This is a genomic window from Streptomyces sp. NPDC028635, assembly GCF_040637635.1.
In the GTDB taxonomy this organism is placed as follows: domain Bacteria; phylum Actinomycetota; class Actinomycetes; order Streptomycetales; family Streptomycetaceae; genus Streptomyces.
On record NZ_JBEZWX010000008.1, the window covers coordinates 57,093 to 171,539 of the forward strand.

Below are 114,447 nucleotides of genomic sequence, written 5' to 3' on the forward strand. Positions count from 1 at the left end.
TTGGCCTCCGGCCCGTCCGCCGCGGCCATCGCCGCCGACACCTCGGCCGCCCACACGGGGAAGTCGACCGCGCACAGCTCCTCGACCACGGCCGCCCGCGACCGGAAGTACTCGTACACGGACGAGCGCGCGAGCCCCGTGCGCTCGGCGAGAGCCGGGAAGGTCAGCGCTTCGGTGCCGCCCTCGGACAGCAGGGAACGCGCCGCGTCCAGCAGGGCGGCACGCTGCATCGACCGGTGCTCGGCCACGGAGGCCGCTCGAATCCTTGGCACGTCAACCACTCTACGGACGCGCCACCCGGGACGGGAGTCACTCACCGGCCCCGGCTGCCCGGCGGCGCCTCAGCGGCCGAAACCGGCCAGTTTCGCCCGCAGCTGGAGCACCGACTTGGTGTGGATCTGGCTGACCCGGCTCTCGGTCACCCCGAGCACGTTGCCGATCTCCGCCAGCGTGAGCCCCTCGTAGTAGTACAGCGTGACGACGGTCTTCTCCCGCTCGGGCAGCGTGTTGATCGCCCGCGCGAGAAAGCGTCGCAGCTCACGGTCCTCGGCGACCTCCACCGGGTTGTCGGCGGCGGTGTCCTCCAGCGTGTCCATCAGGCTCAGCCGGTCGCCGCTCTCCCCGCCGACATGCAGCAGCTCCTCCAGCGCCACGACGTTGGCCAGCGACAACTGGCTGAACACCGCGTGCAGTTCCTCCACCGCGATGCCCAGCTCGGCGGCGACCTCCTGCTCGCTCGGCGTGCGCCGCAGGCGTGCCTCCAGCGTGGCGTAGGCCCGCTCGACGTTGCGCGCCTTCTGCCGCACCGAGCGCGGGATCCAGTCCAGCGCCCGCAGCTCGTCGATCATGGCGCCACGGATCCGGGTGATCGCGTACGTCTCGAACTTGATCTCCCGGTCGATGTCGAACTTCTCGATCGCGTCGATCAGTCCGAACACCCCGGAGGAGACGAAGTCGGCCTGCTCCACATTGGGCGGCAGCCCCACGCTCACCCGGCCGGCCACGTACTTGACCAGCGGCGAGTAGTGCAGGATCAGCTGTTCCCGCAGCCGTTCGTCTCCGGTCGCCTTGTACGACCGCCAGAGCTCGTCGAGCGTCGAGGGAGCGGGCGGCCGCACGCTGCCACCGTCACGGGCGGCTTGGGGGATCGCCGCCCGGTCGGACCCGGAAGTGTGCTGGGGCATTCGTCGCCTAGTGCCGTTCTGCTGTGCCGTACGCGTGAAAGCGGGGATGTCGTAGCCGATCCTCGTGAGCGTAGCGTGACTGAAGGATCGCGGTGTGCGAAGAAAGCGTCCCGGAGGATCCGCAGATACGTTCCGCTGGACGTCCCGGCGGAGTGCTGCGGTCACCGCGCGCGCTGTCCACCGGGCGCCAACTCGCCGCTGTTTCCCCGGCCTTCGCCCTTCCCCCGGACGGCCGAACGACCCCCGCCGGCCGGGTCAGCGGGCGCCTCTGGCGGACACCACGGCCTGGCGTGTCAACTTCCAGTCGTCGCCGTGTCGTTCGACGTAACCGAGGGCTCTGAGTTCGTACAGCCTCGCGATCGCGTCGTCCTGCGTGGTCTGCGCGTGGCGTGCGATGTCGGACGGCGAGGCGGCACTGCGGCCGGGCAGCGCGGCCAGCACCCGTCGGGCACCGGCGGCCAGCAGATCCCGCGGCAGCACCGGGCCGGTGCGCTCCGGAGCCAGCTCCCCGATGTCGCCGACCAGTTCGACGACCTCCGCCGCGTCGGTGACCAGGGTGGCGCCGCCGCGCAGCAGTTCGTGCACTCCCGACGACAGGCCGCTGGTGGCGGGTCCGGGTACTCCTATCGTGTGACGGCCGAGACGCTGCGCGGCCCGCGCGGTGACCAGGGAGCCGCTGCGGTATGCCGCCTCGACGACCACGCTGCCCCGGGTCAGCGCGGCGATGACCCGGTTGCGCAGGACGAACCGGCTCGGCGTCGGGTGCTCCCCCGGCGGCAGCTCACCGACCACCAGCCCCTGCTCGGCGATCCGGTTGATCAGCTCGGTGTGTCCGCGCGGGTAGGGCCGGTCGACGCCGCAGGCCAGGACGGCCACGGTGGCGCCGCCCGCGCCGAGCGCCCCGCGGTGGGCGGCGCCGTCGATGCCGTAGGCGCCGCCGGAGACGACGACCCACCCCCGCTCGGCGAGGCCGGCGGCGAGGGTGGCCGCCATGTGGGCTCCGTACTCGGTGCAGGCACGGGCGCCGACGACCGCGACGGACTTCAGCGCCCACATGCGCAGACTGGGCCGGCCGCGCACCCACAGCCCGACCGGGCGGGCGTCGCCGAGGTCGTCCAGCTGCCCGGGCCACTCGGAGCTGCCGGGGGCCACGAACCGCACACCGGCGGCCTGCGCGGCGGCGAGGTCCGCCTCCGGCTCGGCCCGCCCGGCGCGGGCCAGCAGCCCGGCCCACCGCTGTGCGCTCACCCCGGGCAGGGCGGGCCCGCCGGCCCGCAGCCGCCGCACCACCTCCCCCACCCCGAACTCCCGCACCCACCGCCCGCCGGCCTCGTCGCCCGGCTCGACGACCCTGGTGAGGAAGACCCGGCCGAGCAGGTCCTCGGCCGGTCCGGGGCCGCCGGTCATGCGAGCGCTCCGATGGCCATCGGGACCCCGCGCGGGACGCCGGTGCGCAGCTGCAGCGCCAGGGCCACGTCGGTCGCGTCGGGCCGGTCGTGGCCGACGAGGTCGGCGACCGTCCAGGCCACCCGCAGGACGCGGTCCAGCCCACGGGCCGTGAGCACCCCGCGTTCCAGGCTGCGTTCGGCGTCGTCCATGGCCCCCGGCGCGGCGTGCCAGCGGGTGCGCAGCTCGCGGCCGGGGACCTCGCTGTTGGTGCGCCACGGGGTGCCCGCGAGGCGGGCCGCCGCCCGCTCCCGGGCCGTCCGGACCCGTGCGGCGACCGTGGCCGTCGACTCGCCTCCGGGACCGCTCCGGGCGAGTTCGGCCCGGCCCACCGGGTCCACCTCGACCCGCAGGTCGACCCGGTCGAGCAGCGGGCCGGAGATCCTCGCCTGGTAGCGGCGGATCACCGAGGGCGGGCAGTCGCACAGGCTGTCCCGGAGCGAGAAGCGCCCGCAGGGGCACGGGTTGGCCGCGAGCACCATCAGGAACCTCGCCGGGAAACGCACCACGCCGGCACTGCGCGCGATCACCACGTGCCCCGACTCCAGCGGCTGCCGCAGCGCGTCCAGGGCATGGCTGCTGAACTCGGGTGTCTCGTCCAGGAACAGCACGCCCCGGTGGGCCAGCGAGACGGCGCCGGGCCGGGCGATGTTCGCACCGCCGCCGACGAGCGACTGCATGGTCGCCGAGTGGTGCGGGGCGCAGTAGGGCGCGACGTCGATCAGCGGTTTTCCGGGTGGCAGCAGCCCGGCCACCGAGTGCACGGCCGTGACCTCCAGCGACTCCTGCCGGGTCAGCCGGGGCAGGACGGCGGGCAGCCGCTCGGCGAGCATGGTCTTGCCCGCTCCGGGCGGCCCTTCGAGGAACAGGTGGTGCCCGCCGGCCGCGGCCACCTCCACCGCCGTACGCGCCGAGATCTGGCCGACGACGTCGGCGAGGTCATGGCCGGCGTCCTGCTGGGCTGCTCCCATGCTGTGCATGCCGGTGGCCGCGCCGGTGCCGGGGATGCGCAGCCCGGCCAGCAGCGGGTCGGGCCGGCCCAGCTCGTCGGGCTCCTCCTCGGGGACGGGCTCGTCGGTGAGGACAGCGATCAGCTGGCGCAGGCTGCGCACGCCGAGCACCGACACCCCGGGCACCAGCGACGCCTCGGCGGCGGCGCACTCCGGGACGACCACCTGTTCGTAGCCCGCGTCCGCCGCGGCGAGGACGGCCGGAAGGATGCCGCGCACCGGCCGCACCCGCCCGTCCAGCCCCAGCTCTCCGATCATCACGATGTCGCAGAGCACCCGGGGATCGATCCGCTCGGCGGCCCCGAGGACGGCGCAGGCGACGGCCAGGTCGAATCCGCTGCCCGCCTTCGGCACCGAGGCGGGCGAGAGTCCGACGGTGAGCTTCTTCTGCGGCCACTCGGCCCCGCTGTTGACCACCGCCGCCCGCACCCGGTCGCGGCTCTCCGTCAGGCTCTTGTCCGGGAGGCCGACCAGGGTGAACGCGGCGACGCCCGGTTCGAGGTCGGCCTGGACCTCCACGACGACGCCCTCGACGCCGACCAGGGCCACGGAACACGTGCGCGCGAAGCCCATGTCAGGCCACCCCCCGCACATGCTCGACGATCGGCGCGCCCCGCCGCGGCAGGATCACGCCGACGACGTCGATGCGGACGCCGCCCGGCGGTGCCCCGCCGTGGGCCTGGATCCAGCGCTCGGCCAGCGCGCGCAGCCGCTCGGCCTTCTCCGGGGTCACGGCGGCCATCGGATGCTCGAAGGAGCCGTCCCTGCGGGTCTTGACCTCGCAGACGACCAGGACGTCGCCGTCCCGCGCCACGATGTCGATCTCTCCGGACCGTCCGGCCCGCCAGTTGCGCTCCAGGACCGCGTGGCCGGTCTCGGTCAGCCGCCGTGCGGCCAGGGTCTCTCCGTACCTGCCGAGGGCACTGCGTGCGTTCATGTCGGCACCACCTCCGGCGCCAACGATCACGCACCCGCCACCAAGAAGTGGATCTTGGTGGACAGCTGACCGGTTGTGGAGAACTCAGTCACCCACACGGGTGACACAGAGACCCAGCGAACCCCGGCAGCACACCCCCGCAACGCACCCCGGCATCAGCCGCCGGGCAGCTCCAGGTCGCTCTTGTTCAGCTCTTCGATGTTCACGTCCTTGAACGTGAGCACGCGGACCTGCTTCACGAAGCGGGCCGGCCGGTACATGTCCCAGACCCAGGCATCCGCCATCGTCACCTCGAAGAACACCTCGCCCTGGACCGAGTGCACCTGCATCTCGTAGTCGTTGGTCAGGTAGAAGCGCCGCTCGGTCTCGATCACGTATTTGAACAGACCGACGACATCGCGGTACTCCCGGTAGAGCTTGAGCTCCATCTCGGTCTCGTACTTCTCGAGGTCCTCGGCGCTCATGGCATGTTCCCCTTCAGCCGTGCGGTCCCACCATTGTGCGCCAGTCCCGCGCGCCTCTAGACGATTTCCGTGTCCAGGGTCACGGGCCGGCCCGGAGGACCTTCGTCGAGCAGAGTGCGCAGCAGCCCGGCGAGTCTGGTCGGATACACCGTCTCATGCGTTCCGGTCAGTTCCGCACAGGACCACCACCTCGCTCCCGCGACGCTGCGCCGTTCCAGCTCCGTCAGCGCGAGCGCCCGGGTCGCCGTCGTCGTCGTACGGGCCAGGAAGTACCACTCGTCCTGGTCCCAGCGGCGGCCCGCGAACGGGAACGAGCACGTCCGCCGCCACAGCACCGGGCCCAGGTCGACCTCGGTGATGCCCGTCTCCTCGGCGAGTTCCCGCAGTGCGGCCTCCTCACGGGTCTCGTCGCCCTCCAGGCCGCCACCGGGGGTGAACCACCAGTCGTCGGCCGGGTCGTCCGGCTCATGGCCGTGCAGCAGCAGCACCCGGTCGTCCGGATCGAGCAGCACCACCCGCGCCACCTTGCGCAGCGCCCCGTCAGCGGACACCGGCGGGCTCCGTCCGCGCGGCGGGGCGGGCGCGGCGCGACGCGCGCTTGGCGATCGGTCCGTAGGCCCCGCCCGCGAGCACCAGCACCGCGCCGGCGACGATCACGGTGACGACGGAGCGCAGCGGCCCCGGCTCGGACAGCGCGCCGAGCGGCTCGAAACCGGTGGGGCGGGCCAGCATGCCCTTCATGGGCCATACGACGGCGTCGACGCGTGCGGTCACGGCGCTCTCGTCGACCGTGCCTCGGGCGGCGTCGGTGAGGTGGGCCGTGGAGTCCAGTGAGCCCTGCCGCTCGTCACCGAGGAGGAACAGCCGGCCCTTGGGGACGGTCACCTTCGGAAAGTTCATGATCTCGGCAGGGGTGCCCTTGGCCAGATACGGCTCGTCGATCTGCTTGCCGTTGACCGTCAGCTTGCCGTCGGTGCAGCAGGCGACGGTGTCCCCGCCGACCGCGACGACACGCTTGACCACGGGGGCGTTCGACACCCACGTCTTGTCGGTGAACACGACGACGTCACCACGGCGCACCTCACTGCCGTCGACCCGGTGGGCCAGCACCCGGTCACCGACGTCGATCGTCGGCGTCATCGACGGCGTCGGCACGGTGTACGGCCGGTAGACGACCGCGCCCCAGGCGAACCCGCCCAGGAACAACACCATCCCCAGCGCGACGGCAAGCCCGGAGATCCGCTGCCCCGCCTTGCCGCCACCACGTATGCGCGCACCCATGGCCACGCACCCTACCGTGGGTCACCCCCGCCGGGGAGGCCCCACCTCGGGCACCTCCCGGGCGCGGAGACCCGGGTGACCGGCCCCCGCTCGTCCGGAGACCACGCGGCTGGCCGGAAGAGCTCAGCGCCACACACGGCCGACCGGCCGGCGGGCTTCAGCGCCGCACACGGCCGACCGGCCGGAAGAGCTCAGCGCCGACGCCGCCGCCACAGAGCCACCGGCACCACACCCGCCAGGACCGCCGCGTCCGGCGCGGCGGGCAGCACCGAGGACACCGACGCCGCCGAAGAGGACGCCTGCTGCCCCAGTCCCGGCTGGTCGAACGTGTCCGGCACCGGCAGCGTCCCCCACCGGTTGATCGGCCACGCCTTGACGATCGCGCGGCCCACGACGTCCTTCACCGGGACCATGCCGTGGTGCTTGTCGTTCTGGTTGTACCGCGAGTCCTTCGAGTCCTGCCGGTGGTCGCCCATGACCCAGATGTAGCCCTTGGGCACCTTCACCTTGAACGTTCCGCCGCCCTGGTCGTCGGAGCACGGCGTGTTCCCGGCGTAGACGTAGTCCTGCTCGTTCAGCGCGTGGCCGTTGACCTTGAGCGGCCCGGTGCCCTTGCACTCGATGGTGTCGCCGCCGACCCCGATGACCCGCTTGATCAGGTCCTTCTCCTCGGCCGACGGCATCAGGCCGATCCAGCTGAGCACCTTCTGCACGGCGTTGGGGTTGGCGGTCGCCTCTCCCGCCAGCCAGTTGTCCGGGTCGTGGAAGACGACGACCTCGCCGCGCTCGGGCTCGGACCCGAACCAGGGCGTCAGCTTGTCGACGAGGACCCGGTCACCCTCCTGCAGCGTGTTCTGCATCGACGCCGAGGGGATGGAGAACGCCTGCACCAGGAACGTCTTGATCAGCAACGCCAGCACGAGCGCGATCCCGATGAGGATCGGCAGTTCCTTCCAGAAGGAGCGCGGCTTCCTCGGCCCGGCAGCCCCTGCCGCCGCGTCCTGTGACGCCGTCCGCCCTGCCTCGCCCGGCACCGTGCCGTCCTCCATCACGTCGGAGTCGTTCCCTGAAGTCCCCGAAGCCACATCCCCCACGCCAACTCCTCACTCTGTGTCGCCGCCTGCCCCGTGCGAGACGCAGGCCCACCACTCCCATAACGAGCGGGAGTTCCGCAGGGCTCGGGAGCTGGAACATTTCGTTGTGATCCACCGGATCGACGGAAGCAACCCTATGCGACACCGCGCCGGCCCCGGCCGCAGCGCCCCGCAAGGACGCATACCCCGGCGGCTCGTCCAGCGTGCTCCAGTGGCCGAGCGGCCAGGCGATGACCATGGCCCGTCCGACCACCTCGTCCTCGGAGACCGTACCGCCGTAGTCGGTGTCCTGGTGCGAGCGGGAGTCGGCGGAGTTGGAGCGGTGGTCGCCCATCACCCACAGCCGCCCCGGCGGAACGGTGATGTCGAAGGGCGTGTCGGAGGGGGTGTCACCGGGGTTCAGATAGTCCTCGTTCAGGGGAACGCCGTTGACGGTGATCCGCCCTTGCGCGTCGCAACACTTCACATGATCCCCACCGACCCCGACCACCCGCTTGATGAGGTCCTTCTCGTTGTCCGACGGCAGCAGCCCGATGAACGTCAGTCCCTCCTTGAGCTGCTTCACCACGACCGGGTCGTCCTTCTTGACCGTCGTCTGCTCGTCCCGCAGCCACCCGCCGGGGTCCTTGAACACCACGACGTCCCCACGCTGCGGCTTGGAACCGAACCACGGGGTGAACTTGTCGACGAGGACCCGGTCGCCGATGCGGATCGTCTGCTCCATCGAGCCGGACGGGATCACGAACGCCTGGACGAGGAAGGTCTTCAGCACCAGAGCGATCAGTACGGCGACCCCCACCAGCAGGGGGATCTCCTTCACGGCGCTGCGTCGGCGCTTGCGCTTGACCTTGCGCTGGAGCCGGCGCCGCTCGGCCCGCGTACGGCCCCCGGCCGGGGCCCGGGTGGGGGCGGAGGCACGACGCGCACCGGTGGGCAGCGGATCGTCCGCTCCCGCCGCGGCGACGCTCCGCCGTCGGCCACGGTTACCCATGCACGCCCCCCGCACCGCCGTGGACGCCCGCCACGCTGCCGGCGGCCTCCGGCACGCGCGCGTACGCCCCCGCCCGCTCCAGCCGCGCCGCGTGCCCCAGCGGCCATACGATCCAGTCGGCGCGCCCGATGACGTCACCGACCGGCACCATGCCGCCGCCGGGCGAGCCGAGGTGGTCGCGGGAGTCGCTGGAGTCGCCGCGGTGGTCGCCGAGCACGAAGAGCCGGCCGGCGGGCACCACGACGTCGAAGGTCACCGTGGAAGGGCTGTTCCCGGGGTACAGGAACGCCGACTCGTCGACCGACCGGCCGTTCACCCGGATCCTCCCTTCCTGGTCGCAGCAGACCACGTGGTCTCCCCCCACACCGACGACGCGCTTGACGTAGTCGCCGTCCCCGAAGGAGTCGCTGCCGTCGAACACGACGACGTCCCCGCGCCGCGGCTCGGCTCCGAAACGGTACGCCAACTCATTTACGAGAACCCTGTCCCCGATCCTCAACCCCGGCTCCATGGAACCGGAGGGAATCTGGAACGGCCGCACCACGAAGACGTTGAGGAGCAGCAGGAAGACCAGGCAGACGAGCAGGGTCAGGCTGATACGACCGCCGGGGAGCCACGCGGCGATCCGGTCCGGCAACGCGAAACGCGACCGTCCCTCCCCACCCGCCGCTGCGGGTTCGGAGGAGCGGTCGCGCTCCGTCGGCTGTGCTTCGGTGTCCATCGGGGGCGAATGCTATCCGGCCCCGCTGTGACCCCGGGAAAGCGCTCAGCTCTCGCGCTTCTCCTTGATCTTCGCCGCCTTGCCGCGCAGCTCGCGCAGGTAGTACAGCTTGGCGCGACGCACGTCACCGCGGGTGACGAGCTCGATCTTCTCCACGATCGGGGTGTGCACCGGGAAGGTGCGCTCGACGCCGACGGAGAAGGAGACCTTGCGGACCGTGAAGGTCTCGCGCACGCCGGAACCCTGGCGACGGATCACCACGCCCTTGAACTGCTGCACACGGGAGCGGTTGCCCTCGATGACGCGGACGTGGACGTTGACGGTGTCACCCGGGCGGAAGGCCGGGACGTCGCTGCGCAGCGACGCGGCGTCGACGGAGTCGAGCAGGTGCGACATTTCGTCTGCTTTCTTCGCTGATGCCACAGGTCATCAACGGGATAGATCTTCCAGTGGAACGCTGCCCGGGTCGGAGCGGACGTCGTCTCCCCCTGTGGCAGGGGCGCACGCCGGACGGACGGACAGCAGCGGTCTATTCTTCCACGCCGTTCGCCCGGCGCCAAAATCGGCCGTACGGCTCGCCGCCGGGGTCGGGCTCCCAGCCCAGGATCGACAGCATCTCGCGGTCCTTCTTGTCGAAGGCCTTCGGGTCGCACCGCTCGATCAGGTCGGGCCGGTTGGCCGTGGTGCGCCGCAGCGCCTCGTCGCGGCGCCAGCGGGCGATCTTCCCGTGGTGGCCGCTGAGCAGCACCTCGGGGATCTCCCGGCCGCGCCAGGCGGGCGGCTTGGTGTAGACGGGGCCCTCCAGGAGGTTGGCCATGGCGCCGGGCGCGAAGGAGTCGTCGCGGTGCGACTCGGCGTTGCCGAGGACGCCGGGCAGCAGCCGGGCCACGGCCTCGGTGACGACGAGGACGGCCGCTTCCCCGCCGGCGAGGACGTAGTCACCGATGGACACCTCGTACACGGGCATACGGGTGGCGTACTCGTCGATCACCCGGCGGTCGATGCCCTCGTAGCGGGCCGGGGTGAAGATCAGCCAGGGCCGTTCGGAGAGGTGGACGGCGAGTTCCTGGGTGAAGGGCCGGCCGCTGGGCGTGGGCACGATCAGCGCGGGCTCGCCGGAGCCGCTCTCGTAGCCGTCGGCGAGGACGGAGTCGAGCGCGTCACCCCAGGGGTCGGTCTTCATGACCATGCCGGGGCCGCCGCCGTAGGGGGTGTCGTCGACGGTGTTGTGCCGGTCGTACGTCCAGTCGCGCAGGTCGTGGACGTGCACGTTCAGCTGTCCACGCGCGCGTGCCTTGCCGACCAGGGAGACGTTCAGCGGGTCGAGGTACTCGGGGAAGATCGTGACGACGTCGAGCCTCATGCGCCGGCGTCCTCCGGCTCCTCACGGGAGGAGGCGATCTCCGCGCGCTCGTCGATGAGCCCGGGCGGCGGCGTGATGACGGCCTTCTGCTCGGCCAGGTCGATCTCGGCGACGATCTCCTCGACGAAGGGGATCATCACCTCGCTGCCGTCGGGCCGTTCGACGATGAACAGGTCCTGGGAGGGCAGGTGGGAGATCTCGGTGATCCGGCCGACCTCGGTGCCGTCCTCGGTGACCACGTCCAGGTCGATCAGCTGGTGGTCGTAGTACTCGTCCTCGTCCTCGGGCAGCTCGTCGGGGTCCACCTCGGCGATCAGGAGGGTGTTGCGCAGCGCCTCGGCGGCGGTGCGGTCGGCGACACCCTCGAACCGCAGCAGGAGGCGGCCGCTGTGGACGCGTCCCGCCGCGATGGTCAGCGGGCCGGTCGAGGCGGGGTCCGTGGCGAGCACGGCGCCGGGGGCGAGCCTCAGTTCCGGCTCGTCGGTCCGTACCTCGACGGTGACCTCACCCTTGATCCCGTGGGCACGGCCGATCCGTGCGACTACCAACTGCACCTGTTCATTCTCCCTGTCATACGACTGCGGGCCGGGGACGGCCCAGTGGCCCTCCCCGGCCCGAGCCGGTGCTGCACAGCGTCAGCGGACGTGGTCCACGTCGACGAGGTCGACACGGACACCGCGGCCGCCGATGGCGCCCACGACGGTGCGCAGAGCGCGTGCGGTACGGCCGTTGCGGCCGATGACCTTGCCGAGGTCGTCCGGGTGGACCCGGACCTCGAGCACACGTCCGCGGCGCAGGTCGCGCGAGGCCACCTGCACATCGTCAGGGTTGTCGACGATGCCCTTCACGAGGTGCTCGAGAGCCTCCTCGAGCATGCTCAGGCCTCGGTCGACTCGGACTCAGCCGCAGCCTCGTCCTTCTTCTCAGCCTTCTTCTTCTGGGTGATCGCCTCACCCTTGCTGTCGTCATCGCCACCGAGGGCCTCGAACGACGGACGCGCCGGCTTCGGCTCGGCGACGAGGAGCGGCGCCGGGGCGGGCTCGCCCTTGAACTTCTGCCAGTCGCCGGTCTTCTTCAGGATGGCGAGCACGGGCTCGGTCGGCTGAGCGCCGACGGAGAGCCAGTACGCCACACGCTCGGCGTCCACCTCCATGACCGACGGGTTGTAGGTCGGGTGGTACTTGCCGATCTCCTCGATGGCCCGGCCGTCACGGCGGGTACGGGAGTCGGCGACGACGATGCGGTAGTGAGGCGAACGGATCTTGCCCAGACGCTTCAGCTTGATCTTGACTGCCACGGGAGTGGGTTCTCCTGAATTTGACGTGGTTGGGCACGGCGAGAGAGCCGCGTGGGGTTGCGGTACCCGAGTGCCCGATGGACGCGTCAGCCGGAGGAGAGAGGGGTCCTGTGCGACTGTCGAGTACAGCTAGCCATTGTGCCACACGCTGCGGGGCGCTTCCGGCCGCGGGTTGCTTGTCGTGGGCACGCTTGAGAGGCACCCGGCGACGTCGTGAGCGCCGTCGGGTGCGCAACCCGGCGTGACGGGGTGCCGCCGCGTCGTCCGCCGACGCGGCGGCACCCCACCCCGGTTCCGGCCGCTCCGGCACCCACGAGATGCCGGTGTGCGCGGCCCCGCTATGCCGCTCCCACGACCTCCGGGATGCGGAAGGGCTTGCCGCAGCCGCCGCAGACGATCGGCGCCTGGGCCAGGACGGACGGGACGACGCGGACGTTGCGGCCGCAGTCGCACACCGCCTTGACGCGGACCCCGCCGCCCGAGGACCCGTGCCGCGCGGCCGGGCCGCGGAAGGCGCGGGTGGCGTCCGAGGAGGTCGCCACCGAGTGGGCCTTGAGGGCCCGCTGGAGGCGGTCGATGGTCGGCCGGTAGCGGCGCTTCGCCTCGGGACTGAGCGTGACCAGCGAGAAGCCGCTGCTCGGGTGCGGCTCCTCGGGGTGGTCCAGGCCCAGTTCCTCGGCCACCGCGAGGAATCTGCGGTTGTGGTAGCGCCCGGCCCGGGACGTGTCGCGCACGCCGCGCGCGGCGGCGATGCCATGGACTGCCTCGTGCAGCAGTCGCTCGAAGGAGAGCTCGTGCCCGCACGCGGACGACGACTCCCCGATCAGTGACTCCGGCGCGGCGAGGTCCGGCAGCTCGGGGTGGTACCGCTGAATGTCGGCCCACGCCTGCGCCAGCTCGGCGGCGAGAACAGGTGGTGTCTGTGTCGTGCTCACGTAATGACAACGAGCCGGGGTGCCGCTGTGTTCCGATTCCGGGGCATCCCAAATAATTTGCACGTACCCGTCAGTTGCCACTGATGTGCCCTGACGAGGACGGGTGCGCTGATCTGCGGAAATGCCGCACAGCTCGTACCAAGGTGGTGCGTAGCACGACGTAGGCGTACGTACGTACCGGCGCGTAGATCATGTCGACGCGGGACGCTCCACGGGGTCCGCCGGTGCGCAAGGGCCCTTTCGGTCACGCGCGCCGCGAGCCCCGTCACCTACCTCAGCGCATGCGACGACGGCGACGTTACCGGGTCGGTCGCGGGTCCCGGGCACCGCCCCGGGACCCCGGCGGCGGGCAGCGTCCGCGCCACGTTGCGTGCAGGTGAAATCCAGCCAGTCCGGCGGCCAACTCTCAAACCGCGGCCGCTTTCCACTGGACGCACCGCCGAGGCCGGAGTTTCCTGGCATACGGGGGTCAGTGCGAGCGCACTGGACGGGGGCCACGCAAGACCGGCAACTCCATGCGATACGGGCACACGACTTTGCTCTCGGCGGATTGGGGCGCGTACCTATGACACCTACGCTCGTGCGGCAGCACCTCCCCCAGGCGGGCTCGGCCCCCCGCGTGGACCTGTGTGCACGCGCGCGTGACTGGTCGGAGATCCAGGAGCGGATGCTGGTGCCGCTCTACGAGACCGTCTACGAGCGACTGGAAGTGGGGTCCGGCACCCGCCTGCTGGGCCTGGGCTGCGGCTCCGGCCTGGCCCTGCTGATGGCGGCGGTGCGCGGCGCGGAGGTCACCGGCGTCGAGTGCCACTCCCCGGAACGGCTGGCCCTCGCCCGCGAGCGGCTGCAGCCGGCGGCACCCGGGGCACACGCGCGTGGCGGTGCGCGGCTGGTGCGGGAGACCCCGCGGCGGGCGGCCCCGTCGTACACCCTGGTGACCGCGTTCGAGCCGATCGGCTGCACGGCGGGCGACTCCGACGGGCTCGCGCAACTGCTGGCCGGGGCGGTGGCGGTCGCCGAGCGCGGCACCCCCGTGGTGCTGGCCGGCTGGGGCCCGCCGGAGCGGTGCGCCACCTCCTCGGTGCTGCGGGTGGCGGGAAAGCTGGCCGATCCGCTGCGCAGCCCGGGCAGCTGGCGCCCGGCACGGCGCGACGACCTCGAGGAGGTCGCCCAGCGGGCCGGACTGCGCCCGGACGGCTCCGGACGCGTCGCCTGCCCCTTCGGGTACGCCGACGCGGACAGCGCGGCGCGCGGGCTGCTGTCGACCGGGCTGTTCGACGCGGCGCTCGCGGCCACCGACCAGGAGCAGGTCGGCAAGGAGCTGACCGAGGCGCTGCACCCGTACCGCAGGGCCGACGGCACGGTGTGGATGCCGAACGTCTTCCGCTATCTCATAGCCCGCGTGCCGTGAGCCCCGCTCACGGCTCCTCCTTGGTCAGCCGGGCGATGCCCGCGATCCGGTAGGCGTCGGCCTCCTCCAGCGTCTCGCGCTCCAGCAGCGCCTCGGCCAGGGCGTCCAGCTGCCCGCGGTGGTCGCGCAGCTTGCGGCACGCCTCCTCGTAGCACTCGTCGACGACCCGGCGCATCTCCTCGTCGATCGCGTCGAGGGTCTGCGGGGCGGCGGCCAGGCCGTAGGCCTGCTGGCCGTCGTCCGGCAGCGCGGAGAGCCGGCCCACCCGCTCGCTCATGCCCCACCGGGAGACCATGCCGCGCGCGATCCGGGTCACCTGTTCCAGGTCGCTCTCGGAGCCGGTGGTGATCACGTCGTAGACGACGTGCTCGGCCGCCATGCCGCCGAGGGCGCCGATGATGCGGCCGCGCAGGTACTCCTCGGTGTACGCGTACTTGTCCGCGTCCGGCGTGGACAGGGTGACGCCGAGGGCCCGGCCGCGCGGCACGATGGTGATCTTGCGGACCGGGTCGGCGCCCGGCTGCAGCATGCCGAGCAGCGCGTGCCCGCTCTCGTGGTACGCGGTGCGCCGCCGTTCCTCGTACGGCATGACGAGTGAGCGTTCCGCGCCGAGCTGCACCTTCTCCAGGGCGTCGGACAGGTCGGACCGGTTGACCTGCTGCCGGCTGCGTTTGACGGCGAGCAGGGCCGCCTCGTTGGCGAGGTTGGCGAGTTCCGCGCCGGTCATGCCCGGGGTGGTTCTGGCGACCTGGGCGAGGTCGACATCGCTCGCGAGCGGGATCTCGCGGGTGTGGATGCGCAGGATGGCCTCACGGCCGCCCCGGTCCGGGGGCGAGACCTGGACGACCCGGTCGAAGCGGCCGGGCCGAGTGAGCGCCGGGTCGAGGACGTCGGCGCGGTTGGTGGCGGCGATGACGATGACGCCCTCGGAGCCGGAGAAGCCGTCCATTTCGGTCAGGATCTGGTTGAGGGTCTGCTCGCGCTCGTCGTGGCCGCCGACGGCGGCGCCACCGCCGCGGGCCCGGCCGATGGTGTCGATCTCGTCGATGAAGATGATCGACGGGGCGACCTTGCGGGCCTCCGCGAACAGCTCGCGCACCCGGGACGCGCCGACGCCGACGATCATCTCGATGAACTCGGAGGCGGACGCCGAGAAGAAGGGCACCCCCGCCTCCCCGGCCACAGCCCGCGCGAGCAGCGTCTTGCCGGTGCCGGGCGGCCCAGCCAGCAGCACACCGCGCGGCATCTTGGCGCCCATGCGACGGTAGGCGTCGGGGTTCTTGAGGAAGTCCACCACGTCGTTGAGCTCGCCCTCGACCTCGTCGATGCCGGCGACGTCCGCGAAGGTGGTGCGCTGCTGCCCCGGCTCCAGCTCGACCGGTTTGGGCGGCGCCTTGCGGCCCAGCATGCCCCCGGGCCCGCCGAGCCCCGCGCGCATCCGCCGGGCGATGAACACCCACACCGCGACCAGCACCAGCATCGGCGCCAGCGAGATCAGCAGGTTGGCGAGAAAACTGCGGTGCTGGACGACGGGTTCCGCGGTGACCGTGACGTTGTGCTTGGTCAGGGACTCCCAGATCTTGTCGTCGGCGAAGGTCGGCCGCTCCGTCTTGAACTTCTTGTAGGTGCCGGAGTCCTTCGGGTTGTCCTGCGCCTTCTTCAGCTCGCCCTGGATCGCGTTGCCCTTGGCGTAGATCTTGCTGACATTGCCGGCGTCGACCTGCTTGCTGAACTCGGTGTACGAGATCGTCGGCTCGGTCGCCTCGTCCTGGAAGGACAGGATGAGGTTGGCGATCAGGTACACGACCAGGGCGGCGACGATCAGCCGCCACCAGCCGCCCCCCATCCGCCGCCCACCGGAGGGTTTCTTCGGCGGCTCCTCGGGGGTGCCCTCGGTACGCCAGGGCTGGTCGGGCGACTTCCGCGGCGGCGCAGGGTTGGTCATACCGGGACGTTACGACAGGAAAGCCCGGCAGGCATGCGGGTGTACGACGCCGGGGGCGCCCCCTGACAAGGGGCGCCCCCGGCGGGAGTACGACGGGCCCGTCAGCCCATGAACTTCTTGAACTCGTCCGGCAGCTCGAAGTCCTGGCCGGCCTGCTGGCCCGGCAGGCCGAAGGCACCGCCGTTCTCGGCGGCGGCCGCGCGGCGGGCGGCCTCCTCCTGCTCCTGCTGCTTGCGCTTCATCGGGTTGCCGGAGCGCTGCTTGCCCTTGGCCTTCTTCTGCTGCTTCTTCTGCCGGCCGGGGCCGCCGCCCATGCCCGGGATCCCCGGCATGCCCGGCATGCCGCCGCCCTGCGCCATGCGGGACATCATCTTGCGGGCCTCGAAGAACCGCTCGACGAGGTTCTTCACGGCGCTGACCTCGACACCGGAACCCTTGGCGATACGGGCGCGGCGGGAGCCGTTGATGATCGTCGGGTCCTGGCGCTCGCCCGGGGTCATCGACTTGATGATCGCCGCGGTGCGGTCCACGTCACGCTCGTCGATGTTGTTGATCTGGTCCTTGATCTGCCCCATGCCGGGCAGCATGCCGAGCAGCTTGCTGATGCTGCCCATCTTCCTGACCTGCTCCATCTGGGCCAGGAAGTCGTCCAGGGTGAAGTCCTGGCCCTTCTTCGACGCCAGCTTGGAGGCCATCTTGGCGGCCTCTTCCTGGCTGAACGTCTTCTCGGCCTGCTCGATCAGGGTGAGCAGGTCACCCATGTCGAGGATGCGGGAGGCCATCCGGTCGGGGTGGAAGGCGTCGAAGTCGTCGAGCTTCTCGCCGTTGGAGGCGAACATGATCGGCTTGCCGGTGATCTGCCGGATCGACAGGGCGGCACCACCGCGGGCGTCACCGTCGAGCTTGGAGAGCACCACGCCGTCGAAGCCGACGCCGTCGCGGAAGGCCTCGGCCGTGTTGACGGCGTCCTGACCGATCATCGCGTCGACGACGAACAGGATCTCGTCGGGGCTGACCGCGTCCCGGATGTCCGCGGCCTGCTGCATCATCTCCTGGTCGATGCCCAGGCGGCCGGCGGTGTCGACGATGACGATGTCGTGGACCTTGGCCTTGGCGAACTCGATGGAGTCCTTGGCGACCTTGACCGGGTCACCGACGCCGTTGCCCGGCTCCGGCGCGTACACCGCGACGCCGGCGCGCTCGGCGACGACGCTCAGCTGGTTCACGGCGTTGGGGCGCTGGAGGTCACAGGCGACCAGCAGCGGGGAGTGGCCCTGCTCCTTGAGCCACCGGCCGAGCTTGCCCGCGAGGGTGGTCTTACCGGCACCCTGGAGACCGGCCAGCATGATGACGGTCGGCGGCTGCTTGGCGAAGCGCAGGCGCCGGGTCTCGCCGCCCAGGATCGTGACGAGCTCGTCGTTGACGATCTTCAGGACCTGCTGGGCCGGGTTCAGGGCCCGGGAGACCTCGGCGCCGGCGGCGCGCTCCTTGACGTTCTTGATGAACGTGCGGACGACGGGCAGGGCCACGTCGGCTTCGAGGAGCGCGATGCGGATCTCGCGCGCGGTGGCGTCGATGTCCGCTTCGGAGAGCCGTCCCTTGCCGCGCAGGTTCTTGAAAGTCGCTGACAGGCGATCGGAGAGAGTGTCGAACACGGCGCTCGCGGTCCTCGGGGTCGGTGGCTGCTGACGAATCGCCCTCCAGGGTATCCCGGCGACACAAGTCACCGGGGCGGGCTCACCCCCGCAGGGTCTCCTCCAGCTTCCGCGCCACCGCCGTGGCCTCCTCCGCGGGCAGCGGCGCGCCGTCCGGGTCCGTGACGTAGAAGGCGTCGACGGCGTTCGCGCCGAGTGTCGACACGTGCGCGCTGCGGACGCTCACGCTCGCGTCCTCCAGCGCCCGCCCGATGTGGAACAGCAGACCGGGGGCGTCCTGGGCGCGGACCTCGATCACCGTGGCGAGGCGGGAGGCGGCCGGGTGGACGGTCACCCGGGGCGGCGGCGGGACGACACCGCGCCGGCGCGGGTAGGCCGCGTCGCGTTCGGCGAGGCGGGCGGCGATGTCCAGGGAGCCGTCCAGCGCGCGGACCAGGTCGGCACGGAGCCGGGCGGCCTGGGGCAGGGAGCCGTACTCGGCCGCGACCCGCCAGTCCAGCAGCAGCACCGAGCCGTCCACGCCGTCCGGCAGGTCCAGCACCCGCAGCTCGGCGGTGCGCACGGTGAGCCGGTGCACGGCGAGGACACCGGCCACCGCGGGCAGCACGCCCGGCTGGTCGGGTACGGCGATGAGCAGCTCCACGCCGAGCGGCTCGGGATCGCCGGAGGGCTCCTCGCCGGGCGGTTCCGGCTGTGCCCGCAGCGCCAGCACCGGCCCGCCGGTGGCCACCGCCTCCAGTCCGAGCCGCTCCTGCTCGGCTGTCGTCGCGGCCGGCTCGGGCTCGTCCGGTACGTCCCCGGCGAGCACGGCCGACACCCGGCGCACCAGGTCGGCGACGAGCGAACCGCGCCAGGAGGACCAGGCGGCCGGGCCGGTGGCCAGCGCGTCGGCCTCGGTCAGGGCGTGCAGCAGCTCCAGCGTGGCCGGCGTCCCGACCGCGTCGGCGACCAGCCGCACGGTGGCCGGGTCGTCCAGGTCACGCCGGGTGGCCGTCTCGACCAGCAGCAGGTGGTGACGGACCAGGGCGGCGAGTACGGCGACGTCGGCGCGGTCGAACCCGATGCGTGCGGCGACGTCGCGGGCGATGATCTCGCCGGCCACCGAGTGGTCGCCGGGCCAGCCCTTGCCGATGTCGTGCAGCAGGGCCGCGACCAGCAGCAGATCGGGCCGGCCGACCCGCCGGGTGAACTCCGAGGCGCGCACGGCCGTCTCGATCAGGTGCCGGTCGACGGTCCACACATGGACGGCGTTGCGCTGCGGCCGGCAGCGCACCCGCTCCCAGTCGGGCAGCAGCCGGGTGATCAGCCTCTCGGCCTCCAGCGCCTCCCACACCTGAACGGTGGGGCGGCCCGAGCCGAGCAGCGTGACCAGCTGTTCGCGCGCCTCGGCGGGCCAGGGCGAGGGAAGCGGGCGGGCGGTGGCGGCCATCCGGCGCACGGCGTGCAGCGAGAGCGGCAGACCGGCCTGGGCGGCGGCGGCCGCGGCGCGCAGCGGCAGCACGGGGTCGCGTTCGGGGCGGGCGGTGCGCGCGAGGACCACCTCGCCGTCCTGTTCGACGACGCCCTCGGCCAGCGGGGACCGCTCGGCGACGGGCTTGCCGCCGCCCAGCATGGCCCGCAGCCGGGGCCGCACCGCGCGGGAGCGCAGCACTCGGCTCACCTCGCGCCAGGTGACGTCACTGGCGTAGGAGACGACACGGGCGGCCTCGTAGACCTGCCGCAGCAGGGCGTCGGCGTCGAGCAGGCCGAGGGCGGCCGCGACCTGGTCCTGTTCCTGGAGGGAGAGCCGGTCGGTGGCCCGGCCGGTGGTCAGGTGCAGGGCGTCGCGGACGTCGAGGAGGCGGCGGCGGGCGGCGGCGAGGCCCTCGCGGGGCGCGTCGGCGAGCCAGGACGCGGCGACGGCGCGCAGGGCGGTGGCGTCCCTGAGTCCGCCCCGGGCCTCCTTGAGGTCGGGTTCCAGCAGGTACTGCAGCTCGCCGTGGCGCTCGGCACGCTCCGCGCACAGTTCCTGGAGTTCGGGCAGGCGCTTGGGCGCCTGGTTGCGCCAGTCGGCGAGGACGGCGGTGCGCAGCGAGGCGGTCAGGGCGGAATCGCCGGCGAGGTGGCGGGCGTCCAGCAGGCCGAGCTGCACCTTGAGGTCCTCCCCGGCCGTCCTGCGGGCCTCGGCCGGGGTGCGCACGGAGTGGTCGAGGGCGAGGCCGAGGTCCCACACCGGGTACCAGAGGCGGTCGGCGAGCGCGGCGACCTCCTTGGGGTCGGCGCCGTCGTGCAGCAGGAGCAGGTCGAGGTCGCTGCGCGGGGACAGCTCGCCGCGGCCGTAGCCGCCGACGGCGACCAGGGAGAGGCCCTTGAGCTCGCCGGTGCCCGCCCTGAACAGCCCCGCGAGCCAGTCGTCGGTGAGCTGGGACAGGGCGCCACGGCGCGGCGGCCCGGACTGCTCCCCCTCGGTGAGGAGGTGCAGCCGGGCCGCCGCGTAGCCGCTGGGGCCGGGGTCTGCTGTTTCGTTGCGCGCGTCCGTCGTCACCCAGCGACTCCTGTTCGTCAAGCGGTCGGTGCGGGTCAGAGCGCGTCCGGGCCGCGCTCGCCGGTGCGGACCCGGACGGCGGTGTCGACCGGGATCGACCAGACCTTGCCGTCACCGATCTTGCCGGTGCGGGCCGCCTTCACGACGACCTCGATCAGCTGCTCGGCGTCGTCGTCCTCGGCCAGCACCTCGATGCGGATCTTGGGAACCAGGTCGACGGTGTACTCGGCGCCGCGGTAGACCTCGGTGTGGCCCCGCTGCCGACCGTAGCCGCTGGCCTCGGTGACCGTCAGTCCGTGGACCCCGAAGGCCTGCAGGGCCTCCTTGATCTCGTCGAGCCGGTGCGGCTTGACGACGGCGGTGATGAGCTTCATGCGTCCACCTTTCGGGTCACGGCCTCGGTCACGGCCGCCGGTACGGCGCTGGTGCGGGCGGCTCCGCCACCGGCGCCGCTGAAGTCGTACGCGGTCTCCGCGTGCTCGCTCTGGTCGATGCCGCGGACCTCCTCGTCCTCGGTGACCCGCATGCCGATCGTCTTGTCGAGGACGAAGGCGAGGATCGCGGAGACGACGAGGGAGTAGGCGAGGACCGCGCCGACGCCGGCGCACTGCTTCCACAGCTGGGTGAAGGAGTGGTCGCCGTAGAAGACGCCGGTCGCCGCGGACTGGCCCTTGCCGGTGGCGAAGAACCCGATGAGCAGGGAGCCGGCGATGCCGCCGACCAGGTGGACGCCGACGACGTCGAGGGAGTCGTCGTAGTTGAAGCGGTACTTCAGGCCGACGGCCATCGCGCACAGCACACCGGCGATGGCGCCGACGGCGATCGCGCCGAGCGGGGAGACCGCGCCGCCGGAGGGGGTGATGGCGACCAGGCCCGCGACCGCGCCGGAGGCGGCGCCCAGCGTGGTGAACGCGCCGTGCCGGATCTTCTCGTAGATCAGCCAGGCCAGCATGGCGGCACCGGTCGCGACCTGCGTGTTCACGAACATCAGCGCGCCCACGCCGTCGTCGTTGCCGAGCCAGGAGCCGGCGTTGAAGCCGAACCAGCCGAACCACAGCAGGCCCGCGCCGAGCATGACCAGCGGCAGGCTGTGCGGGCGCATCGGGTCCTTCTTGAAGCCGACGCGCTTGCCGATGACGAGGATCACGCCGAGCGCCGCGGCACCGGCGTTGATGTGCACGGCCGTCCCGCCGGCGAAGTCGATCACGCCCAGTTCGTAGGCCCAGCCGCCCGCGCCCCAGACCCAGTGCGCCACGGGGAAGTACACGACCGTCACCCACAGCGTGATGAACAGCGCCCAGGCGCTGAACTTCACACGGTCGGCGAGCGCGCCGCTGATCAGGGCGGGCGTGATGATCGCGAACATCAGCTGGAACATGCAGAACACGAAGACGGGGATGGAGTAGCCGTCCCACAGCTCGGTCAGCCCGATGTTGCTGAGGCCGAGCCAGTCGGAGTTCCATCCGATGAGGCTGCCGGAGTCCGTGCCGAAGGCGAGGGAGAAGCCGTAGAGCACCCACAGGACGGTGACGATCCCGAGGCTGATGAAGCTCATCATCAGCATGTTCAGGGTGCTCTTGACGCGGACCATGCCCCCGTAGAAGAAGGCCAGGCCCGGGGTCATGAGCATCACCAGGGCGGAACAGATGAGCATGAAGCCGGTGTTGGCGGACGACAGTTTGGGCGCGTCCGCCGCAAGCATGATGGCTGCTGGTGCCATCGGCGTCTCCTCGTCGTTGTACGGCCCCGTGCGGGCGAAGCCTGAGCGGAATGCCTCAGCGGAATGAGCGGTGGGCCGGTTATGGCGACGAGATTGACGCAGCGCGGTTTCGGTGGGCGCCCCGTGTTGTTTCGCCGGGGTGACGAAGGCGCCACGCGTGTTACGCCCCGATGAATTGCCGGGGGGAACGGGACCGGCCGCGGGCGGCCTTCCGATGACCTGGCGGGGGAGCCGAGTCGGGCAGTTCGGGAGGGCCGGCCGCGGCCGGGGTTCAGGAGGGGGAACGGATGGTGTCAGACCGCCTCGGCGGCCTCCGGCAGCTCGGCGGCGAGTTTGTCGGTCAGGTCGACGATCTCGGCGAGGTCGCCGAAGTCGCGGGCGGCGGTGTCGACGGTCTTGCGGATGCGGGTGTTGACCCGCTCGGAGCGCACCTTGCGGGCGATCCCCATGGCCTGCCCGGCGTAGACCGTGCTCTGCTCGGGCTCGCGGCGCAGCAGGTGGACGGTGGCCATGCCGATGAGGTTCAGCGCATACGACCGCTGGTGCTCGCCGTCCTGCGCGAACAGCTCCACGGCCCGCTGCATCAGCGGCTCGGCGAGGGAGGCGTAGGCGGGGCTGCGGCCGGCGACGTAGGCGAGGTCGCGGAAGGAGTGGCTGTTCTCGCCGTACAGCTCGGCCTCGGAGAAGAAGCGGATCCAGTCGGGGTCCGGCTCGTCCCAGTCGTCGGCGTCGGCGAAGGTGTCCTCGGCCATGCGGACGGCCCGCTTGCACTTGCCGGGCTGGCCCATGTTGGCGTAGGCGCGGGCCTCCATCGCATACAGCATGGCCTGGGTGCGGGGGCTCGCGCAGTCACGGCTGCCGTACTGGGCGAGGTGGATGAGCTCCAGGGCGTCCTCGGGCCGGCCGAGGTGGATCATCTGGCGGCTCATGCTGGAGAGGATGTAGGAGCCGAGGGGCTTGTCGCCGGCCTCCTTGGCGGCGTGCAGCGCGAGGACGAAGTACTTCTGCGCGGTCGGCTGCAGCCCCACGTCGTACGACATCCAGCCGGCCAGCTCGGCCAGTTCGGCGGCGACCTTGAACAGGCGCCGGGTGGTGGCCTCGGGCTGGGGTTCCTGGAGCAGGTCGGTGACCTCGTGCAGCTGACCGACGACCGCCTTGCGGCGCAGGCCGCCGCCGCACTGGGCGTCCCACTGCCGGAACATCACGGTGGTGGTCTCCAGCAGGTCCAGCTCCGGCTTGGAGAGCCGGCCGCGGGCGCGGCTGGTGGGGACCGGCTGCGGGTCGGCCTCCTGGCGCTGGCCGGGCAGCGCCGGCGTGGGCACCAGCCAGCGCTGCATCGGCTCGATCAGGGCGGGGCCCGCGGCCAGACCCAGCGAGCTGCCGAGGAAGCCGCGCCGGGCCAGCATCAGGTCGCTGCGGGAGAACTCGCCGAGCAGGGCGACGGTCTGCGGGCCCGTCCAGGGCAGGTCGACGCCGGTGGCGGACGGCGAGGGGCGCACGGTGCGCAGGCCGAGGTCCTCGATGGAGACGACGCAGCCGAAGCGCTCGGAGAACAGCTCGGACAGGATCCTGGGAATGGGCTCGCGGGGGTTCTCACCGTCCAGCCAGCGGCGGACCCGGGAGGTGTCGGTGGAGATGTGGTTGGCGCCGAGCTGACGGGCGCGGCGGTTGACCTGGCGGGCCAGCTCGCCCTTCGACCAGCCGCTGCGCACGAACCAGGAACCGAGCAGCTCGTTGGGGCGCTTCTCAGCGTTCGTCCCGCTACCGCCGTTGCCGCCCACTGGAACGCCCCCATCCCTCAAGACCTCTTGCCGCGCCTGTGCGGCAAGCCCTATCAGAATGCCGGTTCTCGGGCCTTCCGTCCGGCGGTTCTCACCCTTCGAACGGAAAGTCGAGTTGCCTCCGGCATACCCACGAGTGCATGTGCCCGCCGGTACCGTGCACTCAAAGTAATCCTACGATCACCCGTCCGGCCATGGTGAAACCGTAAACGCCACCATTCGCCACCCCTTCGAATGAACTCACGGCGACCTTCCCGCGATTCACTTGACATAGGACAGCCGGGAGTGAGCGCACGGACGCACTCGGGGGCGCGTGCCGCCGGATGCACCACCGCGGGCACTTCCGGACGCCGTCGGCGGCAAGGCCGGGGACACGCTCCGTAGCGGGTTGAGTGTTCTTGGTGACCACCGCTTCGTAACCACCGGTGCGTCGGACCCGTTGGAGGGGGCATGGGCTTCACGATCGGCAGCAGTCGGGGCATCCGTGACATCCGGTCCGTCTCGCGGCGCCGCGGCCGCTCGTCGGAGTGCACCACGGTGGCCGAGTTCACCGGCCTGTGGGGCTGGGACGTGGTGCCGGGCGCACGGGCGGCGGCGGGCGTGTGCTCGTGCGGCCGCGGCGACTGTCCGGCGCCGGGCGCGCATCCGCTGTCGTTCGCGGATGAGGTGCGGGCGGGGGCGACGCTGGGCGAGGTGACCGCGGCGTGGGCCGAGGTGCCGGGCGCGGCGGTGATGCTGCCGGTGGGGCGCGCGTTCGACGTGCTCGAGGTGGCGGAGGCGGCGGGCCGGCGGGCGCTGGTACGGCTGGAGCGGATGGGGGTGCCGCTGGGGCCGGTGACCGCGACGCCGCAGGGGCGGGCGCAGTTCTTCGTCGCGCCGGGGGCCGCGGCGGAGCTGCCGCGGCTGCTCTACCGGATGGGCTGGGACGATCCCTCCCTGGATCTGCGGGGGCTCGGTCCCGGTACGTACGTCACGGCTCCGCCGTCGGATCGCGGAGGGCGGGGGCCGGTGCGGTGGCTGCGTCCGCCGGCGCTGGACTCGGCGACTCGGCCGCCGGCGGCGCGGCTGGTTCTGGGGACGCTGGCGTATGTGGCGCATCGGTCGCGGGGGTAGTGGTTCGTTTGCGTCCACGGGTGGGTGAGTGGTTGCTCGCGCCGTTCCCCGCGCCCCTTTTGTGCCTGCGGCGGCCCCTTGCGGTGCGTGGTCGGTTGCTGCCTCGCCAGCGGTTCGTTGTGGGTCGGGGCCGGGGTGGGGGGTGTCCGTCCTCGGTCCGGCCGCCCGCGTCCGACGAGGGGCGCCGTTGTTTGGTGCCGGACGCTGCGGGCGGACACCCCCCACCCCGTCCCCTTCCCGCCGTACGCGCCTGCGGGCCGTCGCCCCAACGGTCCAAGCAGGCGGCGGGGCCGTCGCGTCTTCAGGGGTGCGGGGAACTGCGCGACCGGCCATGACGCGCCCGCGCTGAGCCGCGCGGGGGCGGCCAGGTCGCCGTGGCCGCGGGCGGCGCGAAACGCATCCACCCCCGGACGGGAACCCGTGCCGGGGGTGGGACGCGCTGGGGCCGACGGAGTCGCTAGTCGCCGATGAGGGCGTCCACGAAGGCGCCCGGCTCGAACGGGGCCAGGTCGTCCGCGCCCTCGCCGAGGCCGATCAGCTTGACCGGTACGCCCAGCTCCCGCTGGACCGCGATCACGATGCCGCCCTTGGCCGTGCCGTCGAGCTTGGTCAGGACGATGCCGGTGATGTCGACGACCTCCGCGAACACGCGGGCCTGGACGAGGCCGTTCTGCCCGGTCGTGGCGTCGAGGACCAGCAGCACCTCGTCCAGCGGGGCATGCTTCTCCACGACCCGCTTGACCTTGCCCAGCTCGTCCATGAGGCCGGTCTTGGTGTGCAGGCGCCCGGCGGTGTCGATGAGGACGACGTCCGACCCCATCTCCTTGCCCTCCTTCACCGCGTCGAACGCGACGGAGGCGGGGTCGCCGCCCTCCGGTCCGCGCACGGTGTAGGCGCCGACCCGCTCGCCCCAGGTCTGGAGCTGGTCGGCGGCGGCCGCGCGGAAGGTGTCGGCGGCACCCAGGACGACCGAGCGGCCGTCGGCGACGAGGACGCGGGCCAGCTTGCCGGTGGTGGTGGTCTTGCCGGTGCCGTTGACGCCGACGACCATCACGATGCCCGGCTTGCTGGTGGCCGGCTCGGTCTTGACCTCACGGTCCATGTCCGGGCCGACCAGCGTGAGCAGCTCCTCGCGCAGCAGGCCGCGCAGCTCCTCGGGGGTGCGGGTGCCGAGCACCTTCACCCGCTCGCGCAGCCGGTCGACCAGTTCCTGCGTGGGCTGCACGCCGACATCGGCGGTGAGCAGCGTGTCCTCGATCTCCTCCCAGGTGTCCTCATCGAGGTGCTCCCGGGACAGAAGGGTGAGCAGGCCCTTGCCCAGGGCGTTCTGGGAGCGGGACAGACGGGCGCGCAGGCGCACCAGGCGGCCCGCGGTGGGCTCCGGGATCTCGATCTCCGGGGCCTCGACGACTTCGGCCGGCGGCTCCTCTACGGCGACGGGTGCCTGGCCGCCTGGAAGATCCACCTCCTCGATGGTGCGCCGCGGTTCCTCCCGCGGCGTCTCGGCCTCGTCGCCGACATGCGGCTCGGCCGGAGGAGCGGTGATGTCGGGCGCGGCGGGGGGCGGCGGGGGCAGCGACTTCTTCCGTCGGCTGCCGACCACGAGCCCGCCGAGCGCGACGATCGCGACCACGGCGATGACTACAGCAAGGATGACGGTTTCCATAACCCGTCCAGTATCAGCCATGGGGCTCCGCCAGGGCCGTCTTGTGGCTTCCTCCGAGAGACAAACGCCATCGAGAGGCAGGAGTCGGGCCAAAGTACGATGGTGGTCCCTACATCAACGCGCGTAGAGTCCCGACGACCCCCTGTCCCCCACCTTGAGGCTCCCTCCTTCCATGAGTAAGACCGCCGAGACCGAAGGCGCTCTCGAAACCCGCGGCATCGAACAGGTGCCCGACAATGAGCGCACCGCCAAGCCCCGCGAGCTGTTCCCCACCTGGGTGGGCGCCAACATCAGCGTGCTGCTGCTCACGATGGGCGCGAGCCTCGTCGTGGCGTACCACCTGAACATCTGGCAGGCGCTCGTCGTGGCGGGCGTCGCACCTGTCGTCTCGTACGGCCTGGTCGGGCTCATCGGCATCGCCGGCAAGCGCGGCGGGGCGCCCGGGATGGCGCTGTCGCGCGCGGTGTTCGGCCAGCGCGGCAACCTGCTGCCCGGTTCGCTGATCTGGGTGGCCCGCTGGGGCTGGGAGACGATCAACGCGGTGACCGGCGCCTACGCCATGCTCACCATCCTGGACATCGTCCTCGGCGTCGGCGCGAACAGCGTGCTCGACATGGTCATGCTGCTGCTGTTCGTCGTCGCCACCTTCGCCATCTCCGGGCTCGGCATCAACGCCGTCCAGAAGTGCAACAAGTACGCGACGTACCTGTTCGGCGCCTTCTCGGTGCTCGTCCTCGTCTATCTGGCGGTCAACACCGACTGGTCGAAGGTGATGGACCACGGCGCCGGCTCCACGGCCGCGGTGATCACCGGGATCGGCATGATCGCGGCCGGTGGCGTGAGCTGGATCCCGTCCGCCCCCGACTTCACCCGCTACCTGCCGCGTACGGCGTCCTCGAAGGCGATCGTCGGTACGTCGGTCGGCGGCGCCGGCATCGTCGTCCTGCCGATGGTGCTGATGGGCGCCGTGATGGCGGTCTCCACGCCGGACCTCGCCTCCGCGTCCGACCCGGTGTCCTTCCTGGGTGAGATCCTGCCCACCTGGATCGCCGTGCCCTACCTGCTGATCGCGCTGATCGGCATGCTGCTGATCAACTCGATGTCGATGTACTCAGCCGGCTTCACCGCGCAGACCCTCGGCTTCAAGGTGCCGCGCCACTGGGCGGTGTCCGTCAACGCCGTGATCTCGCTGATCTTCGGCGGTGTGCTGATGCTGGTGGCGACCAGCTTCATGGGCTCCTTCATCGCCTTCCTGTCCCTGCTCGCCGTCGCCTTCTCCGCCTGGGTCGGCGTCTTCGGCGCGGACATGCTGCGGCGCACGGACTACGACGGTGAGGCCATGGCCGACACCACGCGCACCAGCGCGTACTGGTACCGGGGCGGCTTCTCCCCCGCCGCGGTCGCCTCCTGGGCGGTGGGTCTCGTCGGCGGACTGCTGTTCACCACGTCGGACTGGTTCACCGGCCCGCTCGCGAAGAACAACGTCATCGGTGAGTACGGCCTCGGCTGGGTCGCCACCATCGTGATCTCCGGCCTGCTGTACCTGGCGCTCCCCAAGCCGCCGGTCGTCCACCCGACGGCGCGGACGGCCGAGCAGCGCGAGAGCGTAACCGTCTGACGGTCCGCTCCCCCTGGCCCCCTCCGGCGAAGCCCGCGGAGGGGGCCTTTCTCACGCCGCGGAGGCACCGGCCTTCCGCCACGACGGCCCGCAGTCGCGTACGGCGGGAAGGGGCCGGGGTGGGGGGTGTCCGCCCGCAGCGTCCGGCACCGGGCAACGGCGCCCCTCGTCGGGAACGGGCGGCCGGACCGAGGACGGACACCCCCCACCCCGGCCCCGCCGTAACAACCGGCCGCAGGCGAAACCGCAACCGACCACCGGACGGAAACGGGCCGCCGCAGGCACAAAAGGGGCGCGGGGAACGGCGCGAGCAACCCCCACCGGCCCGCAGACGAAGACGAACCCCCTCGGGCCCCGCAACTCACCCGCGCACGAAACGAAGCCCAAAGAAACACCGCCGCCCCCGCCCGGAGGGCAGAGGCGGCGGACGAGTACGAGGAGAGGGGCAGCGGGGACTTGGCCCTTCTCCTCGAGTTCGGAGGGCGTCAGCCCATCTCCTCCAGCGCCTTGCCCTTCGTCTCCTTGACGAACTTCATGACGAACGGGATGGAGAGCGCGGCGAAGACCGTGTAGATCACATACGTGCCGGAGAGGTTCCAGTCGGCCAGCGACGGGAAGCTCGCGGTGATGGCCCAGTTGGCGATCCACTGCGCGGCGGCGGCCACGCCCAGAGCGGCGGCGCGGAGCTTGTTCGGGAACATCTCGCCGAGGAAGACCCACACCACGACACCCCAGGACAGGGCGAAGAAGAGCACGAAGATGTGCGCGGCGATCAGGGCGACCCAGCCCTGGGTGGTCGGCAGCTTGCCGTCGACCAGGTGGTAACTGAAGGCCCAGGCCTCCAGCGCGAGGCCGACGACCATGCCGACCGAGCCGATGAGCGCGAGCGGCTTGCGGCCGACCCGGTCGACGAAGATCATCGCGATCACGGTGCCGATGATGTTGATGATCGACGTGGTGAACGAGTAGAAGAACGAGTCCGTCGGGTCGACGCCCACCGACTGCCACAGGGTGGACGAGTAGTAGAAGGCCACGTTGATGCCGACGAACTGCTGGAACACCGACAGGCCGATGCCGACCCAGACGATCGGCTTGAAGAAGAAGCCGCCACCGAGCAGGTCCTTGAAGGACGACTTGTGCTCGCTCTTCATCGCCAGCTCGATCTCGTTGACGCGGGCGTTCAGGTCGACGCCCTTGCCCTCGACCTCGGCGAGGATCTCCTTGGCGCGGTCGCGCTTGCCGACGGAGATCAGGAAGCGCGGCGACTCGGGGATGGCGAAGGAGAGCATGCCGTACAGGACGGCCGGGACGACCATGACGCCCAGCATGACCTGCCAGGCCTCCAGGCCCATGAGCTTGCCGCGCTGGTCGCCGCCGGCGGCGTTGAGCAGGCCCCAGTTGACCAGCTGGGAGACGGCGATGCCGATGACGATCGCGGCCTGCTGGAAGGAGCCGAGACGGCCGCGGTAGGCGGGCGGGGCGACCTCGGCGATGTAGGCCGGGCCGATGACGGAGGCCATGCCGATGGCGAAGCCACCGACGATGCGCCAGAAGGCGAGGTCCCAGAGGGCGAACGGCAGGGCCGAGCCGACGGCGCTGATCGTGAAGAGCGCCGCGGAGATCTGCATGCAGCGGATACGGCCGATGCGGTCCGCTATCCGGCCGGCGGTGGCGGCACCGATGGCGCAGCCGATCAGGGCGATGGCGATGACCTGGGCCAGCGCGGCGGAGCCGATGTCGTAGCGGTCGCGGATGGCCTCGACGGCGCCGTTGATGACGGAGCTGTCGTATCCGAAGAGGAAACCGCCCATCGCGGCCGCCGCCGCGATGAAGATGACATGCCCGAGATGATCGGGATGAGCCGTTCGGGCTCCTGGCTGGGGTGCCTGCGCTGTGCTGGTCACATGTACTCCTCGGGCCACCGGCAACGCTGCCGGGTGGGGGTCTGCCCTTCCAGGCTTCCAGTGGCGCATACAGGCACGCCGCTCACACCTGAAGGTAAAAGCAACGTTGCAGAGACTATGCCTTCAAGTTTCGAAGTCAATACTTCAACGGCTGTGAGTTTGTAGATATGCCGAGCCCGCTTGTGTTCAATAAATGAACGACGAGTCAGATGATCTTCGGTCCATACGCCCTAGCGCAGACGCTGCGAGATGACCTTCGAGACACCATCACCCTGCATGGAGACGCCGTACAGCGCGTCCGCGACCTCCATCGTCCGCTTCTGGTGCGTGATCACGATCAGCTGCGAGGCCTCCTGCAGCTCCTGCATGATCCGGATCAGCCGCTGGAGGTTCGTGTCGTCCAACGCCGCCTCGACCTCGTCCATGACGTAGAACGGGCTCGGCCGGGCCTTGAAGATCGACACGAGCAGGGCCACGGCGGTCAGCGACCGTTCGCCACCCGAGAGCAGGGACAGCCGCTTGACCTTCTTGCCCGGCGGACGGGCCTCGACGTCCACGCCCGTGGTGAGCATGTTGTCGGGGTCGGTCAGCACCAGGCGGCCCTCGCCGCCCGGGAAGAGGCGGCTGAAGACACCCTCGAACTCGCGGGCCGTGTCCCGGTAGGCCTCCGTGAAGACCTGCTCGACCCGCTCGTCCACCTCCTTGACGACCTGGAGGAGGTCGGCACGGGTCTTCTTCAGGTCCTCCAGCTGCTCGCTCAGGAACTGGTGCCGGGCCTCCAGCGCGGCGAACTCCTCCAGTGCGAGCGGGTTGACCTTGCCGAGCTGCTGGTAGGCGCGCTCGGCGGCCTTCAGGCGTTTCTCCTGCTCGGCGCGGACGAAGGGACGCGGCTGGTTGCGCGGATGCTCGGGGTCCTCCGGCAGCTCCTCGCCCTCGGCGGGGGGCGAGGGCGGCACGGGCTGATCGGGCCCGTACTCGGTGACCAGCCCCTCCGGTTCGACACCCAGTTCCTCCAGCGCCTTGGTCTCCAGCTGCTCGATGCGCAGCCGTTTCTCGGCACCGAGTACCTCGCCGCGGTGGACTGAATCCGTCAGCTTGTCGAGCTCGGACTTCAGTTCGCGTCCCGCGGTGCGGGCGGCGGTCAGCTCCTGCTCCCGGGCCGCCTTGGCGGCCTCGGCGGCGGACCGTTCCCGCTCGGCCCGGGTGAGGGAGACCTCGATGTGCGCGAGCAGCCTGCGGGCGCCGGCGGCGACGGCCTGGGCGACGGAGGCCTCGTGGCGCAGCCGGGCCCGGCGCTGCTCGGCACGCGCGCGTGCTTCGCGTTCCGCGCGGGCGGCCCGGTCGAGGGAGTCGGCGCGTCCGGCCAGGCCCTTCACGCGTTCCTCGTGGGTGCGGACCTGGAGACGGGCCTCCATCTCGGTCTGGCGGGCGTTGGCGCCGTCGGCGGCCAGCCGGTCGCGCACCGAGGTGTCCGGCTCGTCGTCGACGGGCGTCTCCTCGGCGACCTCCAGCCGTTCCGCCAGTTCCTCCGCGTCCTGGACGGCCCGCTCCAGCGCCTCCTGCGCGCGGGCCGCGGCCGCGCTGGACCGCTCGGCCTCGCCGGCGGCCGCGCGGGCCTGCCCGGCGAGCCGCCCCAGTTGCTGCGCCACAGCCGACTTCTCCCGGTCCGCGGCCCGCCGGCGCTCACCCAGTTCCTCTACGACGCCGGCGGCCTCGGTACGCCGCTGCGCCGCCGCCCGCTGCTCCTCGGCCAGCCGCTCACACCGCACCGCCAGCTCGGCCAGCTCGGCCGCGGCCTCGTCGACGGACGCCTGCACCTCCAGCAGGCTGGGGGCGCCGGCGGATCCGCCGTGGGCGAAGTGGGCGCCCAGCAGATCGCCCTCCGCAGTGACGGCGGTGAGCGCGGGGTGCGCGTAGACCAGGTCCTCGGCGTCCTCCAGGGTGCCGACGACCACGAGCCCCCGCAGGAGGCGGTGGACGGCGGACATGAGCTCGGCGGGGCCTCTGACGAGGTCTGCGGCGGGGCGCGCGCCGGGGAGGGCGGTGACAGGTACGTGTCCGTCTGCGGGTGCGTGGTGGTCGCTCGCGCGGTTCCCCGCGCCCCTTTCCGGCACGCCCTCGCGGGCCTGGGTTTCCGGCGCGCCCGCCAGCAGCAGGGCCGCCCTGCCCCCGTCCTGCTTGCGCAGCAGGCGGATCGCCTCGGCTGCCGCGGCCGGGGTCTCCACGGCGATCGCGTCCGCCGCCGCTCCGAAGGCCGCGGCCAGCGCCACCTCGTGGCCGGGCTCCACCGTCAGCAGTTCCGCCGCCGGGCCGAGGACACCCTTCAGGCGGTCGCGGGCGCCGAGCAGTATGCCGGAGCCGTCCTTGCGGCGGAGGCCGAGCGCCAGGGCCTCGTGGCGGGCCTGGGTCGCGGCGCGGTGGCGTTCGGCCGTGGTGAGCGCCTCGCGGGCGGTGCTGAGGGCCGCCTCCGCCTCGGCGAGCTGCCGTTTGGCCGTCTCGTGGCGTGCGGCCAGTTCCTCGTCGCCGGCGTCGAGGCCGTCGACCTCGGCCTTGAGCGCCTCGTACTCCTCCTGTGCGGCGACGGCGCGTTCCCGGGCCTCGTCGCGGGCGGCGGCCAGGCGGTCGATCTCGGCCTGCGCGGACGCGGCGCGTGAGCGTGCGGCGCCGACCTGGCCGCGCAGTCGCGCGAGACCCTCGCGGCGGTCGGCGATGGCGCGGGCGACGTCCTTCAGGCGCCGCTCCTCCTGGGCCAGCTCGCGTTCCAGCTCGGCGCGGTGGGCGACGGTGTCCTCCAGGGCCCGTTCGGCGGCCTCGAGCGCGGCCGTCAGCTCGGCCTCCTGCTCGCGGATGCGGGCTGCCTCGCGCTCCATGTCCTCGGGGTCGCGGCCGCGCCGCTCCTCGGGCGGGGCGGAGGTGGCGCTCTTGACGCGGGCGTCGGCCAGGGAGATCGTGCCGCGGACGCGTTCGGCGAGCTGGGAGAGTTCGTACCAGGTCTGCTGGGCGCGCTGGAGGCGGGGCGTGAGCTGCCGCACCTCGTCCTCCAGCAGGGCCTCGCGCTGCTGGGCCTTCCTCAGGTCCTGTTCGGCCGCTTCCTTGCGGGCCTTGAGCGCGGCCTCGTCGGCGATCTCGGTCTGCAGCGCCTGGCGCAGGCGTACGAGGTCGTCGGCGAGCAGGCGCAGGCGGGCGTCGCGCAGGTCGGCCTGGATCACGGCGGCACGGCGGGCGACGGCGGCCTGCCGGCCGAGCGGTTTGAGCTGGCGGCGCAGTTCGTCGGTGAGGTCCTGCACGCGGGCCAGGTTGGCCTGCATCGCGTCCAGCTTGCGCAGGGCTTTTTCCTTGCGCTTGCGGTGCTTGAGGACGCCCGCGGCCTCCTCGATGAAGGCGCGGCGGCCCATGGGGTCGGCGTGCAGGACGGAGTCGAGCTGGCCCTGGCCTACGATGACGTGCATCTCGCGGCCGATGCCGGAGTCGGAGAGCAGCTCCTGGATGTCGAGCAGGCGGCAGGTGTCGCCGTTGATCTGGTACTCGCTGCCGCCGTTGCGGAACATGATCCGCGTGATGGTGACCTCGGCGTACTCGATGGGCAGCGCCCCGTCGGAGTTGTCGATGGTCAGCGACACCTCGGCGCGGCCCAGCGGCGGGCGGCCGGTGGTGCCGGCGAAGATGACGTCCTCCATCTTGCCGCCGCGCAGCGACTTGGCGCCCTGTTCGCCCATGACCCAGCTGAGCGCGTCCACGACGTTGGACTTGCCGGAGCCGTTGGGGCCGACGACACAGGTGATGCCCGGTTCGAAGCGGAGCGTGGTCGCCGAGGCGAACGACTTGAACCCGCGGAGCGTCAGGGCCTTGAGGTGCACGCCGTCGGACTCTACCTTCCGGGGTTGTCTCACTCTATGAACCACGGTGCTACCCGCGGTTTCACCGTTGAACGGCGAGGGCACATCAGACGTTGTAGAGAGTGAAAGGATGCACGGGGGCAAGAAAGAAGGGACGCCGAGGCGTCCCTTGCACTTCTGACACTGAAGCGGTTGTGACGGACAGCCCAACCACTGCCTGTGCTGTTGTGGAGCGTGCAGTGATCAGGTGAGCGCAGGCTCCGCCTGGTGTGCGTCAACGCTCTCCATGATCCTGTCGTGAGAAGCGGCAGCCTGCAGGGCGTCCTTCTCGGCCTGGATCCGTACGAGCTCGGATTCGAGGTCCTGGACGCGCTGCTGGAGCCGTCGCATCTCGGCGAGGAGTCGCGGGTCGGAGCCGCCGACGTAACCGAGAAGCGCCTTTGCCATGATGGATGGTCCTCCACACTGAGTGACCGACCGAAGCGGTGGTGGGTCGTGAGGGATTCGCACCCGCGGCTGCTTGGCGGGCCTGGAGTTGTGCTGCCGTTCAGCCATGCCAAACAGCTAAGGTGCGCGGGCTTTCAGCGTCTCACCAAAAAGTTTGACGGTCAACACGATCACGCCCCGTGTGGGAGGACGACCCGGGGTACGCGGCTGACGAACGCCTGCGATGCGACTCCTGCGGGCCCCTCGGGGCGTGGCGATCATCCTTGCGTGCGCAGGCCGCCATCGCAAGCCCCTCTCCGCAACGACCTGCCGGTTTCCCTTCGGCGAGGGGGTGCGCGGCGCGCGTCGGCGGGCCTGGGGACGGCCCGGGGGCCGGGGGTCAGCGGATGGCGAAGCCGTCGTAGCCGCCGCGGGGTGTGTCCCAGATCTCGGTGACGCCCTCCACGCGCCCGGGCGTGTCGCCGCCGCGGAGCCAGTCGAGCAGGCCTTCGCAGCCCGGGCGGGAGCCCTCCGCGACCACCTGGACGCGGCCGTCGGCCAAATTGAGAGCAAAACCACTCAGGCCGCCGATCTCGAGCGCCTTGGCCCGCGTGAACCAGCGAAAACCCACGCCCTGCACGTGTCCACGCACCCAGGCGACCAGTCGTACATCCTCGCTCATGGGTGCAACCTAACCGGCCAATGTCTCTCGGGACACTTCCTCCCCAGGCGTCATGAGGTACTGTCCCGGCCCAATGCATCTCATATGAAACTCACCCGATCGGGTGGGGTTGGTCGGCTGCCGGGGGCTGGGGGACCCCCATGATCCGCTGGGCGGGCCGGCCGAGAGGACCAGGAAGGCCAGGACATGGGACGCCACCGACGCTCCGCCGCCGGCCGCGCCGCCAAGGGCCGCGCCACGGGGGCCACGCAGCCGGAGGGCTCCTACGCGGGGCACCGCGGCCCGGGGGCCCCGGCCGGGGGCGACACCGCCCCCATGGGCATCGCGCCCTATCTGAATCCCGAGGCGTACGCGGAGGCCGTGGCCAAGAGCCAGGCGTATCTGTTCGCCACGGACGACGCCTCTTCCGGGGGCGGCTCGGGGACGGGCTTCGCCCCGGACGCGGGTTCTTCCCGCGGGGGTGGGCGACGGCGGCGCAGGCGAGCCGTGACACCGGCGCGCACCGGTCTGCTGGGCGTCGCGGGCGCGGTGGCCATCGGTACGGTCGCGGTCGCCTCCGGCGTGGTGCCGGGGCTGCACGACTACCGGCTCGGCGGCAGCGCGGGCGGGGACGGCGGGGTGCGGGCCGCTCAGGCGCCGACGAACTCGCCCAGCGAGCAGGGCGGCACCTCCGGCAGCGCGGACAGCGGTGACGGAAGCGGCCCGGTCACGCCCCGGGCCCCCGGCCGTTCCACGTCGGCACCGGCGTCCGCGTCGGCCTCCGCCTCCGCTTCCGCGTCGGCCTCCGCTGCACCCTCGCCGTCGGCGTCCGCGTCCACGGCGTCGCCGTCGGCCACGCCCACACCGTCGAGGACCGCGCCGAAGAAGCCGTCGGCCGCGCCGCACACCACCGCCCCCTCGCGCAAGGCGACCCCCACGAAGGCTCCGGAGCCGACCGGCGCGCCGCCGGTCACGGTCTCCGCGCAGACGCAGGCCGAGGCGGAGGTCCTGCGGTTGGTCAACGAGGAGCGGGCGAAGGCCGGCGTGGCCCCGCTGGCGGCGAACAGCGCGCTGACGGGTCTGGCCGAGGGCTTCAGCGACGACATGGCCGCGCGCGGCTTCTTCGACCACACCGACCCCGACGGGCACACGCCCTGGGACCGTGCCGCGAAGGCCGGCATCACGGACCTGGGCGGCGAGAACATAGCCCGCGGCCAGGCCGATCCGGCGGCGGTGGTGGCGGCCTGGATGGACAGCCCGGGCCACCGCGCGAACATCCTCAACCCGTCCTTCAAGACCCTCGGCGTCGGTGTGCACTTCGGCGCGGGCGGCCCTTGGTGGACGCAGGACTTCGGGTTCTGAACAGCGCCCGGACCGGTTGAAGGGGGCCGGGCCCCGGACCGATGAGCCGGCCGCCGAGGGGGCGGCGGCCTGAGCCGGGAGCGGCGCGAGGACGACGCCGGCTGCCGGCGCGGCGTGCGCCGGGCCCGGGCGGCGACGGCGCTGGGCCACGGATGTGCGGCGGGTGTGGTCCTGCTCGTGGGGCTGACCGCCGCCGCCGCGGTCGCGTCCCGGGCCCTGGCCTTGGCGCTCCCCCGGTGGCTCCGGGCCGGTCAGGCCGCCGCCAGGCCCCGCAGGAAGACGCGGGCCGTGTCCGTCACGCGGCGGCCCAGGTGTTCGGCCGTGGCGAGGTCGGCCTTGTGGACGCCCTCGGGGCCCTCGTCGACGTTGGTCTGGGCGGCCGCGCCGGAGAAGAAGCCGAGGCGGTTGAGGTCCGTCTCGGCGGCGGTGCTGCTGTTCCAGCCGGGCAGCAGGCCCAGGTTGACCCAGTGCATGCCGAGCTGTGCGGCGAGGATCTGGAAGAACTGCAGGGTGTGCAGCTTGTCGCCGCTCTTGGAGCCGGAGTTGGTGAAGCCCGCCGCCAGCTTGTCCGCCCACGCCTGGGTGGCCCAGCGCTTGGAGGTGGCCTCGGCGAAGACGTGGAAGGCGCCGGACGCGGTGCCCATGTAGGTCGGCGAGCCGAAGACGATCGCGTCGGCGCGGTCCAGCAGCTCCCACTGCTCGTCGGTGATCTCGTCGACCTTGATCAGGTGAACCTCGGCGCCGGCGTCCTCGGCGCCCGCGCGCACGGCCTCGGCAAGGACGGCGGTGTGGCCGAAACCGGAGTGGTAGGCGATCGCGACAACGGGGGTGGTCATGCGTACTCCTCGAAAAGTCAGCTCGGAAGCGATGACCAAAGGAAAGCACTAACTTTTGGTTAGTGCAACCCGACGGAAAGCGCTGCGCTGGAGTACGCTCAAGACATGACCGGTACCGACCTGCGCACGCCCGACCAGGACCTGCCGTACAACGTGTTCGCCAAGGCGTGCCCGTCACGGGGCACGCTGGAGCACGTCACGGGACGCTGGGGCGCGCTCACGCTCGGCGCGCTGCACGAAGGCTCACTGCGCTTCAACGAGCTGCGCCGCCGCGTGGACGGGGTGAGCGAGAAGATGCTGTCCCAGACGCTGCACGCGCTGGAACGCGACGGACTGGTGCACCGCGAGGCCCAGCCCACGAATCCGCCGCGCGTGGACTACGAGTTGACGCCGCTGGGCCACCAGGTCGCCGAGCGGCTGCTGAGCCTCATCCACTTCGTCGAGGGCAGCATGGACGACGTCCTGGCCGCCCGCGAACGGTACGACGGGGCCCGCGCTACGGCGTGACGCGCGGCGCCCGCTGGCACTTGGGGCAGAAGTAGCTGGAGCGGTTCATCCACGGGCGGCGCCGCATCGGCGTGCCGCACCGCTTGCACGGCAGGCCCTCCCGGCCGTACGCGTCCAGCGACCGGTCGAAGTAGCCCGACTCGCCGTTGACGTTGACGTACAGGCTGTCGAAGCTGGTGCCGCCGACGGCGAGGGCCTCGTTCATCACCTCGCGGATGTGGCCAAGGAGTTCGTCGGTGCGCGGCCGGGTGAAGCCGGCCGTGGGACGCTCGTAGTGGACACGCGAGCGCCACAGCGCCTCGTCGGCGTAGATGTTGCCGACCCCGCTGATCAGCGACTGGTCGAGCAGGGCCCGCTTGATCGTGGTCCGCTTGCGGCGCAGCGCCCGGTGGAAGCCCTCGTCGTCGAAGAGGGGGTCGAGCGGGTCGCGGGCGATGTGCCCGATGACGTCCGGCAGCCCGTCGTCGGTCGTGTCGTGCAGCGACAGCCCGCCGAAGGTGCGCTGGTCGACGAAGCGCAGCTCGGTGCCCTGCACGTCGGTGAAGCGGATGCGGATGCGCAGGTGCTTCTCGTCAGGCGCGGCGTGCGGCTGGACCAGGAGCTGGCCGCTCATCCCGAGGTGCGCGAGGATCGCCTGCCCGGTGTCCTCCAGCGGCAGCCACAGGTACTTGCCGCGCCGGCTGGGCACGCCGATGCGGTGTCCTGTGAGCCGGTGCGCGAAGTCGTCGGCGCCGGCCGGGTGGCGGCGCACGGCACGCGGGTGCAGCACCTCGGCGTCGGCGACGGTGCGATGGGCGACCCACCGCTCCAGACCACGCCGTACGACCTCGACCTCGGGCAACTCGGGCACAACGCTCCTCAGGAAGACGATGGTGGGAAGGGTAACGCGGCCATCAGAGGGACCCCGGCCCGGCCGTCCTGCCGTCGGCGGTGAGGCCGCGTCTGAGGAGTGCGGCGGCCTCGTCACCCCTGCCGCGCTCCTTCAGCAACTCGCGCAGCTCCTGGTCGGCTCCGCGATCGCCGCGATCGACACAGGCCCGCAGTGCGTCCTCCCGGTCGTACTTCCTGAGCAGCTTCGCCAACGCGTAGGTGTAGTAGGAGTCCCCGGAATCCGCCAGCTCCTCCAGCAGCGACACCGCCTGATCGACCGCTCCGCACCCCTCCAGGCACTCAAGGATCTCCCGATGCCGCCACGAGAGCCGGCCGTGTGCTCTGGCGGTGGTGACCGCTTCCTCACACCGGCCTTCGGCCAGCAGGTGCCGGACGACGCCGTCTGCGGCGTACTCGTCGCCCTTCGCCGCGCGTTCACGCAGGTCCTCGATGCTCCCGGTGAGCTCCCGCAGCCTGGCGAGGCTGGACGCCGCGTAGAGCTCGCCGTCGTCGGCGTACGGAATCAGTACGGCCATGGCCTGCTCGGTCCGGCCGCGTTCGTGCAGCATCCAGGCCGCCTTCACGGCACAGCGGCCGTCACCGTCCTCCGCGCGGTCCAGCAGTTCGCCGAGGTGGCCTCCTTCGGCCAGGAAGGTGGCCAGGAGGTCATCCAGGTCCGCATGCCCCTGTCCGGCCAGCTCCCGGAGGACGGCCAGGGCCTCCTGCTTCTCGCCCCGTCCGTGCAGGAGGTCGGCGAGGTGGTGGGCGGCCCAGAAGTACCCCTCGGCGGTGAGTTCGCGCAGCCGCTCCTCGCGGCCGGTGAGCTTGAGAACCTCGGTGTAGAACATCAGCAGGTCGTTGTCCGGCTCGTCGTCCCGGCGGAACACCATGTCAAGGATCTCGACCGTACGTTCGTCCTCGCCTGCGTCGTGCAGCAGCTCGGCCATCCGGCACCAGGCTCCGGTGTCGTCCGGGTCCATGTGCTCGGACAGCACCTGCACGGCCCAGCGCGGATCGCCGTACTCGATGATGTGGCTGACGGCGTACTCGTTGCCCGCGTCCGCCAGGGCGGCGATCTCCTCGAAGTCCCAGCCGGCCAGGAGCACCCGGTAGAGGCCGGCCCGCGGGTCGCCGGACCCGGACAACCGGTCGGCCATGTCCTGCGCGGCCTCTTCCTGGCCCATTCGCCGGTACAGCTCGCCCAGGTCGTGCATCGCCGAGACCGAACCCGCATCCGCCGCCTTGCGCAGCAACGGCACGGCTGCGGTGAAGCGAAGGCGCGCGACCGCGGCGGTCCCGATCCTGGCCACGTCGGCGGTGTCCGTCAGATGCCCGGCGCACGCCTCCCAGAGCGCCTCGGGCGGCGGAACCGTGCCCCGGACCCTGCGGATGTGCTGGACCAGGTAGTCGGCCACCCGGTAGCCATCGGGCCGGCCCATGACCCGGCCGGCGCTGACGGGGACGAGAGCCGCTGTCGCCCCCAGCAGAGGCCGGGTGACGTACGCCAAAGCGGCCTCGAACCAGTCCTGCGGAGCGCCTGCCCGTTCAGCGGGGCCGCAGTAGCCGGGCGCGGCAGAACGCAGCAGGTCCACCGGGATCGGAGACCGGGCTCCGAGCAGGGTGGCGTCCACGGCGGCGGTCATCAGCGCCCGTTCGTAAGGTCCGGCGTGTTCCCATCGGTGGACGAGCTGCGGCGCCCCGGCGATGACCTGCGTCAGGCCGAAGTCCTCGGACGCGAGAGCGACTCGCAGCCGCTCGTCGGTCGTGGCGCGGGCGGTCGCCCGCTCCCTCTCGGCCGCCGTGAAGACCGTGCCCACATGAACGATCTCCGCGAGTTTGAGGACGTCACGCTCGGCGCGATAGCGGTCCTCCTCCTGCATCGAGGTGTGGGGCGCGCTCCACGCGTCGTAGTAGTGGGGCCACAGAGTGCCGACGATCAGCACCTCGGGAGCCAGCAGCGCGCGGACCGTCGCCGAGGTCAGTCCCCGGTCGCCGGCCAGGTGGTTCTGCAGCTCGTCGAGCCACACCACCGTCTTCCGCCGGGCGGCGAGGCGCCGCAGCTGACCGGCGTCCGTCGGTTGCAGCAGCCCCCAGTCGGGCACCGTGTCGTGGATCGCCTCGTACAGCGACCGGGTCTTTCCCACCGATGAGCCGCCCACGAGCAGGATGAAGCCGCCGTGTTCGACGGCCGCCGCGATGAGCGGGCGCAGTCCGTCGCCGCCCCGGGTGTCGAAGTCGCGCGGGACATAGGCCGGCAGGGCGGGACTGTCGCTGCCAGGTACCCGGATGGGCCGGTGCACGCCCAGCAGCAGCGGATCGGCGTCCCTTACCCGTAAGAGGGACGGCTCGGGCGGCGTCGCGCTGTCGGCCCCTCCGGTATGCACGGTGACCGAGCCATGGATCTGCCCGAACTGAAAACTGTCCCGGCCGATGGCCGAGTTCCCCACCCTGTTTCCGTCTGCCGGTGCCACCCTGTGCCCCCGGGTCAGCCGCGGGCGGGAGAACCGATGTGGACGTCGCCGCCGACGGACCCGATCTGGATACTGTCACCGCCGATCACGCTGCCGACGACGACCGGCGACCCGTCACCGGCGTGGACCGTTCCGGGTGCCCGGCCGAGCAGCGCACGGACGTCCGCCGCGAGCTCCTCGTCGGCGAGGAGAGCCTTGCGGATGGCCCTGCGCAGAGCGGCAGCCGTGTCCGGGTCGTGCGGTTCTTCCACGACATCGGCCAGCGCCTCGGGTAGCGCCTCGTCCTCCGCGCGAACACCGAAGATCCGCTGCGCAAGACGCCGCCCCAGCGCGACGGTAGCGGTGGCCGCCTCCTCCTGTGTGCGAGCCAGCACCGCGACTCCGTACGCCCCGACGGCCGCAGTGACATAGGGAGCGATTTCCCCGGCCACCTGCGCCATGTCCCCCGACATTCTCGAGTCCCTCCCCCGGTAGGGCCTGGCATATGGACCGAGCGCCCGGCCCTCCAGGAGGGTACGGGCGCTCGGGTGTGCTGTGCTGCGGTCAGGCGGAGGCCGACGCCTCGTCGGCGGTTTCGGTGGCCTTCGCCGCCTCGGCCGCCTTGGCGCGCTCGTCCGCTGCGGCGCGGATGGCGCGCCACGCGGACTCGGCGGCCTGTTGCTCCGCCTCCTTCTTGCTGCGGCCGGTGCCGGTGCCGTACGAGACGCCTCCGACGCGGGCGGCAGCAGTGAAGGTCTTCTCGTGATCGGGGCCGGTCTCCGTGACCAGGTACTCGGGCACACCGAGCCCCTCGGTCGCGGTCAGCTCCTGGAGGGATGTCTTCCAGTCCAGGCCTGCGCCCAGGTTGGAGGACTTCTCGATCAGCGGGTCGAACAGGCGGTGCACCAGTTCGGAGGCCGCGTCGAGGCCCTGGTCGAGATAGACCGCGCCGATCACCGCTTCCAGGGTGTCGGCGAGGATGGATGCCTTGTCCCGGCCGCCCGTGCCCTCTTCACCGCGGCCGAGCCGGATGAAGGAGCCCAGGTCGAGGCCGCGTCCGACCTCCGCCAGCGCACGCGAGTTGACCACCGCGGCCCGCAACTTGGCCAGCTGGCCTTCGGGCAGGTCGGGGTGGGTGCGGTACAGCGTGTCGGTGACGACGAGACCGAGTACGGAGTCCCCGAGGAACTCCAGACGCTCGTTCGTCGGCAGACCGCCGTTCTCGTACGCGTAGGAGCGGTGCGTCAGCGCTCGCACCAGAAGGGCGGACTCGAGCTGGTAGCCGAGCCGCCCTTCCAGAAGCGTGTGGGACGAGGCCTGGTTGTCCGCCGACTGCTTCTTGGGCGTGGACACAGTGCCTCTCACCAGCCGCTCAGACCTCGAGGACCTGGCGCTTGTTGTAGGTGCCGCACGACGGGCACGCGATGTGCTGCTGCTTGGGCTCGTGGCAGCGCTCGCACGCGACCAGGGTGGGGACCGCAGCCTTCCACTGCGACCGGCGGTGGCGCGTGTTGCTGCGCGACATCTTCCGCTTCGGAACAGCCACGGCTACTTCTCCTGCTTCTCGTCGACGCCCGCTTCGGCGCCGCTCGTGTCGTCCTTGTCGCCGTCCCGAAGTGAGCCGGCGAGTCCCTGCAAAGCCGCCCAACGGATGTCGACGGCGTCGTGGTGGTGGTCCGGGTCGTCCGCGAGCCGCGCCCCGCACTCGGGGCACAGGCCGGGGCAGTCTTCCTGGCACACCGGCTGCATCGGCAGTGCGAGCACCACCGCATCACGCAGCACAGATTCGAGGTCGAAGAGTCCGTCCTCGAGGAAGAGCCTGTCCTCGTCGTCCTCGGCGTCGTCGCCCGGTTCCGTGTGCTGGACACGGCCCCGGTCGTCGGCGTCAGGGTACGAGAACATCTCCTGGAAGTCCGCTTCGACGTCGAGCTGAAGCGGCTCCAGACACCTTACGCACTCCCCCTTCGCCGTGGCACGGGCGGTGCCTGTGACAAGCACCCCTTCCATGACCGACTCCAGGCGGAGTTCGAGCTCCAGCGGGGCGCCTTCCGGCACTCCGATGACTCCCACCAGACCGAAGTCCCGGGGAGTGGGGACCGTGCGAGTCAGGCGCTGCAGCGCACCTGGCCGCCGGCCCAGCTCGTGCGTGTCGAACACGAGAGGGTTGCGGTGGTCGAGGCGGGCGTTGTGAGCCATTCCTGCTTTCGGTCTTCCAGCTCAGGGGGACGCCACCGCGGAAAGCTCCGGGCAGCGCTGATCGCGGACGTACTCGCGACCGAAGAGCCAGGATACTGGACCTTTCGCTCTCGGCCCAATCCGGGCCGGACGCTACAGGCCGCGGCCCTGCTCGTAGGCCCTGAGCTGCTCGGCGCTGATCATGCCGGTGTCGAAGAGGCTGGTCTCGTCGAGGGCGTACGACTGCTGCGGGCCGCCGTCCTGGAGCTGCTGGGGCTGCTGCGGGTGCGCGGCCTGCTGCGGGTCGTAGACGGGCTGCTGCCCGGTGTCGTAGCCGCCGTAGCCGTAGGGGTCCGCCTGCTGGTAGCCGTAGGCGTCCTGCTGGGCGTAACCCTGCTCCTGCTCGGCGTACTGCTGCGGGTAGCCGGCGTAGGGGTCGCTCTGCTGCGCGTACGCCGCGTACTGGGGCTGCTGCTGCGGCTGGGGAGGCTGGTGCGCCGGCTGGGCGGCACCGTGCTGCGCCGGGGTGTCCTGCTCGGCGAGGGCCACGAGGTCGGCGAGGTAGTCGGCGTCGCTGGAGTGCTGGACGGTGGCGCCGTCGCCCGCGAGGGCCCCGAGGTCGTCGGTGGCGATCCGGCCGTGCAGCTTCTGCCGGCCGCGGCCGACCGCCTCCAGGGTCTTGGCCAGGACCGCCTCGAAGGCGCCGAGCTTGGCGTCGACGTAGGCGTCGGCGTCGCGGCGCAGGGTCTCGGGGTCGTGGCTGCGCTGCGGGGCGTCCTCGTCCTCGTAGCCGTCCGCGTCGAGGCCGGGGCCGGTGCCGAGCAGCTTCTCGCGGCCGCGGCCGACCGAGCCGAGGGTCTTGGTGAGGACGACCTCGAAGTTGGCGAGCTTGGAGTCGACGTAGTCGTCGGCCTCGGCGCGGATCTCCTCGGCCTCCTGGCGGGCCTCGGCGAGGATCCGGTCGGCCTCGGCCTGCGAGCGGCGGGCGACCTCGGTGTCGGAGATCAGCGAGCCGCGCTCGGCGTGGGCGCCGGCGATGATCCGCTCGGCCTCCTGACGCGCCTGCTCGACCATCTGCTCCCGGTCGCCGATCAGCTCCTGGGCCTGGGCGAGGGAGTCGGGCAGGGCCGCGCGCAGTTCCTCCAGCATCGACAGCAGGTCGGCGCGGTTGACCACGCACGAGGCCGACATGGGCATCGACCGGGCACCGGAGACCGCCGAGACGATCTCGTCGAGCTTTTTCTGCACGTCCACCGTGTGCTCGCCACTCTCTACGGATGTGATGGAGACGGACGGGACGACTGTAGCCCGTTCAGCCTTGGCGCAGCCGCGTGTTGAGCGCCTCGAGCACGGGGGCCGGAACGAGGTGGGAGACGTCGCCGCCCCACTGCGCGACCTCCTTGACCAAGGAGGACGACAGGAAGCTGTAGGTGGGGTTGGTGGGCACGAAGAGGGTCTCGACACCGGAGAGGCCGTTGTTCATCTGGGCCATCTGCAGCTCGTAGTCGAAGTCGCTGACCGCGCGCAGGCCCTTGACGATGGCGGGGATGTCGCGCTGCTTGCAGAAGTCGACGAGGAGGCCGTGGAAGGCCTCGACGCGGACGTTGCCGTACTCGGCGGTGACGGTGCGGATCAGCTCGATCCGCTCCTCGATCTCGAACAGTCCCTTCTTGGACTGGTTGATCATCACCGCGACGTACACCTCGTCGTACAGACGGGAGGCGCGGGCGATGATGTCGAGATGTCCGTTGGTGATCGGGTCGAACGACCCGGGACAGACGGCGCGGCGCACTTGTGATCCCTCGCTCTCCGGTCCGGTCATCGTGCGTCTTCGCACGTAGAGGCGGCGCGACCGTACCAAAACGTTCCCTCGCCGTAGCGCCGGGCCCGGAGGGGTTCGAAACCGTCCGGCCACCGGAACTCCCCGCCCCTGGTGCTGCGCTCCACGGTGACGAGCGCTTGCTCAGCGAGCCAGCTTTCCGAGCGGAGTGTGAGCAGGATCTCCCGAAGATCGTCGTCGGTGACGGCGTAGGGAGGGTCGAGAAAGACCAGGTCGTACGGCTCCTGCGGGGGCGCGGTACGGATGATCTGTTCCGCTTTGCCGTGTCTGACCTCGGCGCCGGGCAGGCCCAGGTTCTTCACGTTCTCGCGGACGGTCCTCGCCGCGCGGGCGTCGGCCTCCACGAGGAGGGTGTGGCCCGCACCCCGGGACAGGGCCTCCAGTCCCACGGCGCCGGAGCCCGCGTAGAGGTCGAGGACCCGTTCGCCGTCGAGGGGGCCGCCGAGGAGGGACTGCCAGGTGGAGAAGAGGCCCTCGCGTGCGCGGTCGGAGGTGGGGCGGGTACCGGTGCCTGGGGGGACGGCCAGGCGACGGCCACCGGCTGCGCCGGCGATCACGCGGGTCATCTCGGGTCCTTGTCGCTGATGTACGCAGAAGGTGACTGGTCCCAGTCTGTCAGCCCTTCTCGAGGTACTGCTCCCTCTCGTCGTCGAGCAAGGCGTCCAGTGCGGTGCGCAGGCCCGGCAGCGACGTGAGCTCGGGGTCCGCCGCGACGATCCTCGCCGCTTCCTCCCTCGCCTCCGCGATGATCTCCTCGTCCTCGATGACCGCGAGGACGCGCAGGGAGGAGCGGGCGCCGGACTGGGCCTGGCCGAGGACGTCGCCCTCGCGGCGCTGTTCGAGGTCGATCCGGGACAGTTCGAAGCCGTCGAGTGTGGCGGCGACCGCGTTCAGCCGCTGGCGGGCCGGGCTCGCCTCGGGCATCTCGGTGACCAGCAGGCACAGCCCGGGGGCGGCGCCGCGGCCGACCCGGCCGCGCAGCTGGTGCAGCTGGGAGACGCCGAAGCGGTCGGCGTCCATGATCACCATCGCGGTGGCGTTGGGGACGTTGACGCCGACCTCGATGACGGTGGTGGCGACCAGGACGTCCGTCTCGCCGGCGGCGAAGCGGCGCATGACGGCGTCCTTGTCGTCGGGGTGCATCCGGCCGTGCAGCACCTCGACCCGCAGGCCGTTCAGCGGTCCGCGGGCGAGCTGTTCGGCGACGTCGAGGACGGCGAGCGGCGGGCGCTTCTCGGCATCGTCCTCGGCGGACTTCCCGGCCTTCTTCGCATCCGCCGCGGCCGCCTCGTCGGCGGAGTCGCCGATCCGGGGGCAGACGACGTACGCCTGGTGGCCGTTCGCCACCTCCTCGCGCACCCGCTCCCAGGCGCGGGCCAGGAAGTGCGGTTTGTCGGCGGCGGGGACGACATGACTGGCGATGGGTGAGCGGCCGGCCGGGAGCTGGTCCAGGACGGAGGTCTCCAGGTCGCCGAAGACCGTCATGGCCACCGTGCGCGGGATGGGGGTGGCGGTCATGACGAGGAGGTGCGGGGGCTGTTTGCCCTTGCCGCGCAGGGCGTCGCGCTGCTCGACGCCGAAGCGGTGCTGTTCGTCCACGACGACCAGGCCGAGGTCGTGGAACTGCACCTTGTCCTCGATCAGCGCGTGCGTGCCGATGACGAGGCCGGCCTCACCGGTGGCGAGGTCGAGGAGCGCCTGGCGGCGGGCGGCGGCGCCCATGGAGCCGGTGAGCAGGACGACCTTGGTGGCGTGCTCGGCGCCGCCCAGCATGCCGCCCTCGGCCAGCTCGCCCATCATCTCGGTGACGGACCGGTGGTGCTGCTGGGCGAGGACCTCGGTGGGCGCGAGCAGGGCGGCCTGCCCGCCGGCGTCGACGACGGCGAGCATGGCGCGCAGGGCGACCATCGTCTTTCCCGATCCGACCTCGCCCTGGAGGAGGCGGTGCATCGGGTGTTCCGTGGCCAGGTCGTCGAAGATCTCCTGGGAGACCTTCTGCTGGCCCTCGGTGAGGGTGAAGGGCAGACGGGCGTCGAAGGCGGCGAGGATGCCGTCCGGCTCGGGGCGGCGGGCCACCGCGGGGAGCTGGGCGTCGGCGTGGCGGCGGCGGGCGAGGGCGACCTGGAGGACGAAGGCCTCGTCCCACTTCAGGCGGGCGCGGGCGTCGGCGATGTCGGCCTTGGTGTGCGGGCGGTGGATCTTGAGCAGGGCCTCGGGCAGGGAGACCAGGCCGCGGCCCTCGCGCAGGCTCTCGGGGAGCGGGTCGACGGCCTCCTGGGCGCTGGGCAGGACCGTCTGGACCGCCTTGCCGATCTTCCAGGACTCCAGTTTCGCGGTGGCCGGGTAGAGGGGGATGAGCGCACCGGCCCATGTCTCGACGCTCTCCTCGCCGTCGCCGCGCAGCAACTCGTACGCGGGGTGGGCGAGTTGGAGGCGGCGGTTGAAGACGGAGACCTTGCCGGCGAACATCGCGCGGGTGCCCGGCAGCAGTTCCTTGTGCGGCTTGTGCACGCCGGCGCCGAAGAAGACCAGCTGGAGCCTGCCGCTGCCGTCGGTGATGGTCACCTCCAGCCGCTGACCCTTGCCGCGCGGGGCCCGGGAGGAGGCGAAGGTGTGCAGGCGGGCGTCGGCGACCTGGGCGACCACCGTGACGTGCTCGTCCATGGGGAGGTCGGCGAGGTGGGTGAGCTGGCCCCGCTCCTCGTATCTGCGCGGGTAGTGGTGGAGGAGGTCGCCGACGGTGTGCAGGCCGAGATGCTCGGCCATCACCTTCGCGGTGGCGGGGCCGAGCACCTTCTTCAGAGGTTCTTGCAGTGCGGGCACGAGATCCATTGCACACCACGGCACTGACAATGCCGAAGACGTGCGGTGAGCGCTCGCCGCGACGGGCGGCGGCAGGGGCCGTTCACAGCTCGGGGACGTCTTCGGAAATCCCTGGTCAGGACGTTCGTTCGAGCCGTAGGATGACGCGCTCCGGCCATCCCCCGCGGATCCCCGCCCCACCGGGACCGCCCGACCCCGCGCCCTCGGACCCTCCCCCACCCGTGGCGCCGTGACGATGGACTCGCAGACCTCACAGTCATCCCAGGCATCCCAGTCACCTCAGACACCTCAGACACCTCATTCGTTCCAGGTCGACCTGCGTGGTCTCGTCGACCTGCTCTCCCATCACCTCTACTCCAGCCCGAAGGTCTACCTGCGCGAGCTGCTGCAGAACGCCGTCGACGCGATCACCGCGCGCCGCGCCGGGGAGCCCGGCGCCCCCGCCCGCGTGCGGCTGTACGCCGAGGACGGCGCGCTGCGCGTGGAGGACTCCGGGATCGGGCTCACCGAGGCGGACGTGCACTCCCTGCTGGCCACCATCGGGCGCAGTTCCAAGCGGTCGGACGGGTTGCGCGAGGCGCGCTCGGACTTCCTCGGGCAGTTCGGCATCGGGCTGCTGGCCTGTTTCGTGGTGGCCGAGCGGATCCGGGTGGTCAGCCGCAGCGCCCGTACGCCCGACGCGCCGCCGGTGGAGTGGACGGCGCGCGACGACGGCTCGTACACCGTGCGGACGTTGCCGGTGACGGACCGGCCCGAGCCGGGTACCACCGTGTACCTCACCGCGCGTCCCGGGGCGGCCGAGTGGCTCACGCCCGAGCGGGTGCTGACGCTGGCCCGGGACTTCGGCTCGCTGCTGCCGTACGACGTGCGGGTCGGCGAGGAGGCGGTCACCGACCTGCCCGCGCCCTGGGACCGCTCGTATCCGAGTCCCGCGGCGCGCCGGGTGGCGCTGGCCCGGCACTGCCACGCGCTGTTCGGGTTCACCCCGCTGGACTCCATCGACCTGGACGTGCCGGTGGCCGGCGTCCGCGGGGTGGCGTACGTGCTGCCCCAGGCGGTGAGCCCGGCGCAGCGGGCGGGGCACCGCGTGCACCTGAAGGGCATGCTGCTGACCGAGCGGGCCGAACAGCTGCTGCCCGACTGGGCGTTCTTCGTGCGCTGCGTGCTGGACACCGACAGCCTGCGGCCCACCGCCTCACGCGAGTCGCTGTACGAGGACGAGACGCTGGCGGCCGTCAGGGAGGCGCTCGGGGAGCGGATCCGGTCCTGGCTGACGTCGCTCGCGGCCGGTGACCCGGAGCGGCTCGCGGCCTTCCTGTCGGTGCACCACCTGGGGGTGAAGTCGCTCGCGCGGCACGACGCGGAGATGCTGCGCACGATGCTGCCGTGGCTGCCGTTCGAGACGACGGACGGGCGGCTGTCGCTGGAGGAGTTCGCGCAGCGGCACCCGGTGGTGCACTTCACGCGGACGGTCGAGGAGTACCGGCAGGTGGCGCCGATCGCCTCCGCGCAGGGCGTCGGCGTCGTCAACGGCGGCTACACGTACGACAGCGAGCTGGTCGAGGCGCTGCCGAAGGTGCGGCCCGGCACGGTGGTCGCCGAACTGGACGCGGACACCGTCACCGCGCACCTGGACGGGGTCGACGCGGACGTGGAGCTGGCGCTGGCGGGCTTCCTGGCGGCCGCGCGGGCCAAGCTGGACCCGCTGGGATGTGATGTGGTGCTGCGGGCCTTCCACCCGCTGTCGGTGCCCGCACTGCACCTGGACGACCGGGCGGCCCGGCACGAGCAGGCGCGCGCCGAGGCGCAGGAACAGGCGGACGACCTGTGGGCGGGCATCCTCGGTTCGCTGCGCGGCAGCGCGCCACGCGCGCGTCTGGTGCTGAACCACCTCAATCCGCTGGTCCGCCGGATCAGCGCACTCGGCGATCCGGAGCTGATCGGCACCGCGACGGAGTCGCTGTACGGGCAGGCGCTGCTGATGGCGCAGCGGCCGCTGCGGCCCGCCGACTCGGCACTGCTGAACCGCGCCTTCATCGGGCTGCTGGAATGGGCGACGCACGGGGAGGGCGAGCAGCGGTGAACGAGATCACGGACTTCGACGCGCTGCGCCGGGCGATGGCGCAGAACTCCGAGGAGCCGGAGGGCCCGGCGCGCAACGCGCGGGCGGAGCAGCTGCTCGCCGAGGCGGAGAAGCTGGACATCCCGCTCGCCGTGATCGAGGCGCTCGGGCACCAGCTGAAGGTCTACAACTACAGCTCCGAGAAGGCGAAGATGTTCGTCCCGTTCGCGCGGCTGCTGCGCATGTGGGACGAACGGCCGGAGGACTTCGACGCGTACGAGGCGCACTCCCTGCACTGGGTGTTCAAGTGGATGTCGTCCGGCATGCTCGACCAGCCGCACATCCCGCTGGAGTCCGTGGAGAAGTGGCTCGGCGAGATGGAGCACCGCTATCGGCTCGCCGGGTACTCCGAACGGGCGGTGCGCAGCGCGGAGCTGTCCGTCGCCGCCCATGTGGGGGACATCGCGCGGGCCGAGCGTGCCTATGCCGGGTGGCTGGCGGCGGACCGGGACGAGATGGCGGACTGCCACGCCTGCGAACTGCACCTGCAGGGCTGGTGGCACACCGAGCGGGGCCGGGACGCGGAGGCGGTCGAGGCGTGGCGGCCGGTCCTGGAGGGCGAGTTCAGCTGCGCGCACGAGCCGCACACGGTGCTCGCCTCGTCGCTGCTGCCGCTGCTGCGGCTGGGCCGCCCGGACGAGGCTCGCGCCCACCATCTGCGGGGCTTGCGGCTGGTGCGGGCCATGGAGAGCATGCGGGGCGCGTTCGCGGACCACGTGGAGTTCTGCGCGCTCAGCGGCAACGAGGCACGCGCGCTGGAACTGCTGGCCGAGCGGCCGGCGTACTTCACCGACGACGGCCATCCGCGCAGCCGCATGGACTTCCTCGCGGTGGTCGCGCTGCTCATGGACCGCCTGGTGGAGCTGGGCCTGGCCGGGCAGCGGGTGCCGGGGCCGGCGGGCCGGGACTGGACGGCGGGGGAACTCGCGGTCGACGCGCGTGCCGAGGCGCTGGCGCTGGCCGAGCGCTTCGACCGGCGCAACGGCACGACGTACGTGAGCGAGTGGGCACGCGCGCGGATGGCGCGGCGGCCGCTGGTGGACCGGCTGCCGCTGGGCGTGCGGTCGGTGCGGACGGCTCCGCCGGCACCGGTGGCCCCGCCCGTGGCCGAACCCGCCGTGGAACGCGACCTGCCCACGCTGCTCGCCGAGGCGCGGCGGCTGTCGGACACGCTGCGGCCGGACGCCCTGGAGGCGTGGGCGGCGGTGGCGCGGGCCGCGCAGGACGCCGAGCTGACGCCGTACGACCGGGCGGAACTCCTCGACCACGAGGCGATGAGCCGGGGCGAGGAGGGCGCCGAGCTGTTCGAGCGGGCGGCCGAGCTGTACGCGCGGGCGGACGACGAGGGCGAGGCGCTCGCGGCACGCGCGCGTGGGGCGTACGTGCGGGCGCTCGCCGGGGACGTGGACGCGGCGCTCGCGGCGGTCGCGGAACCGTACGACCGGGTGCTCGCCCTGTACGCCGGGGACGGCACCGGGCTGCGGCAGACCGCGTCGGTGCTGATGAGCCGGGCGCGGATCCTGATGCGGCGTGTGCACGAGGCCGAGGGCGCGGTGGACGCAGCGGTCGCCGAGCGGGCCGAGGGGGCCGTACGGGAGGTGCTGGCGCTCGTCGAGGGCCGCACCGGTGACGACGTGCGGCTCGCGGCCCGGCAGGCAGAGGGGCTCGCGATGCTCGGGGAACTGGCCGTGCACGGCGGGGATCCGCGGGCGGCGGCGCAGCTGTTCGCGCGGGCGGCCCGGGAGTTCACCGACGCGGGGGTGCCGTGGTTCGCGGTGGAGTACGAGGCGCGGCTGGCGCAGCTCGCCCATCACCTCGGCGACCCGGCCGAGGCCGAGCGGGCGCTGCGCGCGGCGCTGGAACACGGCGGGGCGCAGCTGGCGCCGGTCGGGCGGGCCCAGCTGCACCTCCAGCTCGCCGAGGTCGTCGGCGCACGCGGTGAGGTCGCCGAGGCCGCCGAGCACGCCGTGGAGGCCGCTCACTGGGCGGACGAGGCCGGCGAGGGGCCGACGCTGGGCGCCTGGGCGCGGCACCAGCTCGGCGGGCTGCTGGTCCGGCAGGGGCGGTGGGCGGAGGCGGCGGAGGTGCTGGAGTCGGCTCTGCCCGACGTGAGCGCCGAGACGCACGGCGACGGGGCGGTGGTGCAGACCATGTGGTGGCTCGGCGACTGCCTGGGCGAGCTGGGCGAGCACCGCGCTGCGGCCGAACGGCGTCTGCAGGCGGCCGGCATCGCCCGGCACTGGCCGGAGCAGGAGGACCACGCCACGCTCGCCCACCTCGCCGCGACGAGCCTGGAGGCGGCGGGGCTGGCCGAGGAGGCCGGGCAGGCGTACGCGCGGGCCGGTGAGCTGTGGCGCGCGGTGGGCGACGTGCACGGTCTGGTCCGTTCGCTGCGCGCCCGCGCGTGGCTGGCGCTGCGGGCCGAGGACGGCCTTCCGGCGGCCCGGGAGCTGATGTCGGCGGCCGCCGAGGAGTGCGCGGCGGCGCTGACGGCGGCGGACGGGGACGAGGAGACGCGGCACCGGGTCACCGCGGAACTGGGGCACACCCACCGTCAGTTCGGCGATCTGCTGGCCCGTTGCGGCCCGGACACGTTCGAGGCCGCGCTGGCCGAGCTGGAGGAGGCGATCACCGTCTTCGCCTCCCTGGGCCCGGACGCGATCCACACCCGCACCGGCGCGGAACTCGCGGCGGGCCGGCTGGCGGCCGAGCTGGGCCGGCCCGACGCGGCACAGGCACGCGCGCGTGCGGTCCTCACGGCGTACGAAACGGCCCCCGAGGACGACGAGACGGCCACGTCCCGCCGGGCGGAGGCGGCCCGACTGGCGCAGACGGCGGGCGAAGGGACGAACTGAACCCCTCTCACCGCCCCCCGCCGTACGGCGACGAGCCCGCTCTCACCGCGTCCCGCGCCCCCGCCGCCCGCGGTGAGCGAGTTCGGACCACGCCGCCGCCCTCGCCGCCCGCGGTGAGCGGGTTCGGACCACCGCCGCCACCGCCGCCGCCCTCGCCGCGCGGCGGCGATCAGGTGCAGACCGCGCGCCGCCGCCGGCGCACTGCGATCAGCGCCGTCCGGCCGCCCCGGCGCCCCCGTGGCACCGCGCACCGCCGTGCGGCGGGGTCACTCCACGCCGATCAGCAGGAGCGCGCCCTGCCGGCCACCCCGGTAGACGACCGTGTCGACGGCCAGGTACGTCTCCCGCACCCGGGTCTCCAGGCGCTCGGCGACGCCGTCGGGGGCCTCGTCGCCGAGGACCAGGGTGACGAGTTCGCCGCCGGCCGCGAGCATGCGGTCCAGGACGGTCTCGGCGGTGGCGGTGACGTCCGCGCCGATCACGGCGACGTCACCGTCGATGAGGCCGAGGACGTCACCGGCCTGGCAGATGCCGGCCGTGGTCCAGGACTCGTGTTCGGCGACGGTGACCTCGGCGTAGCGGGTGGCGCCCGCGGCCGAGGTCATGGAGACGACGTCCTCGTCGAAGCGGCGGTCGGTCTCGTGCACGGCGAGCGCGGCGATCCCCTGGACCGCGGACCGGGTGGGGATGAGCGCCACCCGGATGCCCTCGGTGCGGGCCTGCTCGGCGGCCGCCGCGGCGGTGTGACGCAGCTCCGGGTCGTTGGGCAGCAGCACGACCTCGCGCGCGTGGGCACGCCGTACGGCCTCCACCAGCTCCCCGCTGGCGGGCGGCTCTCCGGGACGGGCGAGCACCGTCGTCGCGCCCGCCTCGGTGTACAGCCCGGCGAGGCCCTCACCCGGGACGACGGCGACGACGGCCCGCTGGGCGCGCTCGCGGGGCGGGCGCTCGCCGCGCGCGGTGTGCGCGTCGTCGGCGCCGAAGTGGGTGATCCGGATCCGGTACGGCCGCCCGGCCTCCACCCCGGCCTCCACGGCGGCGCCGGCGTCGTCGACGTGCACATGGACGTTCCACAGCCCGTCGCCGCCGACCACGACCAGCGAGTCGCCGAGGGCGTCCAGGCGACGGCGCAGCCGGGCGACGGCGTCGTCGTCGGCCTCCAGGAGGTAGATCACCTCGAAGGCCGGGCTGCCCTCGTCGGGAGCGGCTCCCGCGTCGGGGCAGGCGATGAGCGTCTCGGCGGGCACGCGCGCCTGCGAGGCGGTCCGCACGCGCGGGTGGCCGCCGGGATCCGCCGGCGTCTCCCCCGTGAACGTCTCCACCAGGGCCCCCAGCACCGCCACCAGTCCCCGTCCGCCGGCGTCCACGACCCCGGCGTGCTCCAGGGCGGCCAGCTGACCGGGGGTCGCGGCGAGAGCGGCGCGCGCCCCGTCGTACGCGGCCCGCGCGACCGTCCCGCAGTCGCCGCCCGCGTCGCCCGTGCCCTCGGCGGCGTCGGCGGCGGCCGCGGCGACGGTCAGCACCGTGCCCTCGACGGGGTGGGCGACGGCCTGCCGGGCGGAGTCGGCCGCGCAGCGCAGCGCGCGCCGCAGTCCCGGCCCGTCGGTGTGAGAGTCCTCACCCTGGGCGGCGAGGACCTGCGCCATGCCGCGCAGCAGCTGGGCGAGGATGGTCCCGGAGTTCCCGCGCGCCCCGATGAGCGCGCCGTGCGCCATCGCGTGGACGGTGTCGGCGAGCGAGGGCCGCCCGCCGCCGGTCTCGTACCCGGCGAAGACGGCCTCGACCGCGCCGGCCGCCGACTCCAGGGTCAGATACAGGTTGGTGCCGGTGTCCCCGTCGGCCACCGGGTAGACGTTGATCGCGTCGATCTCCTCGCGCGCGCGTCCGAGCGCGTCCAGCGCGAGGGAGCACCACGTGCGCACCGCGAGAGCATCGAAGAATGTCTGCGGCACCTGCGCCACCTGCGCCTCCCTGAGCTGCTGGACGTGGGACGCAGCGTAGACCCCGGCCCGGTGCCCGCCGGAAGAGGGCCGTGGCCGGGCCCCTGGCCCGTCGTGGTAGTTTCGTTGTCCGGACGCAGTCGTTGTATGCTGCTCCGGTTGCCCGATCCCATCGGGCTGTTCCCCTGGCAGCGCCACTCAGATCTCAGATCACTCACCGATCGCAGGATCCGTCCCGGCATGCCGGGATTAACCGTAAGTGCATCTGAAGTCTTTGGAGTGACCCGTGGCTGCCAACTGCGACGTCTGCGGCAAGGGGCCGGGCTTCGGCAACAACATCTCGCACTCGCACCGCCGTACGCCCCGCCGCTGGAACCCGAACATCCAGCGTGTGCGTACCGTGGTCGGCGGGACGCCGAAGCGCGTGAACGCCTGCACCTCGTGCATCAAGGCCGGCAAGGTCTCGCGCTGACGCACAGCTAAAGCGCGCGGCCACTGTCGGTTCGCTGCACAAAGCCGGTCCACCACCAGGTGGGCCGGCTTTTTGCCGTACCCAAGAGGCCACAGGGCCTGCCAGAATCCGCAGAATGCGCTTCGGCATCCTGGGCCCGTTGGAGATCCTCACCGACGACGGAGTTCCCCTCTCCCCCGGAGGCCCCCGCCCCCGCGCCCTGCTCACGCTGCTACTGCTCGACGCCGGCCGCGCGGTCCCCGTGGAACGGCTCCTGGACGGCCTGTACGGCGCGGAGCCGCCCGCCGAGGCCATGAACGCGCTGCAGTCCCAGATCTCCCGGCTGCGCCGGCGCCTGGGCCCGCTCCCCGCCGTCGAGGGCGCCGGGGCCGGCTACCGGATCGCCGTGGACCCCGGCGCCGTCGACGCCCACCGTTTCGCCCGTCTCGCCGCCGAGGGACGCACCGCCCTGGCCGGTGGTGATCATCCGCGGGCGGCGGCCCTGCTGCGGGACGCCCTCGCCCTGTGGCGCGGCCCGGCGCTGCCCGACCTGCCCGACGCGCACGCCGAGCGGACGCGCCTGGAGGAGCTGCGGCTGGCCGTCGTACAGGACCGGATCGAGGCCGATCTCGGGGGTGGCGGTGGCGCGGGGCTGGTGCCGGAGCTGCGGGCACTGGTCGCGGAGCATCCGCTGGGCGAGCGGCTGTACGGGCAGCTGATGCGGGCCCTGCACGCGGGCGGCCGGCCCGCCGAGGCGCTCGCGGTGTTCGATCAGGCGCGCCGCGCGCTCGCCGACGAGCTGGGTGCCGACCCGTCGCCCGAGCTGGCCGCCCTCCACCTGGACCTGCTGCGGGCGCGCCCCGGCGCCCCGTCCGGGCCCCGGCTGCCGGCGCAGCTCACCCGGTTCGTCGGCCGGGAGGCCGAGCTGGCCCGGATCGCGGAGGCGCTCGCCGGCTCGCGGCTGGTGACGCTGACCGGTCCCGGCGGTGTCGGCAAGACCCGGCTCGCCCTGGAGGCGGCCCGCGCCCACCTCGACGAGCGGGCCGAACGGCGCCGGCGGGCGGGTTCCGACGCGCGGCATGAGGGCACGCCGGAGGTCTGCCTGGCGGAGCTGGCGCCGCTGGCGGACGGCGAGCGGATCCCGTACGCCGTGCTGGCCGCGCTCGGGGTGCGGGACGGGTTCCGCGCTCCGGCCACACACGCCATGGACCGGCTGCTGGCCGCGCTGGAGGACCGCGCGGTGCTGCTGGTGCTCGACAACTGCGAGCACCTGATCGACGCCGCCGCGCGGACCGCGGCGCTGGTGCTCGGCGCCTGCCCCGGCGTGCGTGTCCTGGCGACCAGCCGGGAGTCGCTGGCGATCACCGGCGAGGTGCTGGTCCCGGTGGGGCCGCTGCCCGAGGAGCCGGCCGTACGGCTGTTGCTGGACCGGGCGCGGGCCGTGCGCGCGGACGTCGACGCCGACCACGCGCGCGTGCCGGAGATCTGCCGGGCGCTGGACGGGCTGCCGCTGGCGATCGAGCTGGCCGCGGCCCGGCTGCGCACCCTGTCGCCGCAGGAGCTGGCCGAGCGGCTGCACGACCGGTTCCGGCTGCTGGCCCGCGGCGACCGCGCCAAGGCGCCCCGGCACCGCACGCTGCGCGCGGTCGTGGAGTGGAGCTGGGAGCTGCTGGACCGGCGGGAGCGGGAGCTGGCGAGCCGGCTCACGGTGTTCCGCGGCGGCGCCACCCTGGACGCGGTGGCCGCGGTGTGCGCGGTGCCCTGCCCGGAGGACGTCCTGGCGTCCCTGGTGGAGAAGTCGTTCGTGGAGGTGTCGGAGGGGCGCTACCGCATGCTGGAGACGATCCGCGCGTTCGCGGCGGAGGAACTGGCGGGCGGCGCCGGGCACCCGGCCGGCGTGGCAGCGCTCCGGGACGCCCACGCCGTGTACTTCCTTCAGCTGGCCGAGCGGGCGCAGCCGTATCTGCGCGGCGGTGAGCAGCTGTCCTGGCTGGCCCGGCTGGCCGCCGAGCACGAGAACCTGGACGCGGCCCTGCGCCGTCTGACGGGCACCGCCCCCGGCGAGGCGCTGCGCCTGATGGCCGCCCTGACCTGGTTCCGCCGGCTGCGCGGCCTGCACGGTGAACGGGTGCCGCAGGCACGCGCGCTGCTCGCGGCGGTCGGCGGCGAACCACCGGCCGGTCTGGCCGAGGAGTACGCGCTGTGTCTGATGAACGCGGTCTCCGGGCAGGGCGACGACCCGGCCGACCCGGGGCTCGTCGCGCGGGCGGCCTCCGTCATGGCGACGCTCGGGGCGCCGTTGCGGCTGCCGTTCACGGTGGTCCTGTGGTCCCTCACCGGAGGCCCGCAGCTCACGGTCGACGCACAGGTGCGCGTGCAGGTCGGCGACGAGCCGTGGGGCCGGGCCCTGCTGGACCTCGGTCTCGCGTACCAGGCGTGGTTCTCGGGGCGCGCGGACGAGGCGGAGGAGGTCTTCACGCGCGCGTGGGAAGGCTTTCGCGCCACCGGTGACCGCTGGGGCATGGCCAACTGCCTGGACCCGCTCGGCGGCTTCGCCCACGCGCGCGGCGCACCCGCGCGTGCCCTCGCGCTGCTCGACGAGGGTTTGACGCATGTGCGGGAGCTGGACGCGCCCGAGGAGACCGCGGACCTGCTGCACCGGCGCGCGTACGTGCTGCTGGCCCGGGGCGCCCACGAGGAGGCCGCCGCGCACTTCGCCCGCTGCCGCGACCTCGCCCGCGGTGCCGGTGCCGCCGACAAGGTGGCGGGCGCCCTGCGCGGCCTGGGTGACGTGGCCCGCCACGCCGGTGACACGGCCCGCGCGCGCGGGCACTACGAGGACGCTCTGCGGGCGTGCGCGGCCACCTGGTTCAGCGTCGGCGAGACGGTACGCATCCTGATCGGCCTGGGCCGCACGGCCGCCGCCGAGGGGGACGCCGCCGCGGCCCGCGACTGGCTCGCCCAGGCCCGCGCCCAGGCCCTGCCGTCGTCCGACGTGCTGCTGCTGGCGGACGTCGCCGACGCCCTGGCCGGCCTCGCCGCCCGGCCGGAGGAGGCCGCCGAACTCCTGGGCGCCGCCGCGGGCCTGCGGGGCCTGCGCCTGGACGGCGACCCCGACGTCGTGGGCACGGCACAGCGCACGCGTGCGTGCCTGTCGCCCGAGGCGTACGCGCAGGCCTTCGAGCGGGGCCGGCGGCTGCGGTCAGCGGTGGTCAGCGAACGGTAGGCGGGTGGTCAGCGCGGCCCGGGAGGCTCCTCGCATGACCGAGAACCTGAGCCACCTCACCGTCCTGATCTCCGGCGCGAGCGTCGCCGGCCCGGCGCTCGCCCTCAACCTCGCCCGGTACGGCGCGCGGGTCACCGTCGTGGAGAAGGCGCCCGCGCTGCGCGGCGGCGGCTTCGCGGTCGACTTCCGCGGGCACGTGCACCGCCGGGTGCTCACCGCCATGGGCATCTGGGACGACGTGCACGCCCGTCAGACCCGCATGGGCCGGCAGACGGTCGTGGACGCCGACGGCGCCCCGCGCGTCGACCTCCCGGCGGAACTGATGAGCGGGGACGTGGAGATCTTCCGCGGCGACCTGTCCCGGATCATGTACGAGCACACCGAGGACCGCGTGGAGTACGTCTTCGGCGACTCGGTCGCGGCGCTGACGGACACCCCGGACGGGGTCGAGGTCGCGTTCGAACGCGGCGCGCCCCGCCGCTTCGACCTCGTCGTCGGCGCCGACGGCCTGCACTCGAACACCCGCCGCCTGGTCTTCGGCGACGAGTCGCACCACCTGCGCTTCTTCGACCACTACGTGGCCGGCTTCCCCGTGCCCAACCATCTGGGCCTCAACCGCACGGGCCGGCTGTACAGCGAACCGGGCCGCTGCGTCGTCATCGGCAACTACGACGGCGACCCGGAACGGGCGGGTGCCCTGCTGGTGTTCCGGTCCGGACAGCTGGCGTACGACCGCCGGGACGTGGAGGCGCAGAAGCGGATCCTCACCGAGCGGTTCGCGGGGATGGGCTGGGAGACCGCGTCGGTGCTGAAGGCGCTCCAGGAGACCGACGACCTGTACTTCGACGCCATCGCGCAGATCCACGTCGACCGGCTCACGAAGGGCCGGGTGGCGCTCCTCGGGGACGCCGGGTACGGGGCGACGATGGGCGGCATGGGTACGGGCGTGGCCGTCGTCGGCGCGTACGTCCTCGCCGGGGAGCTGGCGCTGGCGGGCGGCGACGTGCGCGTCGCGCTGGCCGAGTACGAGGCGCGCATCCGGGACTTCGCCCGGGGCTGCCAGAAGATCTCCGGCAACGCGGGCCCGTTCTTCGCCCCCGCCACCGAGCGGCGCATCCGCAGCCGGGACCGCATGTACCGGCTGCTGAGCTCCCGGCTGCTGGCGGGCTTCTTCAAACGGCTGACGGAGAAGGCGGCGACGGCGATCGACCTCAGGGAGTACCCCGCGTGAGCGGTCGGCGCGGGGCGCCGCTCAGGCGGTCGCGTCCCGGAAGGCCCAGCCGTGGTCCACGGGCCCGATGCCGCCGCCGAGTGCGAAGCCGGCGGCGATGGCCCCGGTGACGTACTCCTTGGCCGTCGTGACCGCCTCCGGCACCGACCGCCCCTTGGCCAGACCGCACGCGATGGCGGAGGCGAGGGTGCAACCGGTGCCGTGGGTGTGCCGGTTGTCGTGGCGCGGGGCGCGCAGCCAGTGCTCCTCGGCACCGTCCGTCAGCAGGTCCACGGCGTCCCCGGCCAGATGGCCGCCCTTGATCACCACCCAGCGCGGCCCGTACGCCAGGACGGCCGCCGCGGCCCGCCGCAGGTCGTCCTCCGACTCGACGTGTACGCCGGTGAGTTGGGCGACCTCGTCGAGGTTCGGGGTGGCGACGGTGGCCACCGGGAGGAGCTTGGTGCGCACGGACTCCAGCGCGGACGCGGCGAGCAGCGCGTCACCGTGCTTGGAGACGCCGACCGGGTCGACGACGGCGGGCGCGTCGGTGCCGGCCAGCAACTCCGCGACGGTCTCGACGAGTTCGGCGGAGGAGAGCATGCCGGTCTTCACGGCCTGGACGCCGATGTCGTCGACGACGCTGCGGTACTGCGCGCGCACCGCGTCGACCGGCAGCTCCCAAGCGCCCTGGACGCCGAGGGAGTTCTGCGCGGTGACGGCGGTGAGCACGCTCATGCCGTGCGTGCCGAGCGCGAGCATGGTCTTCAGGTCGGCCTGGGTCCCGGCGCCGCCCCCGGAGTCGGAGCCGGCCACCGTGAGCACCCGGGGCGGCGCGGTCATGACTCGATGTCCCCGAAGTGGTCCCAGCCGCCCTTGCTGGTCCAGGGGGCGCCGTCGACCGTCACCTGGGGCAGCGCGGAGGGGTTGAGCACCTCGCCGATCACCTTCCAGCGGGCGGGCAGCTTGACGTCCGAGGGGAAGGTCGCCACGATCGCGTGGTCCTCTCCCCCGGTCAGCACCCACTGGAGCGGGTCCACGCCCACGGCTTGGCCGATGTCGTGCATCTGGGTGGGGACGTCGATGGCGCCGGAGCGGATGTCGATGCGCACCTTGCTGGCCTCGGCGATGTGCCCGAGGTCGGCGATCAGGCCGTCGCTGACGTCGCACATCGCGGTCGCGCCGAGCGCCGCGGCCGCGGGACCGGCGTGGTACGGCGGCTCGGGGCGGCGGTGGGCCTCGACGAACGCGCGCGGCGAGCGGAAGCCGCGGGAGAGCACCGCGTACCCGGCGGCGGACCAGCCGAGCCAGCCGGTCACGGCGACGAGGTCGCCGGGCTGCGCGCCGGCCCGGGTGACGGGCTCCTGGTTGCGCAGGTCACCGAGCGCGGTGATCGACACCATGATCGTGTCGCCGCGCACCACGTCGCCGCCGACCACGGAGGCGCCCGCGACCTGGCACTCGTCGCGCAGGCCGTCCATCATCTCCGTCGGCCAGGTCACCGGCAGCTCGGCGGGCACCACCAGGCCGAGCAGCAGCGCGGTCGGGACGGCGCCCATGGCGGCGATGTCGGCGAGGTTCTGCGCGGCCGCCTTGCGGCCGACGTCGTAGGCCGTGGACCAGTCGCGGCGGAAGTGCCGGCCCTCCAGCAGGATGTCGGTGCTGGCCACGACCCGCCGGTCGGGGGCGGCCACCACGGCGGCGTCGTCGCCGGGACCGACCCGGACCGCCGGGGTGGTGGTGAGACGGGAGGTGAGCTCCCTGATGAGCCCGAACTCCCCGAGCTCACCAACAGTGCCCTTCATTGTCCTGGCTCCCCTTCCGTCCCTGCTGACGTTGTCCGTGCCCGGTCGCGCGGGACCAGTGTCCTCGATACCTTCGAAGTGACCGGCCGCAGGTGCCCGGTCGACGTGACCGGCCCCCGGTGAACGGTCCCTTCGGTCATCCTCGTCCGCCCCGTCCGCACCCCGGCACGCAAGGCCCGGTTCCCGCAGGTCTCCCCGCGGGGAGCGGCGACGCGGTACCGTGGCGTTCCTTTTCCCCACATGATCCTCGTGGCCGCCCTGGAGGTTCCGTGGTACAGGCGTACATCCTGATCCAGACTGAGGTCGGCAAGGCGTCGACCGTCGCCGAGACGATCGGCAAGATCCCTGGAGTGATCCAGGCCGAGGACGTCACGGGTCCCTACGACGTCATCGTGCGCGCGCAGGCCGACACCGTCGACGACCTGGGCCGCATGGTGGTCGCCAAGGTCCAGCAGGTGGACGGCATCACCCGCACACTGACCTGCCCGGTCGTCCATCTGTAGCCCCCGTCTACCCTTGGCCGGTGAGCTTCTTCCGTCACCGGCCCTTCGGCCTGCCCGCCCTCGTCCTGCTCCTCGGCGTCGCGGGCTGCTCCTTCGCAGACGACAGCGCGTCGGTCGCGGTTCCGTCGCCGGCGGCGAAGACCGCGGGGCTCTGCCGGGAGCTGGACCGGGCGCTGCCGTCCCGGGTCGACGGCCAGGACCGCCGGGACCCCGGCCCCGCGTCACCGCTGACCGCGGGCTGGGGGGACCCGGCGATCATACTGCGGTGCGGTGTCGAGCGGCCGCCGAAGATGACCGATCCCAAGGTCTCGGTCGGCGGTGACGCCGACGCCATCGCCGGCGGTGTGGACGGCGTCGACTGGCTCATGGAGAAGCAGGACGACGGCGCGTACCGCTTCACCACCGCCAACCGCCGCGCCTACGTCGAGGTGACCGTGCCCGAGGGCCGGGACCCCTCGTCGGTTCTCGTGGACCTGGCCCCGGGCATCAAGAAGGCGATCCCCGAGGGGATCGCCGACTGAGCGGCCGAGGGGCCGCCGGAGGGGCTAGCGCAGGCCCGTGGACCTGCGCAGGGCCGCCTGGATGAGGCGGTCGACCAGCTCGGGGTAGCTGACGCCGGTGGCCTGCCACATCTGCGGGTACATCGAGATGGGCGTGAAGCCGGGCATCGTGTTGATCTCGTTGATGACGAACTCGCCGTCCTCGGTGAGGAAGAAGTCCGCGCGCACCAGGCCCTCGCAGGAGGCCGCGTCGAAGGCGTCCACCGCGAGCCGCCGCACCTCGGCGGTCTCCTCGTCGGTGAGCGGCGCCGGGACGACGCCGGGCGTGGAGTCGATGTACTTGGCCTCGAAGTCGTAGTACGCGTGGGCGTCCGGCGGCGGGATCTCCGCCGGTACCGACGCGCGCGGGCCGTCCTCGAACTCCAGCACGCCGCACTCGATCTCACGGCCGCGCAGGGCCGCCTCGACCAGGATCTTCGGGTCGTGCCGCTGCGCCTCCTCGATGGCCTCGTCCAGGCCGGAGAGGTCGTCCACCTTGGTGATGCCGATGGACGAGCCGGCCCGCGCCGGCTTCACGAACAGCGGCCAGCCGTGCTCGCCGGCGAAGTCGACGATCTTCTTGCGGGCGGCGGCGGTGTCCCGCTCCCACTCGCGGGGCCGGATCACCACGTACGGGCCGACCTTGAGCCCGAAGGAGGTGCACACCCGCTTCATGTACTCCTTGTCCTGGCCGACGGCCGAGGCGAGCACGCCCGAGCCCACGTACGGCACCCCGGACAGCTCCAGCAGGCCCTGGAGGGTGCCGTCCTCGCCGTACGGGCCGTGCAGCACGGGGAAGACCACGTCGACCTCGCCGAGCGCCTTGGGCACCGAGCCGGGCTCGCTGTAGACGACCTCGCGGCTGGCGGGGTCGACGGGGAGCACCACGCCACCGTCGCCGGGCTCGGCCATGTCGTCGACCTCGGGGGTGCGGCGGTCGGCGATGGCCATCCGCTCCGGCTCGTCGGCCGTCAGCACCCAACGGCCCTCCCGGGTGATGCCGATCGGCAGGACGTCGTACCGCGTCCGGTCGATGGCGCTCAGGACGGCGCCGGCCGTGACCATGGAGATCCCGTGTTCGGAGCTGCGTCCGCCGAACACGACGGCCACGCGCGGCTTGCGGGACGGCTGCTCAGGGCTCTGGGGGAGGTTCTCGGTGCTCATATCGCGTTGAGAGTACCCGGTGGTATGCCCCCCGTCAGCGCCCGCCGGGCCGCCGTGACTCCGTGTCCCCCGGTCGGTCGCGCAGCGTCGCGCGGGCGGCGCCGTTCAGCGCCGTTCGGGCTTGGCGCTGCGCGACATCAGCTCCTTGAGGGCGACCACCGGGGACTTGCCCTCGTGCACGATGGACACGACGGTCTCGGTGATCGGCATGTCGACGCCGTGCCGGCGGGCCAGATCCAGCACCGACTCGCAGGACTTGACTCCCTCGGCGGTCTGCTTGGTGACCGCGATGGTCTCCTGCAGGGTCATGCCCTTGCCGAGGTTGGTGCCGAAGGTGTGGTTGCGCGACAGCGGCGAGGAGCAGGTGGCCACCAGGTCGCCGAGGCCCGCGAGTCCGGAGAACGTCATCGGGTCGGCGCCCATCGCCAGGCCCAGCCGGGTGGTCTCGGCGAGGCCGCGGGTGATGAGCGAGCCCTTGGCGTTGTCGCCGAGCCCCATGCCGTCCGCGATGCCGACGGCGAGGCCGATGACGTTCTTGACGGCACCGCCCAGTTCGCAGCCGACGACGTCGGTGTTGGTGTACGGCCGGAAGTACGGCGTGTGGCAGACGCTCTGCAGGCGCTGCGCGACCGACTCGTCGGTGCAGGCGACGACGGCCGCGGCCGGCATGCGGGCGGCGATCTCGCGGGCGAGGTTGGGTCCGGTGACCACGGCGACGCGTTCCGGGCCCACCTTGGCGACGTCCTCGACGACCTCGCTCATCCGCATGGTGGTGCCCAGCTCGACGCCCTTCATCAGCGACACCAGGACGGTGCGCGGGGCGAGCAGCGGTGCCCATTCGGCGAGGTTGGCGCGCAGGGTCTGGGAGGGCACCGACAGCACGGTGAAGTCGGCGCCGGCGGCGGCCTCGGCGGGGTCGGTGGTGGCGCGGAGGTTCTCGGGCAGCTCCACGCCGGGGAAGTAGTCGGGGTTGGTCCGGGTGGAGTTGATCGCCTCGGCGACCTCGGGGCGGCGCGCCCACAGCACGACCTCGCACCCGGCGTCGGCGAGCACCATGCCGAAGGCGGTGCCCCACGAACCGGCGCTGAAGACGGCTGCCTTGACCGGCGTGACCGGCTTGCTCACGTGCCCTGCCCTTCCGCCTGCTTGCCCTGCGTCCGCGCCTCGGCCTGGGCCTGGGTGCGGCGGCGCTGCTCGATGCGCTCGCGGCGCGGGTCGTACGGGGTGGCGGGCGCCTTCTCGCCGCGGATCTCCTCCAGCTGGCGGGTGATGGCGGCCATGATGACCTCGGTGGCCTCCCTCAGCACCTCCGCGGACATCTCCTTGCCGTAGAAGCGGGAGAGGTCCACGGGCGGCCCGGCCAGCACATGGTGGGTCTTGCGCGGGAAGACGTCCGGCTTCTTGGCGTACGGCGGCAGCAGCTCGTTGCAGCCCCACTGGGCGACCGGGATGACCGGGCACCTGGTCTGCAGGGCGACCCGCGCGGCGCCCGTCTTGCCGGTCATGGGCCAGCCGTTGGGGTCGCGGGTCAGGGTGCCCTCGGGGTAGAAGGCGACGCACTCGCCGCGCTCCACGGCGTCGATCGCGGCCCGGAAGGCGCTGAGCGCGTCGGTGGACTCGCGGTAGACGGGGATCTGGCCGGTGCCGCGCATGGCGGCGCCCACGAAGCCCTTCTTGAAAAGCCCGCTCTTGGCCAGGAATCGCGGGACCCGGCCCGTGTTGTACTGGTAGTGGGCGTATGCGAAGGGGTCGACGTGCGAATTGTGGTTCACCACGGTGATGAATCCGCCGTCGGCCGGAATGTTCTCCATTCCGCGCCAGTCCCGCTTGAGCAGAAACACCAGCGGTGGTTTGCAGATCACCGCGGCGAAGCGGTACCAGAAGCCGATTCTGCGGCGGGGCACGCGGACACCTTCCTCTAGGGCTTGCCACCGGGGGCCCGTGGGGCCGCACAAGTGTCGCCCCGGGCCGCCGGTCTGTCGAGAACACCGTACGCCCGCCCGTCCCCCGCCACCGCCCCCGTACGCGGCTTCGTGACCCTCCCCCCTGTCCGGCGCGGGAGACGTCCCGGTGACAATGACGAGGACACGAGAGGGACGGTACGCCGGTGCAGTGGACCTTGGTCATCCCCCTGAAGCCTCTGGCGCGGGCCAAGAGCAGGCTCGCGGACACGGCCGGGGACGGGGTGCGCCCGGGCCTCGCGCTGGCCTTCGCCCAGGACACGGTCGCGGCGGCGCTGGCCTGCGGCGCGGTGGGCGATGTGGCGGTCGTCACGAACGACGCCCTGGCCGGCCGGGAGCTGGCGGCCCTGGGCGCCCGGATCGTCCCCGACACCCCGTCCGCGGGTCTGAACGCGGCACTGGCGCACGCGACGGCGGTGGTACGGGCCGTACACCCCCGGAGTTCCGTGGCGGCCCTGAACGCCGATCTGCCCGCGCTGCGCCCGCTGGAATTGGCCCGGGTCCTCGATACGGCCGCCGCATTCCCGCGCGCATTTCTCCCGGACGCCGCGGAAATCGGCACGACGCTCCTGTCGGCCACCGCGGGCCAGGAATTGCGGCCGGCATTCGGCCCGGACTCCCGTGCCCGCCACCGCGCGTCCGGCGCGGTCGAGCTGCCCCTGGACCGGGTCGCTTCGGTACGCCAGGACGTGGACACCGGCGAGGACCTGCGCGCCGCGCTCTCCCTGGGCGTCGGCCCCCGGACGGCCGCGGCGGCCGCGCGGCTGCTGATCCCCGGGCAGTAGGCTGACCGTCATGCAGGCGACCGCATACACGTACGACCCCGAGACCCGCTCCGGCCAGGTGCTCCTCGACGACGGCACGCCCGTGCCCTTCGACGCCCCGGCCTTCGACGCGGGCGGTCTGCGCCTGCTGCGCCCCGGCCAACGGGTCCGTATCGAAACGGAAGGCGAGGGCGACTCCCGCCGCGTCACGCTGGTGACCCTGCAGACGTTCTGACGCCGGTCCCCGCCCACCGGGGGCGGACTCCGGGCCCGGTCGGGCCGTCCCGTCCCAAAACCCCTCCCCCACCAGGACACCGGGTCCACAACACACCGCGGGCCGGACTCCGTCAGGGAGTCCGGCCCGGCGCGTGAGCAACCGTTGCGCGTCGCCTCCTAGCGCGCGGTGGTCTTCTTCGCGGCGGTCTTGCGCGCCGACGACTTCTTGGCGGGCGCCTTCTTGGCGGTCGCCTTCTTCGCCGGGGCCTTCTTCGCCGTGGTCTTCTTGGCGGCCGTGGTCTTCGCCGCGGTCGTCTTCTTGGCGGCCGCCGCCGTGGTCTTCTTGGCGGGCGCCTTCTTGGCCGTGGTCTTCTTCGCGGCGGCCGTGGTGGTCTTCTTCGCCGGGGTCGCCTTCTTGGCGGTGGTGGTCTTCTTCGCGGCAGCCGCCGTCGTCTTCTTGGCCGCGGCCTTCTTGCCCGCGGACTTGGCGATGGTGGGCGGCGCACCGGACAGGCTGCCCTTGGGGGCCTTCTTCACCGCGATGTCGTTCTTCGGGAGCTTCTTCGACCCGCTGACCAGGTCCTTGAAGCCCTGACCCGCACGGAAGCGCGGAACGGAGGTCTTCTTGACCCGAACCCGCTCGCCCGTCTGCGGGTTACGGGCGTAGCGGGCCGGCCGGTCGACCTTCTCGAAGGAACCGAACCCGGTGACCGAGACGCGGTCGCCCCCGACGACCGAGCGGACGATGGCGTCCAGGACCGCGTCGACAGCATCGGCGGCCTGCTGGCGGCCACCCATCTTGTCGGCAATCGCTTCTACGAGCTGCGCCTTGTTCACGTCTTCCCCTTCGGAGACATCGCCAGAACGAAAGTGTTCAAGCTTTTTCGCACGTTAGGCAGATATATACCGCAAATCAAACACGAAACGGGCTTATCACCCTTGTGCCGCAACGAACTCGGCGATCGCGGATGTGGTCAGTGGTCCTCTTCGGGGACGCGCCCCGCGTCGAGATCCGCCATGAACCGCTCCAGCCGCCTTGTCGCACCGGCAAGATCGTGTTTGGCCGCGGCCGTAATGACCAGCAGCTTCCGGGTCAGCGCCATCCGTACGCCCTCCGGGACTTGCAGTGCGCGCACCCGGGTGTGCGCTTGTTTCAGTTGGTCCGCGACCGCCGCATAGAGCTCGAGTTGGCCGTCGTGTTCCATGCACAGATTGTGCCATCTGGGGCGAGTTGTCGCCCGCGCAGGGGGCAACTGCCGCCTCCGAGGGCCATCCGGGCGCACCGGGAGGACGCGTTCCGGAACCTCGGGTACCCCGGCAACCACCCCCGTAACGTGGGAAGTTGAACCGTGACCGACCGGCCGCCGGGGCCGGGCGGGCCCGGAAACGGCCGTACCCCCGATCGGACCGATCGGGGGTACGGAAGGGGTGATGCGGTGGCCGAAACCCGCCCCCCGCGGGGCGGGCCGGGCCGAAGGTTCAGACCTGGAGCGTGCGCGGCTTGAAGGACGGCCGCTTCGCCTCGTACGCGGCGATGTCCGCCTCGTTCTGCAGGGTGATGGAGATGTCGTCCAGACCGTTCAGCAGCCGCCAGCGGGAGTTCTCGTCCAGCTCGAAGGAGGCGGTGATGCCCTCGGCGCGCACCTCACGCGCCTCAAGGTCCACGGTGACCTCAGCCGTGGGGTCCTTCTCGACCAGGTCCCACAGCGCGTCCACGATCTTCTGGTCCAGGACCACGGTGAGCAGGCCGTTCTTCAGCGAGTTGCCGCGGAAGATGTCGGCGAAGCGGGAGGAGATCACGGCCTTGAAGCCGTAGTTCTGCAGCGCCCACACCGCGTGCTCACGGGAGGAGCCGGTGCCGAAGTCGGGGCCCGCGACCAGGACGGTGGCGCCCTGCCGCTCGGGGCGGTTCAGCACGAACTCGGGGTCCTTGCGCCAGGCCTCGAACAGCCCGTCCTCGAACCCGTCGCGGGTGACCTTCTTGAGCCAGTGGGCGGGGATGATCTGGTCGGTGTCCACGTTGCTGCGGCGCAGCGGGACGGCCCGGCCGGTGTGCGTGGTGAATGCTTCCATGATCCTCAGACTCCAGCGGGCGTACGGGTCTCGGCGTCGGTCAGGTCGGCGGGCGAGGCCAGGTGGCCCAGGACCGCGGTCGCGGCCGCGACCTGCGGCGACACCAGGTGGGTACGGCCACCCTTGCCCTGCCGGCCCTCGAAGTTGCGGTTGGAGGTGGACGCGGAGCGCTCACCGGGGGCCAGCTGGTCGGGGTTCATGCCCAGGCACATGGAGCAGCCCGCGTGCCGCCACTCGGCGCCGGCCTCCTTGAAGACCACGTCGAGGCCCTCGGAGACGGCCTGCAGACCCACCCGCGCGGAGCCCGGGACGACCAGCATCCGTACCCCGTCGGCGACTTTGCGGCCCCGCAGCAGGTCCGCGGCGGCCCGCAGGTCCTCGATGCGGCCGTTGGTGCAGGAGCCTACGAAGACGGTGTCCACCTTGATGGACCGCAGCGGCTGGCCGGCCTCCAACCCCATGTACTCCAGGGCCTTTTCGGCGGCGAAGCGCTCCGAAGGGTCTTCGTACGAAGCCGGGTCGGGGACGGACGCGGAAAGCGGCGCGCCCTGGCCGGGGTTGGTGCCCCAGGTGACGAACGGCGACAGTTCGGCGGCGTCGATGACGACCTCGGCGTCGAACTCGGCGTCCTCGTCCGTCCTCAGCGTCTTCCAGTACTCGACGGCGGCGTCCCAGTCGGCGCCCTCGGGGGCGTGCGGACGGCCCTTGAGGTAGGCGAAGGTCGTCTCGTCGGGGGCGATCATGCCCGCGCGGGCGCCGGCCTCGATCGACATGTTGCAGATGGTCATCCGGGCCTCCATCGAGAGCTTCTCGATGGCGGAGCCGCGGTACTCCAGGACGTAGCCCTGGCCGCCGCCGGTGCCGATCTTCGCGATGATCGCCAGGATCAGGTCCTTGGCGGTGACGCCCTCGGGCAGCTCGCCGTCGACCGTGATCGCCATGGTCTTCGGGCGGGCCATGGGCAGCGTCTGGGTGGCCAGCACGTGCTCGACCTGCGAGGTGCCGATGCCGAAGGCCAGCGCGCCGAAGGCACCGTGCGTGGAGGTGTGGGAGTCACCGCAGACCACGGTGGTGCCGGGCTGGGTCAGGCCCAGCTGCGGGCCGACGACGTGCACGACGCCCTGCTCGACGTCGCCCAGCGGGTGCAGCCGCACACCGAACTCGGCGGCGTTCTTGCGCAGCGTCTCCAGCTGGACCCGGGAGACGGGGTCAGCGATGGGCTTGTCGATGTCGAGGGTCGGGGTGTTGTGGTCCTCGGTGGCGATGGTCAGGTCGAGCCGGCGCACCCGGCGCCCGCTCTTGCGGAGGCCGTCGAACGCCTGCGGGCTGGTCACCTCGTGCAGCAGGTGCAGATCGATGAAGAGGAGGTCGGGCTCGCCCTCGGCGCGCCGGACGACGTGGTCGTCCCAGACCTTCTCCGCGAGTGTCCTACCCATCGCTTTCCCTCCGGCCGGCAAACGTCCACCGGCCCAACTAGAGATCTTGAGGAGGCGTTGCCCGCGCCCCTGCGACCGGACATCCGCCACCAGGCCCGTCGAATCGCGGGCCGCTGTGCCTTCGTGCAATCCAGAGTGGCGGGTTCCGGAGAAAATTGAACTTGCGTTTCACAGAGTGAGACGCGAGTATCGTTGCATGGACAACAGTAGCGGCGTCGGCGTTCTGGACAAGGCGGCCCTCGTCCTGAGCGCTCTGGAGTCCGGTCCGGCCACCCTCGCGGGTCTGGTCGCGGCCACCGGACTGGCTCGACCCACGGCTCACCGCCTGGCCGTGGCTTTGGAACACCACCGCATGGTGGCGCGTGACATGCAGGGACGTTTCATTCTCGGCCCTCGGCTGGCAGAACTGGCCGCCGCGGCGGGTGAGGACCGTCTCCTCGCCACCGCGGGCCCGGTGCTCACGCATCTGCGGGACGTCACGGGCGAGAGCGCGCAGCTCTATCGCCGCCAGGGTGACATGCGTATCTGCGTCGCCGCCGCGGAGCGCCTGTCCGGACTGCGGGACACGGTCCCGGTCGGCTCCACGCTCACGATGAAGGCGGGCTCGTCCGCGCAGGTCCTGATGGCCTGGGAGGAGCCCGAGCGGCTGCACCGCGGCCTGCAGGGCGCCCGCTTCACGGCGACGGCCCTGTCCGGCGTACGGCGCCGGGGCTGGGCCCAGTCGATCGGTGAGCGCGAGCCGGGCGTCGCGTCGGTCTCCGCGCCCGTGCGCGGCCCCTCCAACCGCGTCGTGGCCGCCGTGTCGGTCTCCGGCCCCATCGAGCGCCTCACGCGCCACCCGGGCCGTATGCACGCCCAGGCGGTCATCGACGCCGCGGCCCGCCTCTCGGAGGCGCTGCGCCGCACGGGCTGACCCCGCCCCGGTCACCGAGGAGGGCGGCCGCCCCAACGCCGCGGCGGCCCCTCTCCGACGGCACCACAGCCGATCCGGGGGCGCGGGGACCACGGGGCCGGTCGCAGCGGACCGGCACCCGCGGGACCGCCCGCGCCTCCACCGCGATCAGGCGCCCGGCCGCCTCCGGCGGGCGAACCGGTCCTCCGCGTCCCCCCGCCCGCCGGCCCTGCCCGGACGGTTGATCGCGGTCCACGCCGGGTGGGCCGAAAAGCTCGTGCGGTGCGCCGAGTTGGTGCACGGGGCACGACGAAGGCCCTCCGCCGAAGCGAAGGGCCTTCTTGTGGTACCCCCGACCGGATTCGAACCGGCGCTACCGCCTTGAGAGGGCGGCGTGCTAGGCCGCTACACAACGGGGGCCTGGACACTGCGTTTCCGCAGGTCCGAGCTGGTCTACCTGGACTCGAACCAAGACTAACTGAACCAGAATCAGTCGTGCTGCCAATTACACCATAGACCAATGATGGTTTAGACCAGTCAGTACCCCCGACCGGATTCGAACCGGCGCTACCGCCTTGAGAGGGCGGCGTGCTAGGCCGCTACACAACGGGGGCCCTAGCGATCCCGACATGATCGAGATCAGTACCCCCGACCGGATTCGAACCGGCGCTACTGCCTTGAGAGGGCAGCGTGCTAGGCCGCTACACAACGGGGGCTTTGCAGATAAGCTCTGCGAGCTGGCCTACCTGGACTCGAACCAAGACTAACTGAACCAGAATCAGTCGTGCTGCCAATTACACCATAGGCCACTGGAACTCAAGCCCCTGCGGGGATCTCGTTCTAGTTTCGCTCCCCCGGGTCCCGGCCTTTCGGCCCGCTCCCCGGCGGCGCAGGAAGAACATTACCTGAAGGTGGACCGGGCTCCAAAACGGGTATCCCCGCCGAGCACCGCCGGGAGTTCGGCGAGGGTCGAGATCCGGCGCGGGCCCTGCGGCCCGTCACCGCCGGTACGCGCCCCGTCACGGTCGATCCACACCGACAGCAGACCCGCCTCGGCCGCCCCGCGCCCGTCGATGTCCGGATGGTCGCCGACGTAGGCCACCTCGTGCGGGGCGAGGCGCAGGGCGGCGCAGGCCGCGTGGAAGGCGGCCGCCTCGGGCTTGGACACGCCCAGCTCCGCCGCGCACAGGATGGTCTCGAAGCGCCCGTGAACGCCGAGGACGCGCAGCTTGCGGTCCTGGACGGTGAGGCTCGAGTTGGACAGCACCGCGTGCCGGTAGCCGGCGGCGAGGGCGTCCAGGGCGGGCACGGCGTCCGGGAAGAGGCTCCAGGCCGACTCGTAGTGACCGACGTACCGCAGGAACCAGTCGTCGGCCTCCGCGTCGCTCAGTTCCGCGCCCAGGAACGTGCGCACCCGGTCGCGGCGCTGCCCCTCGAAGGTCGCCTCCCCGGCCGAGAAGCGCGCCCAGTGCAGCTCCGTGGCCTCCCTCCAGCACGCGAGCGCCTGTTCCGCCGTACCGAAGACCTCGAGCAGTCCCTCGGCGGCCAGGTGGGCGCGCATGCCCGCGCGGTCGGCGCTCGTGTAGTCGAAGAGGGTGTCGTCGACGTCCCAGACCACGGCTCGGATGCTCATGGGCCGACGGTAGCCAAAACGGCGGGGGCGGTACCCGGGTGTTCCCGGATACCGCCCCCTGAGCCACGGGCCGTGAATGCCTTACGCGGCCGGCCTGGCCAGCGCCGCGTCGATCCGGGCGAGGGACTTCTCCTTGCCCAGGACCTCCAGGGACTCGAAGAGCGGCAGACCGACCGTACGGCCGGTGACGGCGACCCGGACCGGGGCCTGGGCCTTGCCGAGCTTGAGGCCGTGCGCCTCACCGGCGGCCAGGACGGCCTCCTTCAGCGACTCCGGGGAGGTCCAGTCGGCCGCCTCCAGCTTCTCCCGCGCCGTGCGCAGCAGGGCGTCGGAGCCCTCCTTCATCGCCTTCGCCCACGAGGCCTCGTCGAAGACGGGCTCGGGGAGGAAGAGGAAGTCGACGTTGTCGGTGATCTCCGAGAGCACCTTCACACGGGTCTGCGCGTGCGGGGCGACGGCCTGCCACTTGGTCTCGTCGAAGTCCTCCGGCGCCCAGGGGGCGAACGGGGCCTTGAGCCAGGGGCGGCAGCGCTCGGCGAAGTCCTTCACGTCCAGCATGCGGATGTGGTCGGCGTTGATCGCCTCGCACTTCTTCAGGTCGAAGCGCGCCGGGTTGGGGTTCACGTCGGCGATGTCGAAGGCCGCGACCATCTCCTCGATCGAGAAGATGTCCTGGTCCGCGGAGAGCGACCAGCCGAGCAGGGAGAGGTAGTTGAGCAGGCCCTCGGGCAGGAAGCCCCGCTCGCGGTAGAGGTTCAGGCTCGACTGCGGGTCACGCTTGGACAGCTTCTTGTTGCCCTCGCCCATCACGTACGGCAGATGGCCGAAGGCGGGGGTGTCCTTGGCGATGCCCAGCTCGATCAGCGCCTTGTACAGCGCGATCTGGCGCGGGGTGGAGGAGAGCAGGTCCTCGCCGCGCAGGACGTGGGTGATCTCCATCAGGGCGTCGTCGACCGGGTTGACCAGCGTGTACAGCGGGGCGCCGTTGGCGCGCACGATGCCGTAGTCCGGCACGTTCTCCGGGGTGAAGGTCAGCTCGCCGCGCACCAGGTCGGTGAAGGTGATCGTCTCGTCCGGCATGCGGAAGCGGACGATCGGGGCGCGGCCCTCGGCCTGGTACTGCTCGACCTGCTCGGCGCTCAGGTCGCGGCAGTGGCCGTCGTAGCCGGAGGGCTTGCCGGCGGCGCGGGCCGCCTCGCGGCGGGTGTCCAGCTCCTCCTGGGAGCAGTAGCAGCGGTAGGCGTGGCCGGCGTCCAGCAGCTTCTGCGCTACGTCCTTGTAGAGGTCCATGCGCTGCGACTGCCGGTACGGCGCGTGCGGGCCGCCGACCTCGGGGCCCTCGTCCCAGTCGAAGCCGAGCCAGCGCATCGCGTCGAGCAGCTGGTTGTAGGACTCCTCGGAGTCGCGGGCCGCGTCGGTGTCCTCGATGCGGAAGACCAGGGTGCCCTGGTGGTGCCGGGCGAACGCCCAGTTGAACAGGGCGGTGCGGACCAGGCCCACGTGGGGGTTACCGGTGGGCGAGGGACAGAAACGGACGCGTACGGGAGAGCCGGATGCGCTAGCCACGCTTGACAACCTTGTTGGTGAGAGTGCCGATGCCTTCGATGGTGACGGCGACCTCGTCGCCGACGTTCAGGGGGCCGACCCCTGCGGGGGTGCCGGTGAGGATGACGTCGCCGGGCAGCAGCGTCATGGCCTCGGAGATGTTGACGATCAGATCCGCGATGTCGTGGATCATCTCGCTCGTGCGGCCCAGTTGGCGCTGTTCGCCGTTGACCGTGAGCTGGATGGTCAGGTCGGACGCGGTCGCGAGGTCCAGGTCCGTCTCGACCCAGGGACCGAGCGGGCAGGAGGTGTCGAAGCCCTTGGCCCGTGCCCACTGCTTCTCGCGCCTCTGCACGTCGCGGGCGGTGACGTCGACGGCGCACGTGTAGCCGAAGATCACGTCCGCCACGCGCTCGCGCGGGACCTCGCGGCACATGCGGCCGATGACGACGGCCAGCTCGGCCTCGTGCTGGAGGTCCTCGGTGAAGGACGGGTACTGGATCGCGTCGCCGGGGCCGATCACCGAGGTGGACGGCTTGAAGAAGGCGAACGGGGCGTCCGGCACCTCGTTGCCCAGCTCACGGGCGTGCTCGGCGTAGTTGCGGCCGAAGGCGACGACCTTGTTGGGCAGCACGGGAGGCAGCAGCCGCACCTTGCTCAGCGGGACCTTGGTGCCGGAGAGCTCGAAGTCCGCGAACGGGATGCCCTTGATGATGTCGAGGACGAGCTCGTCCGGCTTGTCGCCTTCGACCGCGCCGAAAGCGACGTTCCCGTCGATGGAGAACCTGGCGATGCGCACGGGATCCTTGCGCCCCTTAACTTGTCACTGAGCTGGCTGAAGTCTGACGCTCCAGGCTAACGCGGTGAACACTCCGCGACCGCGCGCATCACCCCGTGCGGCCCCGCCCGCGCGGCCGTGGCACGACGAAGGGCGCCCGCTCGGTGCGGGCGCCCTTCACTGTCGTACTCGCCGCTGTGCGCTCAGTGGGAGACGGTCGCCGGGGCCTCCATGAGGACCGTGCGACGCGGGTTGGCGGTCTGCGCCGGCAGATCGATGGAGTGCTCCGGCTGCTCCTGGATCTGCAGCTCGTCGGCTGCCTCCAGGTGCGCCAGCGTCGTGCGCCGCGGGTTGGCAAGCGGGCGGAACATCATCGTCGTCTTCACGGTTAACAAGACCTGTTCGTCTCGGGGCGCTGGGAGGGGGCCAAAGCTACCTCACGTGCGCGCGGATTGTCAGAACGTCACCTCTTGTCAAGCACGAGGCCAAACCCGCGCATTCCCGTCGAAGACGTGAAGACCACATGATCCTCGTGTGAGTTTGCTCACGAATCATCGCTCAAAGCGGTCAATTCCGACCCGCGGACCACCCCAGCGAAACGGACATTGGGCACCTGAAGCGCTCATTCCGCTCCTGATCATGGCGACTGGGACACGGCCCCCGCTCCAGCGACTCGCTCGGATACGCCCGATTCATACCGGATCACTTTCCACACCTGGTAACCCGTCCCTCACGTGCTGTCACGGACGTCACACAACCCCCCACGAACCTTGTTGGAGATCCTGCACTGTGCTGGAATGCCACGGACCGCCGCAGGATCGAGCCGGCACACAGGGGGCGCCGGGCAGCGTCGCTCCCGACAGGTGGGCGGCGAGAGGGGGAATCCAGCGCCGGTCACTCACGACCACCCGGGAGACGTATTCAGGGCGCTCTCCCAAGACGCCGACACCGTTTCTCCGTATCTGCGGAGAGACGCCTGGTCCAGAGGTTGCGACGCTAGTGCAGGGACGTTTCAAGAGGGATGGCAGCGCTTCGGCGGAGCCGGAGCCGCACGGCGGGACTGGCCCCATGGCCGTCAGCTCCTCGCCCCAGCACGCCCAGAACCCGGGCCAGGCGGCCCCGTCCGGCGACGGCGGTGAGCGCTCCGGGCGCCCGGGCGTGACCGTGTCGGCGCCGAGCCCCGCCACCCCCAAGGTCAAGCCGCCGCAGGGCCCCTCGGGCCCCGGCACGCGAATAGCCCTGCGCAACTGGCGCATCTCCACTCGACTGGTGTCGCTGCTCGCGCTCCCCGTGGTCGCGGCGACCACGCTGGGTGCCCTGCGCATCAGCGAGTCGATGGACAACATCCAGCAGCTCGAGAACATGAAGCTGCTGACCGAGATGACCAAGCAGGCCACCGAGCTCGCCGCGGCGCTCCAGGAGGAGCGCGACGAGTCCGCCGGCCCGCTGGCGCACGGTTCCAAGGCCGAGGACCCCACCGTCAAGGGGCTGCGCGACAAGACGGACCGCGCCAAGGACAACTTCATCGACGCCTCGGAGCAGGTCGAGGACGGCAACCTGCAGGGTGTCCGCGAGAGCGTCGTCGCCATCGCCCGGGACCTCAACACCCTGGGCAGGATCCGCCAGGAGGCCTACACGGCCGACGGCAACTCCTCCCAGACGGTCGAGGCGTACCACCGGCTGATCACCCACCTGCTGGACCTGTCCCAGGACATGGCCGAGGCCACCAGCAACCCGGAGATGATCCAGCGCACCCGCGCGCTGGCCGCGTTCTCCTCCGCCAAGGAGTACGCCTCCATGCAGCGCGCGGTCATCGCGGCCGCACTGCCCGCCAGCAACACCACCTACGGCGACCTCTCGGAGAACGACCGCAACTACGCCGAGTCGGCGACCGAGGGCCAGAAGTCGGAGCTGAGCACCTTCCGCAGCATCTACGGCGACAAGAACGCCGAGGAGCTGCTCAAGCCCATCCAAGAGGGCAACCCGATCATCGAGGACGCCGACACCTACGCGAGCCGCGCGGTCCAGGACATCGGTGGTCTGAAGAAGCTGGACAAGCGGTCGTACAAGGACTGGCTGGACGACAGCGGCACCAAGCTCCAGCAGATGTCGAACATCGAGCTGACGCTGCTCAGCGAGATGGAGCAGAAGGCCCGCGAGCTGCGCAGCGACTCCGAGCGCGAGGCGATCATCTCCGGTGCGCTGATCCTGCTCGTCCTCGGTGTGTCCCTGGTCGGCGCGTTCGTCGTGGCCCGGTCCATGATCCGCTCGCTGCGCCGCCTCCAGGAGACCGCCACCCGGGTCGCCCAGGACCGTCTGCCCGAGCTGGTCAAGCAGCTGTCGGAGTCGGACCCGCAGGACGTCGACACCTCCGTGGAATCGGTCGGTGTGCACTCCCGGGACGAGATCGGCCAGGTGGCCGCGGCCTTCGACGACGTGCACCGCGAGGCGGTCCGCCTCGCCGCCGAGCAGGCCCTGCTGCGGGGCAACGTCAACGCGATGTTCACCAACCTCTCGCGCCGCTCCCAGGGTCTGATCCAGCGCCAGCTGTCGCTGATCTCCGAGCTGGAGTCCCGCGAGGCCGACCCGGACCAGCTGTCCTCGCTGTTCAAGCTGGACCACCTCGCCACCCGTATGCGCCGTAACGGTGAGAACCTCCTCGTCCTCGCCGGTGAGGAGCCGGGGCGTCGCTGGACCCGTCCGGTCCCGCTGGTCGACGTGCTGCGCGCCGCCGCCTCCGAGGTGGAGCAGTACGAGCGCATCGAGCTGGCCTCCGTGCCGACGACCGAGGTCGCCGGCCGGGTCGTCAACGACCTCGTGCACCTGCTCGCCGAGCTGCTGGAGAACGCCACCTCGTTCTCCTCGCCGCAGACCAAGGTCAAGGTCACCGGTCACGCGCTGCCCGACGGCCGCGTCCTGATCGAGATCCACGACACCGGCATCGGCCTCTCCCCCGAGGACCTCGCCGCGATCAACGAGCGGCTCGCCTCGCCGCCCACCGTGGACGTCTCCGTCTCCCGCCGCATGGGTCTGTTCGTGGTCGGCCGCCTCTCGCAGCGCCACGGCATCCGCATCCAGCTGCGCCCGTCGGACTCCGGCGGTACGACCGCGCTGGTCATGCTGCCGGTCGACGTCGCGCAGGGTGGCAAGAAGCCGCAGCCCGCGAAGCCCGGTCAGGGCTCCACCGGCGGTCCCGCCGCCGCGCAGGCAGCCGCCGGTGCGGCCGCCGCGCGCCGCCAGGCCGCCGGACACAACGGTGGCGGCCAGGGCGGCGGAGCCTTCGGCGCCCCGCCGTCCGCGGGCGGCCCGGGTGCCCCGGGTGCCGGCAACGGCGGTCTGCTGGGCGCCGGCCAGGGGCCGCGTGCCGCGCTGCCCGGCCGGGACGGCTCCCGTCCGGGTGCGCCGTCCGCTCCCCGCGGTCCGCAGCCGCAGGCCGGTCCGCAGCAGGGCCGGCCCGCACCGGCCGGTACGGGTGCGCCCTTCGGTCAGCCGGCCGCGCCGCAGGGTCTGCAGCCCACCGGTCCGGGTACGCCCGGCCAGGACCCCTTCGGGGCGTCGCGCGGCCCGGTGCCGCCGCAGCGCCCCGCCGACGACGCGGGCGCGGAGAAGGGCGGCCGGCGTCGCCGTCCGCAGCTGCCGGCGCGCGGCGGTGCCCGGGCCGAGCTGCCCGGCAGTGCCCCGCAGCAGCCGCGTACGCCGAGCTGGAGCGACCAGAGCGGCGAGCCGCCGGTGTCGCGTGCCTCGCTGGACACCCCGCGCGGTCACGAGGAGCCGGAGGTCTCGCAGACCTCGCGGATGCCGCGGATCGACGACCGTCAGGGCCCCGGCGCGACCGCCGAGATCCCGGTGGTGGGCCATGGGGACGACGCGCAGGGCCCGGGCAGCACCTCCGAGTTCGCCCGTCCGGACTTCGGCGCGCCGCAGACGGGCGGCGGCCAGGACAGCGACCAGTTCGTCCGCTCCGACATCTTCGGCGCCCCGGGTGCCCCCGGCGCCTCCGGCGGCCGTGACTCCGGGGCCGCCGCGGGCCGGTTCGCGACCCCGCAGGCGTACGACGACGGCTCCACCGGCCAGTTCCAGTTCCCGGCGCCCCAGCGCGACGGCTCCACCGGCCAGTTCCCGGCGCCCCAGCGCGACGGCTCCACCGGCCAGTTCCCGGCCCCGCAGCACGACGGCTCCACCACGGGCCGGCACGCTCTGCCCGCGCGCCCGGAGCCCGCGGCCGGCGACCCGTTCGGGCAGCCGCAGCAGGGGGGTTACGGCTACCCGCAGCCGCAGGCCCCGCAGCAGCGCCCGGCGCACGGCGACCCGCAGGCCCCGCAGCAGCAGCGGCCCGCGTACTCCGAGCCGCAGGCTCCGCAGCAGCGTCCGGTCCGCCGTGAGCCGGAGGCGCTGCCGCCGGCCAGCGGTCCGGGTGACGGCCGTACCCCGCTGTACGACACGCTGGAGACCAACTGGTTCCGCGGCGGCCGCGAGGACGAGCAGCAGCCGAGTGCCGCTCCGGCCCCGCAGCAGCAGCCGCAGGCGCCGGCTCCCGCGGCCCCCCAGCAGCGTCCGGCCCAGAGCGGCTGGCGCAGCTCGCCGAACGACGATCTCGTCCGGCAGGCGGAGCGGGTGCGTCAGCCCGCCTCGGGTGGTGTCACCACCTCCGGTCTGCCGCGCCGCGTGCCCCGGGCGAACCTCGTGCCGGGCACGGCTCAGCAACAGCAGAACCAGGCCGGTCCGCAGGTCTCGCGTGCGCCGCAGGACGTGCGCGGACGGCTGACCAATCTCCGTCGGGGCATCGCTCAGGGCCGTCAGGCCGGCAGCGGCCAGACCGGCAGCTTCCCGAGCCCCACTCACCAGCAGGAGCGTTAGTTGAGCCAGATGAGCCAGGCGGCACAGAACCTCAACTGGTTGATCACCAACTTCGTGGACAACACCCCAGGGGTGTCCCACACCGTCGTCGTGTCCGCCGACGGTCTGCTGCTGGCGATGTCCGAGGGCTTCCCGCGCGACCGTGCCGACCAGCTGGCGGCCGTCGCGTCCGGGCTCACCTCGCTGACGGCCGGTGCCTCGCGGATCTTCGAGGGCGGCACCGTGGCACAGACGGTCGTCGAGATGGAACGCGGCTTTCTGTTCCTGATGTCCGTCTCGGACGGCTCGTCGCTGGCCGTGCTCGCGCACCCGGAGTGCGACATCGGCCTCGTCGGCTACGAGATGGCGCTCCTGGTCGACCGCGCGGGCGCGGTGCTCACGCCCGACCTTCGCGCCGAGCTCCAGGGAAGTCTGCTCCACTGACCGGCCCGTGATCCATACGCGTCACCGAAAAACCGTCCGGCCGCCACAATCCCCCCACCGGCCCCGTCCGACGGCCAGCCCGACCGACTTGCTGTCTCGCCCGGAGGATTCATGACCCCGCCCACCGCCCATCATGATCCGTACGCAGGGTCGTACGAGGAAGAGGGCGACCAGCCGCTGGTCAGGCCGTACGCCATGACCGGCGGCCGGACCCGGCCGCGCTACCAGCTCGCCATCGAGGCGCTGATCAGCACCACGGCCGACCCGGCTGCGCTCATGGGGTTGCTCCCGGAGCACCAGCGCATCTGCCATCTGTGCCGTGAGGTGAAGTCGGTCGCGGAGGTCTCCGCGCTGCTCAACATGCCGCTGGGCGTGGCCCGCATTCTCGTCGCGGACCTCGCCGAGGCCGGTCTCGTCGCGATCCACCAGCCGGGCGGCGACGAGGCCACCGGTGCTCCGGACGTGACGCTGCTCGAAAGGGTGCTCAGTGGACTTCGCAAGCTCTAGCGGTCAGGCGACGACCGCGTCTCGCTCGACCACCTCGGCGAAGATCGTGGTGGCGGGCGGCTTCGGCGTGGGCAAGACCACGTTCGTCGGCGCCGTCTCGGAGATCAACCCGCTGCGCACGGAGGCCGTGATGACGTCCGCGTCCGCGGGCATCGACGACCTCACCCACACCGGGGACAAGACCACCACCACGGTGGCCATGGACTTCGGCCGCATCACCCTGGACCAGGACCTGATCCTCTACCTGTTCGGCACCCCCGGACAGGACCGCTTCTGGTTCATGTGGGACGACCTGGTGCGCGGCGCGATCGGCGCGGTGGTCCTCGTCGACACCCGGCGCCTGGCCGACTGCTTCCCCGCCGTCGACTACTTCGAGAACAGCGGCCTGCCGTTCGTCGTCGCCCTCAACGGTTTCGACGGACAGCAGCCGTACCAGCCGGAAGAGGTGCGCGAGGCTCTGCAGATCGGTCCCGACACCCCGATCATCACGACGGACGCCCGGCACCGCGCCGACGCCAAGTCGGCCCTGATCACGCTGGTGGAACACGCGCTGATGGCACGTCTGCGTTAGCGCGCACACCGGTACGTACACCGGTACGACACAGGACCGACACTCAAGTCGGAAGGGCGATACGGCAGTTGTCGTAGGGCCCGGCGGAGCCGGCTGTGGCCTTTGACACGGCCGGCTCCGGTGTTCATAACAGTTCGGCAGAGGAATCGTGGAGAACCGCCACGCGTCGCGGTCGGCCGGTGTCGCTGTGCGCACGAACGCCCCGTCTTTTGACGGGGCTCGCTCTTTATGACCGTTTTATGTGGGGCTTACATCACCTCGAGCCCGCGCATTCCGCTGTTTGGAAGAGCGCAGGTCGTCGTGCTGGAATGCCTGAACTGCCCAATAGTCAAAGACGTACTGGTAGGCGTACCGGGAGTCCTTGGCCGACCGGGCACGGACACACTGCGGCACGACGAAGGTGCCGACCGCCGAGAGGTTGTTGGTCGAGTGAGGCGAAGCAAGAACAGTCCCGAGCCGGCGGCGCGGGGCAACTTCACCCCGCCGCCGCGCACAGCGGCGCCCGCCCCTGTGCCCGGTTCGGAACCGTCGGCGGCGCCGGCCCCGAGCGGTGGCCGCTTCTCCCCCCGCAACTGGCGGGTGCCGACCCGGCTGAACGCGATCCTGCTCATACCCGTGCTGGTCGGCCTCGTCATGGGCGGCTTCCAGGTCAAGAGCTCGATCGACACCTGGCAGAACGCGGAGGACGCGGAGAACGTCGCGCTCCTGGTGCGCGCCGCCGAGGACTACGGCCAGGCCCTGCTCGACGAGCGCGACCTCACCGCGCCCGACCTGCTCCAGGGCAAGGGCGAGACGGCCGAGGTCAAGCAGCTGCGCGCCGCCACCGACTCCGCCAAGGGCAAGTTCGACGAGGCGGCGAAGAACCTGCCGCACACGGCCGCACTCGACCGCCGCATGCAGCTGTTCCGCTCCAACGAGAACAAGCTGTCCGCGCTGCGCCAGGCCGCCTTCACCAAGCCGATGGACCCGGTGAAGACGGAAGAGGGCTACGTCCTCGTCCAGCACTCCCTGATGGAGTTCGCCAACGAGCTGAGCCTCGGTACCGGCAACGTCACCTCCTACGGCCGTACCGTCTACGCCGTCTCCCTCGCCAAGGCCGCGACCTCGCTGCAGCGCGCCATCGGCGTGCACCTGCTGATCCGGCCCGCGGAGAAGCAGAGCGTGGCCGCGCAGCAGCGCGTCTCGCTGGCCACGTACCGCTACCTCGAGGGCATCGCCGTCAACGAGTTCGTCTCGGGCGCCACCCAGGCCGACGTCAACCGGCTCGACCAGGTCATGGCGCAGCAGCGCCAGAAGGTCGGCGACCGGGGCGCCGCCGTCAACGCCGGCGACAACAGCTCCACCCAGGGCGGCGCCTACACCGCCATGCCGGTCGCCGACAAGATGCTCCAGGGCATCGCCTCCGGCGCCTTCAGCTCGAACGAGCTGGCGGCCAAGGGGGTGACGCCGCAGACCTGGATGGGCGCCTCCACCGCGAAGTTCGACGGCTACCGCCAGGTCGAGACCGAACTGGTCGACAAGGCCGTGGCCGACGCGCAGACCATCGCCGACAACGCCAAGCAGGACGCCATCGTCACCGGCGCCATCGTGGTGATCGCCCTGCTGCTCGCCTTCATCCTGGCCGGTGCCGTGGCCCGCCAGATGAGCCGCGCGATGCGGCAGCTGCGCAACGCCGCGTTCGGCATCGCCGAGCAGCGCCTGCCGATGCTGGTCGACCAGCTCTCGCGCACCGACCCCGGCCGGGTCGACACCCGCGTCGCCCCGATCCCGATCACCACCACCGACGAGATCGGCGAGGTCGCCCGCGCCTTCGACCAGGTCCACCGCGAGGCGGTCCGGCTCGCCTCCGAGCAGGCCCTGCTGCGGGGCAACATCAACGCGATCTTCACCAACCTCTCGCGCCGCAACCAGTCGCTGATCGAGGGCCAGCTGACCCTGATCACGGACCTGGAGAACAACGAGGCCGACCCGGACCAGCTGGAGAACCTCTTCAAGCTGGACCACCTGGCCACCCGTATGCGCCGCAACGGCGAGAACCTGCTGGTCCTCGCCGGCGAGGAGCCGGGCCGCCGCTGGGACCAGCCGGTGCCGCTCGTCGACGTGCTGCGCGCCGCCTCCTCCGAGGTGGAGCAGTACGAGCGCATCGAGCTGCAGGGCGTCCCGGAGGCCGAGATCCACGGCCGGGCCGTGACCGACCTCGTGCACCTGCTCGCCGAGCTGCTGGAGAACGCCACCACGTTCTCCTCCCCGCAGACCAAGGTCCGGGTCACCGCGACCCGTCTCCCGGACGGCCGCGTGATGATCGAGATCCACGACAAGGGCATCGGTCTGACGGCCGAGGACTTCGCCGACATCAACCACAAGCTGGCCAACCCGCCGACCGTGGACGCCGCGATCTCGCAGCGCATGGGCCTGTTCGTGGTCGGCCGGCTGTCCGACCGGCACGGCATCCGGGTCCAGCTGCGCCCCTCGGGCGAGCAGGCCGGCACCACCTCGCTGGTCATGCTGCCGGACGCGATCACGCACGGCGGTGGCGGCGAACAGCATCTCCAGCGCGACGAGTTCACCGTCTCGCAGATCATCCCGGAGCAGAACTTCCAGGGTGAGAACTTCAGCCAGCCGATGCGCACGGCCGCCGAACTGGGCTTCGACGACAGCCGTTACACCGAGGTCCCCGACGACCTGCGCGACCTGGATCCGGTCGGCCGCTCCCTGATGCGCGAGGAGCGCCGCGCGGCCCTGGAGTCCCAGGGCCACGGCCAGCAGCAGGAGCAGAGCCCGGAGCAGCAGGGCGGGTACGCCGACGACTTCGGCCCCGGCACTCAGCAGCAGCCGGCCTACGACGCCCACCAGGGCGGCTTCCCCGACCAGGGCACCGGGTACGACCAGCACACGGCGTACGAGGAGCACCGGGGCGGCTACGACGGACAGCAGGCGCCGTCGTACGAGGAGTCCTACTACGGGCAGAACGGCCACGTACCGCAGGGCGACGGTTTCGGCACCGCCGGCGGCTACTCCGAGCGCTCGTATGCGGAGCCCGCGCAGGAGGACTCCGCGCCGGCGCACGCCACCGCTCCGGAGAACCCTTCGGGCTTCGACCAGACGTCCTACCAGGACGACTGGCCCCAGCACGGCGGCTACCAGAACGGCTACGGGTCCCAGTACGCTGCGGACGCACCGGAAGCGGAACCGCAGCGGAGCGCTGACGCAAGTCAGCAGGACCGCGTAGGCTTCGACCGTCCGGGACCGGCCACTTCCGCCGTCCACGAGCTGACCGACGCCGGGCTGCCGCGCCGCGGATCCCACGCGAGCGGTTCGAACGGCTCCGCCCAGCGCGTGAACCAGGAAGCGCCGGCGCCCACTCCGGAGAACAACGGCGACAATGGCAGCTGGCGGTCGGCGAACGACGACCGCTGGCAGCAGGCCGCGCAGCTCCGCAAGCCCAAGGCGGGCGGGGTCACGGCCTCCGGTCTGCCGCGGCGGATTCCCAAGGCCAACCTGGTCGACGGCGCCGCCGAAACCACCCCTCAGGGGGGCCCTCAGGTCTCCCGCGCCCCGGAGGACGTCCGGGGCAGGCTGAGCAACCTGCGCCGTGGCGTCCAGCGTGGACGCAGCGCGAGCGCAGGCAGTGAAACGAACGGCCAGGGCTTCGGTCCTGACAGCACCTACAACCAGGAGCGTTAGTGTGAGCCCGATGAGCCAGGCGGCACAGAACCTGAACTGGTTGATCACCAACTTCGTGGACAACACCCCGGGGGTGTCCCACACGGTGGTGGTCTCCGCCGACGGACTCCTTCTGGCGATGTCCGAAGGCTTCCCCCGCGACCGCGCCGATCAGCTCGCGGCCGTCGCCTCCGGTCTGACCTCGCTGACCGCCGGTGCGTCCCGGATCTTCGAGGGCGGCAGCGTGAACCAGACGGTTGTGGAGATGGAGCGGGGATTCCTGTTCATCATGTCCATTTCCGATGGTTCCTCGCTTGCGGTGCTGGCGCACCCGGAGGCGGACATCGGTCTCATCGGGTACGAAATGGCCCTTCTGGTGGACCGGGCCGGTACTGTCCTGACCCCGGACCTGCGGGCCGAGCTCCAGGGCAGCCTGCTCAACTGACGGGGGGACGGTGCGTTTTGGCGTCCCGGGGCCGTAAGGTTTCGGGACGCGGGCTTCCACGTGGTGGGATGCCAGACACGCTCGGAGGAGGAGAGAAAGTGGCAACACCCCCAGGCGGTTCGTCTTCGGGCAACTGGTCGTACGGGCCTGGCCAGGGCCACGGCGACGGTTCCGCGAACCCGTACGCCTACCCCTCCGCCCCGAGCCACCGGCAGCCGTACATGCCCCAGGGCCCCGGCCCGTCGCCGTACGACCAGCCGCCGGCCCCGCGTATCCAGCCCGTGCAGCCGCAGCGTCGCACCCCCGAGCCGGCGCCCGCCGGGGCGTCGAACAACCCGCTGGTGCGTCCGTACGCCATGACCGGCGGCCGGACGCGTCCGCGCTACCAGCTCGCCATCGAGGCGCTGGTGCACACCACCGCTGCTCCGCACCAGATGCAGGGCCAGCTGCCCGAGCATCAGCGGATCTGCAACCTGTGCCGCGAGATCAAGTCGGTGGCCGAGATCTCGGCCCTGCTGACGATCCCGCTCGGCGTGGCCAGGATCCTCGTCGCCGACTTGGCGGAGGCGGGACTGGTCGCCATCCATCAGCCCGGCGGCGACGAGAACGCCGGCGGCCAGCCAGACGTGACACTGCTCGAAAGGGTGCTCAGTGGACTTCGCAAGCTCTAGCGGCGGTCCTTCCCGCTCCACCACCTCCGCGAAGATCGTGGTGGCGGGCGGCTTCGGCGTGGGCAAGACCACGTTCGTCGGCGCCGTCTCGGAGATCAACCCGCTGCGCACGGAGGCCGTGATGACGTCCGCGTCCGCGGGCATCGACGACCTCACCCACACCGGGGACAAGACCACCACCACGGTGGCCATGGACTTCGGCCGCATCACCCTGGACCAGGACCTGATCCTCTACCTGTTCGGCACCCCCGGACAGGACCGCTTCTGGTTCATGTGGGACGACCTGGTGCGCGGCGCCATCGGCGCGGTGGTCCTCGTCGACACCCGGCGCCTGGCCGACTGCTTCCCCGCCGTCGACTACTTCGAGAACAGCGGCCTGCCGTTCGTGATCGCCCTCAACGGCTTCGACGGACAGCAGCCCTACCAGCCCGACGAGGTGCGCGAGGCCCTGCAGATCGGCCCCGACACCCCGATCATCACGACCGACGCCCGGCACCGCGCCGACGCCAAGTCGACGCTCATCACGCTCGTCGAGCACGCGCTGATGGCGCGTCTGCGGTAGGTGCTCCGGCCCCCGGGCTGCCCCTTGCGGTGACACACGCCGTCCCGGGGCAGCTCGTGGCCAGGCCCCGCCCTACCGCGGAGCCACAGGCCGGACACGGCCGCGCGCCCCTCAGGGACGTGAAGAAGACTCGAAGAAGACACGAAGAAGGGCCCCTCTCCTCGGAGAGGGGCCCTTCTTCGTGCTCGCGTCAGCGCCAGCTGTGCGGGGCGCGGAAGCCGTTCTCGCGCTCCAGGCGACGCCAGCCGGCGCGCGGGCGGCCGTGGTGGACGGGGACGGTCTCGGCGGGGCGGGCGGCCGCGCGGGCCAGGAGGACGGCCGTGATGGCGGCGACCTCCTCGGGCTCGGCGTGGCCCTTCTCGACGCGGATGTCGGCAGTGCTCATGGGTCTCAGTCTCCGTGAGTCAGAGGTCCGCGGGGTTGCCGCGGCGGGTCCGCTGGGTTACTGCGGCGGGTTGCCGTGCTTGCGGGAGGGCAGGTCGGCGTGTTTCGTCTGGAGCATCGCGAGGGAGCGGGCGAGGACCTCACGGGTCTCGGCGGGGTCGATGACGTCGTCGACCAGGCCACGCTCGGCCGCGTAGTACGGGTGCATCAGCTCGGCCTTGTACTCCTTGACCATCTTCTGCCGCATGGCCTCGGGGTCCTCCGCGTCGGCGATCTGCCGGCGGAAGATGACGTTGGCGGCGCCCTCGGCGCCCATCACCGCGATCTCGTTGGTCGGCCACGCATACGTGAGGTCCGCGCCGATGGACTGCGAGTCCATCACGATGTAGGCGCCGCCGTAGGCCTTGCGCAGGATCAGCGAGATCCGCGGCACGGTCGCGTTGCAGTACGCATACAGCAGCTTCGCCCCGTGCCGGATGATCCCGCCGTGCTCCTGGTCCACACCCGGCAGGAAGCCCGGCACGTCCAGGAAGGTGATGATCGGAATGTTGAACGCGTCGCACATCTGCACGAACCGCGCCGCCTTCTCCGACGCCTCGATGTCCAGGACACCGGCCAGCACCTGCGGCTGGTTCGCGACGATGCCGACGACCTGACCGTCCAGCCGCGCCAGCGCGCAGATGATGTTGCGCGCCCAGCGCTCATGCACCTCGAGGTACTCGCCGTCGTCGACGATCTCCTCGATCACCTTCGTCATGTCGTAGGGCCGGTTGCCGTCCGCCGGGACCAGGTCCAGCAGCACCTCACCGCGCCGCTCCACCGCATCACCCGACTCCGCCCGCGGAGGGTTCTCCCGGTTGTTCTGCGGCAGCAGCGACAACAGGTAACGCACCTCCGCGATGCACGTCTCCTCGTCGTCGTAGGCGAAGTGACACACACCCGAGGTCTCCGCGTGCACATCCGCACCGCCGAGCCCGTTCTGCGTGATCTCCTCACCCGTGACCGCCTTGACCACGTCCGGACCGGTGATGAACATCTGCGAGGTCTCACGCACCATGAACACGAAGTCCGTCAGCGCCGGACTGTAGGCCGCACCGCCCGCACACGGACCCAGCATCACCGAGATCTGCGGGATGACACCCGACGCCTTCGTGTTCCGCTGGAAGATCCCCCCATAGCCGGCGAGCGCGGACACACCCTCCTGGATACGGGCACCCGCCCCGTCGTTCAGCGACACCAGCGGCGCACCCGCCGCGATCGCCATGTCCATGATCTTGTGGATCTTCGTCGCATGGGCCTCGCCCAGCGCACCACCGAAAATCCGGAAATCATGCGCGTACACGAAGACCGTACGGCCCTCCACCGTCCCCCAGCCGGTGATCACACCGTCCGTGTACGGCTTCTTCGCCTCCAGCCCGAACCCCGACGCCCGGTGCCGGCGCAACTGCTCGACCTCCCGGAAGGACCCCGGATCCAGGAGCAGCTCGATCCGCTCCCGAGCGGTCAGCTTGCCCTTGGCGTGCTGCGCCGCGGTCGCCTTCTCACTCGGACCGGCCAACGCCCGGGCACGGATCTCGTGCAACTCGGCGACCCGCCCGCGCGCGTCCGTCGGCTCGCCGGTCGGCTCACCCGTCGTCTCTTCCAAAACGGTCATGTAGCGACCTTACGAAGACCGCCAAGGAAAGCGAGCCGTCGACTCCGTACAGTCTCCGGCGCGTTTTCCTGGTGCCCCTGAACAGAACCCGGCGGGCATGCAGGCGTTCCGACTGCTCAGAGGGCGTCGGGGTTGTGGGGGTCGTACAAATCCGGTGGGCGAGAGCCGCCTCACATCGGGGCGCTCGGATGCCATCACTGGAGTGAATCCGGACCCGGACGACGACCCCGGAAAGACTACCTCCGCCAAGACTGTTGAACTTTGAACGGAATAGGTCTACCGTCGGTGTCGTTGGCATCGTTGAACATTCAACATCAGGCCTCAACCGTCCCCAAGGAGCACGTCATGGGCATCTTCGGCCGCAAGAACACCCCCGAGACCACCGCCGCCCCCGCCGCCGCCACGGCCACCGCGCCCGTCAGCCCGGACCTCGCGGCCCTGACCGGCGACTACACGATCGACCCCAGCCACACCACGATCGGCTTCGTCGCACGCCACGCGATGGTCACCAACGTCAAGGGCTCCTTCCTCGACTTCTCCGGCTCGCTGCACCTGGACGGCGCCGACCCGTCGCGCTCGACGGCCTCCCTCGACATCAAGATGGACAGCATCGACACGGGCAACGCCGACCGGGACGGTCACCTGAAGTCCGCGGACTTCTTCAAGACCGACGAGTTCCCGACGATGACGTTCCGCTCCACCAAGGCGGAGGCCCTGGGCGGCGACGACTACCGCATCACCGGCGACCTGTCGATCCTCGGTGTCACCAAGCCGCTCACCATCGACCTGGAGTTCCACGGCGCCGCGAAGGACCCGTTCGGCAACGAGCGCGTCGGCTTCGAGGGCAAGGCGGAGATCCTGCGCTCGGAGTGGGGCCTGACCTGGAACGCGGCGCTGGAGACCGGTGGCGTCCTGGTCTCCGACAAGATCAAGCTCGTCTTCGACGTCTCCGCGATCCGCAACGCCTGACCCGAACACCGGCACAGCACGGGCCACCCGACCTCCGCCGCCCGGCGGAACCGGGGGCCCGTGCCGCGTTGTGGGGGCCGACGGCTCAGAAGTTGCCGCCGAAGTCCCCGCCTCCGCCGAAGTCGCCGCCCCCGCCGAAGTCCCCGCCCCCGCCGCCGAAGTCACCGAAGTCGCCCGGGTCGAAGTCGGCGCCCGAGACGTCACCGCCGTCGTAACCGCCGGCGCCGAAGTCGCCGTAGCCGGTGCCGTAGTCGGCGGCGTACGACGGGGTGGCCATCATGCTGCCGAGCAGGGTGCCGACGAGGAGGCCGGGCAGCAGGCCGCCGCCGAAGTAGCCGCCCGCCCAGGGGCCGTAGGCCGGGCCCGCGTCCCAGTAGGGGCGGCGGCCGTAGTCGGTGTCGACCTCGCGGACCATCGGGTCGCGGCCGTCCGCCAGCCGGGCCTGGTCGGCGGCGCACACCGGCACCTCACGCGCCGCGCCGCCGGGCGGGGTCCAGACGGCGTCGGCGACCGAGGGCCCGTGGCGCGGGTCGAAGAAGCACGGCGGCCGGCGCTGGGGCAGCGGCCGTCCCTCGCGGCGGGCGGCGAGCTGCGCCAGAGCGAACCGGCCGTCCTCCAGCGCCTGGGTGACAGCCCGTACGTCCTCGGGCCGCCGAGCCGCCGCCATCAGCGACTTCGCCTGTTCGTAGGTGTCCAGGGCCCGCTCGTAGTCCGCGCGCATCGCGTCGTCGGCGCCCGGTTCGGCCGGGTGGAACTCGAGCCGGTCCAGTTCCTCGCCGAAGGCGGTGATGTCCTCGTCGACGACCACGCGCAGCCGCTCCAGGGCGGCCCGCTGCTCCTCCTCGCGGCGACGGCGGCCGCGCCGCACCAGGGCGTAGGCGCCCGCGCCGCCGGCGACGACCACGGCGGCCGTGGCGACGAGCGCGGTGGTCGACACCCCGCCGCCGTTCCCGGAGGAGCCCCAGCCGGAGGGCGCCGAGCCGCCCATGTTGGCCACGGCCCGGTCGCTGAAGTCGGTGAGCTGCGTACGGGCGTCGCGGTCGCCCCGCACGCTGGTCACGAGGTTCTGCACGGCCGACCGCGGCAGGACCGAGGAGTCGGCCCGGGCGTCGAAGCGGTCGCCGAGCCGGACGGCGTACAGGCCGGTGATGCCGGTGGCCGTCCGCAGGTCGGTGAACAGGCTCTTGGTCGGGTGGTCGGCGGGGAGCACGACCAGGAAGAGCGGCTTGTCGGCGCCCTTGATCCGTTTCGCCAGGGTGGCGGCGTCCGCGGCCGACAACTGCGCCGAGGCGGCCGGGTCGACATAGACGGGGTTCTCGCGCAGCGCCCGCCCGATCGTGGACAGATCGGAGTCGGCGACGGCGTGCGGGGCCGGTGCCCACAGCACCGCGCACGCGGCGAGCAGGGCGGCCGCCAGCAGCGCCGGGAGGCTTCGGGTCCGTTCGACGGCCTTCATGTATCGAACGTACCCGAAGCGACCCGCAACGCTCGTCCGCGCTGAGCGGAATCAGGCGGCCCGGTAGGCCGCGGCCAGTTTCTCCACCGCCTGCGCGTACCGCCCGGTCAGCAGCAGGTGGTCCGCCTCGGCGAACGGCCCGGCGACCGCCGGGGTGAGATGCTGCCCCGCCCTGTCCTGGACGATCAGCCGGGCCCGGGCGACCAGCGCGCGGCCGGCGAGGTCCGCGCCCGCCCGTTCGGCGGCCCGGGCGGCGACACCGAGTGCCCGCAGCGCGGCCGCACCGCCCGGCGGGACCTTCGTCAGCGTCGTCAGGCCCCAGCCGTACGGATACTGCGGGTCGTAGGAGCCGTCGCCGACGTTGATCGGCAGCTGCTCCTGCGAACGCGGCCAGGTGACCGGCAGCTGCCCGGTGAACGGCCGCCTGCCGTACAGCACGTCGGCCACACCGTCGCCCTCGGTGCCCGGCAGCCAGGAGGCGACCAGGGCGTCGATCTCGCCCAGCTGGTCACCGATGAGCTGAGGTCGTCCGGAGACGATCAGCACCGCGCACTTCATCGCCGCGCACACCCGGTCGACGGCCGCCCGGTCGGCGGCGCTCAGCTGGAGGCCGTGTCCGTTGCCGACGTCCCCGACGCCCTCGGCGTAGGGGGTCTCGCCGACGACGACCACGCCCACGTCGTAGCCGGCCGTCGGGGCGGAGGCGTCCTTGGACCAGGTGATCGCCGCGCCGGTCTTGCGCATGCCCTGGAGGATGGTGGTGCCCTGGGTGACGGCGCCGGAGGAGCCCTGTCAGGTGATGGTCCAGCCACCGGTCTGGTTGCCGAGGTCGTCGGCGTTCGAGCCGGCGACGTAGACCTTCTGCGTGGGCTTGAGGGGCAGCAGTCCGCCGTCGTTCTTCAGCAGCACCTGCGACTTCGCGGCCGCCTCGCGGGCCACGGCCCGGTGCGCGTCCGAGCCGATTGCGGACGCCCCGCTCGTGTCGGCGTAGGGGTGCTCGAAGAGCCCGAGCCGGAACTTCTCGGTGAGGATGCGGGCGACGGCGTCGTCGATCCGCCGTTCGCTGATCCTGCCCGCCGTCACCTCGGCGACGAGTGCGCCGGTGAAGTCCTTGTAGCCGTACGGCACCATCATCATGTCGACGCCCGCGTTCACCGAGGTGCGGACGTGTGCGGCGTAGTCGCCGGGGAGCTGGTCGATGGCGTTCCAGTCGCTGATGACGAAGCCGTCGAAGCCCATCCGGTCCTTGAGCACGCCGTTGATCATGTCGCCGCGGGCGTGCATCTTCACCGCGCCCTTGCCGTCTCCGACGATGTCGAGGGAGGAGTACGACGGCATGACCGTGCCGATGCCGCGCTGGACAGCCGTCTCGAACGGCGCCAGGTGGATGTCCTTCAGCTGCTGCGGGGTGACGGTGGTGACGCCCTGGTCGATCGTGTAGGTGCCGGTGGTCGAGGAGCCGTAGGCGGTGCCGCCGTCGCCGACGAAGTGCTTGGCGGTGGCGAGCACCTTGTCGTTCCGGCTCAGGTCCCGGCCGTCGGCACGGCCCTGGAGGCCCTGGACGACGGTCTCCATGGACTGCACGAGGGCCGGGTCCTCGCCGAAGGACTCGTAGGAGCGGCCCCAGCGTTCGTCACGGCTGACGCACAGACAGGGCGCGAAGTCCCAGGGGACGCCGGTGGCGCGGACCTCGGCCGCGGTCACGGCGCCCGTCCGCTGGGCGAGCGCGGGGTCACGGGTGGCGCCGATCCCGATGTTGTGCGGCATGATCGTGGCGCCGGTCAGGTTGTTGTGGCCGTGGACGGCGTCGACGCCGTAGATCAGCGGGATCTGGAAGCGGGTGGCCTGGGCCCGCAGCTGGAAGCCGTCGATCATCCGTGCCCAGGCCGCCGGGGTGTTGGGCGTGGGGGTGGAGCCGCCGCCGGAGAGCAGCGAGCCGAGGGCGTAGCCGGCGATGTCGCCCGGGTCGGTCATCGCGCCGCGCTCGGCCTGGGTCATCTGGCCGGCCTTCTCCGCCAGGGACATCCGGGACAGCAGGTCGGCGACGCGCTTGCGCACGGGCAGTTTCGCGTCGAGGTACGGCAGTCCGTGGGCGTCGATGACGATCTGCGGTGTCTCGGCGGGTGCCTTGGCGCCGGTGACCGTGAGCGCGAGCGGGACGGTCTCGGCGGCTTCGGCGCCGTGGTCCTCGCGGGTGGACACCTCGATGGTCCGGGTGGTGCCCGAGGCGGTGCCGGGCGGGAAGGTGAGGGTGCCGGAGACCGGGGTGTAGTCGCGACCGGCGGTGGCGGTGCCGCCCCGGGTCGCGTAGGTGACCGTCACCGGGTCGGTGAGGGGCTTCTCGCCGGTCGTGGCGACGGTGACCTTCACGGACGCGGTGCCGCCCTCCCGGACCGGGTGGACGGCGGCGTCGGTGGTGACGGAGGCGCGCAGCGACTGGTCGGCCTCGCCGTACAGCTCCACGCCGTCCATGGCGAAGGTGCCGCGCACGCCGGTGGGCAGGGTGACGGCGTAGCCCCACATCTGCGTGAGGCCGAGGACGTGGTCGATGCCGCCGACGGGCTGGTAGTCCGTGCGGTACGTGAAGTCGGTGAAGGGCAGCTCGATCCGCTTCCAGCCGGTGAAGTCGTCGGTGAAGGACGTGGTCCACAGTTCGGAGGCCTCGCCGTTCGCCCCGCCGTCCTTGATCTCGAAGGCGGTCTTCTTCCCGGTGCCGTGTCCCTCCCACCACAGGCGGATGCCGCGGTGGGCGGACCAGTCGTGCGGCGAGCCGTTCGCGGCGTAGTCGTGGGTGAAGCCGCCGTAGCCGCTGATGTCGTAGCTGCCCGCGAGGACCTTCTGCCCCTCGGGGGCGTCCGTGCGGGCCGCGAGGCTCAGGGTCGGCGGGTCGTCGGCGTCGCCGCCCCAGGTGAAGAGGCCCTCAGCGGGCTGCTGGGCGAAGGGCACCTCGCCCTCGAAGCGGTCGACCGGGACCGGGGCGGGCTCGGGGGCGTCGGCGGCCCGGGCGGACGTCCAGGGGAGCAGGGCCGCCAGGACGGCGGTGGAGGCGAGCAGGGCGGTTCTTCGCATGGACCTTCCCTCGGCTCTGGAGATACCTCTCAAGGCTTAGTTCAGGGCGTGAGTTAACGGGTCCCGGGCCTCGCCGTCAAGACTTCACACCAGAACTGATACGCAGCCAACTCCTGGCGCGTTCCGAGGCGTTGACGCTTCGAAAACTGAACGCGAAACCCCTTGACGCCCGCGGTCCGCCGTCATTTACTCACGGCTCGCACGCCCCATCCCCCCACCTCCCAGAAGGGCGGCGCACATGAGGAAAGCCCCCACGGCCCTGCGCCTGCTGCTCGCCGGGCTGCTCACCGCGGCCGGTGTCACGGCGGCCACCGTGCCCGCGCAGGCGGCCGGCGAGCCGGTCACGGCCTGGCTGACCACCACCGACGACTCCGGCGGCCGGCACGTCGTACGCGGCCTGGAACCGCAGACGCCGTTCGCCTTCCAGGCCGGCACCGGCGGCAGCGGTGAGAACATCACCGTCGACGAGAACACCCGCTACCAGACCTTCACCGGCGGCGGCGCGTCCTTCACCGACACCGCCGCGTGGCTGATGAACAGCAGCGGGGCGCTGTCCGCGGCCACCCGGGACGCGACGATGCGCAAGCTGTTCTCCCCCACGGACGGCATCGGCCTGTCCTTCCTGCGCAACCCGATGGGCGCCTCGGACCTGGCGCGCTACGGCTACACGTACGACGACGTCCCGGCCGGCCAGACCGACCCCTCCCTCAGCCGCTTCTCGATCGCGCACGATCTCGCCGACGTCGTCCCGCTGACCCGGCAGGCCCTCCAGCTCAACCCGTTGCTCACGGTCATGGCCTCGCCCTGGACGGCCCCGGCGTGGATGAAGGACAGCGGGCAGCTCAACGGCGGCTGGCTGAAGGCGGAGGACTACGGCGCCTACGCCTCCTACTTCGTGAAGTACCTCCAGGCCTACCGCGACCAGGGCGTGCCGGTCTCCTACGTGACGGCGCAGAACGAGCCGACCTGCTGCTCGGGCTACCCGTCGATGAGCTGGAACGCGAGCGGCCTGGCGTACTTCACCAAGAACGAGCTGCTGCCCAGACTCCAGTCGGCCGGACTGGCGACGAAGGTCCTGGCCCACGACTGGAACTGGGACACCTACGACGCCTACGCCGCCCAGACGGTCGACGACGCGGCGGTCCGCACCCACCCGAACTTCGGCGGGATCGCCTGGCACGGCTATGGCGGCGACATCGCGAAGCAGACGGCCGTGCACAACCAGTACCCGCAGCTGGACGCCTTCGGCACCGAGCACTCGGGCGGCACCTGGATCGCGAACCAGCAGCGCGAGGACCTGCTCAACATCGTCGACTACACCCGCAACTGGGCGAAGTCGGTGACGAAGTGGTCGCTGGCGGTGGACCAGAACATGGGCCCGCACAACGGAGGCTGCGGCACCTGCACCGGCCTGGTCACGGTCCACGACGGCGACGCGCGCAGCGGCCAGGTGGACTACACCGTCGAGTACTACGACATGGGGCATCTGACGAAGTTCGTCCGCCCCGGCGCGCAGCGCATCGCCTCCACGGCATCCTCGGCCCTGCCGAACGTGGCCTGGCGCAACCCCGACGGCTCGAAGGCGCTCATCGCCTACAACGACTCCGCCTCCCCCCGCACGGTCACCATCAACTGGGGTTCACAGCACGCCACTTACTCCCTCCCGGGCAAGACCTCGGCGACCTTCACCTGGTCCGGCGCGCAGGGCCAGGGCGGCGACCGCACCGGCGCGTTCGTCGGTCTCGCGGGCAAGTGCCTGGACGTGGCCGGGGGTTCGACCGCCAACGGCACGGCGGTCCAGCTCTACGACTGCAACGGCACCACGGCCCAGCAGTGGACGGTGAGGTCCGACGGCACGGTCCAGGCGCTGGGCAAGTGCCTGGACGTCACCTCCGCCGCGACGACGGACGGCGCCATGGTCCAGCTCTACGACTGCAACGGCACCGGCGCCCAGCAGTGGACGTACAACACCACGACCGGCGACGTGGTGAACGTCCCGGCGAACAAGTGCCTGGACGTCACGGACAACGCCTCGGCGAACGGGACCCGGCTGCAGATCTGGTCCTGCACCGGCGCCGCCAACCAGAAGTGGAGCCTGCGGTAGCGCCACGACACACACCCGCACCCGGGGGATGATGGAGGCAGCCGACGGCGCCGACCTGGAGGTCGTATGAGTACAGCCCGCGATCTGCTGCTCACCGCCGTGGACGTGCCCTCGGGGCGGCCCGTGGCGCAGGGCGATCTGTCGCTCGCGCTGGCCGGGGCCGAGCTGGCCGACCTGATCGCCGACGAGAGCGTCCACCTGGACGACGACCGGATCCTGCCGGGCCTCCGGCGGCCCACGGGTGACCGGCTGCTGGACGAGGCGGCCGCGGCCCTGCGCCAGGACACGCCGTACGAGTCCGTCGAGGACTGGCTGTGGCGCCGGGGACGCGGCCTGGCCGCCGCCTACGCCGCCGAGGCGCAGGCCGAGCGCGGCGGTCGGCACCGCTGGCTGCCGTCGCGGAGCCGCCCCGGTCCCCCGCCGGACTCCCCGGAGCGGCGCCGTGCCGCCGACCGCTGGGCCTTCCGCGAGCCCGTCCTGGCGGCCTTCGCCGCGGCCCTCGGCATCCCCGAGGACGCCGCGGAGGAGGACGTCCCGGACCTGGACGACGCGGTCGTGACCGTCGTCGCCGCCGTCCGCGACGCGCTGACCGAGCTGGCGGCCGTACGCCAGCGCCGCCGTATCGAGGACGACGCCTACGCCAACATCTGGCGCGGCGCCTGACGAGCGGGGCGGGCGGAGGGTCAGGTGACCGGCTGGCCCACGGCCAGCAGGTTGCCCTCGCTGTCCCGGAACCACGCCCCGCGCTCGCCCCGCGCGCCCTTGCTCGGGTAGTTGCCCTCGACCTCGGCGATCCCGTCCCGGGTGTGCAGTCCGGGCGCGTCGACGTCCTCGAAGACGACCCCGCGCCGCCGCAGCGCGGCCACGACCGCCTCGATGTCGTCCACCTCGAACGCCATCTGCGTGAACGTGCCGGGCGCGGACCCGGTCGAGCGGAACACGACGAAGTCCACCCCGCCGCACCGGTACAGCAGCCCGCCGGGCCGCTCGTCCACGGGGCTTAGGCCCAGCTTGTCCGCGTAGAACCGCCGGGCCCGCTCCAGGTCCAGGGCGGGCAGCCGGGTCGCCACGCGCGCCCGGCCCAGAAGGTCACCGTCCGAAGAGGTCATGCCTCCACTGTGGCCTATTCGGCCGGGTGGACGCCCGCCCGCAGCAGCCCGTAGGTGTACGCGTCCTCCAGCGCCTGCCACGACGCCGCGATGACGTTGTCGGCGACGCCCACCGTGGACCACTCGCCGGCGCCGTCGGAGGTGGAGATCAGCACGCGGGTCGTGGACTGCGTGCCGTGCACCCCTTCGAGGATGCGGACCTTGTAGTCGACGAGGTCGAGCTGGGCGAGCTGCGGGTAGATCTTCTCCAGACCCACGCGCAGCGCGCGGTCGAGGGCGTTGACCGGGCCGTTGCCCTCCGCGGTGGAGACGATCCGCTCGCCCTTGGCCCACAGCTTCACGGTGGCCTCGTTGGCGTGGGTTCCGTCGGGCCGGTCCTCGACGATCGCGCGCCAGGACTCGACCTCGAAGTAGCGCAGCGGCCTGCCCTGGACCTCGGCGCGCAGCAGCAGCTCGAAGGACGCGTCGGCGGCTTCGTAGGTGTAGCCCTTGAGCTCGCGCTCCTTGACCCGCTCGACGACCCGCCCGACCAGCTCGCGGTCGCCGCCGAGGTCGATGCCGAGCTCCTTGCCCTTCAGCTCGATGGAGGCGCGGCCGGCCATGTCGGAGACCAGCATCCGCATGGTGTTGCCGACCCGCTCGGGGTCGATGTGCTGGTACAGGTCCGGGTCGACCTTGATCGCGGAGGCGTGCAGTCCGGCCTTGTGCGCGAAGGCGGACACGCCCACGTAGGGCTGGTGCGTGGAGGGGGTGAGGTTCACGACCTCGGCGATGGCGTGGGAGATGCGGGTCATCTCCCGCAGCCGGCCCTCGGGCAGCACCTTCTTGCCGTACTTCAGCTCCAGCGCGGCGACCACCGGGAACAGGTTGGCGTTGCCGACCCGCTCGCCGTAGCCGTTCGCCGTGCACTGCACGTGGGTCGCGCCCCCGTCGACGGCGGCGAGCGTGTTGGCGACCGCGCAGCCGGTGTCGTCCTGGGCGTGGATGCCGAGCCGCGCGCCCGTGTCGGCGATCACGGTGGAGACGACGGCGTTGACCTGCGCGGGCAGCATGCCGCCGTTGGTGTCGCACAGGACGACGACGTCGGCGCCGGCCTCCGAGGCGGCCCGTACGACGGCCTTGGCGTACTCGGGGTTGGCGCGGTAGCCGTCGAAGAAGTGCTCGCAGTCGACGAAGACCCGGCGGCCCTGCGAGCGCAGGTAGGACACGGTGTCGCGGACCATCTCGAGGTTCTCGTCGAGCGTGGTGCGCAGCGCCAGCTCCACATGCCGGTCGTGGGACTTGGCGACCAGGGTGACCACCGGGGCGCCGGACTCCACCAGCGCCCTGACCTGGGGGTCCTCGGCGGCGGTCGTACCGGCGCGACGGGTGGAGCCGAAGGCGACGAGCTGGGCGTGGCGGAAGGTGATCTCCGCCTGGGCGCGGGCGAAGAACTCGGTGTCCCTCGGGTTGGCGCCGGGCCAGCCGCCCTCGATGAAGCCCACGCCGAAGTCGTCCAGGTGCCGTGCGATCGCGAGCTTGTCGGCGACGGTGAGGTTGATGCCCTCGCGCTGGGCGCCGTCCCGCAGGGTGGTGTCGAAGACGTGGAACGAGTCGTCGAGCTCGCTGGTTGCCGTCTCGGTCATGGTCTCAAGGCTCCTGTTGTGGATCTTCGGTCTTACCGGAATGACCGGCTCCACCGTCCCCCCAATGGTCCCTCACGCCTGGCTCCCGGCTGAAGGTGGGCCAGGAAACAGAAAAACCTCTCGCGGGTGCGAGAGGTCTGCGCGCGGGTCGAGGACGACGGTGGCCGCCCGTACCTGGTCGTACGTGGCGGTCACTGCGGACCGGCGCGCCTGCTGCCAATAATCGTGGCGAACGAGAGCACGGGGGCAGTCTGGCACAATCCGCCCGCGTGCTCACCGCCCGTCTCAGGATGCGAGCGCGGCACCGGTCGCCTCTCGCGCGACCGGCTGCGCCCGGTACCCGGATCAGCGCTGCGCGAGCAGCGCGTCGTCGATGAACTCCCGCACATGGGCGAGGGTCTGCGCCCGGTCGGTGCCGCGCAGGCCGATCGCCACATGGATGGAGAAGCCGTCCAGCAGGGCCCGCAGCCGGGAGGCGAAGCGGTCGGGGTCCACGGCACGGAACTCTCCGTGCGAGACGCCCTCGGCGATCAGGGCGACCAGGTCGCGGTGCCAGGCGCCCTCGATGGCCGCCTGCCGGCCCCGGGCCTCGTCGTCCGCGTTCTGCGAGCGGTTCCACACCTCCAGCCACAGCGTCCAGTGCGGGTCGCGGTGACCGTCGGGGACGTACAGGTCGACGTAGGCCGCCAGTCGTTCGCGGGCGGTGCCGCCGCTCGACAGCAGGCGGGCCCGCTCGGCGCCCAGCCGGCCCTCGCTCCACTCCAGGGTCCGCAGCAGCAGTTCGTCCTTGGAGCGGAAGTAGTACAGCAGATGGCCGCTGCTCATGCCGACCTCGCGGCCCAGCCCCGCCATGGTGAGCTTCTCCAGACCGCGCTCGGCGATCATGTCCATGGCGGAGGCGAGGACCTCCTCGCGCGGCGGCGCGTTTCTGCGCGCACGGGCCGCACCGGCCATCTGCTGCTCCTCCTGTGTCGCGGAACGGTGCCGTGGATCAGACCTTCGGCTGCTGCTGGGTGATGCAGTGGATGCCGCCCCCACCCGCGAAGATCGTACGCGCGTCCACCAGGGTCACCGTCCGCTCGGGGAAGAGCTTGCGGAAGATGCCGGCCGCGATCTCGTCACGCGGGTCGTCGAAGCCGCACAGCACGACGCCGCCGTTGCACAGGTAGTGGTTGATGTAGGAGTAGTCGGCCCAGTGGCCGTCGGCCTCCAGCACGGTCGGGGCGGGCACCTCGACCACCTCCAGGGCGCGGCCCCGGGCGTCGGTCTGGGAGCGCAGGAGGGAGATGACCTCCTTGGTGACCTCGAAGTCCGGGTGGGCGGGGTCGGGCTGGTGGTGGGCGACGACGACGCCGGGGCGGGCGAAGGCGGCGACGATGTCGACGTGGCCGAGGGTGCCGAAGCCGTAGGGCGGGTAGTCGCCGGTCAGGCCGCGCGGCAGCCAGATCGCCTTGGTGGTGCCGAGGTGGGCGTGGATCTCCGCCTCGACCTGCTCCTTGGTCCAGTGCGGGTTGCGCTCCGGGCCGAGCTGCACGGTCTCGGTGAGCAGCACGGTGCCCTCGCCGTCGACGTGGATCGCACCGCCCTCGTTGACCAGCCGCGAGGCGTACGTCTTCGCGCCGGCGAGGTCGGAGACGTGGGCGCCGATCTTGGAGTCGTGCTCCCAGCGGGCCCAGTCCTGGGCACCCCAGCCGTTGAACGTCCAGTCCACGGCGGCGAGTTCGCCCCGGCCGTTGGTGAGGAAGGTCGGGCCGATGTCGCGCATCCAGGCGTCGTCGAGTTCACGCTCGACGACCTCGATGCCCTCGCCGAGCAGGGTGGCGGCCTCGGCGGACTGGCCGGGGCCGCAGACCACGGTGACCGGCTCGAAGCGGCGGATCGCGCGGGCGACGGAGGCCCAGGCGATCCTGGACGCGGCGAGGTCCTCGGGGTCGTCGAAGGTGGGGTTGGGGCTCGGCCAGGCCATCCAGGTCCGCTCGTGCGGGGTCCACTCGGCGGGCATCGAGAAGCCGTCGGCAGCGGGGGTGCTCATCCAGGGCGTCCTTAGAGGAAGTAGAGGCGGTTGAGGGAGACGGAGTCGGCCGGCTGCGAGCTGAGCGGCTCGCCGTCGAGGGTGACCAGGCCGGTGCGCTGGTCCACGTCGACCTGTCCGGTACGGGAGTTGAGCCGCAGGTCGGCCGGGCCGATGCCGCGGGTGCCGCGCACGGCGACCCGGCGGCGCCGGGTGGGCATCGTGTCGTTGCCCTGGTCGACGGCGGCCTGGGCGACGAACGCGACGGAGATGTCGGCCGCGGTCGCCCCGAACGCGCCGAACTGCGGCCCCAGCACGAGGGGTTCACAGGTGTCGGTGGCCGCGTTGGGGTCGCCGACGACGCCGTAGGCGGGGAAGCCGGACTTCAGCACGAGCTGCGGCTTGGCGCCGAAGTACTCCGGCCGCCACAGCACGATGTCGGCGAGCTTGCCGGTCTCCAGCGAGCCGACCTCGTGGGCGAGGCCGTGCGCGATGGCCGGGTTGATGGTCAGCTTGGCCATGTAGCGCAGGACGCGCTCGTTGTCGTGGTCGGTGTCCGGACCGCCCAGCTCGGCCTTCATCTTGCCGGCCATGGCGAAGGTGCGGCGCACGGTCTCCCCGGCCCGGCCCATGCCCTGGGCGTCGGAGGAGGTGATGCCGATCGCGCCCAGGTCGTGCAGCACGTCCTCGGCGCCCATGGTGCCGGCGCGGATGCGGTCACGGGCCATGGCGGCGTCGCCGGGCAGGTCGGGCTTGAGGTCGTGGACGGAGACGATCATGCCGTAGTGCTCGGCGACCGCGTCCCGGCCGAAGGGCAGCGTGGGGTTGGTGGACGAGCCGATGACGTTCGGCACCCCGGCCATCTTCAGCACGTTGGGGACGTGTCCGCCGCCGCAGCCCTCGATGTGGAAGGCGTGGATGGTGCGGCCCTCCAGCACCTTCAGGGTGTCCTCCACCGACAGGCACTCGTTGAGGCCGTCGCTGTGCAGGGCGACCTGCACGTCGTGCTCCTCGGCGACCCGCAGCGCGGTGTCCAGGGCACGGGTGTGGGCGCCCATGTCCTCGTGCACCTTGAAACCGGAGGCGCCGCCCTCGGCCAGCGCCTCGATCAGGGGCGCGTCGTGCGAGGACGAACCCCGGCCGAGGAAGCCGATGTTGACCGGCCAGGCGTCGAAGGCGTTGAAGGCGTGGCGCAGCGCCCAGGGCGAGTTGACGCCGACGCCCCAGACGGGGCCGAACTCCTGCCCGATGATCGTGGTCACGCCGGAGGCGAGCGATGCCTCCATGATGCGCGGCGACAGCAGGTGGACGTGGGTGTCGACGGCGCCGGCCGTGGCGATCAGGCCCTCGCCGGACACGATCGACGTGCCCGTGCCGACGACGACGTCGACGCCGTCGAGGGTGTCGGGGTTGCCGGCCCGGCCGATGCCGCAGATCCGGCCCTCGCGGATGCCGATGGACACCTTGCGGATGCCCTGCACGGCGTCGATCACGACGACGTTGCTGATCACGACGTCGCAGGTCTCGCGGACGGCGGCGGCCTTCAGGTGCAGTCCGTCGCGGGCGGTCTTGCCGAAGCCGGCGAGGAACTCGTCGCCGTACTTCTGCGCGTCGGACTCGATCTTGATGGTCAGCCCGCTGTCGCCGAGGCGGACGCGGTCACCGGCGCGGGGGCCGTGGGTGGCCGCGTACTCGTAGGGCGTGAGGTGGCGGGCTTCGGCCGGGTGGCCTCCGGGGCGGCTCATCGCTCGGCCTCCTTCTCCGTGGTGTCCGATACGCCGGTGTCCGATCCGCCGGTGCCGGCTACACCGGTGTCCGATACGCCGGTGCCGGCCACGCCGAGGTAGCCGCAGGCCGCGGCCCGGCGCAGGGCCTCGTCCTTCGCGCCCGGGGCGTCCAGCGGTCCGTCGACCAGACCGGCGAAGCCGATCGCGATCCGCTCGCCGCCGATCGGCACCAGGCCGACCTCGTGCGTCTCGCCCGGTCCGAAGCGCACCGAGGATCCGGCGGGGACGGCGAGCCGCATGCCGTAGGACCGCTCGCGTGCGAAGTCCAGGCGGGGGTTGGCCTCGAAGAAGTGGAAGTGCGAGGTGACCGACACCGGCACGGTCGCGGTGTTGGTGACCGTCAGCCGGACCACCGGTTCGGGGTCGGAGTGCATCGGGCCCGGGAGCAGCGCGCCCGGGGCCTCCTCCCCCAGGCCGCCACCGATGGGGTCGGAGACGACCGCGAGCCGCGAGCCGTCGTCGAAGACGGCCTCGACCATGACCTCGGTGACGACGTCGGCGACGCCCGGCAGGACGTCGTCCGGGCCGAGCACCGAGCGGGCCGCCTCGATGGCCTCGGCGAGCCGCTTGCCGTCGCGTGCGGCCTCGCAGACGGTGTCCGCGATCAGCGCGGTCGCCTCCGGGACGTTCAGCCTGAGCCCGCGGGCCCGGCGGGCACGGGCCAGCTCGGCCGCTCCGAAGAGCAGCAGCCGGTCACGTTCCGTGGGAGTCAGTCTCACCTCGCGGCACCTCCTTGCCTTCCTGGCTTTAGAGCACCACTCTAAACACCAGATTCACGCAACGAAAATATTGACGGGCCACCTTTGCGCACGTCACATTGAACGTCGCTCTAAGTCGTAGGTGGCCGTCGAAGGAGACCCACACCATGCCCATCGAACAGCGCGGAGTCGACACGATCCCCGACGAGGAACGCACCAGCGGACCCCGCGACCTCGTCTCGATCCTCCTCGGCTCCAACCTCTGCCTGGGCGTCATCGTCTTCGGCTGGCTGCCGGCCTCCTTCGGCCTGGACTTCTGGTCCTCGATCACCTCGATCCTCGCGGGCACGGTCGTCGGTACGGCGCTGACGGCGCCGCTGGCGCTGATCTCGCTGCGCACCGCGACCAACCTGTCCACGTCCTCCGGCGCCCAGTTCGGCGTGCGCGGCCGGCTGATCGGCTCGATCGTCGGCCTGCTGCTCGCCCTCGGCTACACGGCCCTGACGGTCTGGGTCGGCGGCGACGTCTCGGTCAGCGTGCTCGGCCGCCTCTTCGGACTCCCGGCCGACGGGATCTCCTACGGCGTGATCTACGCGCTGCTGGCCGGGGCGACCGTGGCGGGCGCCGTGTACGGCTACAAGGTGCTGCTGACCATGTCCCGCGTGCTGGCCATCGGCATGACGGCCCTGCTGGCGCTGGGCGTCTTCGCCTACGCCCCGCACTTCTCCACCGCCGCGCTCCCCCAGGCCGGCGGCTATCTGCTGGGCGGCTACTGGCCGACCTGGCTGCTGTCGGCGGTGGCCGCGGGCCTGTCCGGGCCGATCGCCTTCATCACCCTGCTCGGCGACTACACCCGCTACATCTCCCCCGCCCGCCACACCCCGCGCCGCATCCTGCACGCCACCTGGCTCGGCCTGATCCTCGGCCTGCTGGTGCCGCAGCTCTTCGGCACCTTCACCGCCTACGGCGCCCGGGCCGCGCTCGACTACGCGGGCCCGCTGGTGAACGCCTCCCCCACCTGGTACCTGATCCCGCTGCTGCTGGCCGCCTCCGCCGGCTCGGTCGGCAACGCCGGTCTGATGCTGTACTCGATGGGCCTCGACCTGGACGCGATCCTGCCGCGCGCCTCCCGCGCCCGCGCCACCGCCACCGTCGCGATCGTCGCCACGGCCTGCGTCTTCGTCGGCCACTTCCTGTGGGACGCGCAGGCGGCGATGACGTCGTTCGTGCTGCTGCTCACCGCGCTCGGCACGCCGTGGGCCGTGATCACCCTGATCGGCTTCGCCCGCTGCCGCGGCCGCTACGACGCGGACGCGCTGCAGGTCTTCAACCGCCGCTCGCACGGCGGCGTCTACTGGTACCGGGCCGGCTGGAACGTCCAGGCCGCCCTCTCCTGGGCGGTCGGCGCGTTCGTCGGCCTGCTCGCGGTGTCGCTGCCGGAGTACCAGGGCCCGCTGCTGCGGTTCACCGGCGGTGTGGACTGCAGCTTCCTGCTGTCGGGCCTGGCGGGCGGCGTCGTGTACCTGGCGCTGACGGCCCGGGGCGCGGGCGTGCCGGCCCTCCCGGCCGTCCCCGCGGCACCGGCCGAGAAGGTGACCGCCGGCCACTGACCCCCCGGACCCACAGACCCGCCAGACCCACCAGACCCCCGGGCCGGCCGAGGACGGACGGCCGGCCCGGGCCTCGAAAGACCAGGGCCGCCCCGGACGAGATGTCCGGGGCGGCCCTGGTGTTCGTGCACCGGATCAGCCGAGCTTGTGCATCCAGCCGTGCTTGTCCTCCGTGATGCCGCGCTGGAGGCCGAGCAGGGCCTCGCGCAGCCGGAGGGTGACCGGGCCGGGCGCGCCGTCGCCGTGGCTCCAGGCGTCCGACTTGGTCTTGACGTGGCCGATCGGGGTGACGACGGCGGCGGTGCCGCAGGCGAAGACCTCGGTCAGCGCGCCGGACGCGGCGTCCTCACGCCACTGCTGGAGCGTGACCACGCCCTCCTCGGCGGTGTAGCCGAGGTCGCGGGCCACCTGGAGCAGGGAGTCGCGGGTGATGCCCTCCAGGATGGAACCGGTCAGGGCGGGGGTGACGATCCGGTCGCCGTAGACGAAGGCGACGTTCATGCTGCCGGACTCCTCGACCTTGGTGCGGGTCACCGCGTCGAGGTAGACGACCTGGTCGCAGCCGTTGGCGGCGGCCTCGGCCTGGGGCAGCAGGGAGGCGGCGTAGTTGCCGCCGGTCTTGGCGTCGCCGGTGCCGCCCGGGACGGCGCGGACGTGGTCCTCGGAGACCCAGATGGTGACCGGCTTGACGCCGCCCGCGAAGTAGGCGCCGGACGGGGAGGCGATCAGCATGAACAGGTACTCGTTGGCCGGGTGCACGCCGAGGCCGGTCTCCGAGGCGAACATGAACGGCCGCAGGTACAGCGACTCCTCACCGCCGTGCGGCGGCACCCAGTCGGCGTCCTGGGAGAGCAGCGCGTCCAGGGCGGCGATGAACAGCTCCTCGGGCAGCTCGGCCATCGCCATCCGGCGGGCGGAGTTGCGGAAGCGGCGCGCGTTGGCCTCCGGACGGAAGACCGCGACCGAGCCGTCGGGCTGGCGGTACGCCTTGAGCCCCTCGAAGATCTCCTGCCCGTAGTGGAGCACGTGGCAGGAGGGGTCGAGGGAGATGGGGCCGTACGGGACGAGCTGCGCGTCGTGCCAGCCGCGGCCCTCCGTCCACTTGATCGTCACCATGTGATCGGTGAAGTGGCGGCCGAACCCGGGGCTGGCGAGAATCGCCTCGCGCTCCGCGGCGGGCAGCGGGTGGGCGGAGGGCTTGAGCTCGATCGTGGGCGTCGTCATCAGTGGTTTGTCCTTCACCGGTTGTCGTGACGGGCCGCGCTCCTCAAGGCCCCGCAAGGGCCTTTTCCGGCCAGTGCTAGGACGTCCGAGCTTCCCCTCATATCGCGGCTCCGCGTTCGATTATCGCGCGGGGACGGCGACCGAAGGAATCCGGGTGGGGCGGACCCAGGGGGTCGATGGTTCCACCCGGCGCCGCACAGCGAAAGCCGCCGGGTGCGTCAAGGCGACCCGGCGGCTTCGAAGTGGTTCTTCAGGAGCGCACCGGGTCAGCCGGCTACGCGTACGGCGAGCGCGTCGCCGATCTCGGACGTGGAGCGGGCCGGCTTGCCCACGCGCTCGGCGAGGTCGGCGGCGACCGCGTCCTCGATCCGGGCGGCCTCGGCGTCGTGGCCGAGGTGGCGCAGCAGCAGGGCGACGGACAGGACCGTGGCGCTGGGGTCGGCCTTGCCCTGGCCGGCGATGTCCGGGGCCGAGCCGTGGACCGGCTCGAACATGGACGGGAACTCGCGGCTCGGGTTGATGTTGCCCGAGGCCGCGACGCCGATGCCGCCGGAGACGGCCGCGGCGAGGTCGGTGATGATGTCGCCGAAGAGGTTGTCGGTGACGATGACGTCGAACCGCTCGGGCTGGGTCACCAGGTAGATGGTGGCCGCGTCGACGTGGATGTACTCGGTGGTGACCTCGGGGTACTCCTCGGCCACCTTGTTGAAGATGTTCGTCCACAGGTGACCGGCGAAGGTCAGCACGTTGTTCTTGTGCACCAGCGTCAGCTTCTTGCGCGGCCGCGCCTGGGCACGCGCGAAGGCGTCCCGCACGACCCGCTCGACACCGAAGGCCGTGTTCACCGACACCTCGGTGGCGACCTCGTGCTCGGTGCCCTTGCGGATCGTGCCGCCGTTGCCGGTGTACGGCCCCTCGGTGCCCTCACGGACGACGACGAAGTCGATCTGCGGCTCACCGGCGAGCGGGGTGGAGACACCCGGCAGCAGCTTGGAGGGACGCAGGTTGACGTGGTGATCGAAGGCGAACCGCAGCTTCAGCAGGAACCCGCGCTCCAGCACACCGGACGGGACGCTCGGGTCGCCGATCGCACCCAGCAGGATGGCGTCGTGGCCCTTGAGCTGCGCCAGGTCGTCATCGGTGAGGGTCTCACCGGTGGAGTGGTAGCGCCGGGCGCCGAAGTCGTACTCCTTGGTCTCCAGCTTCACATCCTGCGGGAGGACGGCGGAGAGGACCTTGAGGCCTTCGGCCACGACTTCCTGCCCGATGCCGTCACCGGGGATCACTGCGAGATCGATGCTGCGAGACATGCGGGCACCCTACTCCTCGTCCCATGGGATGACACGAACCGTCCGCCATCCGGACAAGGAGCGGGCGTGCCTGCGGGTCTTTCAGTGGCCGGTGGCGCCGCCGTTGTCACGGCGGTCGAGAGCGCGCTGGAGGGCTGCGGCGGCGTTCTTGCGGTCGGCCTCGCTGGTGCGGGAGGAGTGGCGGACGCGGCGGCGGACGGTCGTCTCGGCCATGAGGGATCGACTCCTTCGGGCGATACAGAGGGGTAACGAGACGCCGGAGGTGGCGGGGAGCAGCGGTGCCGCAGGGGTTGCCTGCATCGGGCCCGGCTCACGTCCGCCCATCGCTTGGTCTAGCGAGACGTTCGGCTCCTACAAAGCTAGGACAGGACCGCGCATCTGTCTCCACAATTACTCGGACTTCCTACTATCTGAGACGGCGGATTGCGTCACACTGCCCTGACCTGCGCCTTCGGGCACGCGGCCCCGGGCGCCCGCTCGCCCGGACGGCTGATCCTCGCCGGCGCCCGGGACGCCCCGCACCGCCCCGGGAACCGTGTCGACATGACCAACACGGCCAAGGCAGTTCTGGAAGGCGGCCCCGACGACCTGCCGGAGCGGATCGTCCCGATCACTCCGCCGGGTACGGAGCTGAAGGTCCCGCACCGGGGCGGGTACGAGCACTTCCGGTCCACTCCGCGCCACCAGGAGACGGAGCAGGGCCGGCTCCCGGTGTACGAGTGGTGGGAGCGCACCGAGATCGCCGAGTAGCCGGAGCGCGGTACGCGAACGGGCCGGGCCCCCGTGCGGAGGACCCGGCCCGTTCGCGTACCCCGAGGGGCCGTCAGCCCATGTGCGGGTAGCCGTACTCGGTCGGCGGCACCAGGGTCTCCTTGATGGCCCGCGTCAGCGTCCAGCGCTGGAGGTTCTGCGGCGCACCGGCCTTGTCGTCGGTGCCGGAGGCCCGCCCGCCGCCGAAGGGCTGCTGGCCGACCACGGCACCGGTCGACTTGTCGTTGATGTAGAAGTTGCCGGCGGCGTACCGCAGCTTGTTCGCGGTGTACGCGGCGGCGGCGCGGTCGTTCGCGATCACCGACCCGGTCAGCGCGTAGTCGGAGACGGACTCCATCTGCTCGAGCATCTCGTCGTACTTGTCGTCCTCGTAGACGTGCACCGCGAGGATCGGACCGAAGTACTCGGTCGTGAAGACCTCGTTCTCCGGGTCGCTGCACTCGATGACGGTCGGCCGGACGAAGTACCCGACCGAGTCGTCGTAGGAGCCGCCCGCGACGATCGTGCAGGAGGGGTCGGCCGCGGCGCGGTCGATCGCGGCCTTGTTCTTGGCGAAGGAGCGCTCGTCGATGACCGCGCCGATGAAGTGCGACAGGTCGGTGACGTCACCCATGGCGATGCCGTCGACCTCGGCCGCGAACTGCTCCTTGAAGCCGTCGTTCCAGATCGACGCCGGGATGTAGGCCCGGGAGGTCGCCGAGCACTTCTGGCCCTGGTACTCGAAGGCACCACGGGTCAGGGCGGTCTTCAGCACCGCGCGGTCGGCCGACGGGTGGGCGACGACGAAGTCCTTGCCGCCGGTCTCGCCGACCAGCCGCGGGTAGGAACGGTACTTCTCGATGTTGGCGCCGACCGTCTTCCACAGGTACTGGAAGGTCTTGGTCGAGCCGGTGAAGTGGATGCCGGCCAGGTCGCGGTGGTTCAGCGCGACCTCGGAGACCTCGATGCCGTCACCGGTGAGCAGGTTGATGACGCCCTTGGGCAGGCCCGCCTCCTCCAGCAGCCGCATCAGCAGCACGGCGGCGTGGGTCTGCGTCGGGGACGGCTTCCACACCACCACGTTGCCCATGAGGGCGGGCGCGGTGGGCAGGTTGCCCGCGATGGCCGTGAAGTTGAACGGCGTGATCGCGTAGACGAAGCCCTCGAGCGGGCGGTGGTCCAGACGGTTCCACACACCCGGGGAGTTGGCCGGGGGCTGCTCGGCCAGGATCTGCCGGGCGTAGTGGACGTTGAAGCGCCAGAAGTCGACCAGCTCGCACGGGGTGTCGATCTCGGCCTGCTGGGCGCTCTTGGACTGGCCGAGCATGGTGGACGCGGCCAGCGTCTCGCGCCACGGGCCGGACAGCAGCTCGGCGGCGCGCAGGAAGATCGCCGCGCGGTCGTCGAAGGACAGCGCGCGCCAGGCGGGGGCGGCCGCGAGGGCCGCGTCGATGGCGTCCTGCGCGTCCGCCTTCGTGGCGTGGCGGAAGGTGCCCAGCACGGCCTTGTGGTTGTGCGGCTGCACGACCTGGAACGGCTCGCCGCCGCCCATCCGCCGCTCACCGTCGATGGTGCAGGGCAGGTCGATCGGGTTCTCGGCCAGCTCCTTGAGCTTGGCCTCCAGCCGGGCACGCTCGGGCGAGCCGGGGGCGTAGCCGTGCACCGGCTCGTTGACGGGGGTGGGGACCTGGGTCACAGCGTCCATGGGTTCCGTAACTCCTTAACTGAGCGGGTGGGGGTGCGGGCTCAGCCCTTGCTGACCATCGAGCGCAGGAAGAACTGCAGGTTGGCCGGCTTCTCCGCGAGGCGCCGCATGAAGTAGCCGTACCAGTCGGTGCCGTAGGCGGTGTAGACGCGCATGCGGTGGCCCTCGGCGGCCAGCCGCAGGTGCTCCTCGCCGCGGATGCCGTACAGCATCTGGAACTCGTACTCGTCGAGCTTGCGCCCGGCGCGGTGGGCGAGTTCCTGGGCGATGGCGATCAGGCGCGGGTCGTGGGACCCGACCATCGGGTAGCCCTCGCCCTCCATCAGGGTCCGCAGGATGCGCACGTACGCCTTGTCGATCTCGTGCTTGTCCTGGTACGCGACGGAGGCGGGCTCCTTGTAGGCGCCCTTGACCAGGCGGACCCGGCTGCCCGCGGCGGCGAGCCGGCGGGCGTCGGCCTCGGTGCGGAAGAGGTAGGCCTGGATGACGCAGCCGGTCTGCGGGAAGTCCTTCCGCAGCTCCTCGTGGATGGCGAACATCGAGTCGAGGGTGGTGTGGTCCTCGGCGTCGAGCGTCACGGTCGTACCGATCGCGGCGGCGGCCTCGACGACCGGGCGGACGTTGGCGAGCGCCAGTTCGTGGCCGCCGGACAGCGCCTGGCCGAACATGGAGAGCTTCACGGACATCTCGACGCGCTCGCCGAGCCCGAGGTCCTTCAGGTGGCCGATCAGCGCCAGGTAGGCGTCCCGGGCGTGGGCGGCCTGCTCGGGGGTGGTGATGTCCTCGCCGACGACGTCCATCGTCAGCTCCAGGCCCTTGGCCGTGAGGTCCTCGATGATCGGGACGATGTCGTCGACGGTCTCCCCGGGGATGAAGCGGTCGACGACCTGCTTGGTCACCGGGGCCGCCGAGATCAGGCGTCGCATCCGGTCGCTGCGCGACGCGGCGAGAATCACGGGACCCAGCACGGGGCACCTCCACTACGAACAAAACCAGGCCGAAAACCCACGATCCGGGTACGGCACGGAGAACCACCGTGAAACCTAAGGATTGCTCCGATCGTCTGCCATCGACAGCTGTCACGCATCCGTGCCCGGGATCTCAGACAGATGTATGAAGGCCGGGGCGAGATGCGGGAGAATGCCCGGGTGACGGCGGAACACAGGGGTGACTACCAGGAGCTCGTGGACGAGATCTCGGAGCTGCTCGGCGCTCCGGCGACCCTGGAGAACCGCGACTTCGAACTGATCGCCTTCGGTGCCTACGACGACGAGGGCGACCTCGACCCGACGGTCCTGGACCCGGTGCGCACCCGCTCGATCCTCACCCGACGCTCCACAGCCGCCGTCCGCGCCTGGTTCGAGGGCTTCGGCATCACTCGGGCCACCGGCCCGGTCCGTATCCCGCCGACCCCGGACGCCGGGGTCTACCGCGGCCGGATCTGCCTGCCGGTACGCCACCGCGGTGTCGTGCTCGGCTACGTCTGGCTGCTGGACGGCGAACCCGGGCCGAGCGACGCCCAGCTGGGCGCCGCCATGGAGGTGACGGCCCGCATCGGCGCGCTGCTCGCGGACGAGGCGCAGCACGGCGCCGACCTGACCCGGGAGCTGCGGGCGGTGCTGGCGGCGGAGCCGGGCTGGCAGCGGGACGCGGCGGTGGCGGAGTTGCGCACGGCACTGGGGGTGCGGGCGGACGGGCCGCACACGGTGGTGTGCGTGGCCCCCTGGCCGTCGGCCGACCCGGCCGAGGCGCCCTCGGTGCGCACCCTGCCCGGGGCGACCGCGCTGTGCACGGTGCCGTGGGGAGCGACGGAGCACTGTCTGGCGGTACTGGTGCGGCTGCGCTCGACGCAGACGGTCACGCCGGCGGTGTCGGTGGCCACGAGGCTGCGGGAGCGGGCGGGGGCGGGAATCGGGGCCGTGGGGTCCGCCGTCGCCGACGCCGTCGCGGGGATCGCCGCGGCCCGGACCGGGATCGGCGAGCTGGGCCTGGCGTGGCAGGAGGCGTCGGCGGCGGCGCGCGCCGCTCTGGCCGACGCGCGTCTGGGTCCCGTCGCCGAGTGGTCCGGCATCGGGCCGTACCGGCTGCTGACCTCGCTGCCGCCGGCGGCCGCCGCGGACCCGGTGATGGCGCCGCTGCTCACCGCCGCCCACCGCGAACTGGCCCGCACCGCGGAGGTGTTCCTCGACTGCGCGGGCCAGGCGGGACGCACGGCGGCGGCGCTGGGCATCCACCGGCAGACGCTCTACTACCGCCTGTCCCGGGTCGAGCAGCTCACGGGCCTGGACCTGGACGACGGCGAGGACCGGCTGCTGCTGCACATGGCGCTGAAGGCGGCCCGGCTGTAGCGGCCGGGGAAGACGCGGTCACCCCTGCGGCGCCGCTGCGCTCATCACCCGGCGCAGACCCTCCGTGAGCTGTCCGGCGGTGGTGGCCGAGTCCGGGTCGAAGAGCCACTGGACCATCAGGCCGTTCAGCAGGGTCTGGTAGAAGCGGCCCTCGGTGTCGACCGACTCCTCGCCCAGCTCGCTCTCGGGGACGCCGTTGAACATCGCCAGGATGCCTCTGCGGCCCTCCACCTGGGCCTCGGCCAGCAGCTTGCGCACCTCGGGCAGCCGGTCGCCCTGGAAGAGCAGCTCGAAGCTGAGCAGCCAGATCGCCCGCGACTCGGGCACGGCCCGGATGATGGCCGCCCACACCTCCTGGAACCGCTCCAGCGACCCGGGCGGCGCCGCGGCCCCCGCGTCGGCGCTCCGTCCGGGGTCGAAGGTCTCGCCGACGCCCTCGATCAGCTCGACGTACGCCTGCACGAGCAGCGCGTCCTTCGAGCCGTAGTGGTAGCCGATCGAGGCCAGGTTGGTCCCCGACTCCTTGACGATGTCGCGCGCCGTCGTGCGCAGGAAGCCCTTCTGGAGCAGGCAGCGCTTGGCGCCCTCGAGCAGATCCTCACGGTGTCCCATGGCGGGCAGCCTACCGCCGATCCATACAGTCGTCCTATACGGCTGATTTATACGATCGTTCTAGACAACCGTTTAATACATGCGTACAGTCGCTGTCATGACGAACCCGACGAGCACCACCCCGCTCCCGGCCGCCCGGGCCGGACGCCGTGAATGGACCGCCCTCGGCGTCCTGATGCTTCCGCTGCTGCTGGTCTCGATGGATGTCTCCGTGCTGTACTTCGCGATCCCCGCGATCAGCGCCGATCTGGAGCCGAGCGGCACCCAGCAGCTGTGGATCTTCGACATCTACGCGTTCGTGCTGGCCGGCCTGCTGATGACGATGGGTTCGCTGGGCGACCGCATCGGCCGCCGCCGGCTGCTGCTGATCGGCGCGGCCGCGTTCGGCGCCGCCTCACTGGTCGCCGCGTACGCGGACAGCGCCGGGACCCTGATCGCGGCCCGAGCCGTCCTCGGTATCGGCGGGGCCACCCTGATGCCGTCCACCATGGCGATCGTCCGCACGATGTTCACCGACCCCGGGCAGCGCGCGAAGGCGATCGGGATGTGGTCCGGTGTGATGACGGGCGGCATCGCACTCGGCTCGGTGCTCAGCGGCGTCCTCGTCCAGTACTTCTGGTGGGGCTCGGTCTTCCTGGTCAACCTGCCCGCGATGGCCCTGCTGCTGATCCTCGGCCCCGTCCTGCTGCCCGAGTCGAAGAACCCCGAGCCCGGCCGCTTCGACTGGGTGTCCGTGCCGCTGTCCATGGCCGCGGTGCTGCCCGTGATCTACGGCCTCAAGGAGATCCCGTCCGAGGGCTGGCACACGGGGTACGTCGTCTCGATCACCGTCGGACTGCTCTTCGCCGTGCTCTTCGCCCACCGCCAGCGCACGGCCGTGTCACCGATGATCTCGCCGGAGCTGTTCCGGGGCCGGGGCTTCGCACCGGCCGTCGTCCTCAACCTGGTGTCGTCCTTCGGGATGATGGGCTCGGCCTTCTTCACCACGCAGTACCTGCAGTCGGTGCTCGGCAAGAGCGCGATGGAGGCGGCCCTGTGGGCGCTGCTGCCGTCGGTGCCGATCGGCATGGCGGCGCCGCTGGCGACCGCCTTGGTGCAGAAGGGCGTCCAGCGGGCGTACGTCGTCACCGCGGGCTTCCTCGTCGGCGCCGCCGGCTACGGCATGCTGGCCCTCGCCGGCACCGACTCGATGTGGCTGGTCCTGGCCGCGTGCGGGGTGCTGGCCTCCGGAATCGTCATGGTGATCTCCCAGATGACCGATCTCGCGCTGGGCACCGCCCCGGCCGAGCGGGCGGGTTCCGCCTCCTCCCTGCTGGAGACCGGCGCCGAGTTCGGCGGTGCGCTCGGGATGGCCGTGCTCGGCT

At 71.9% G+C, this 114,447-nt stretch carries 98 protein-coding genes, 5 tRNA genes and 1 pseudogene (2 of these 104 running past the window's edge); 30 read left to right on the forward strand and 74 right to left on the reverse strand.

The window, feature by feature from the left end; all coding sequences use genetic code 11:
• The 17 genes from AB0E88_RS11275 to AB0E88_RS11355 all read right to left on the reverse strand — a co-directional run.
• Positions 1-248, reverse strand: the 5' portion of a protein-coding gene (locus AB0E88_RS11275) for a helix-turn-helix domain-containing protein (RefSeq protein WP_361628018.1). The gene continues 310 nt to the left of window position 1, outside the view; 248 of the gene's 558 nt are visible here — the first part of the coding sequence; its start codon is at positions 246-248; its stop codon lies off the left edge, out of view.
• Positions 249-341: 93 nt separating this feature from the next.
• Complete coding sequence (gene whiG / locus AB0E88_RS11280; protein ID WP_361627569.1) at positions 342-1,184, reverse strand: RNA polymerase sigma factor WhiG; 843 nt, start codon at positions 1,182-1,184, stop codon at positions 342-344.
• A 255-nt stretch (positions 1,185-1,439) separates the two neighbouring features.
• Positions 1,440-2,591 (reverse strand): DNA-processing protein DprA, encoded by a 1,152-nt coding sequence (dprA, locus tag AB0E88_RS11285; protein WP_361627572.1) that lies wholly within the window; start codon positions 2,589-2,591, stop codon positions 1,440-1,442.
• Entirely contained in the window at positions 2,588-4,213 is a 1,626-nt protein-coding gene (locus AB0E88_RS11290) for a YifB family Mg chelatase-like AAA ATPase (protein WP_361627575.1), read from the reverse strand. Before AB0E88_RS11290 ends, dprA begins: the two co-directional genes overlap by 4 nt.
• Position 4,214: 1 nt before the next feature.
• The gene (locus AB0E88_RS11295) at positions 4,215-4,577 is read right to left on the reverse strand and encodes a YraN family protein (RefSeq protein ID WP_361627578.1); all 363 of its coding nucleotides are present in this window, start codon (positions 4,575-4,577) and stop codon (positions 4,215-4,217) included.
• 155 nt (positions 4,578-4,732) lie between these two features.
• A complete protein-coding gene (locus tag AB0E88_RS11300) occupies positions 4,733-5,041 on the reverse strand; it encodes a DUF2469 domain-containing protein (RefSeq protein WP_014675276.1) in 309 nt (102 codons plus the stop codon).
• A 56-nt stretch (positions 5,042-5,097) separates the two neighbouring features.
• Positions 5,098-5,592 carry an NUDIX hydrolase gene (locus AB0E88_RS11305; protein WP_361627581.1) on the reverse strand — a complete coding sequence of 165 codons (495 nt, stop codon included), beginning with the start codon at positions 5,590-5,592 and terminating at the stop codon, positions 5,098-5,100.
• On the reverse strand, positions 5,582-6,322 hold the full coding sequence (gene lepB / locus AB0E88_RS11310) for a signal peptidase I (RefSeq protein ID WP_361627584.1): 741 nt from the start codon (positions 6,320-6,322) through the stop codon (positions 5,582-5,584). Before lepB (AB0E88_RS11310) ends, AB0E88_RS11305 begins: the two co-directional genes overlap by 11 nt.
• Before the next feature lie 191 nt (positions 6,323-6,513).
• Entirely contained in the window at positions 6,514-7,242 is a 729-nt protein-coding gene (lepB, locus tag AB0E88_RS11315; protein WP_361627587.1) for a signal peptidase I, read from the reverse strand.
• On the reverse strand, positions 7,157-8,407 hold the full coding sequence (gene lepB, locus AB0E88_RS11320) for a signal peptidase I (protein ID WP_361628021.1): 1,251 nt from the start codon (positions 8,405-8,407) through the stop codon (positions 7,157-7,159). Before lepB (AB0E88_RS11320) ends, lepB (AB0E88_RS11315) begins: the two co-directional genes overlap by 86 nt.
• Complete coding sequence (gene lepB / locus AB0E88_RS11325) at positions 8,400-9,128, reverse strand: signal peptidase I (RefSeq protein ID WP_361627590.1); 729 nt, start codon at positions 9,126-9,128, stop codon at positions 8,400-8,402. Before lepB (AB0E88_RS11325) ends, lepB (AB0E88_RS11320) begins: the two co-directional genes overlap by 8 nt.
• 45 nt (positions 9,129-9,173) lie before the next feature.
• A complete protein-coding gene (gene rplS / locus AB0E88_RS11330; protein ID WP_030168262.1) occupies positions 9,174-9,524 on the reverse strand; it encodes a 50S ribosomal protein L19 in 351 nt (116 codons plus the stop codon).
• Positions 9,525-9,657: 133 nt separating this feature from the next.
• Positions 9,658-10,491 (reverse strand): tRNA (guanosine(37)-N1)-methyltransferase TrmD, encoded by an 834-nt coding sequence (gene trmD, locus AB0E88_RS11335; protein ID WP_361627594.1) that lies wholly within the window; start codon positions 10,489-10,491, stop codon positions 9,658-9,660.
• The gene (gene rimM / locus AB0E88_RS11340) at positions 10,488-11,045 is read right to left on the reverse strand and encodes a ribosome maturation factor RimM (RefSeq protein WP_361627597.1); all 558 of its coding nucleotides are present in this window, start codon (positions 11,043-11,045) and stop codon (positions 10,488-10,490) included. The genes trmD and rimM overlap by 4 nt, the downstream gene beginning before the upstream one ends.
• A gap of 81 nt (positions 11,046-11,126) precedes the next feature.
• Positions 11,127-11,366 (reverse strand): RNA-binding protein, encoded by a 240-nt coding sequence (locus AB0E88_RS11345; protein WP_005479813.1) that lies wholly within the window; start codon positions 11,364-11,366, stop codon positions 11,127-11,129.
• A gap of 2 nt (positions 11,367-11,368) precedes the next feature.
• The gene (gene rpsP / locus AB0E88_RS11350; RefSeq protein WP_361627601.1) at positions 11,369-11,788 is read right to left on the reverse strand and encodes a 30S ribosomal protein S16; all 420 of its coding nucleotides are present in this window, start codon (positions 11,786-11,788) and stop codon (positions 11,369-11,371) included.
• A 338-nt stretch (positions 11,789-12,126) separates the two neighbouring features.
• Entirely contained in the window at positions 12,127-12,723 is a 597-nt protein-coding gene (locus tag AB0E88_RS11355; RefSeq protein WP_361627604.1) for a hypothetical protein, read from the reverse strand.
• 565 nt (positions 12,724-13,288) lie between these two features.
• On the opposite strand from AB0E88_RS11355, the gene AB0E88_RS11360 reads away from it, so the two are divergent.
• The gene (locus AB0E88_RS11360) at positions 13,289-14,134 is read left to right on the forward strand and encodes an SAM-dependent methyltransferase (RefSeq protein WP_361627607.1); all 846 of its coding nucleotides are present in this window, start codon (positions 13,289-13,291) and stop codon (positions 14,132-14,134) included.
• Between the two features lie 7 nt (positions 14,135-14,141).
• Here the strand turns inward: AB0E88_RS11360 and ftsH are convergent, their stop codons facing one another.
• The 6 genes from ftsH to AB0E88_RS11390 form a co-directional block, all read right to left on the reverse strand.
• A complete protein-coding gene (ftsH, locus tag AB0E88_RS11365; protein ID WP_361627610.1) occupies positions 14,142-16,079 on the reverse strand; it encodes an ATP-dependent zinc metalloprotease FtsH in 1,938 nt (645 codons plus the stop codon).
• Between the two features lie 101 nt (positions 16,080-16,180).
• Positions 16,181-17,734, reverse strand: a complete 1,554-nt coding sequence (gene ffh / locus AB0E88_RS11370; protein ID WP_361627613.1) for a signal recognition particle protein — start codon at positions 17,732-17,734, stop codon at positions 16,181-16,183.
• A gap of 82 nt (positions 17,735-17,816) precedes the next feature.
• On the reverse strand, positions 17,817-20,258 hold the full coding sequence (locus AB0E88_RS11375; protein WP_361627616.1) for a [protein-PII] uridylyltransferase: 2,442 nt from the start codon (positions 20,256-20,258) through the stop codon (positions 17,817-17,819).
• A 35-nt stretch (positions 20,259-20,293) separates the two neighbouring features.
• Positions 20,294-20,632, reverse strand: coding sequence for a P-II family nitrogen regulator (locus AB0E88_RS11380; RefSeq protein ID WP_028802442.1), 339 nt, complete (start codon positions 20,630-20,632; stop codon positions 20,294-20,296).
• The gene (locus tag AB0E88_RS11385) at positions 20,629-21,978 is read right to left on the reverse strand and encodes an ammonium transporter (RefSeq protein WP_361627619.1); all 1,350 of its coding nucleotides are present in this window, start codon (positions 21,976-21,978) and stop codon (positions 20,629-20,631) included. The genes AB0E88_RS11380 and AB0E88_RS11385 overlap by 4 nt, the downstream gene beginning before the upstream one ends.
• 293 nt (positions 21,979-22,271) lie before the next feature.
• Positions 22,272-23,759: a hypothetical protein gene (locus tag AB0E88_RS11390; RefSeq protein ID WP_361627622.1), complete on the reverse strand. Its 1,488-nt coding sequence runs from the start codon at positions 23,757-23,759 to the stop codon at positions 22,272-22,274.
• A 450-nt stretch (positions 23,760-24,209) separates the two neighbouring features.
• Between AB0E88_RS11390 and AB0E88_RS11395 the strand changes: the two genes are divergently transcribed.
• Entirely contained in the window at positions 24,210-24,872 is a 663-nt protein-coding gene (locus AB0E88_RS11395; RefSeq protein ID WP_361627625.1) for a bifunctional DNA primase/polymerase, read from the forward strand.
• A gap of 457 nt (positions 24,873-25,329) precedes the next feature.
• On the opposite strand, the gene ftsY is transcribed toward AB0E88_RS11395, so the two are convergent.
• Entirely contained in the window at positions 25,330-26,538 is a 1,209-nt protein-coding gene (gene ftsY, locus AB0E88_RS11400) for a signal recognition particle-docking protein FtsY (protein ID WP_361627628.1), read from the reverse strand.
• A gap of 172 nt (positions 26,539-26,710) precedes the next feature.
• Here ftsY and AB0E88_RS11405 point away from each other — a divergent pair, with 172 nt between their 5' ends.
• On the forward strand, positions 26,711-28,156 hold the full coding sequence (locus AB0E88_RS11405; RefSeq protein ID WP_361627631.1) for a cytosine permease: 1,446 nt from the start codon (positions 26,711-26,713) through the stop codon (positions 28,154-28,156).
• A 485-nt stretch (positions 28,157-28,641) separates the two neighbouring features.
• On the opposite strand, the gene AB0E88_RS11410 is transcribed toward AB0E88_RS11405, so the two are convergent.
• The 4 genes from AB0E88_RS11410 to AB0E88_RS11425 all read right to left on the reverse strand — a co-directional run bounded on the left by AB0E88_RS11410 (position 28,642) and on the right by AB0E88_RS11425 (position 35,004).
• Positions 28,642-30,060, reverse strand: coding sequence for a sugar porter family MFS transporter (locus AB0E88_RS11410; RefSeq protein ID WP_361627634.1), 1,419 nt, complete (start codon positions 30,058-30,060; stop codon positions 28,642-28,644).
• A 230-nt stretch (positions 30,061-30,290) separates the two neighbouring features.
• Positions 30,291-33,917: a chromosome segregation protein SMC gene (gene smc / locus AB0E88_RS11415; RefSeq protein ID WP_361627637.1), complete on the reverse strand. Its 3,627-nt coding sequence runs from the start codon at positions 33,915-33,917 to the stop codon at positions 30,291-30,293.
• A gap of 222 nt (positions 33,918-34,139) precedes the next feature.
• Positions 34,140-34,343, reverse strand: coding sequence for a hypothetical protein (locus AB0E88_RS11420; RefSeq protein ID WP_361627640.1), 204 nt, complete (start codon positions 34,341-34,343; stop codon positions 34,140-34,142).
• Between the two features lie 379 nt (positions 34,344-34,722).
• Positions 34,723-35,004, reverse strand: a complete 282-nt coding sequence (locus AB0E88_RS11425; protein ID WP_361627643.1) for an acylphosphatase — start codon at positions 35,002-35,004, stop codon at positions 34,723-34,725.
• A gap of 186 nt (positions 35,005-35,190) precedes the next feature.
• Between AB0E88_RS11425 and AB0E88_RS11430 the strand changes: the two genes are divergently transcribed.
• Complete coding sequence (locus AB0E88_RS11430) at positions 35,191-36,345, forward strand: CAP domain-containing protein (RefSeq protein WP_361627646.1); 1,155 nt, start codon at positions 35,191-35,193, stop codon at positions 36,343-36,345.
• Between the two features lie 251 nt (positions 36,346-36,596).
• Here the strand turns inward: AB0E88_RS11430 and AB0E88_RS11435 are convergent, their stop codons facing one another.
• A complete protein-coding gene (locus tag AB0E88_RS11435; protein ID WP_361627649.1) occupies positions 36,597-37,181 on the reverse strand; it encodes a flavodoxin family protein in 585 nt (194 codons plus the stop codon).
• Between the two features lie 105 nt (positions 37,182-37,286).
• On the opposite strand from AB0E88_RS11435, the gene AB0E88_RS11440 reads away from it, so the two are divergent.
• Positions 37,287-37,688, forward strand: coding sequence for a helix-turn-helix domain-containing protein (locus tag AB0E88_RS11440; RefSeq protein ID WP_361627652.1), 402 nt, complete (start codon positions 37,287-37,289; stop codon positions 37,686-37,688).
• Here the strand turns inward: AB0E88_RS11440 and mutM are convergent.
• The 10 genes from mutM to recG all read right to left on the reverse strand — a co-directional run bounded on the left by mutM (position 37,678) and on the right by recG (position 47,855).
• Positions 37,678-38,538, reverse strand: a complete 861-nt coding sequence (gene mutM / locus AB0E88_RS11445) for a bifunctional DNA-formamidopyrimidine glycosylase/DNA-(apurinic or apyrimidinic site) lyase (RefSeq protein WP_361627655.1) — start codon at positions 38,536-38,538, stop codon at positions 37,678-37,680. The two genes, AB0E88_RS11440 and mutM, sit on opposite strands and share 11 nt — an antisense overlap.
• 43 nt (positions 38,539-38,581) lie before the next feature.
• Positions 38,582-40,942 (reverse strand): hypothetical protein, encoded by a 2,361-nt coding sequence (locus tag AB0E88_RS11450; protein WP_361627658.1) that lies wholly within the window; start codon positions 40,940-40,942, stop codon positions 38,582-38,584.
• A gap of 101 nt (positions 40,943-41,043) precedes the next feature.
• A complete protein-coding gene (locus AB0E88_RS11455) occupies positions 41,044-41,469 on the reverse strand; it encodes a hypothetical protein (protein ID WP_361627661.1) in 426 nt (141 codons plus the stop codon).
• Between the two features lie 103 nt (positions 41,470-41,572).
• On the reverse strand, positions 41,573-42,361 hold the full coding sequence (gene rnc / locus AB0E88_RS11460; RefSeq protein WP_361628024.1) for a ribonuclease III: 789 nt from the start codon (positions 42,359-42,361) through the stop codon (positions 41,573-41,575).
• Positions 42,362-42,380: 19 nt separating this feature from the next.
• Positions 42,381-42,554 carry a 50S ribosomal protein L32 gene (rpmF, locus tag AB0E88_RS11465; protein WP_003951102.1) on the reverse strand — a complete coding sequence of 58 codons (174 nt, stop codon included), beginning with the start codon at positions 42,552-42,554 and terminating at the stop codon, positions 42,381-42,383.
• Between the two features lie 2 nt (positions 42,555-42,556).
• Positions 42,557-43,204 carry a YceD family protein gene (locus AB0E88_RS11470; RefSeq protein ID WP_361627664.1) on the reverse strand — a complete coding sequence of 216 codons (648 nt, stop codon included), beginning with the start codon at positions 43,202-43,204 and terminating at the stop codon, positions 42,557-42,559.
• A gap of 132 nt (positions 43,205-43,336) precedes the next feature.
• Positions 43,337-44,437 carry an ATP synthase F0 subunit B gene (locus tag AB0E88_RS11475; protein WP_361627667.1) on the reverse strand — a complete coding sequence of 367 codons (1,101 nt, stop codon included), beginning with the start codon at positions 44,435-44,437 and terminating at the stop codon, positions 43,337-43,339.
• Between the two features lie 58 nt (positions 44,438-44,495).
• A complete protein-coding gene (coaD, locus tag AB0E88_RS11480) occupies positions 44,496-44,975 on the reverse strand; it encodes a pantetheine-phosphate adenylyltransferase (RefSeq protein WP_361627670.1) in 480 nt (159 codons plus the stop codon).
• Positions 44,976-45,001: 26 nt separating this feature from the next.
• A complete protein-coding gene (gene rsmD / locus AB0E88_RS11485) occupies positions 45,002-45,589 on the reverse strand; it encodes a 16S rRNA (guanine(966)-N(2))-methyltransferase RsmD (protein ID WP_361627673.1) in 588 nt (195 codons plus the stop codon).
• Between the two features lie 49 nt (positions 45,590-45,638).
• On the reverse strand, positions 45,639-47,855 hold the full coding sequence (gene recG, locus AB0E88_RS11490; protein WP_361627676.1) for an ATP-dependent DNA helicase RecG: 2,217 nt from the start codon (positions 47,853-47,855) through the stop codon (positions 45,639-45,641).
• Between the two features lie 226 nt (positions 47,856-48,081).
• On the opposite strand from recG, the gene AB0E88_RS11495 reads away from it, so the two are divergent.
• Both AB0E88_RS11495 and AB0E88_RS11500 read left to right on the forward strand, forming a co-directional pair.
• Entirely contained in the window at positions 48,082-49,929 is a 1,848-nt protein-coding gene (locus AB0E88_RS11495; protein ID WP_361627679.1) for an HSP90 family protein, read from the forward strand.
• Positions 49,926-52,823 carry a tetratricopeptide repeat protein gene (locus AB0E88_RS11500; protein ID WP_361627682.1) on the forward strand — a complete coding sequence of 966 codons (2,898 nt, stop codon included), beginning with the start codon at positions 49,926-49,928 and terminating at the stop codon, positions 52,821-52,823. The genes AB0E88_RS11495 and AB0E88_RS11500 overlap by 4 nt, the downstream gene beginning before the upstream one ends.
• Before the next feature lie 266 nt (positions 52,824-53,089).
• On the opposite strand, the gene AB0E88_RS11505 is transcribed toward AB0E88_RS11500, so the two are convergent.
• A complete protein-coding gene (locus AB0E88_RS11505) occupies positions 53,090-54,784 on the reverse strand; it encodes a DAK2 domain-containing protein (protein ID WP_361627685.1) in 1,695 nt (564 codons plus the stop codon).
• Positions 54,785-55,049: 265 nt separating this feature from the next.
• Here AB0E88_RS11505 and rpmB point away from each other — a divergent pair, with 265 nt between their 5' ends.
• The 3 genes from rpmB (at position 55,050) to AB0E88_RS11520 (ending at position 59,671) form a co-directional block, all read left to right on the forward strand.
• Positions 55,050-55,235, forward strand: coding sequence for a 50S ribosomal protein L28 (gene rpmB / locus AB0E88_RS11510; protein ID WP_004924906.1), 186 nt, complete (start codon positions 55,050-55,052; stop codon positions 55,233-55,235).
• A gap of 115 nt (positions 55,236-55,350) precedes the next feature.
• Positions 55,351-58,440 (forward strand): BTAD domain-containing putative transcriptional regulator, encoded by a 3,090-nt coding sequence (locus AB0E88_RS11515; protein ID WP_361627688.1) that lies wholly within the window; start codon positions 55,351-55,353, stop codon positions 58,438-58,440.
• Positions 58,441-58,474: 34 nt separating this feature from the next.
• The gene (locus AB0E88_RS11520; RefSeq protein WP_361627690.1) at positions 58,475-59,671 is read left to right on the forward strand and encodes an FAD-dependent monooxygenase; all 1,197 of its coding nucleotides are present in this window, start codon (positions 58,475-58,477) and stop codon (positions 59,669-59,671) included.
• Positions 59,672-59,692: 21 nt separating this feature from the next.
• On the opposite strand, the gene thiD is transcribed toward AB0E88_RS11520, so the two are convergent.
• Both thiD and AB0E88_RS11530 read right to left on the reverse strand, forming a co-directional pair.
• Positions 59,693-60,493, reverse strand: a complete 801-nt coding sequence (gene thiD, locus AB0E88_RS11525; protein WP_361627693.1) for a bifunctional hydroxymethylpyrimidine kinase/phosphomethylpyrimidine kinase — start codon at positions 60,491-60,493, stop codon at positions 59,693-59,695.
• Positions 60,490-61,455: a thiamine-phosphate kinase gene (locus tag AB0E88_RS11530; protein ID WP_361627696.1), complete on the reverse strand. Its 966-nt coding sequence runs from the start codon at positions 61,453-61,455 to the stop codon at positions 60,490-60,492. The genes thiD and AB0E88_RS11530 overlap by 4 nt, the downstream gene beginning before the upstream one ends.
• 269 nt (positions 61,456-61,724) lie before the next feature.
• On the opposite strand from AB0E88_RS11530, the gene AB0E88_RS11535 reads away from it, so the two are divergent.
• Positions 61,725-61,958 carry an Lrp/AsnC ligand binding domain-containing protein gene (locus tag AB0E88_RS11535; RefSeq protein ID WP_029384521.1) on the forward strand — a complete coding sequence of 78 codons (234 nt, stop codon included), beginning with the start codon at positions 61,725-61,727 and terminating at the stop codon, positions 61,956-61,958.
• A 20-nt stretch (positions 61,959-61,978) separates the two neighbouring features.
• Positions 61,979-62,479: a DUF3515 domain-containing protein gene (locus tag AB0E88_RS11540; protein ID WP_361627700.1), complete on the forward strand. Its 501-nt coding sequence runs from the start codon at positions 61,979-61,981 to the stop codon at positions 62,477-62,479.
• Positions 62,480-62,503: 24 nt separating this feature from the next.
• On the opposite strand, the gene AB0E88_RS11545 is transcribed toward AB0E88_RS11540, so the two are convergent.
• The 3 genes from AB0E88_RS11545 to AB0E88_RS11555 form a co-directional block, all read right to left on the reverse strand.
• Positions 62,504-63,661, reverse strand: a complete 1,158-nt coding sequence (locus tag AB0E88_RS11545) for a D-alanine--D-alanine ligase family protein (RefSeq protein ID WP_361627703.1) — start codon at positions 63,659-63,661, stop codon at positions 62,504-62,506.
• Positions 63,662-63,766: 105 nt separating this feature from the next.
• Entirely contained in the window at positions 63,767-64,786 is a 1,020-nt protein-coding gene (locus AB0E88_RS11550; RefSeq protein ID WP_361627706.1) for an NAD(P)H-dependent glycerol-3-phosphate dehydrogenase, read from the reverse strand.
• Entirely contained in the window at positions 64,783-65,565 is a 783-nt protein-coding gene (locus AB0E88_RS11555; RefSeq protein WP_361627709.1) for a lysophospholipid acyltransferase family protein, read from the reverse strand. The genes AB0E88_RS11550 and AB0E88_RS11555 overlap by 4 nt, the downstream gene beginning before the upstream one ends.
• Positions 65,566-65,768: 203 nt before the next feature.
• Here AB0E88_RS11555 and cofC point away from each other — a divergent pair, with 203 nt between their 5' ends.
• The gene (cofC, locus tag AB0E88_RS11560) at positions 65,769-66,407 is read left to right on the forward strand and encodes a 2-phospho-L-lactate guanylyltransferase (protein ID WP_361627712.1); all 639 of its coding nucleotides are present in this window, start codon (positions 65,769-65,771) and stop codon (positions 66,405-66,407) included.
• Between the two features lie 10 nt (positions 66,408-66,417).
• Entirely contained in the window at positions 66,418-66,621 is a 204-nt protein-coding gene (locus tag AB0E88_RS11565; RefSeq protein ID WP_361627715.1) for a hypothetical protein, read from the forward strand.
• A gap of 158 nt (positions 66,622-66,779) precedes the next feature.
• On the opposite strand, the gene AB0E88_RS11570 is transcribed toward AB0E88_RS11565, so the two are convergent.
• The 4 genes from AB0E88_RS11570 to leuC form a co-directional block, all read right to left on the reverse strand.
• Complete coding sequence (locus tag AB0E88_RS11570) at positions 66,780-67,439, reverse strand: HU family DNA-binding protein (RefSeq protein ID WP_361627718.1); 660 nt, start codon at positions 67,437-67,439, stop codon at positions 66,780-66,782.
• Positions 67,440-67,576: 137 nt separating this feature from the next.
• On the reverse strand, positions 67,577-67,807 hold the full coding sequence (locus AB0E88_RS11575; RefSeq protein ID WP_361627721.1) for a hypothetical protein: 231 nt from the start codon (positions 67,805-67,807) through the stop codon (positions 67,577-67,579).
• Between the two features lie 274 nt (positions 67,808-68,081).
• Positions 68,082-68,675, reverse strand: coding sequence for a 3-isopropylmalate dehydratase small subunit (leuD, locus tag AB0E88_RS11580; RefSeq protein WP_361627724.1), 594 nt, complete (start codon positions 68,673-68,675; stop codon positions 68,082-68,084).
• 5 nt (positions 68,676-68,680) lie between these two features.
• Positions 68,681-70,111, reverse strand: a complete 1,431-nt coding sequence (gene leuC, locus AB0E88_RS11585) for a 3-isopropylmalate dehydratase large subunit (protein WP_361627727.1) — start codon at positions 70,109-70,111, stop codon at positions 68,681-68,683.
• Positions 70,112-70,307: 196 nt separating this feature from the next.
• Here leuC and ndgR point away from each other — a divergent pair, with 196 nt between their 5' ends.
• Positions 70,308-71,024, forward strand: a complete 717-nt coding sequence (ndgR, locus tag AB0E88_RS11590; protein ID WP_361627730.1) for an IclR family transcriptional regulator NdgR — start codon at positions 70,308-70,310, stop codon at positions 71,022-71,024.
• Positions 71,025-71,347: 323 nt separating this feature from the next.
• On the opposite strand, the gene AB0E88_RS11595 is transcribed toward ndgR, so the two are convergent.
• From AB0E88_RS11595 to AB0E88_RS11635, 9 genes are all read right to left on the reverse strand, one after another.
• Positions 71,348-71,423: transfer RNA gene (locus tag AB0E88_RS11595), tRNA-Glu, on the reverse strand.
• Between the two features lie 28 nt (positions 71,424-71,451).
• Positions 71,452-71,523: transfer RNA gene (locus AB0E88_RS11600), tRNA-Gln, on the reverse strand.
• Between the two features lie 21 nt (positions 71,524-71,544).
• A tRNA-Glu gene (locus AB0E88_RS11605) sits at positions 71,545-71,617 on the reverse strand.
• Positions 71,618-71,646: 29 nt separating this feature from the next.
• Positions 71,647-71,719, reverse strand: a tRNA-Glu gene (locus AB0E88_RS11610).
• A gap of 21 nt (positions 71,720-71,740) precedes the next feature.
• A tRNA-Gln gene (locus tag AB0E88_RS11615) sits at positions 71,741-71,812 on the reverse strand.
• Positions 71,813-71,904: 92 nt separating this feature from the next.
• Complete coding sequence (locus tag AB0E88_RS11620) at positions 71,905-72,636, reverse strand: HAD family hydrolase (RefSeq protein ID WP_361627733.1); 732 nt, start codon at positions 72,634-72,636, stop codon at positions 71,905-71,907.
• Positions 72,637-72,717: 81 nt separating this feature from the next.
• On the reverse strand, positions 72,718-74,202 hold the full coding sequence (gene gltX, locus AB0E88_RS11625) for a glutamate--tRNA ligase (RefSeq protein WP_361627736.1): 1,485 nt from the start codon (positions 74,200-74,202) through the stop codon (positions 72,718-72,720).
• Positions 74,195-74,980: a fumarylacetoacetate hydrolase family protein gene (locus tag AB0E88_RS11630; protein WP_361627739.1), complete on the reverse strand. Its 786-nt coding sequence runs from the start codon at positions 74,978-74,980 to the stop codon at positions 74,195-74,197. The genes gltX and AB0E88_RS11630 overlap by 8 nt, the downstream gene beginning before the upstream one ends.
• A gap of 182 nt (positions 74,981-75,162) precedes the next feature.
• Positions 75,163-75,345: a hypothetical protein gene (locus AB0E88_RS11635; RefSeq protein ID WP_361627742.1), complete on the reverse strand. Its 183-nt coding sequence runs from the start codon at positions 75,343-75,345 to the stop codon at positions 75,163-75,165.
• Between the two features lie 613 nt (positions 75,346-75,958).
• Between AB0E88_RS11635 and AB0E88_RS11640 the strand changes: the two genes are divergently transcribed.
• The 8 genes from AB0E88_RS11640 (at position 75,959) to AB0E88_RS11675 (ending at position 86,658) form a co-directional block, all read left to right on the forward strand.
• On the forward strand, positions 75,959-79,816 hold the full coding sequence (locus AB0E88_RS11640) for a nitrate- and nitrite sensing domain-containing protein (RefSeq protein WP_361627745.1): 3,858 nt from the start codon (positions 75,959-75,961) through the stop codon (positions 79,814-79,816).
• A gap of 9 nt (positions 79,817-79,825) precedes the next feature.
• Positions 79,826-80,239 carry a roadblock/LC7 domain-containing protein gene (locus AB0E88_RS11645; RefSeq protein WP_023546525.1) on the forward strand — a complete coding sequence of 138 codons (414 nt, stop codon included), beginning with the start codon at positions 79,826-79,828 and terminating at the stop codon, positions 80,237-80,239.
• Positions 80,240-80,350: 111 nt separating this feature from the next.
• Positions 80,351-80,746, forward strand: coding sequence for a DUF742 domain-containing protein (locus tag AB0E88_RS11650; protein WP_361627748.1), 396 nt, complete (start codon positions 80,351-80,353; stop codon positions 80,744-80,746).
• Entirely contained in the window at positions 80,727-81,317 is a 591-nt protein-coding gene (locus AB0E88_RS11655; RefSeq protein WP_361627751.1) for an ATP/GTP-binding protein, read from the forward strand. The genes AB0E88_RS11650 and AB0E88_RS11655 overlap by 20 nt, the downstream gene beginning before the upstream one ends.
• Positions 81,318-81,746: 429 nt before the next feature.
• Positions 81,747-85,001 (forward strand): nitrate- and nitrite sensing domain-containing protein, encoded by a 3,255-nt coding sequence (locus AB0E88_RS11660; protein ID WP_361627754.1) that lies wholly within the window; start codon positions 81,747-81,749, stop codon positions 84,999-85,001.
• Positions 85,002-85,011: 10 nt separating this feature from the next.
• Entirely contained in the window at positions 85,012-85,425 is a 414-nt protein-coding gene (locus AB0E88_RS11665; RefSeq protein ID WP_004983065.1) for a roadblock/LC7 domain-containing protein, read from the forward strand.
• A gap of 98 nt (positions 85,426-85,523) precedes the next feature.
• Positions 85,524-86,096, forward strand: a complete 573-nt coding sequence (locus AB0E88_RS11670) for a DUF742 domain-containing protein (protein WP_103781643.1) — start codon at positions 85,524-85,526, stop codon at positions 86,094-86,096.
• On the forward strand, positions 86,077-86,658 hold the full coding sequence (locus tag AB0E88_RS11675) for an ATP/GTP-binding protein (protein ID WP_026084856.1): 582 nt from the start codon (positions 86,077-86,079) through the stop codon (positions 86,656-86,658). The genes AB0E88_RS11670 and AB0E88_RS11675 overlap by 20 nt, the downstream gene beginning before the upstream one ends.
• A gap of 190 nt (positions 86,659-86,848) precedes the next feature.
• Here AB0E88_RS11675 and AB0E88_RS11680 read toward each other — a convergent pair whose 3' ends face one another.
• On the reverse strand, positions 86,849-87,043 hold the full coding sequence (locus tag AB0E88_RS11680; protein ID WP_361627758.1) for an acyl-CoA carboxylase subunit epsilon: 195 nt from the start codon (positions 87,041-87,043) through the stop codon (positions 86,849-86,851).
• A gap of 57 nt (positions 87,044-87,100) precedes the next feature.
• Positions 87,101-88,696 carry an acyl-CoA carboxylase subunit beta gene (locus AB0E88_RS11685; protein ID WP_361627761.1) on the reverse strand — a complete coding sequence of 532 codons (1,596 nt, stop codon included), beginning with the start codon at positions 88,694-88,696 and terminating at the stop codon, positions 87,101-87,103.
• Positions 88,697-89,041: 345 nt separating this feature from the next.
• On the opposite strand from AB0E88_RS11685, the gene AB0E88_RS11690 reads away from it, so the two are divergent.
• Complete coding sequence (locus AB0E88_RS11690; RefSeq protein ID WP_361627763.1) at positions 89,042-89,665, forward strand: YceI family protein; 624 nt, start codon at positions 89,042-89,044, stop codon at positions 89,663-89,665.
• Between the two features lie 85 nt (positions 89,666-89,750).
• Here AB0E88_RS11690 and AB0E88_RS11695 read toward each other — a convergent pair whose 3' ends face one another.
• The gene (locus AB0E88_RS11695; RefSeq protein WP_361627766.1) at positions 89,751-91,121 is read right to left on the reverse strand and encodes a hypothetical protein; all 1,371 of its coding nucleotides are present in this window, start codon (positions 91,119-91,121) and stop codon (positions 89,751-89,753) included.
• 51 nt (positions 91,122-91,172) lie between these two features.
• Positions 91,173-94,190: pseudogene (locus AB0E88_RS11700) on the reverse strand (glycoside hydrolase family 3 N-terminal domain-containing protein).
• Positions 94,191-94,428: 238 nt separating this feature from the next.
• Here AB0E88_RS11700 and AB0E88_RS11705 point away from each other — a divergent pair.
• Complete coding sequence (locus AB0E88_RS11705; RefSeq protein ID WP_361627769.1) at positions 94,429-96,294, forward strand: ricin-type beta-trefoil lectin domain protein; 1,866 nt, start codon at positions 94,429-94,431, stop codon at positions 96,292-96,294.
• A gap of 66 nt (positions 96,295-96,360) precedes the next feature.
• Positions 96,361-96,957: a GPP34 family phosphoprotein gene (locus AB0E88_RS11710; protein ID WP_361627772.1), complete on the forward strand. Its 597-nt coding sequence runs from the start codon at positions 96,361-96,363 to the stop codon at positions 96,955-96,957.
• 20 nt (positions 96,958-96,977) lie between these two features.
• On the opposite strand, the gene AB0E88_RS11715 is transcribed toward AB0E88_RS11710, so the two are convergent.
• From AB0E88_RS11715 to ureA, 6 genes are all read right to left on the reverse strand, one after another.
• The gene (locus AB0E88_RS11715; RefSeq protein WP_361627775.1) at positions 96,978-97,403 is read right to left on the reverse strand and encodes a VOC family protein; all 426 of its coding nucleotides are present in this window, start codon (positions 97,401-97,403) and stop codon (positions 96,978-96,980) included.
• A 14-nt stretch (positions 97,404-97,417) separates the two neighbouring features.
• Positions 97,418-99,028: a citramalate synthase gene (gene cimA / locus AB0E88_RS11720; RefSeq protein WP_361627778.1), complete on the reverse strand. Its 1,611-nt coding sequence runs from the start codon at positions 99,026-99,028 to the stop codon at positions 97,418-97,420.
• A 345-nt stretch (positions 99,029-99,373) separates the two neighbouring features.
• Positions 99,374-99,982 (reverse strand): TetR/AcrR family transcriptional regulator, encoded by a 609-nt coding sequence (locus tag AB0E88_RS11725; RefSeq protein WP_361627781.1) that lies wholly within the window; start codon positions 99,980-99,982, stop codon positions 99,374-99,376.
• Positions 99,983-100,019: 37 nt separating this feature from the next.
• The gene (locus AB0E88_RS11730) at positions 100,020-101,060 is read right to left on the reverse strand and encodes an agmatine deiminase family protein (RefSeq protein WP_361627784.1); all 1,041 of its coding nucleotides are present in this window, start codon (positions 101,058-101,060) and stop codon (positions 100,020-100,022) included.
• Between the two features lie 11 nt (positions 101,061-101,071).
• The gene (locus AB0E88_RS11735; RefSeq protein ID WP_361627787.1) at positions 101,072-102,784 is read right to left on the reverse strand and encodes an urease subunit alpha; all 1,713 of its coding nucleotides are present in this window, start codon (positions 102,782-102,784) and stop codon (positions 101,072-101,074) included.
• A complete protein-coding gene (ureA, locus tag AB0E88_RS11740) occupies positions 102,781-103,545 on the reverse strand; it encodes an urease subunit gamma (RefSeq protein ID WP_361627790.1) in 765 nt (254 codons plus the stop codon). Before ureA ends, AB0E88_RS11735 begins: the two co-directional genes overlap by 4 nt.
• Before the next feature lie 146 nt (positions 103,546-103,691).
• Here ureA and AB0E88_RS11745 point away from each other — a divergent pair, with 146 nt between their 5' ends.
• On the forward strand, positions 103,692-105,134 hold the full coding sequence (locus tag AB0E88_RS11745) for a cytosine permease (protein ID WP_361627793.1): 1,443 nt from the start codon (positions 103,692-103,694) through the stop codon (positions 105,132-105,134).
• Between the two features lie 135 nt (positions 105,135-105,269).
• Here AB0E88_RS11745 and AB0E88_RS11750 read toward each other — a convergent pair whose 3' ends face one another.
• The 3 genes from AB0E88_RS11750 to AB0E88_RS11760 form a co-directional block, all read right to left on the reverse strand.
• Complete coding sequence (locus tag AB0E88_RS11750; RefSeq protein ID WP_361627796.1) at positions 105,270-106,358, reverse strand: branched-chain amino acid aminotransferase; 1,089 nt, start codon at positions 106,356-106,358, stop codon at positions 105,270-105,272.
• A gap of 266 nt (positions 106,359-106,624) precedes the next feature.
• Positions 106,625-107,668: a 3-isopropylmalate dehydrogenase gene (locus tag AB0E88_RS11755; protein WP_361627799.1), complete on the reverse strand. Its 1,044-nt coding sequence runs from the start codon at positions 107,666-107,668 to the stop codon at positions 106,625-106,627.
• 81 nt (positions 107,669-107,749) lie between these two features.
• On the reverse strand, positions 107,750-107,881 hold the full coding sequence (locus AB0E88_RS11760) for a hypothetical protein (RefSeq protein ID WP_361627802.1): 132 nt from the start codon (positions 107,879-107,881) through the stop codon (positions 107,750-107,752).
• Between the two features lie 330 nt (positions 107,882-108,211).
• On the opposite strand from AB0E88_RS11760, the gene AB0E88_RS11765 reads away from it, so the two are divergent.
• On the forward strand, positions 108,212-108,418 hold the full coding sequence (locus AB0E88_RS11765) for a DUF5988 family protein (protein ID WP_361628027.1): 207 nt from the start codon (positions 108,212-108,214) through the stop codon (positions 108,416-108,418).
• A gap of 73 nt (positions 108,419-108,491) precedes the next feature.
• On the opposite strand, the gene pruA is transcribed toward AB0E88_RS11765, so the two are convergent.
• Entirely contained in the window at positions 108,492-110,123 is a 1,632-nt protein-coding gene (gene pruA / locus AB0E88_RS11770; protein ID WP_361627805.1) for an L-glutamate gamma-semialdehyde dehydrogenase, read from the reverse strand.
• Between the two features lie 41 nt (positions 110,124-110,164).
• Complete coding sequence (locus AB0E88_RS11775; RefSeq protein ID WP_361627808.1) at positions 110,165-111,091, reverse strand: proline dehydrogenase family protein; 927 nt, start codon at positions 111,089-111,091, stop codon at positions 110,165-110,167.
• Positions 111,092-111,253: 162 nt separating this feature from the next.
• On the opposite strand from AB0E88_RS11775, the gene AB0E88_RS11780 reads away from it, so the two are divergent.
• Positions 111,254-112,471, forward strand: a complete 1,218-nt coding sequence (locus tag AB0E88_RS11780; RefSeq protein ID WP_361627811.1) for a helix-turn-helix domain-containing protein — start codon at positions 111,254-111,256, stop codon at positions 112,469-112,471.
• Positions 112,472-112,489: 18 nt separating this feature from the next.
• On the opposite strand, the gene AB0E88_RS11785 is transcribed toward AB0E88_RS11780, so the two are convergent.
• A complete protein-coding gene (locus AB0E88_RS11785; RefSeq protein ID WP_361627814.1) occupies positions 112,490-113,083 on the reverse strand; it encodes a TetR/AcrR family transcriptional regulator in 594 nt (197 codons plus the stop codon).
• Between the two features lie 97 nt (positions 113,084-113,180).
• Here AB0E88_RS11785 and AB0E88_RS11790 point away from each other — a divergent pair, with 97 nt between their 5' ends.
• A protein-coding gene (locus tag AB0E88_RS11790; protein ID WP_361627817.1) for an MFS transporter crosses the window boundary here: on the forward strand, positions 113,181-114,447 show its 5' portion. Its footprint extends 257 nt past the window's final position; 1,267 of the gene's 1,524 nt are visible here — the first part of the coding sequence; it begins with the start codon at positions 113,181-113,183; its stop codon lies beyond the right edge, outside the window.

Coding starts and splice junctions, on each gene's coding strand:
- AB0E88_RS11295 (WP_361627578.1), bottom strand. CDS start 4,577: ATGAACGCACGCAGTGCCCTCGGCAGGTACGGAGAGACCCTGGCCGCA.
- lepB (WP_361628021.1), bottom strand. CDS start 8,407: ATGGGTAACCGTGGCCGACGGCGGAGCGTCGCCGCGGCGGGAGCGGAC.
- AB0E88_RS11520 (WP_361627690.1), top strand. CDS start 58,475: ATGACCGAGAACCTGAGCCACCTCACCGTCCTGATCTCCGGCGCGAGC.
- lepB (WP_361627584.1), bottom strand. CDS start 6,322: ATGGGTGCGCGCATACGTGGTGGCGGCAAGGCGGGGCAGCGGATCTCC.
- AB0E88_RS11435 (WP_361627649.1), bottom strand. CDS start 37,181: ATGACCACCCCCGTTGTCGCGATCGCCTACCACTCCGGTTTCGGCCAC.
- rplS (WP_030168262.1), bottom strand. CDS start 9,524: ATGTCGCACCTGCTCGACTCCGTCGACGCCGCGTCGCTGCGCAGCGAC.
- AB0E88_RS11705 (WP_361627769.1), top strand. CDS start 94,429: ATGAGGAAAGCCCCCACGGCCCTGCGCCTGCTGCTCGCCGGGCTGCTC.
- AB0E88_RS11650 (WP_361627748.1), top strand. CDS start 80,351: ATGACCCCGCCCACCGCCCATCATGATCCGTACGCAGGGTCGTACGAG.
- whiG (WP_361627569.1), bottom strand. CDS start 1,184: ATGCCCCAGCACACTTCCGGGTCCGACCGGGCGGCGATCCCCCAAGCC.
- AB0E88_RS11395 (WP_361627625.1), top strand. CDS start 24,210: ATGGGCTTCACGATCGGCAGCAGTCGGGGCATCCGTGACATCCGGTCC.
- AB0E88_RS11345 (WP_005479813.1), bottom strand. CDS start 11,366: ATGCTCGAGGAGGCTCTCGAGCACCTCGTGAAGGGCATCGTCGACAAC.
- AB0E88_RS11690 (WP_361627763.1), top strand. CDS start 89,042: ATGGGCATCTTCGGCCGCAAGAACACCCCCGAGACCACCGCCGCCCCC.
- recG (WP_361627676.1), bottom strand. CDS start 47,855: ATGGATCTCGTGCCCGCACTGCAAGAACCTCTGAAGAAGGTGCTCGGC.
- AB0E88_RS11745 (WP_361627793.1), top strand. CDS start 103,692: ATGCCCATCGAACAGCGCGGAGTCGACACGATCCCCGACGAGGAACGC.
- AB0E88_RS11645 (WP_023546525.1), top strand. CDS start 79,826: ATGAGCCAGGCGGCACAGAACCTCAACTGGTTGATCACCAACTTCGTG.
- AB0E88_RS11515 (WP_361627688.1), top strand. CDS start 55,351: ATGCGCTTCGGCATCCTGGGCCCGTTGGAGATCCTCACCGACGACGGA.
- AB0E88_RS11420 (WP_361627640.1), bottom strand. CDS start 34,343: ATGGCAAAGGCGCTTCTCGGTTACGTCGGCGGCTCCGACCCGCGACTC.
- AB0E88_RS11470 (WP_361627664.1), bottom strand. CDS start 43,204: ATGGCTCACAACGCCCGCCTCGACCACCGCAACCCTCTCGTGTTCGAC.
- leuC (WP_361627727.1), bottom strand. CDS start 70,111: ATGGGTAGGACACTCGCGGAGAAGGTCTGGGACGACCACGTCGTCCGG.
- AB0E88_RS11440 (WP_361627652.1), top strand. CDS start 37,287: ATGACCGGTACCGACCTGCGCACGCCCGACCAGGACCTGCCGTACAAC.
- ftsH (WP_361627610.1), bottom strand. CDS start 16,079: ATGACCAACCCTGCGCCGCCGCGGAAGTCGCCCGACCAGCCCTGGCGT.
- ndgR (WP_361627730.1), top strand. CDS start 70,308: ATGGACAACAGTAGCGGCGTCGGCGTTCTGGACAAGGCGGCCCTCGTC.
- AB0E88_RS11430 (WP_361627646.1), top strand. CDS start 35,191: ATGGGACGCCACCGACGCTCCGCCGCCGGCCGCGCCGCCAAGGGCCGC.
- AB0E88_RS11575 (WP_361627721.1), bottom strand. CDS start 67,807: ATGGAACACGACGGCCAACTCGAGCTCTATGCGGCGGTCGCGGACCAA.
- AB0E88_RS11695 (WP_361627766.1), bottom strand. CDS start 91,121: ATGAAGGCCGTCGAACGGACCCGAAGCCTCCCGGCGCTGCTGGCGGCC.
- AB0E88_RS11760 (WP_361627802.1), bottom strand. CDS start 107,881: ATGGCCGAGACGACCGTCCGCCGCCGCGTCCGCCACTCCTCCCGCACC.
- AB0E88_RS11725 (WP_361627781.1), bottom strand. CDS start 99,982: ATGGCCGGTGCGGCCCGTGCGCGCAGAAACGCGCCGCCGCGCGAGGAG.
- thiD (WP_361627693.1), bottom strand. CDS start 60,493: ATGACCGCGCCGCCCCGGGTGCTCACGGTGGCCGGCTCCGACTCCGGG.
- AB0E88_RS11360 (WP_361627607.1), top strand. CDS start 13,289: ATGACACCTACGCTCGTGCGGCAGCACCTCCCCCAGGCGGGCTCGGCC.
- AB0E88_RS11300 (WP_014675276.1), bottom strand. CDS start 5,041: ATGAGCGCCGAGGACCTCGAGAAGTACGAGACCGAGATGGAGCTCAAG.
- AB0E88_RS11455 (WP_361627661.1), bottom strand. CDS start 41,469: ATGGCGCAGGTGGCCGGGGAAATCGCTCCCTATGTCACTGCGGCCGTC.
- AB0E88_RS11730 (WP_361627784.1), bottom strand. CDS start 101,060: ATGAGCACCCCCGCTGCCGACGGCTTCTCGATGCCCGCCGAGTGGACC.
- dprA (WP_361627572.1), bottom strand. CDS start 2,591: ATGACCGGCGGCCCCGGACCGGCCGAGGACCTGCTCGGCCGGGTCTTC.
- AB0E88_RS11620 (WP_361627733.1), bottom strand. CDS start 72,636: ATGAGCATCCGAGCCGTGGTCTGGGACGTCGACGACACCCTCTTCGAC.
- AB0E88_RS11755 (WP_361627799.1), bottom strand. CDS start 107,668: ATGTCTCGCAGCATCGATCTCGCAGTGATCCCCGGTGACGGCATCGGG.
- AB0E88_RS11785 (WP_361627814.1), bottom strand. CDS start 113,083: ATGGGACACCGTGAGGATCTGCTCGAGGGCGCCAAGCGCTGCCTGCTC.
- AB0E88_RS11665 (WP_004983065.1), top strand. CDS start 85,012: ATGAGCCAGGCGGCACAGAACCTGAACTGGTTGATCACCAACTTCGTG.
- AB0E88_RS11780 (WP_361627811.1), top strand. CDS start 111,254: ATGCGGGAGAATGCCCGGGTGACGGCGGAACACAGGGGTGACTACCAG.
- AB0E88_RS11735 (WP_361627787.1), bottom strand. CDS start 102,784: ATGAGCCGCCCCGGAGGCCACCCGGCCGAAGCCCGCCACCTCACGCCC.
- AB0E88_RS11425 (WP_361627643.1), bottom strand. CDS start 35,004: ATGAGCGAGGATGTACGACTGGTCGCCTGGGTGCGTGGACACGTGCAG.
- AB0E88_RS11565 (WP_361627715.1), top strand. CDS start 66,418: ATGCAGGCGACCGCATACACGTACGACCCCGAGACCCGCTCCGGCCAG.
- AB0E88_RS11530 (WP_361627696.1), bottom strand. CDS start 61,455: ATGAAGGGCACTGTTGGTGAGCTCGGGGAGTTCGGGCTCATCAGGGAG.
- AB0E88_RS11750 (WP_361627796.1), bottom strand. CDS start 106,358: ATGACGACGCCCACGATCGAGCTCAAGCCCTCCGCCCACCCGCTGCCC.
- lepB (WP_361627590.1), bottom strand. CDS start 9,128: ATGGACACCGAAGCACAGCCGACGGAGCGCGACCGCTCCTCCGAACCC.
- AB0E88_RS11405 (WP_361627631.1), top strand. CDS start 26,711: ATGAGTAAGACCGCCGAGACCGAAGGCGCTCTCGAAACCCGCGGCATC.
- trmD (WP_361627594.1), bottom strand. CDS start 10,491: ATGAGGCTCGACGTCGTCACGATCTTCCCCGAGTACCTCGACCCGCTG.
- AB0E88_RS11765 (WP_361628027.1), top strand. CDS start 108,212: ATGACCAACACGGCCAAGGCAGTTCTGGAAGGCGGCCCCGACGACCTG.
- AB0E88_RS11545 (WP_361627703.1), bottom strand. CDS start 63,661: ATGAGCACCGAGAACCTCCCCCAGAGCCCTGAGCAGCCGTCCCGCAAG.
- rsmD (WP_361627673.1), bottom strand. CDS start 45,589: ATGACCCGCGTGATCGCCGGCGCAGCCGGTGGCCGTCGCCTGGCCGTC.
- leuD (WP_361627724.1), bottom strand. CDS start 68,675: ATGGAAGCATTCACCACGCACACCGGCCGGGCCGTCCCGCTGCGCCGC.
- AB0E88_RS11290 (WP_361627575.1), bottom strand. CDS start 4,213: ATGGGCTTCGCGCGCACGTGTTCCGTGGCCCTGGTCGGCGTCGAGGGC.
- AB0E88_RS11715 (WP_361627775.1), bottom strand. CDS start 97,403: ATGACCTCTTCGGACGGTGACCTTCTGGGCCGGGCGCGCGTGGCGACC.
- AB0E88_RS11685 (WP_361627761.1), bottom strand. CDS start 88,696: ATGACCGTTTTGGAAGAGACGACGGGTGAGCCGACCGGCGAGCCGACG.
- AB0E88_RS11680 (WP_361627758.1), bottom strand. CDS start 87,043: ATGAGCACTGCCGACATCCGCGTCGAGAAGGGCCACGCCGAGCCCGAG.
- cimA (WP_361627778.1), bottom strand. CDS start 99,028: ATGACCGAGACGGCAACCAGCGAGCTCGACGACTCGTTCCACGTCTTC.
- ftsY (WP_361627628.1), bottom strand. CDS start 26,538: ATGGAAACCGTCATCCTTGCTGTAGTCATCGCCGTGGTCGCGATCGTC.
- pruA (WP_361627805.1), bottom strand. CDS start 110,123: ATGGACGCTGTGACCCAGGTCCCCACCCCCGTCAACGAGCCGGTGCAC.
- AB0E88_RS11385 (WP_361627619.1), bottom strand. CDS start 21,978: ATGGCACCAGCAGCCATCATGCTTGCGGCGGACGCGCCCAAACTGTCG.
- AB0E88_RS11380 (WP_028802442.1), bottom strand. CDS start 20,632: ATGAAGCTCATCACCGCCGTCGTCAAGCCGCACCGGCTCGACGAGATC.
- AB0E88_RS11495 (WP_361627679.1), top strand. CDS start 48,082: ATGGACTCGCAGACCTCACAGTCATCCCAGGCATCCCAGTCACCTCAG.
- AB0E88_RS11710 (WP_361627772.1), top strand. CDS start 96,361: ATGAGTACAGCCCGCGATCTGCTGCTCACCGCCGTGGACGTGCCCTCG.